We start from the raw sequence: 112,290 nt of genomic DNA, 5'->3' as shown, positions 1-112,290 counted from the left end.
GAGGGCGGTGGTGGTGCGCGCGGTGCTGCTGATGGCCGGTCAACTCCTCCGGGGACGGTCCCGGGGCACGGTTGCCGGGCCTGGAAACGGTGGTGCGGAGGCGGAGAGTGGGCGCGCTGGGTTCTTTGCAGGAAGGGAGAAGGAAGCTCGCCGCGGAGCCGCCTCCGCGCTGGTCATGCTAGCGGGGAGGCGGCGGGCGGTGAACCGGTTATCGACCTGTCCGGCCAGGGGCCGGGCCGGGCTACCGGTCGCAGCCGAGCGCCGGGTCGCTGAAGCTGGCCGCGCCGTTCTCCACGTGCCCGGCGATCCGGCGCAGGTAGCCGGCGTCGCCGTCGCGGCCGACCGTCACGTCGTACCAGCCGTGGTTGCGGTTGGCGTGCACGGTGTGGGTGGCCTTGCCGCCCGGGCGCAGGTGGTAGCGGGCCTGGTGGTCGTTGCCGTAGCCGTCGGTGACGGTCAGCTCGACCGGGGTGGCGCCGTCGTTGCGCAGCTCCAGGCGGACCTGGGCGGAGTTGCCGTCGTGGTGCACCGTCAGCTCCGGGCCGGTGCTGCCGGCGGTGCCGTGGAACTCGCGCAGGAAGCCGTTCGGGCCGTGCACCGTGAAGGCGTAGGCGCCCGCGGCCAGCTGCCACTCGCCGGAGAGCTCGCGGCCCGCACCGGCGGTGTAGGTCCACGGGCCGTTCGGCTGGGTGGCCGAGGTGACCAGGAACTGCGCGCCGGCCCGGCCGTGGCTGGCGAAGCCGATCCGCAGCCGGCCGTCGGCCGCCGCGGCGCCGTCGGCGGCCAGGTCGTAGGGCAGCGGGCGGGCGGTGCGCAGGCCCGGCTCCTGCGAGGGCAGCGCCGGGTCGGTCGGCGGGACCGGCACGTAGCTGGCGTGGCGGATCTTGTCCGGCGGCAGGTAGCCGCTGGTGTCCGGCAGGCCGGGCACCCCGGCGTCCGCGTGCCGGAAGTCGAAGGCGGCGGTCAGGTCGCCGCAGACCTCGCGGCGCCAGGGCGAGATGTTGGGCTCGTGCACGCCGAACCGCTGCTCGATGAGCCGGATGATCGAGGTGTGGTCGAAGGTCTGCGAGCAGACCGCGCCGCCCTTGCTCCACGGCGAGACGACGAACATCGGCACCCGCTGCCCGAGGCCGTACGGACCGGCCAGCGAGGAGTCGCCGGCGGCCGGCTGGAACTGCTCGCCGGTGGTGTCCACGGTCGAGCCGCCCTGGGCGGCCGAGCCGGCGGCGAACGGCGGGACCACGTGGTCGAAGAAGCCGTCGTTCTCGTCATAGGTGATCAGCAGCGCGGTGCGGCTCCACACCTCGGGGTCGGCGGTGAGCGCGTCCAGCACCTGGGAGATGTACCAGGCGCCGTAGTTGACCGGCCAGTTCGGGTGCTCGGTGAAGGCCTCGGGCGCCACCACCCAGGAGACCTGGGGCAGCTTGCCGCCCAGCACGTCCGCCTTCAGCTGGTCGAAGAAGCCCTCGCCGGCCTTGGCGTCGGTGCCGGTGCGGGCCTTGTCGTAGAGCGGGTCGCCGGGCTTGGCGTTGCGGTACTGGTCGAAGTAGAGCAGCGAGTTGTCGCCGTAGTTGCCGCGGTAGGCGTCCTCGATCCAGCCCCAGCCGCCGGCCGCGTCCAGGCCGTCGCCGATGTCCTGGTAGATCTTCCAGGAGACGCCCGCCTGCTCCAGCCGCTCCGGGTAGGTGGTCCAGGCGTAGCCCGCCTCGGCGTTGGAGATCACCGGGCCGCCGCCCTTGCCGTCGTTGCCGACGTAGCCGGACCACATGTAGTAGCGGTTGGGATCGGTCGGGCCGATCAGCGAGCAGTGGTAGGCGTCGCAGATGGTGAAGGCGTCGGCCAGCGCGTAGTGGAACGGGATGTCCTCGCGGGTCAGGTAGGCCATGGTGGTGGCCGACTTGTTCGGCACCCACTGGTCGTACTTGCCCTGGTTGAAGGCGCGGTGGCCGCTGTTCCAGTCGTGCGGCAGGTCCTCCAGGAACTGCAGGCCCATGTTCTCGGCGGTGGGGTGGAACGGCAGCACCTCCTTCTTGCCGTCCGACTGGTACCAGACCGCCTTGCCGTTCGGCTGGGCCACCGGGTGCGGGTCGCCGAAGCCGCGGACGCCGCGCAGGGTGCCGAAGTAGTGGTCGAAGGAGCGGTTCTCCTGCATCAGCACGACGATGTGCTCGACGTCCCGCAGGCTGCCGGTGCGGCGGTTGGCGGGGATCTCGGCGGCGCGCGCGATGCTCGCGGAGAGCGCGGAGAAGGCGGCGGTCCCGCCCGCCAGCTGGATGAAACGGCGGCGATTGAGATTGCTCATGGCAGGACTCGTCTCCTGGGGGTCGCTCCGGAGGTGTGCGGGGGACAGTCTTCTCGGGCCGGAGCGAAGGCCCGGCGGACCGTGACCGAAGACTGGGCGAACAGTGCCGGAACCCGAAGTGCTCCGGCGGACAGCACGCCCGGGCTGCGGTATGACGCCTGATCAGGAACGATCCCGGTCTGGACCGGCGGAGGGGGCGTGGGCAGAATGATCAGCCTGTCGTAGGCTGACAGATCGTAGGATCAACCGCACGGAGGGGTTCCGGATGACCGGGAGCGCAGGCAGCTGGATGACGACGTTCCGGTCCGAGGAGGACCAGCGCGCCGCCCTGCAGACCGACCGGCCGCACCCGGCCCGGATGTACGACTACTACCTCGGTGGCAAGGACCACTTCCCCGCCGACCGGGCCGCCGCCGACCGCGCCGAGCAGGGCTGGCCGAACGTCCGGGTCGCCACCCGGGAGAACCGGCGGTTCCTCGGCCGGGCCGTGCGCACCCTGGTCCAGGACTACGGCGTGCGCCAGTTCCTCGACGTCGGCACCGGCATCCCGACCGCCGGCAACACCCACGAGGTGGCCCAGTCGATAGACCCGCAGGCCCGGGTCGTCTACGTGGACAACGACCCGATCGTGCTCGCCCACGCCCGGGCCCTGCTGGTCAGCTCCACCGAGGGCCGCACCCGCTACATCGACGCCGACCTGCGCCGGCCGGAGGCGATCCTCGGCGCGCCGGAGCTGTCCGAGGTGCTGGACCTCTCGCAGCCGGTGGCGCTGATGCTGGTCGCGATCCTGCACTTCGTGCCGGACTCGGAGGACCCGTACGGCACCGTCCGCAAGCTCACCGCGGCGCTGCCCGCCGGCAGCTTCCTGGCGATGACCCACCTGACCGGCGACCTCGACCCGGTGGAGACCGGGCGGCTGGTGGAGAGCTACCGCACCTCCGGGGTGCCGCTGGCCGCCCGCAGCCGGGACGAGTTCGCGGCCTTCTTCGACGGGATGGAGCTGGTCGAGCCCGGCATCGAGATCGTCTCGCGCTGGCGGCCGGAGCAGCCGGCGGACCGACTGCCCGACCCGGTGCACGTCTCGGTGTACGGCGGGATCGGCCGGGTGCGCTGAGCTCAGCGCACCCGCCGGGCCAGCACCGCGCCCGCCGCCGCGCAGGCCGCCGCCGGGAGCAGCAGCGCCACCGCCGTGCCGCCGGTGCTGCCCGCGAAGGCGCCCAGCACCGCCACCCCGAGCGTCGCGCCGACCTGGCGCGAGGCGTTCAGCAGGCCGCCCGCCGCCCCCGCCGCGCCCTCCGGCGCCGTGCTCAGCACCGCCGTGACCAGCGCGGGCAGGGCGAAGGAGACCCCGAAGCCCGCGGCCAGCAGCCCGACCGCGAGCAGCGGGTAGGGCGTGCCCAGCGAGACGGCCAGCGCGAAGACCAGGCAGCCCGCCGCCAGCAGTCCCAGCCCGGCCACCGCCGGACGCCACGGGCCGACCCTGGCCACCAGCCGACCGGTGAGCAGCGGGTTGAAGCCCGGCGGCAGAGTCATCGGCAGGAACGCCGCCCCGGCCAGCACCGGCGACAGGTGCAGGGTGCGCTGCAGCAGCAGCGGCAGCAGGAAGAGCACCCCGAGCATCGCGAAGTTCACCGCCGCGCCCGCCAGCAGCACCGGCCGCATCCCCGGCGCCCGCAGCACCGCGGCCGCCAGCACCGGCGCCGGGCTGCGCCGCTCGCGGGCCGCGAACGCCGCCCCCGCCAGCAGCGCGGCGGCGCCCGACCACCCGGCGTGCGCCCAGCGGCCCGAACCCGCCGCGATCAGCGCGTCGGTGACCAGCGCCAGCAGCGCGCAGGCCGCCGACTGCCCCCACCAGTCGATCCGCCGCCGCCCGCCGGGCACCCGGATGCCCGGCCCGGCGATCAGCAGCAGCACCACGGCGGCCAGCGGCAGGTTCACCCAGAACACCGCCCGCCAGCCCGCCAGACCCACCAGCGCCCCGCCGACCAGCGGCCCGAAGGCCATCGCGCACCCGCTGACGGCGGCCCAGACCGCCACCGCCCGGGCCCGCTCGGCCGGCACCGGGAAGAGCCGGGTGATCAGCGCCATGCTGGCCGGCACACAGGCCGCCGCGGCCGCGCCGAGCAGCGCCCGCAGCACCACCAGCACGGTCAGGTTCGGCGCCAGCGCGCTCAGCGCCGAGCCGAGGCCGAAGAGCGCCACCCCGCAGCGGAACGCCCGGTGCGCCCCGTACCGGTCGGCCACCGCGCCCGCCGAGAGCAGCAGCGCGCCGAACGCCACGCTGTAGCCGGTGACCGCCCACTGCAGACCGGCGGTGGAGCTGCCCAGCGAGCGGGCCAGGTCGGGTTCGGCCACGGCCAGCACCGTGGTGTCGAGCAGCACCATGAAGTAGCCGAGCGCGATGCCGAGCAGCGCGCGGGTGCGGCCCGGCGGCGGCGCGGCAGCCGGCGAGGCGTCGGGGACGGGGCGGACGGCGGTGGACATCGTGGACTCCTGACGGATGATCAGTCGGTACCACCGCACTCTGCCGGAGGGCCCGGGACCCGCTCCACCGGCCGGACCGCAGGTAGCATTCGGAGAAACCGAACGCTCCGGGGGATGCCGTGGAACTGCGCCAGCTGCGCACCTTCGAAGCCGTGGTCGCACACCGCACCGTCACCGACGCGGCGGTCGCCCTCGGCCTCGCGCCCTCCTCCGTCTCCGAGCAGATCCGCTCGCTGGAACGCGACCTGGACACCGTGCTGTTCGACCGGGCCCCGCGCGGCATGAGCCTCACCGCGGCCGGTCGGCGGCTGCTGCCCTGGGCCCGGCGGCTGCTCGACCAGGCCGAGCAGGCCCGGCGCGAGGTGCGCGAGGCCCGTCCGGAACTGCGGCTCGGCGCGCTGGAGACGATCGCCGCCACCCACGCGCCCGCCATCCTGGCCCGGCTCGCCGAGCGGCGGCCCGACCTGGACGTCTCGCTGCACACCGAGGGCGCCCGGGACGTGCTGCTCGGCGGCGTCGCCTCGGGCGAACTGGCCGCCGCGCTGCTGCTGGACACCGCCGGGCCGCTCGGCGAGCTCGGCTTCGCCCTGCCGCCGGCGCCGCTGGACCACCTCGACCTGGAGCGGGTGCCGCTGGTCCTGGTGGCCCAGCCAGGGCACCCGCTCGCCACCGGCGGGCCGGTGCGGACCGAGCAGCTGGCGGGCGAGCGGCTGCTGGTGAACACCCCGGCCTGCTCGTTCCACCTGGCCGGCCGCCGGCTCTTCGGCGACAGCGTGGAGCGGGTCCGCAGCGGCGGCGTCGCCGTGGTCCGGGCCTGCGTCAAGCGCGGTCTCGGGCTGGGGCTGCTGCCCGAGTTCGCCGTCCAGGAGGACCTGGCGGAGGGCAGCCTGGTCCGGCTGCCGCCGGCCACCGCCGTGCCGCCCGAGCTGCTGCTGCGGCTGGTCTGGCGGACCGACCGGGAGGCGCTGCCCGGGCTGCGCGACGTGCTGTACGCGGCGGCGGCCTGACGGTCCGACACGCGGTCCCGGCCACTTGGGTTCCCCGCCGAGCGGTGCCGCGCCACGCTGGCACGGGACATGACGGCGCGTGGTGGAGAGGGGCCGGGGTGCGCGGAGAACGGGTGGCCGTGGTCTCGGCGGGCACCGGCTGGCGCCGCGCGGGTGAGCGGTCCCCGTACGGGCCGCTGCCGCAGCGGCGGTGTGAAAATCCGTTCGGCGGGCGGGAAGCGGGCGCACTAGCATCCCCTCCATCCGGCCGGGCGAGAACGCGCAGGCAGGCGCGGCGGCCGCAGGGTCGACCGGGTCGGGCGCGCCCCCGGCCGGAACCATCACTACGAGGGGTTCGGGAGGGTCGGTGCAACGGCTCGAGAAACAGTTCGACGAGGCGGAGCTGACCGCCTACGCCCGCACGGTCGACCGGCTGCGCGAGCTGCCGGTCGACCACCCGGTGCGGGTGCGGGCGGAGAAGGCGGCGGCGGTGCTGGTCCGCGAGGGCCGCAACCGCCGCCGGAAGGAGCGCCGGGCCGCCGCGGCCGCGGGCGATGCCGCGCTGCTCGCCGCCACCGCCGCCGGCGCCCTGGACCGGATCGCCGACGCGCCGCTGCAGCTGCCCGCCCAGCGGGCCGCGGCGCTGGGGGAGCTGCACAAGCCGCGGCGCTGCTACGTGTGCAAGGAGCTCTACCGCGAGGTCGACGCGCTCTACCACCAGCTCTGCCCGGGGTGCGCCGCCGACAACACCGCGCGGCGCGGGCTGAGCACCGACCTGACGGGCCGTCGGGTGCTGCTCACCGGCGGGCGGGTGAAGATCGGGTTCCAGCTCGCGCTGATGATGCTGCGCGACGGGGCCGAACTGATCGTCACCAGCCGCTTCCCGCAGGACGCGGTGCGGCGGTTCCGGGCCGTCGAGGGCAGTGCGCAGTGGCTGGACCGGCTCACCGTGGTCGGCATCGACCTGCGGGACCCGCGCCAGGTGCTCGGGCTGTGCGAGCGGCTGCAGGAGGAGGGGCGGCCGCTGGACATCCTGGTGAACAACGCCGCGCAGACCCTGCGGCGGCCGCCGGAGGCGTACGCGCTGCTGGTGGCCAGGGAGCGGGAGGGGCTGCACGGCGGTGTGCGGGTGCTGTCGGCCGCGGCCCCGGGGGCTGGCGGTACGGCGGGCGACTTCGGCGCCCCCGACACCGTCGGTGCGCTCGGTGCGCTCGGTGGGCTCGGTGCGATCGGCGCGATGGGAACCGAGGTGGACCAGGCCGGCCTGTCGCCCGACCCGGCGGCGGAGAACTCCTGGTCGGCCCGGCTCGGTTCGCTGGACCCGGCTGAGCTGCTGGAGGCCCAGCTGGTCAACGCGGTCGCCCCGGCGCTGCTCTGCGACCGGCTGCTGCCGCTGCTGCTGGCCTCGCCGCGACCGCGCCGCTACATCGTCAACGTCACGGCCGTCGAGGGCCGCTTCGCCGTCCGCAACAAGACCGGCCGGCACCCGCACACCAACATGGCCAAGGCCGCGCTCAACATGCTGACCCGCACCAGCGCCGCCGACCTCGCCGCCCAGGGCGTGCACATGTGCGCCGTGGACACCGGCTGGATCACCGACGAGAACCCCGCGCCCAAGCGCGGCCGGATCGCCGCCCACGGCTTCCGGACCCCGCTGGACGTGGTCGACGGCGCCGCGCGGATCTACGACCCGATCGTGCGCGGGGAGGCGGGGGCCCCGGTCTCCGGCGTCTTCCTGAAGGACTACCGCGAAGCGGACTGGTGACGCCGGCGGACCGACCGCGGCGGGAGGACGGGAACGTGACGGGACCCGGGAGCGATATCCAGCTCCCGGGCCCCTGGAGTGCCACCCAATTGCTCACACCGGCACGTTGAAGAGTGCGGGTCATGCTGAAATCGACGTGTTCTGCCTTTGAACTACCGAGCCAGGAGAGAGGCTCAGACGGGACTTGAACCCGTATCCGTCGATGATCGCCCGCACCCGGTCGATCCGGCGTTCGGCGGCGAATGCTGAGACTGGAGCGAGAGTCTGAGATTGACGGGGCCCGCCTCTGCCGGACTTGGGCCACCCCGGCACGATGTGCCGGGGGAGGGATTCGAACCCCCAACCGATACCCCGGATCAGCTTCAACGTTTCAGTTTCAGCTTGCGCTCTCCAGCGCACCCCCCGCTCTCACGGGGGGCGTCCATGGCGGCTACCGGAACAGGTAGCCGAACACCGCGTCGCCCACCCGCTGGTCGGCGACCTCGGTGCCGTTGGCCTCCTCGCGGGCGAACTTCACGGCCTGCTGCAGCTTCTCGACCCGGTCGAGCAGCTCGTTGACCCGGCGGGCGGGCAGCGCTCCGGAGAACTTCACGGTGGTCCAGTAGCCCACCGCGACGTCCTCGTAGTAGACCTCGACCTGCGCCGGGTGCTTCTCGGTCGCCTCGGCCTTGACGTGGTTGCGCGGCACCTTCTTGGTGCGGATGGTGCGGACCGCGTCGGTCTTCCAGGAGTCGCTGGAGGGGTCGACGTTCCAGGACTCGGAGGCGTCCAGCACCGGCAGCTTGCGCACGAAGGTGTGCAGGTCGGTGAGCTGCTTCTCGAGGAAGAGCAGGTACGTCACCGGCACCTGGGGGAGCAGCACCGCGCCGTCCACCACCACGTCGGCGCGGGCGGCCAGGTTGGCCCAGTCCTTGGTGGCGGTCACGTCGAAGAGGCGGGTCAGCGTCTTGGCGGTGCTGCGCAGCACGTCCTCGGCCTTGACCTGCACCCGGGTGGACTCGGGCGGCAGTTGCTCGCCCTCCTCGTCCTTCGGCTGGTAGGTCGGGAGATCCCGGCCAGCAACGCCGGCTTCTGCAGGTCGTGATGAGCCTGCGTCAACTCCTGGAAGGACTTGGACTTGACGCCCTTCTCCACTGCGATGATCTGATTGAGCTTCGGCACGGCACGAAACCTACCAGCGATTCACGCCCCTCGCGCACGCATTCGATCCGCCTGCCGGTTGGCGGGGCAACCACCGGCCCCGTGGCGTGCACGGGGCCGGCGGTGCTGGTAGTGCTGGTAGTGCTGGTGGTGCCGGTGGCTCAGGAGGCGGTACAGGTGAGGGTGGGTGCGGTGTTGCTGCCGGAGTAGGTGGCGCCGAAGCCGAAGCTGGTGCTCGCACCCGCGCCCAGCGCCGAGTTGTAGCCCAGGCCGGAGACCTGCATCTGGTTGCCGCTGGTGGTCAGGGCTCCGTTCCAGAGGTTGCCGATGGCCTGGTTGCCCGGCCAGGTCCAGCTGACCCGCCAGCCCTTGATCGGGGCGGTGCCGGTGTCGGTGACGGTCACGTTGGCGTTGAAGCCGTTGCCCCAGTCCTGGGAGACGGTGTACGAGGCGGAACAGCCCGAACCGCCCCCGCCGCCGGACCCGGTGGTGGTGGCGGAGACCGCGGCGGAGGCGGGCGAGGTGTTGCCCGCCGCGTCATGGGCGGTGACGGTGTAGCTGTAGGTCGTGGAGGGGCTCAGCCCGGAGTCCGTGAAGCTGGTGCCGGTGGTGCTGCCGACCTGGGTGCCGCCGCGGTAGACGGTGTAGCCGGTGACGCCGACGTTGTCCGTCGAAGGGGCCCAGGAGAGCGAGGCGCCGCTGCTCGTGGTGCCGGTCACGGCGAGGCCGGTGGGCGTGCTGGGCGGCGTGGTGTCGCCGCCGCCACCCCCGGTGCCGGCGGTGGCGGCGAACGAGAAGGCGTCGGTGGCCAGGCCCTGGCCGCCCTGCCAGATCTCGAAGCCGGCCTCGGCGTCGATCAGGTAGTGCTGGGGGTTGACCTCGCCGCGGGAGACGGCGTCGCGGATCAGGGCCGCCACGTCCAGACCGGAGACGGCGGTGGTGCCGCCCTGGTAGACGTAGGAGATGATCTTCCAGGAGGTCTGCTGCCCCGTCCAGACGTCCCAGTTGTGCCCGGCGGCCGTGGAGGTGCCGGTCTTGCCGCCGAACGGCTGCACGCCGCCGCGGCTGTTCAGCCAGATCATGATCTCGGTGCCGTCCGGCTGGCCGGTGGTGGTGGGCGTCGAGTTGATCCACAGGTCGTAGGCGACGTCGTAGGCCCCGCTCGCGGGCTGCTCGGTGCTCCAGGAGGAGGTGGCCGAGCCCAGGTCGGAGACCTGGATCGGCAGGTTGCTGCCGGTGGTGCAGGAGCCCCAGTGGCAGCCCTTGAAGATCGAGGGGTAGGTGGCGGGTGCGCCGCTGGTGGAGAGGTTGAAGGCGGCGGTGCTGACCGTCCAGGCGGTGCCGGTGCCCGGGGTCACGCACTGCGGGGCGGAGGAGTTCCACTCGTTGGCCTGGAGGGTGTACTCGCCGTTGTTCATCGGCGTGGTGCCCTGCGGGGTGCAGATGGCGGTGCCGGCCGCGGCGGCGGCGGGGGAGGCGGCCGCGAGGGTGGCCGGGGTGAGGCAGCCGACCGCGAGCAGCAGGGCGGCGAGGCCGGTGCGGGCGCGGGTGATCCGGCGCAGGAGGCGGACGGCGGGTGGGGAGACGGGCATGACCGGGTCCCTTCGGAGCATGCGGGTTGGGGGTGGGGCTGTGGTGCGGGGGTGGAGCTTGCGCTGGCGCGCCGTGGGTGGCGGTGCGTCAGGCGCAGGGGGAGCCGTTGAGCGTGAAACCGGTGGGAGCGGCGTCACTGGCGGTCCAGGTGCCCTGGAAGCCGAAGCTGGTGCCGGCGCCCGGGGCGATGACGGAGTTGTAGGCGGCGGCGGTCGCGGTGACCTGGGCGCCGGTCTGGGAGACGGTGGCGTTGTAGGTGTTGGTGATCTTCTGGTCGCCGCCGAAGCCGAAGTGCAGCGTCCAGCCGTTGACCGGGGTGCTGCCGGTGTTCTTGATGGCCACGACGCCGGAGAAGCCGCCCTGCCACTCGCTCTGCAGCGTGTACGTGACCTGGCAGGAGGCGCTGCCGGTGGGGGTCGCCGTCGGGGTCGGGGTCGGGGTCGCTGTGGGTGTCGGGGTGGGGGTGGGTGTCGGGGTCGGGGTGGGTGTCGGCGTGGGCGTGGCGGTGGGTGTGGGAGTCGGGCCGGAGCCTGCCCCGGGCAGCGGGAACTCCAGTGCCGCCAGGGCCTGTTGCTTGGCCGGAAGGGCGGGTGCGAGGCTGTACTGGCTGTCCAGCAGCCCGTACGCGTCCTCGCCGTTCAGTGCCCAGTAGGTCCAGCTGAGCTGGTTGGTGCGGATGTAGTTCAACAGGCCGGAGAACCACTGCCCCTGGGAGCCCGCGGTGCTGTCGGAGACCGAAGCCGCCGTGTTGCCGGTGCCGAACTCGCCGACCCAGACCGGCGCCAGGCCCTGCTTGGCGATGTAGCCCCAGTGCTTGTCCCAGACCGCGCCCAGACTGGCCGCGGTGGTGGCGGAGTTGAACCAGGTCTGGGCGAACTCCTGCGGGCCGTAGTCGTGCGCGGAGTAGACCACATGGCCGGGCGTGGAGAGGGTCACCGGGTACTGGGCGACGCCGTCCAGGTTGCCGCCCCACCAGTCGGTCGAGTAGCCCCCGCCGGCACTGGCGTCCGGGAAGTTGCTGATCCCCTCGACGAAGACCAGCGCGCCCGGGTCGTCGGCCACCACCACGTTGCCCGCCCGCTCGGCGGCCAGCCGCCAGTCGGTCGCCGGGTCGCCGCTGCCCCAGGTGGCGCCCTGCGCGTAGGCGACCCCGGTGGGGGTGTGCGGCTCGTTGCGCAGGTCGAAGCCGATCACGGTGGGGTTGCCCGCGTAGCGCTTGGCCACGGTGTCCCAGTCGGCGAGCCACTGCGCGTCGGTGTACTGGGCCGTGTACCAGAGGCCGTTGGGCTCCGCGCTGTTGCCACCCTCCGAGCGGTGGTCGTCGAGGATCACCTTCAGGCCGTCCTGGCCCGCGTAGGAGATGATCCGGTCCATGATCTGAAGGGAGTCGAGACCCTTGAGGTCCGTGTTGATCGGGCCGGTGTTGCCGTAGTAGCCCAGGTTGGCCGGCACCACCGGGTTCTCCACCAGCTGGTTGGAGAACGGCAGCCGGATGGTGTTGTAGCCCAGCGACTTGATGTCGTCGACGACCGCGCGGTAGTCGGCGCTCCAGAGTCCGTGGGCCACCTGGTCGGTGGTCTCGAAGCCGTACCAGTTGATGCCGGCGATCTGCACCGGGTTGCCGTTCGCGTCCAGGATCCGGCTGCCGGAGGTGTGCCAGAATCCCGCGCCGACGCCGCTGTTGCCGGCGCCGGCGGTGCTGCCCGCCGCGGTGGCCGCCGGGGTGAGGCCGATCAGTCCGGCGGCCCCCGCGCAGCAGACCGCCAGGGCGAGGGTGGCGACCGTTCCGGCGCGTCTGCCCGGGCCTTCCGTTCGAGTCCGCACCTACTGCTCCTCTCTCGCGGGCACCTGCCGGCTCCGGGGAGCGGCGGCGCTCGCTGACTCGTGGTCGGCATGTGCGGGACATGAACACAGAGGCGGGTCACGGGTGTCAACGGACGCCTGCTGGGTTAGGGAGTTGAACGCTGGGCCGGATGGCGCCCGCACCGGGCCGGGCGGGGCAGCAGGCCAGGTGGGAGCGGTGGCGGTGGAACCGCTGGTCCGCCCGGCGGTGGTGCCCCCAGGGCGTGCAACTTACAAGGCATCGTCGAACGATTTCGACGATGCGGCTCGCCGGGCGGGCCGGGCGGGCGGTACCCGGCACGGTCGCCGGGTGGAGTGCTGCCGGGCCGCCAGCGGCTGGACGGTGGCCTGACGGCGGCCTGACGGCGGTCGGTCGCGACGGCGCCCCGTGAGCTCCGACTGTCAGTGCCGGCGCCTATCTTCATTCACGTAACCGCCGGTCAGGCGGCGTACGGCGGGCCCGGCGCGCTGTCGGTCCGGCGTTCCGCCAATAAACCGTGGCGCCTGTCGCCGGTTCGCGGCATCGAGATCCCCCGAGGTGAAGGAGATGGTGTGTTGACGGAGTGGGAGGAGGCGAGCGCGGTGCGGGTGTTGCCGCCGGCGCGGGCGCGGAAGCTCGCCAAGGTGCCGTTCGTTGAGCTCGCGGACGGGCGGTTGCAGGGAGTGGTGTCCAGCGGGTCGGACATCGAGCGGGTCTATGTCTCGGCCATCGCCGCGGGCGACTTCGCGTTCGCCTGTGCGACCAACAACAACCGGCCCTGCGGTGGTGCCCGCGGCTCGTTCTGCAACCACATCTCGGCGATGCTCGGCGAGGCCGTGCTGCAGTACGGCGGCGACCGGGTGGCCCGCTACCTGCGGGTCGACCCGGGCGGGGCCGAGCCGACCGCGCAGAGCCTGGGCACCGCGATGCGCGCCGCCCGGCCTCCGGCGGCCGATGGCAAGGCGGTGGCGGCGCAGGTGTTCAGCCGGTTCCTGCGGCACCTGGCCTACCTGGAGCTGGCTCCGACCAACGAGCCGCTGCCCGAGCTGCACTGGTTCCCGCCGACCCGGGTGGTGGTCTGATGAGGGCCGACCTGCTGCACGAGCCGATCGACGGGCTCGACGAGGCGCTGGCCGCCGTCACCGCCTTCGACCGGGTGCTGGCCGGCGGGCTGCTCCGCCCGCAGCCCGTCCAGGCCGCCGGACTGGCCCGACTCGCCGCCGCCGTGGCCGGATCGCCGCTGGCCGCCGCCGTTGCGGGCGCCGCCGAACGGGCCGCGGCGGGCACCGCGAGCGAGGAGGAGTTCACCACCCTCGCGGCCGGCCGCTGCGCCCTGCTGGGCGCCGTGCACGACGCGCTGCTGGCGCGGCTGGACGAGGCCACCGGGCGCACCCGGGAGGCCGCGCCGGCCACCGGGACCGGCACCACGCAGACCGCCAACGTGCTGGCCGCCGCCCGCTCCTGGCTCTGCGACCTGGCCCGGGCCGGTTGGCAGGGGCTGGACCATGAGCTCGTCGCGGGCGCGGCACCGGTGGTCTCCGCGATGCTGCCCGACCCCGGACTGCGCCGACTGGCCGTGCTGCTGGACGGGTTCGCCGCCGAGCTGGCCGCGAGCTGCCCGGGCGCGACCCTGGAGCGGATGCCGCTGCGCCGCTGGGCCGACCTCTGGTCCCGCGCGCTGCTGCTGACCGTCCCCGGTGCCGCCGCTGCCGCCCCGGCCGGGACCGCGACCGGACGGCTGCTGCCGCTCGGCGTCGACCTGCACGAGCACGCGACCGCGGCACAGGCCCAGGTGCACGCCGTCTTCGAGCCGGCCGACGGATCCACCCCCTTGCTGGTCCGGGCGAGCGCCGCCGTGCCCAAGCCGGACACCGTGGTCGGCGCCGGCGTCTGGCAACTGCTCCGCCCCGGGTTCGGCCTGCTCACGGCGCTCGGCGAGGGCAGGTCGATGGAACTGGCCGGCATGCCGATCACCGCCGAGGGCGACCTGCTCTGGGACGACGCACTCGCCCGCCCCGGCGAGCCGGCCGATGCCTTCGCCACCGCGCGGGTCGCGCTGGCCGCCGCCACCGCCCCGGCGGTCGCCCCGCTGGACCGGCACCCGGCGCGACTGGCCGTGCCGGTGCTGATCGAGGGGTACACCGTGCGTGCCGAGCCGGACGGCGGCACACCCGGACTCGTGCTGGCCGGCGGGGAGCTGCCGCTCGCCGTGGACCGGCTGCCGGTCGCCGGTCCGCTCACCCCGGAGGCGGTGGCCGCCTCGGCCGCCTGCATAGCACTGGTGCGCTGGGACGCGGGGGAGTTCACCGTGCAGCCGCTGGCCGTCGAGGCCCAGGTGCGGCGCAAGCCGGTCGCCCTGCACGCCGGCGCCTGGGCGGGCGGCACGGCCGACAAGAACGGCGCCAAGGCGGAGAAGGCCGCCACCGAGGCGGTCGCGGTGCTGCGCGAGCGGGCGGGAAGGCTGCTGCGGAAATGACCGGAACGACGAACCAACCCGTGCAGGACGCGGCCGAGCCGGTGGCACACCCGGCCGAGCCGGCGCATACGGCAGGGCAGCCGCACGCGGAACAGCAGGCTCCCGGCGCGGAGCCGGCGGTCCGTCAGGCGACCCAGTCCGCCGAGGAGAGCCGCCGTCAGGTGCTCTACTGGCGGCTGCTCGCCCGGCTCTTCGACCGCGAGGAGCAGCCCGCGCTGGAGACCGCGAGCCTGGCCGTGGTGGAGGACCTGGGCCTGCCGACCGCGCTGCTCGACCCCGGCGCCTCCGTCGACTCCGTCGTCCAGCGCCACCCCGAGCTGGCGGCCGAGTTCCAGGACCTGATGGTGCCGGAGGCGGCCGAGGAGGACGCCGACCGCGACCGGGCCGCCGAGGTGCGCCGCGCGGCCCTGGTCTCCAAGGTGCTGCTCAACGTCTTCGCCACCGGCAGCGGCAACGTCAGCGCCGGGCAGCTCTCCCGCTGGCAGGCCGACGCGGCCTGGCTGGAGCGGGCGCTCGGCTGCGCACCGGGCGAGCTGCGGGGCGGCCGGGCAGGCGGCGGGCACCCGGGCGCCGGCGGCGGACGGGCCGCCGGGCTGGGCACCGGCGGACCGCGGCACACCCCCGACCTGTCCACGCTGATCCCCCAGATCGGCCCGGACCTGGCCGGGATCGAGGCCGACCTGGTCAGCCGGATGCGGCTGCGCGAGGTGCTGGCCGACCCGGCGCTGGCCGCCGCGCTGACCCCGAGCATGTCGCTGATCGAGCAGCTGCTGCGCGACAAGGACAACCTCTCCGGGGTCGCCCTGGCCAATGCCAAGGCGCTGATCCGGCGCTTCGTGGACGAGGTCGCCGAGGTGCTGCGCACCCAGGTCGCCAAGGCCACCGCCGGCACCCTGGACCGCTCGGTGCCGCCCAAGCGGGTCTTCCGCAACCTCGACATCGAGCGGACCATCTGGAAGAACCTCACCAACTGGAGCCCGGAGGAGGAGCGGTTGTACGTCGACCGCCTCTACTACCGGCACACCGTGCGCCGCACCACGCCGGCCCGGCTGATCGTGGTGGTGGACCAGTCCGGCTCGATGGTCGACTCCATGGTCAACTGCACCATCCTGGCCTCGATCTTCGCCGGGCTGCCCAAGGTGGACGTGCACCTGATCGCCTACGACACCCAGGCGATCGACCTCACGCCCTGGGTGCACGACCCGTTCGAGACCCTGCTGCGCACCAACCTGGGCGGCGGCACCGACGGCACCGTGGCGATGGCGCTCGCGCAGCCGAAGATCGCCGAGCCGCGCAACACCGTGGTGGTCTGGATCTCCGACTTCTACGAGTGGCGCACCGAGCAGCTCTTCGAGTCGATGGCCGCCGTCCACCGCTCCGGCGCCAAGTTCATCCCGGTCGGCTCGGTGACCAGCTCGGGCCGCGGCAGCGTCAACCCGTGGTTCCGCGAGCGGTTCAAGGACCTCGGCACGCCGGTGATCTCCGGGAACATCCGCAAGCTCGTCCACGAGCTGAAGAACTTCCTGGCCTGACCGGCCGCGCCGCACCGGCGCGCCGTCAGCAGCCCCGCACCACCACCTCCCCCGCATGCCTCCCCGAACAGGCGTGCTACCCCGAACAGAGAGGCCACCCATGTCCGACCTGCTGCGCGCCCCCGCCGAGCTCAAGTACGCCGAGGAGCTGGACTGGCTGGAGTCGGTCGACGACGGCCCCAAGCCGTTCGCCTGGCGGCTCTCGCCGAAGATGGTCCGGCTCTTCGTCCTCGGCTCCGAGCGCGCCGACGGCCTGGAGCGCGAGATCCCGCAGAAGTGGTTCGGCGAGCGGTCGATCGTCGAGCGGGCCATCGTCACCCTCGCCTCGGACCGCGGCCTGTTGCTGATCGGCGACCCCGGCACCGGCAAGAGCTGGCTCGCCGAACTGCTGGCCGCCGCACTCAGCCGGAATTCGACCCAGGTCGTCCAGGGCACCGCAGGCACCACCGAGGACCACATCAAGTACTCGTGGAACGTCTCGATGGTGATCGCCAAGGGCCAGTCCCGGGAGTCGATGATCCCCTCCCCGATCATGACCGCGATGGAGACCGGCACCATCGGCCGGTTCGAGGAGCTGACCCGCTCGACCAGCGACGTGCAGGACGCGCTGATCTCGATCCTCTCCGAGAAGTACATCTCGGTGCCGGAGCTCGACAGCGACAACATCGTCTTCGCCAAGCCCGGCTTCTCCGTCATCGCCACCGCCAACAGCCGCGACCGGGGCGTCAACGACCTCTCCTCCGCGCTCAAGCGGCGGTTCAACTTCGTCCGCATCCCGGTCGTCACCAACAAGCGCAGCGAGGCCGAGATCGTCCGGTTCCGCACCGAGGAGCTGCTGCGCCGCCACCAGATCGAACTGGACGTGCCGCCCACCCTGCTCGACGTGCTGCTGCAGAGCTTCGCCGACCTGAGGGCCTCCGCCGCGGCGGCAGGAAGCGAGGACGAGAAGCTGGAGTCGGCGCTCTCCACCGCCGAGCAGATCGGCGTGCTGGAGGACGCCATCCTGCACAGCAACTTCTTCGGCGAGCGGGAGCTGACCGCGCGCGCCCTGGCCTCCTCGCTGGTCGGCTCGCTGGCCCGGCGCGAGCCGGAGGACCTGGCGATCCTCAACAAGTACCTGCACGGCGTGGTCGAGCCGCGCGGCAAGGAGGAGGGCGGCGCCTGGCCGGAGTTCCTGGAGGGCGGTCGGGACGCGATCGCCACCCTGTCCTGAGCAACCCCGCGCCCGAGGAGGCCCCACCCATGAGCAGCGAGCCGACCTTCGACCCACTGCGCGCCCAACTCCAGCAGGCGGCGGCCGAGTTCGCCGGCGGACCGGACGCCCTGCAGGAGATCCTGCTCGGCCTGGTGGACGACGTCGACCGGGCGGTGCGGGAACCGCTGGAGATCTTCCCGGTCTGCCACCACTCGCCGGCCTCGGCCGTCGCGATGGCCCGCCGGCTGCGCGAGAAGCAGCCCAAGGTGGTCTACCTGGAGCTGTGCGAGGACCTCGCCCCGCTCCTCACCGAACTGCGCAACTGCCGGCTCCCGGTGGCCGTGCAGGCCTTCGCGGGGGAGACCGACGGCTTCCCCGCCGACTGGGCCCCGCTCTCGGTGGTCGCGCCGATCACCGAGGCCTCCGCCGAGTACCAGGCGATCGCCTACGCGCTGGACACCCCGGGCGTCGAACTGGTGCTGGTGGACCGCTCGGCCGACCACGTCTTCCAGTGGGAGCCGCGCACCGGTGAGCCGTCCGACACCCCGGCGCCGGCCGGCGGCGAGCCGGAGAGCGGGCTGCACGGTGACGCCGTGGGCGTCGAACTCGGCGACCTGCGACCGCGGTTCGCCGAACTCGAGGAGCACCTGCTGCGGCACGGCAAGGTGCGCCACTGGTCCGAGTGGTGGCACCAGTACGTGGAGCTGCCGCTCGGCGACAGCGACCACGACACCTACCGGCAGGTCATGCTGCTGATCGGCAGCCTCTTCCGCCGGCTCGCTCCCGGCGACCCGCAGCGGGTGCGGCTGGACGAGGAGCGCGAGCGCTACATGTGGACCAGGATGCGCGAGCACCTGGCCGCCACCGGCACCGACCCCGGTGACTGCCTCTACGTCTGCGGCGCGTTCCACGCCGCCAGCCGGGTGGAGGAGTTCGGCGTGCTGGGCGCCGACGGCTACCGGATCACCCCGCGCACCGCCACCGTCTGGCAGTACGGCCTGATCCCCTCCAGCCACGCGGCCATCGAGGCGCAGTTCGGCCTGGCCGCCGGCTCGGTCTCGATCGCCGCCACCCAGTGGGCCAAGAACCTCAAGCGCACCACGGTCGATCCGTACCGGCTGGACGGGCAGGCCGGCCGCAGGAAGACCGCGCGGAAGGCCAAGGCGCTCGCACCGGCCGGGCCGGCCGCCGCCCCCGCCGACAAGCTCTCCGGCTTCCTCCAGCAGGCGCCGGTGATCGACCGGCTGGACGAGGCGGAACTGCTCGGCTGGTCCGTGGAGATCGTCCGCGCCGCCCGGCGCAACGGCTACCTCGCCTCCACCGCCGACGCCATCGCCGTCTTCGAGACCTCGATCCTGCTCGCCGGGATGCGCGACCGGGCCAAGCCGACGCCCTACGACTTCCAGGACGCGGCCGTCACCTGCATCGAGAAGGACGGCCTGCCGGGGCGGCGGAGCGTGCACCGGCTGGTCGAGATCATGATGGGCGGCGACCGGATCGGCCAGGTCGGCTACGACGCCCTGCCGCCGCTCGCCCGCGACGTGCACGACCGGCTCGCGCCGCTCGGCCTCAAGCTCGACCAGCGCGGCGTCAAGCGCGCCCTGCTCGACATCGCGGGCAACCCGGAGCTGGAGCGCTGCTCCGACGTGCTCTGGATCCTGCGCCACCTGCTGCCCGACGGCGCCGCCCGGCCCATCATGGGCGAGCGCACGCTCGGCGAGCGGTCCCTCCAGGAGTCCTGGGACCTGGCGCTCGGCACCCACCAGCGGGCGCTGATCGAACTCGGCTACGAGGGCGTCAGCATCGAGCAGGTGCTGGAGCACCGGCTGCGCCGGGCCGCCTACGCGCCGAGGGCCACCACGGCCGAGGTGCTGGCGGCGGTGGAGGACGCCACCCGGCTGCTGCGCAGCCGCCGGCTCGCCGAGGAGCTCGGTGCCCGGGCCCTGGAGGTACTGGCCACCGAGCGCAGCGTGGACGGCGCGCCGGAGGTGCTGCGCCGGGTCCGCCGGCTGCTCACCCACTACCGCACCAGCGAACCCGTGCTGCCGGGCTGGATCGAGGCCTTCGCCAAGGCCGGGTACGCGCACTACTGCACGCTGCTGCCGACCGCCTTCTCCGACGAGTTCGCCACGCCCCGGCAGGTCGCGGCGACCCTGGGCTTCCTGTTCAGCATGGAGTCCCTGGCGCTCTCGCTCGGCAGTGACCGCACCCAGCTGGAACTCGCCGTCGCCCAGTCGCACCCCGAGGACCCGGCCAGGACCGCGCTGCACTGGGCCGCCCAGGTGCACCTGGGCGGGATGGACCGGGCCGAGCTGCGGGACCGCTGCGACGCACTGCTGGCCAACCCGCTGGTGCTGCCCAGCTACCCGCGCTACCTCAGCGGACTGCTGCACGCCCTCGAGCCGGTGCCCGGCCTGACCGACTTCGTGGTCGAGGCGGTCTCCCACGCCTTCGGGCGGCTGCCCGACCCGGTGCTGCTGCCCTGGCTGCCGAGCCTGATCGGCACCCTGCGGTCCGGCGGGGCCGAACTCGCGCCGCTGCTGATCCGCGAGGCCGGGCGGATCTTCCCGGGGCGGCTCGCCGCGCTGGACAGCTGGGTGCCGCCGTGGCAGGCGGAGCCGGTCCCCGGCCTGCCCGTCATCGCGGGCGGGCCGGCCACGGGCGGGGCGGCGCTGCTCGCCGCCCATCCGGCGACCACCGACGCGCTGGCACAGCTGCTCGGCTGCACCGGCGAGTGGCAGCAGGCGGCCGGCCCGGCCGGGGCCGCCCTGCTCGGGCGGCACCCGCAGACCGCCGAGGCACTGGCGGCCGTGCTGCTCTGACGCTCCGCCGGATCGCGGGGGCCCGGACCCGGGCCCCCGCGCACGGGTGTCCGAAGGCAGTGCAGGACGCTGCGGAGCGCCTGGCGCACTGCCCGGAAACCGATTGCCCTGGCAGGGTGGACACGGCCTAGGCTCGGCCCGTGGATCCCGTCGCGCTCGCCTGTGCCGTCGTCCCCGTCACCGTCCTGTTGTACGGGGTGCCAGTCGTGCGCGACCGCCTTCGCGCGCGGCTCCGTGCCGCGCCCGTCGACCCCTACCGCGCGGCCGCCGGGCGTTGGCCGACCGAGGACGACGTCCAGGCGGCCGCCGCCCAGCTCCTGCTGGACGGCCTGGTCACCATCAACCATCGCGGCAATCTGGCACTGACCGGGACCGGCGCGGACGTGGCGCGCACCGCCGGGCACCCCCTGCCGGACGCCCTGCTCGCGGCGCTGCGCCGGCGTACCGCCGCCACGACGCTCGGCATCATCGCCTTCCACGACCCCGACTTTCGCGCCGCCCATGCCGAGTTCCACGGGGGTCCCGGCGCGTCCCGCGCCCGCCGGGCGCGGGACGCCTCGAGTTGCCTGGCGGCCACCGGGATGCTGCTTCTCACCGGGGAGCTCACCTTCGTGTTCCTGGCGCTGCTCGACCGCCTGCCCCAGGGGCCCGAGCAGTGGGCCGCGACCGCGGCCACCGGCCTCGCCGCGCTGGCCCAGCTCCGCTTCCTGGTGCGCTATGGCGACAGGCTCGGCGCGGACGGCCGCCGCTTCGCGGCCTCCGAACCGCATGTCCCGCCAGCCCTGCACCCGGCTCTCGCGGAACTGTCCGAGAAGGCCCCGGAGGCCGCGGCCTGGCTGCGTGCAGGACGGCGGCGCACGACCCGTCGCCGCAACCGCGGACGCCGAGGAGGCCGTGGGGGCGAAACCGGCGTCGGCTAGCCGGTGAGCTCGCATGCGGAGGGGCGCGCGCCAGGCTCAGCGCTGTTCGCGTTCGCGGAAGGCGGCCTTCTTGGCCTGGTTGCCGCAGGTGGACATGGAGCACCAGCGGCGGGTGCCGGGGCGGGAGGTGTCGAGGAAGAGGCAGCCGCACTCCTCGCCCGAGCACTGGCGCAGGCGGGCGGCCAGTGGGGAGGCGGCCAGTTCCAGGGCGTCGCGGGCGAGCAGGGCGAGCGTGGCGGGAACCGGGTCAGGGGCGTGCCAGTGGAGGGCGCCCGAGGCGTCGAGGACGGGGACCGGGACGGGACCGGCCGCCGTCCGGTTGAGCAGTTCGCGGGAGGCGTCCGGGCAGCTGGCCGCTCCCTCGGGCGAGCGGGCGGCGTGCAGGAGTGACGCCGCGGCCTCGCGCACCTGCTGGGCCAGGGCGAGGAGCGCGGGGGTCGGCGGGTGGCCGGCCGGAAGGTCGCGGCAGGGTCCCAACTGCCGTACCCATGCGGCCAGCGCCTCCGGGGTGTGCAGTTCCTCGGCCTCCTCCGGGGTGCCGCGGCGGCGGAGCGTGCGGATGAAGTCGAGCGAGAGCCGGCCCGCGCCCGAGCGGAACCGCGGAGCAGGGGTGGTCATGGGAACACCGTACCGCTGGAACCGGTTTGACTGGTACCGTCGATCGGAACCGATCAAACAGGTTCCAGGCGCAACGCCCATGACGGACACGCGTGAGAGGCCCTGACTTGTCGTCAACCGAGCTCTCCAGCCAGGCCGACGCAGCGAGAGCAGCCGAACCCGCACCGGGCCTGAGCCGGGCGCTGATCCTGCTCCTAGCCCTGGCCTGCGGCGTCGCCGTCTCCACCATCTACTTCCCCCAAGCCGTCAGCCCACTGATCGCCCACGACCTCGGTCTCCCCTCCGGCACCGCGACGCTGGTCGTCACCGCCGCCCAACTCGGCTACGCGGGCGGCGTCTTCCTCTTCGTCCCGCTCGGCGACCGGCTGCCGCCGCGCCGCCTGATCGTCAGCCTGCTCGCCCTCAGCTGCGCGGGACTGCTGCTCTCCGGCTTCGCCCGCTCCGCCGCGCCGCTGATCGCCGCCAGCGCGCTGACCGGCCTCACCACCGTCAGTCCGCAGGTCATCATCCCGATGGCGGCCGGGCGCACCGCTCCCGAGCGGCGCGGTGCGGTGACCGGCACCCTGCTCAGCGGTCTGCTCGGCGGCATCCTGCTCGCCCGCACCTTCAGCGGTGTGCTCGGCCAGTGGCTCGGCTGGCGCGCGCCCTACCTGGTCGCCGCCGTGCTGATCGCGGCGCTCGCCCTGGTGCTGAGCCGGGTGCTCCCCGCCGGCGGCGGGAGCGGGCTCCCGCCCCGGCCGCGCTACCTCGAACTGCTCGCCCAGGCCCCGCGCCTGCTGCGCACCGAGCCGCTGCTGCGCCGGTCCGCCCTCTACCAGGCCGGCCTGTTCGGCGGGTTCAGCGCGGCCTGGACCAGCGTCGCGCTGCTGGTCACCGGCCCGGTCTACCACCTCGGCGCCTCCGCCGTGGGCTTGATCGCGCTGGTCGGCGCGACCAGCATGCTCGCCAGTCCGGCCGTGGGCCGGCTGATCGACCGCAACGGTCCGGACCGGGTCAACCGGCTCTGCGCGTTCGGCGTGATCGCGGCGGCGGCGGTGCTCTGCGGCGGACGGGCCGGCGGCGCGGCGGGGCTGGTCGCGCTCGGGGCAGGCCTGCTGCTGCTCGACCTCGCGGTGCAGAGTGGTCAGGTCGCCAACCAGGCGCGGATCTTCACCCTGCGTCCGGAGATCCGCAGCCGGCTCAACAGCGCCTACATGACCTGCGCGTTCCTGGGCGGCAGCGCGGGCTCCTGGCTGGGCGCCCGGGCCTACGCGGCGGTCGGGTGGTACGGCGTCTGCGCACTGGTCGGGCTGCTGGCACTCCTGGTGCTGGGGCGTCAGCTGACGGCACGGGACTGACCGACAGCGTCTGGGCGGTCGGCCGGGCGGTCGGCTGGGCGGTCGGCTGAGCGGTCGGTCGACACCCGCTCGGCGGAACCCGGTGCCGCCCCGCCGGGCCGGTCCCGGACTCCTCGCACGCTCGGCAGCATGCTGGCGGGTATGACGCCGACGCCGAGCCGTGAGGGGCTGCCCGGGCCCGCCGACGACCCCGACACCGATGGCCCCGACACCGACAGCGAGCAGCAGGAGGACACGGCGGACGCCGGGGACGCCGGAGACGACCTCCGCCGGATCGTCGCGCGGCTGCGCCGGGCGAACCGCGAGTACCGGCGCCAGGACCCGCGGTCCGAGCCCGGAGCACCACCCTCGCTGCCGGCGGTCACGGTGCGGCTGGCCGCACCCGAGGGTCAGCTCGACCTCGGCGAACTGCTCGACGCCCTGCCGATGCCCGCCTCCCTGGTGGACCCGCTGCTCGATCCCGACGGCGCCGTGCTGGACGTGGCCGCGATCGCGCTCAACCCGGCGGGAGCCCGGTACTCGCGCTACCGCTCGGCCCTGCGCCGCGACCGCTACCGCACCGGCGACCAGCCCGCCGAGGCATCCCCCGAACCGGACGACACCCGACCGTCCGCCAGCGCCACCCCCAGCCCCAGCCCGAGTCCCGACCGCGGCCGCCCGCCCGCCCGCCTCACCGAGGCCTTCCCCGGCCTCGCCACCCCCGAGGTGCTGACCGCCCTCACCAAGACGCTGCGCACCGGCCGCCCCACCCCGGCGATGCCCGTGCGCTGGCAGGTGCCGCGCGCCGCCGGGCGGCTGGAGCGCCACCGCGACCTGCTCACCGCGCACCGCTGCGGCGGTCGCCTGCTGCTGCTCTGGGGCAGCGGCGACCTCGCCGAGATGGCGCAGGCCGCCCAGCGGATCGCCAGGGTCGGCTGGGGCGAGTGGAGCCTGCTGGACGGTGCCCTGCAGTCCTCCAGCGGCCTGCGCGACCTGCTCGGCCGTCCGGCCGGCGCACCCGGGCCGACCGTCGCCGACCTGCTGGCCCAGCTGGACCCTTCCGCCGTCCCCCCGCTGCAGCGGGCCCTGCGCGGGCTGTTGGAGCGCGGCGAGGCGGTGGACCAGGAACTGCTGTTCCGGGTCGGCGGGGGCCTGCGCCGGATCCGGCTGGTCGCCGAGGCGCTGCGGGAGGAGGACGGGCCGGTCTTCGGCCTGCGCGGCGTGCTGCAGAACGTCACCGAACTCGCCGAGAGCCGCAGCCGGCTGCGCCGCCAGCAGGAGGAGATCGAGCGCCAGGCCCGCCGCGCCGACGCCGAGGAGGCGGTGGTCCGCCGACTCCAGGACGCCCTGCAGCCCCGCGCGGTCGGAGCCCTGGACGCGGTCGGCCTGCGCACCGCCGTCGCCTACCGGCCGACCGAGGGCCGGGTGGGCGGCGACTGGTACAAGCTGCGGGTGCTGCCGCAGGGCCCGGCGCTGATCGCGGTCGGCGACGCCCGTGGGCACGGCCTGGACGCGGTCGCGCTGATGTCCACGCTGCGGCACGCCCTCGCCGGCATGGCCTACTCCGGCGCGCAGGTCGAGGAGTTGACCGGCTGGCTGAACAACATCGCCTGCGACGAGGGCCCGGAGTCCACCGCCACGGCGGTGGTCGCCCGGTTCTTCCCGCCCAGCCGCCTGCTGCGCTGGGTCTGCGCGGGCCACCTGCCGCCGGTCCTGCTCGGTGACGGCCCGCCGCGCCTGCTCACCCCGCGGGCCGAACTCGGCGAGCTCGGCCTGCCGCTCGGCGTCCTGCGCGACACCCGCTACGAGGCGGTGGAGATGGTGCTGCACCCGGGCCAGACGGTGCTGCTCTACACGGACGGACTGGTGGAGCGCCGGGACCGCGACATCGACGACCGGCTGGACACCCTGCTCGCCGTGCTGGCCGAGCAGCCGCCGACCGCCGAACCGCAGGCGCTGGTCGACGGGGTGGTGCGCGCCATGTCCGGACCGCTCGACGAGGATGACGCCACCCTGCTGGCCCTGCGCCTGCACGACGCCGCCGCAGACACCAACTGCCGGTAGGTCAGCCGCACCGAGCGCGGGTCGCCGTCGCCGGTCGCGACGGCGGCGGTGACCCGCGCGTCCGGGCGGGTGACGAACCGTCGGTGTCGACCATGCGCCGTGCCGGCCCGGTGCGGGCGAAGGGGCCGGGGGCCACCGTCGGTCCGCACCGGGCCGGACGCCGCGTCACTTCAGGCTGTTGGCCATCGCGGTCAGCAGGGAGGTGCTGGAGTCGTCGTTCTCCAGCGCGAAGGCGAACATGCCGGCCAGGCCCTTGGACTTGGCGTAGGCGCCGCGGGCGGCGATGGCCTGCGGGTTGTCACCGGTGTAGAAGTTGGTGCCGTCGTAGATCCAGGCGCTCTCGGTGGCCGGGTCCCAGTGGGTCTGGGCCGCGGTCGGGTTGAGCTCCTTCCAGGCGGCGTTGCCCGCCTCCTGGCTCAGCGGCTTGGCCGCCGTCGGACCGGTCGCGGTCTGGTACAGGCCGTAGTCGGAGCCGGCCGGCACGCCCGTCCAGCCGCGCCAGTAGAACGGGATGCCGAGCGCGATCTTGGCGGCCGGGAACCCGCCGGGGATGGCGTAGTCGGAGAGCCCGGTGGTGTAGGCGGTCAGCGCGGTGTCCACGTTGTACTTCTCGTTGCCCGGCGCGATCGGCTGGGTCGGGTCGGCCGGGGTGTCGTGCAGCGGGTCCTGGAGGTTGGTCGGGCCGGTGGCGTCCCAGGAGCCGTGCATGTCGTAGGTCATCACGTCCGCGTAGTCGAGGTAGTTGCCGATCTTGCCGGTCTCGATGTTCGCGATCTTGTCCTGGCCGCTGGGCAGCGCCGCGGTGAGCAGGAAGTGCTTGCCGACGCTCGCGCCGTAGGAGTCCAGCTCGGTGCGGAACTCGGCCAGCAGGGCGGTGAAGTTCTGCTTGTCGGCGGCCGCGTAGTGGTTGCCGGCGTGGCCGCCGGCCGAGGCCGGGTACTCCCAGTCGATGTCGACGCCGTCGAAGATGCCGGCGCCGGAGTCGGTGCCGCCGGAGGAGTCGCCCGCCACGTTCTTGGGGAGGTTGCCCTTGAGGAACATGTTGATGCAGGAGGAGACCAGCGCCTTGCGCGAGGCGTCGGTGGCGGCCGCGTCCGAGAAGTACTTGGAGTAGGTCCAACCGCCGAGCGAGAGCACGATCTTGAGGTTCGGGTACTTGGCCTTGAGCTCGCGCAGCTGGTTGAAGTTGCCCTTCAGCGGCTGCTGCCAGTCGTCGGCGGTGCCGTCGACGGCGTCGCCCGCCGCGTAGCTGTCCTGGTAGTCGGCGTAGGCGTCGCCCGCGCCGTCACCGGCGTTGGGGTCGCTGTCGTTGGCGGAGTCGGAGGCCTTGACCGCCTCGAAGCAGGTGTGCGAGGCGGGGTCGATGTTCTCGAAGGCGTAGGTGATCACGTCGAGCTTGTTCGCCGCGCCCGAGGTGTCCACGTTCTTCGGGTAGTAGGCGTTCTCGTAGATGCCCCACTGGTCGAAGTAGGCGGAGCGCAGCGGGTGGGCCGCGGGGGCGGCGGTGGTGCTGGCGGTCACCGGGGCGGACTGGGCGGAGGTGTGGCCGCCGGCGTCATAGCCCATGACGGTGAAGGTGTAGCTGGTGCTGGGCAGCAGCGAGCTGATCGCCACCGAGGTGCCCATCGAGGTCGCGACCAGCTGGCCGTTCGAGTAGACCTTGTAGGCGGCCAGCTCGCCGTTGGCCGAACTGTCGGTGGAGGCCTTCCAGTTCAGCACGATCGAGGAGCCGGTCAGCTGGCCGGCGGTGAGCCCGGTCGGGGTGCTGATCACGCTCTTGCCGGTGGCGGTCGCGCTGGGCGAGGCACTGGTGGGCGTCGCGCTCGCCGAAGCCGAGGCCGACGACGAGGCCGACGACGAGGCCGACGCTGACGTGGAAGCCGACGCCGAGGCGGAGGCGGAGGCAGAGGAGGAAGCCGACGCCGACGTCGTGCTGGTCGGGCTCCCCGAGCTGCCGCCGGCCGGCCCGGTGAGGCTCAGGTCGTCCGCCCGGTAGGCGCCCTGGCCGTACCAGCCGTGCGTGAAGACGGTCACCGAGGTGGTGGAGGCACCCGTGGTGAAGCTGGTGGAGAGCTGGCTCCAGCCGGCCGACGAGGGGGTCCAGGTCGAGGAGTTGACGCCGGTCCCGGTCGCACCGAGGTAGACGTAGCTGCCCTCGACCCAGCCGGAGAGGGTGTACTTGGTGTTCGGCTGCACCGCCACCGTCTGCGAGCACTGGCCGAGGTCGCTCGCGCTCGCGGTCGCACTGAGCGCATAACTCCCTCCGTGGGCCGGGGCGTTGACGGCGGTGCCGGCGGGGCAGGTCCAGCCCGCCAGGGTGCCGGTCTCGAAGTCGCCGTTGGTGAGCAGGTTGACCGCGGCGGCCGAGGCGCTGGTCAGGGTGGCGGTCAGCGCACCGCCGCCGATGGTCAGGGCGGCGGCGAGCAGCAGCGCGGTGGCCGGGCGGTGGGGGCGCCGGGGCCGGTCGGGCGCGGCCGTGCGCACTGGCGCGGCTCTGTCGAGCATGAAGGGTCCTCCGCAGTCGTGGGGGTTGCGGCGGTGCAGCGACTCGGGGCGAGTCGAACGGGGAGCCACCCAAGATTGGACTGGACCACTTGGTTACGTCAAGGACTGGTCAACCGGTCCCCGGCCCCGTCGACTTCCGCGCCGGCGGCATTCGATGACGCTCCGTCAACCCCGCGGGCGCGGACGATTGCCCGGACAGGGGAGTGTCGGCCGCGGTCTGCGCGAGGCGCCCCGCGGCGGGTCGTCCCGGGGCCCCGCCCCCGCAGTCGTGGAGGAGGTGTTCGTGCGGTGGCGAGCCGGGGCGGGGAGGGCGGCCGCCCGACCGGAGCCGGTCGGGCGGCCCGGAGTAGCATCGGCTCGTTCCCGAACGGATCACCAGGAGAGGCGGCGACCATGCCGGAGGAACCCGGTTACCTGCTGGACAACCGGCGGCGCGAGGCGGGGGAGCGGTTCGCCGCGATGGCGGAGCTGTTCGACCCGTGGACGCTGCGTCACCTGGACGCGATCGGCGTCGCCGAGGGCTGGCACTGCTGGGAGGTCGGCGCCGGTGCGCCCGGCATCCCGCGCGCGCTCGGCGAGCGGGTCGGGCCGACCGGACGGGTGCTCGCCACCGACCTGGACACCAGCTGGCTCACCGGCCTCCCCGGCAACGTCGAGGTGGCCCGGCACGACGTTGCCGCCGACCCGCTGCCCGAGGGCGAGTTCGACCTGGTGCACGCCCGGCTGCTGCTGGTCCACCTCCCGGACCGGGAGGCCGTGCTGCGCCGCCTGGCCGAGCGGGTCCGCCCGGGCGGCTGGCTGGTGATCGAGGACGCCGACCCCGCCCTCCAGCCCCTCGCCTGCCCGGACGAGCACGGGCCGGACCAGGAGCTCGCCAACCGGATCCGGCGCGCCTTCCGGGCCCTGCTCGCCGAGCGCGGCGCCGACCTCTCCTTCGGCCGGACGCTGCCCCGGCTGCTGCGCGCCGCCGGGTTGGCCGAGGTCTCCTCGGCCGGCTACTTCCCGCTCACCTCGGCCGCCTGCCGCAGCCTGGAGGCAGCCACCGTGCGGCACCTGCGCGCCGAACTGCTCGCCGCCGGACTGACCGACGGCGAGCTCGACGCCCACCTGGCCAACCTGGCGGCGGAGGAGCTGGACGTCACCACCGCGCCGCTGGTCAGCTGCTGGGGCCGCCGCAAGCCCTGACGGTGCGTCAGGCCTCTGCGGCTCCTTCGGGTTCCGCGGCTCCCTCGGGCTCTGCGGCTCCCTCGGCTTCCGCGCGCCCGCCGGTCAGCGTGGCGGCCCAGTCGGCCAGCGCGGTGAAGTCCTCGGCGCGCAGGCCGATCCGCGGGTTGACGCGGTGCAGCAGCGCCGGTCCCGGGTGGTGGGCGGCCACGAAGGCTTCGTCCAGCGGGCCGAGTTCGTCGTCCACCCAGGCGAAGGGGCGGCCGGCGGCGTGCGCGAGGAGCGTCTCGGTCTTCCAGTGCACGCCGTCCGGGCGCTCCTGGAAGAGCACCTCGGTGAAGTCCACGAAAGGCAGCTCCGGCAGGCCCACCACCGGGGCGATCCACCGGTTCGCCTTGGCCATCCACGTGGTCCCCCAGCACAGTTCGTACTCCAGGGCGAGCAGCGCCGCACCGTGCTCCGGGTGCAGCCAGACCCGCAGCGGCTTCTTCGGCTCGCGCGGCACCCGGATCGTGGTGTAGCCGGATGGGCGGCGGTGCAGGAGGGCCGCATAGGGGTTGAGCGGTCCGTCGACGTCCAGGTAGAGCAGTGGGCGGTTCATGGTCCCCCCGATATCCGTGGTCTGCCGGTCAGTATCGGCCGTCCGTCAGCTGCTGGGAAACCCATTCCGCGAACTCCGCGCGGTGGTCGGCGGCGGCCCGGTCGGCGAGGGCGTGGGCGCGCAGGGTCACGGACTGCTCCTCGGCCGTGCGGCGGAGCAGGTCGACCCGCTGCACCATGTCGGCCTCCAGGCCCAGCGCGAGCAGCGTCTTGGCGGCGGTGCGGTCGCCGGTGAGGCTGTCGGCGGTCAGCCGGCAGGTCAGCGCCCAGGCCCGGACCCGCTTGACGGCCGCCGCCGCATCGCCGTCGAGCAGGCCGAGCAGCAGGCGCACGGCCGGGGCGGCCGCGGCCTCGGGGGAGAGCCGCCAGGCGTCGAAGGCCGCCTGGCAGGCCAGCGCGACGGTGCCGGCGGTGCGCTCGTGCTCCTGGTCGCGCAGGCCGAAGACCAGCGCGTCGGCCACCAGCAGGGTGGCGGTGGCCTGGGTGAGCATGTCGGGCAGTACCTCGGCGACCTGGCGCGGGCGCGTCCAGCCGCCGCCGGTGGAGAGCTCCGCCAGGATCTCCAACTGCGAGGCCAGGTGCCGGCTGAGATCGGCCGCCTGGTCCAACTGGCCCGCCATGTCGTCGAGTCGGTGGCTGTGCCCGGTGGCCCCGGCCAGCGCCTTGGTCCACTCCGGACCGCCCGGCGGCTCCTCCACGGCCTGTTTGAGCAGGCTGTGCAGGGCGAACAGCGCGCCGCGGGTGGTCTCCCAGTCGAACGGCTCCGCCGTGTCCAGGTCCTGACGGTCCATCGGATCTCTCCCCTGCCGACGTCCGGTACGGTACGTGCCCGGCCGATCACGCTACCCGCCGGTCGGGTGCGCCGCGAGAGGGCGGGGGGAGCACCGCGGGGATCGCGGCGGCACGCGCCCGCCCGTGGCCCGTCTTGCTTGACCGGGCCGTGGCGGTGGCGGATCCTTGCGCGGTGGACGACATCGATCTTCAGATCTTGCGCGAACTGCAGGCGGACGGCCGGCTCAGCAACCAGGACCTAGCGGAGCGGGTCGGCCTGACGGCCTCGCCCTGCATGCGCCGGGTGCGCCAACTGGAGCGCGACGGCGTGATCCAGGGCTACCGCGCCGTGGTCGACCCGGCGGCGGTCGGGCGGGGCTTCGAGGTGCTGGTCTCGGTGGAGGTGCGCCGGGAGCGGGCCGCGGTGGAGGCCTTCGAGGCCGCGCTGGCGGAGATCCCGGACGTGATCGAGGCCTACCGGCTGTTCGGCAGCCCGGGCTGCCTGCTCCGGATCGCGGTCGCCGATCTGCAGGCCTACGAACGGCTCTGGATCGAGCGGCTGACCGCGCTGGCCGGCGTGACCGAGGTCAACTCGCAGATCATCATGAAGCGGATCAAGGACCCGGAGGGCGTACCGGTCAGCCGCCCCAAGGCCCGGCGCTGACGCTCAGTCACCGCCGGCGGCCAGGGGAGCGCCGCCGGCCGTCCGCCGAGCGGGTGAAGTGGGCGACGCACAGGTCCGCGAACCCGGTTGCCGGTGGCCCACGGTGACATTCTGTGGGCCGTGCCCGCCGGGTGTCCCGCCCGGCACCGAGCGGCGGTGGAGGCTGCGTGATCCGGTGGACGGCCAGCAGACGGAGTGCGGGGAGCGGACGGAGCAAACGGAGCAGACGGTGCGGGTGGGGAGCGGCCTGTGGCGCGGCCGTGCTGATACTGCCGCTGGCGGTGGGCGGCCCCGCCTGGGCCCACCCGGACGACGACCCGCCGCCACCGGCCCCGAGCGCCACCGCCGCCACCTCGACCGCCACGGCCACCGTGCAGCCGCCGAGCGGCCCGGAGGCTCCCCCGGCCACCGCCGAACTGCTCTCCCGCACCGACGGCGTGGCCGCCCTGCTGGTCCGGCTGCAGGAGCTGCGCCACCAGGCCGAGCAGGCCGCCCAGGAGTCCACCGCCCGCGACGCCGAACTGGCCGCCCGCCAGGCCGAGGTGGACCGGACCGACGGGCAGATCGCCGCCCAGCAGCAGCAGGTGGACGCCAGCGAGGGCGAGGCCGCCCGGCTGGCCGGCGAGCAGTACCGCGACGGCGGCCTCTCCGGGATCACCCGGTTCCTCTTCTCGCTCACCCCCACCGGTCTCCTCTCCGAAGCCGGTGACCTGCAGGAACGTTCCCGTTCCGAGTCCGACGTGGTCCGCGAGCTGCGCGCGGGCCGGTCCCGGCTGGCCGCCCTGGGCGACACCGCCCGGCAGGCCCGCGTCCAGGCCCAGCTCGCCGCGGACCGGGCCCGCACCGCCCGCGACGCCGCCCAGCGCGAGGCGAGCGGCATCGAGGCCCAGCTGACCGCCCTCACCGACGCCCAGCGCTCCCAACTCGACCAGCGCGAGGGGGCCCTGGCCGACCTGGCGGAGCAGCGGCTGGTCGCCTCCGGCCTGCTCGGCACCGGCGGCGGCCCGGCCACTCCGGCGGCCGCCACCGCCGTCGGCTATGCGATGGCGCAGCTCGGCAAGCCCTACCTGTGGGGCGGTACCGGCCCGGACGCCTACGACTGCTCGGGCCTGACCTCCAAGGCCTGGGAGGCGGCCGGGGTGCCGATGCCGCGCACCAGCCAGGAGCAGTGGGCGAGCCTGCCCAGGGTCCCGCTGGACGCGCTGCGCCCGGGCGATCTGATCATCTACTTCCCCGACGCGACCCACGTCGGCCTGTACCTGGGCAACGGCCTGATGGTGAACGCCCCGCACACCGGTGCGGTGATCCGGGTCGCCCCGGTGGCGGCGATGCCGGTGCTCGGCGCGGTCCGCCCGAAGGCCTGAGGCGGTGCCCGGCCACGGAGTACGGGCCGGGACAGCGGAAGGCCCCGCCCTTCGCACTGGTGGGGAGGCGGAGGACGGGACCGGTCCGTGGTGCCGCCGGGCGGTGGGGGCCGCCCGGCAGGTGACGGTGGATCAGTACTGGGTGCTGATCGTCACGCCGCTGATGTCGGTCTGGGCGTAGATGCTGATGTAGCGGTAGCCCGCGGTCGGGTTGGTGACGGTGATCGACTGGGTGGTGCCCGGGTTGGTCGAGGAGGCCGTGAAGGCGCTCGGCGAGGCCCAGGTGCTGTCGTTGTAGTAGAGGTACCCGGTGCCGGTGCCGCCGGCGGTGGTGACCTTCAGGGTGCTGGTGCCGGCCGGCAGGTAGATGTACTTGTAGTCGGTGTTCCCGGCGGTGGCGGACTCGTTGGACCGGGAGCAGTTCTGGCCCATCGCGTCGGTGCGCTGGTCGGTGCAGGCCGGCAGGACGGTGCCGGTGCCCGCGCCGACGGTCACGGTGACCGAGGTCGGGGTGGAGTCGCTCTTGCCGTTGCCGTCGGTCACGGTCAGCGCGACCGTGTAGGTGCCGGCGGCGGCGTAGCTGTGGCTGGGGTTGCGCTCGTCCGAGGAGGTGCCGTCACCGAAGGTCCAGTGCCAGGCGGTGATCGGGGAGGTGGAGGCGGTGACCACGGACTTGTCGGTCAGGCTGACCGTCGCGCCGTTGACGGTGGAGCCGAAGAGCGCGGTCGGGCCCTCGGCATAGCAGGCGCCGCCGGCGCAGGCGTCCAGCCAGGCGTTGAAGTCGGCGTCGTAGCCGGTGCCCAGGCCGTTGTAGACCGCGTAGCCACCGGTGTAGTCGCCGGCCCGGAAGTGGGTCAGCATGTTCTGGACCACGTCGGGGTGCTTCTCGAACATGTACCGGACCGCGAGGTAGCCCCACGGGTAGGTGCGGGTGGAGTCCGAGTTGTCGTACGTGTTCTGGAGGATGGTGCTGAGCGGGTAGGTGTGCTTGGCCGCCTCGGTCATCGCCTGGGTGTCGGTCAGGCCGCGGTAGCTGTAGGACTCGTACTCGGCGACGCCCTCGATCCACCAGATGTCCGGGACGGAGATCTCGGTGGTGAAGTTGCCCTTCATGTCATAGATGTTGTCCAGGTAGTGCGTGTACTCGTGGTTGAGGTTCCACACGTTCGCCGGGAAGCTGTCGTTCCACGACTTCTGGTACATCACCGACACGGCCTGCTTGGTCGGGTCGGTCGGGTCCATGACGGTCTGGCCGCCGTTGTTGGTGGAGTTGTTGAAGATCGCCCAGGAGTAGGTCAGGTAGTCCGCCTGGTTGGCGAAGACCGCCAGGGTGATCGTCTTGCCGTACGGGTTGACCGGGCCGCTGTCCTTCACCAGGTTGTGGAAGAAGGTGTCCTCGCCGCGCAGGCTGTTGCAGACGTTGGCGAGGTCGGCCGCGGAGAGCGCCTCGGTGACGATGCTGCGGTTGTCGCAGACCAGCTGGTTCGGCAGCACCGCGGCGGTCAGCTTGGCCGGCAGGTTGCAGGTGCCGTAGTACGAACACTGGCTGTTGTCGTAGTAGTTGGCGTTCCACGCGAGGTGCACGTAGAGCGGGCCGGTGGCGCCGGTGACGGTGATGCCGTCCAGCGCCTTCTTCACCAGCGGCTTGGCCAGCGCCTCGACCGCGGCACCGTCGCCGGCCATCCGGGCCAGGTCGTTGCCCGCGTTGATGTCGAGGAACGCGTTGGCCGTGCCGAGCAGGTCCTTGTGCGCCGGCACGAAGGCGCCCAGGGTGTTGATCAGCGTCGGGTCGGCCGCGATCGCGCTGGTGAAGTCGGTGTTCCAGTTGCCGCGCCAGAGCGGGGAGGAGAACACGGCGTTGACCGCGTTCACCATCTTCGGGGCGGAGTTGTAGGAGTTGTTGTAGCCGCTCAGCACCTGGTTGTAGACCTTCAGGTACTGGCTCTGCAGGTTGGCGCTGTCGGTCAGCACCAGCACGTCGTAGAGCACCAGGCCGTTGGCGTCGGTGACGTCGGTCCAGTGCTGCCCGGCGAAGAACGCGTCCAGGCCGGACTTGACGATCGTGGTGAGGGAGCTGTCGTAGGCGCCGACGGCGCCCGCGTTGTAGGACTGGACGTAGTAGCCGGCCCGCAGGAAGAGCACCAGCTGCCAGATGCCCGACGAGTTGTCGCCGGTGTAGCCGGCGGCCAGCCGCTTGAACTCGTTGGCGACGGTCAGCATCTGGGACTGCTTGAAGATGCTGCCCGCGTCGGTGCCGGTGACGTTGTAGAGGGTGTTCATGCAGTCGGTGGTCGAGCCCTTGACGAAGGAGACCAGGTCGGCACCGGTGCGGCTGCCGAAGTCGGACGGGTTGCAGGTCTGCGCGGTGGCCGCGGCCGCACCGGCGGTGGCGGTGGTGCCCGCCTGGCCGGGGGCGCCGGTCGGGGTGGCGGCGGGAGCCTGCTTCTTCAGGGTGCGGGGCGCGATCTGCAGCGCGGTGCCGGCGGGCTGGGCCATCGAGGCCTGGCCGAGGATGGCCGCGGGCAGCGGGGCGTCGGTGTCGCCGAGCTCCTCCGAGGCGGCGACCAGCGGGCCCAGCGGCTTGGGGGCCAGCGGGGCGGAGGCCGCGGCCGGCTGTGCAGCGCCGGTGAGCGGGTGGGAAGGGGCGGCGAAGGCGGGGGCCGGCAGCAGGGTGGCGGCCGTGGCGGCGCCGGCGACGACGCCGGCCATGAGGGTGGGGAGCGGTATACGCAGGCGCACTGCTGTCCTTCTCCTGTGGGGGGAGGCTCGGTTGAGCTTCAGGCGAGGCGAGGGGGATTTGACGTGAATCCTGTCATCAGGTGAACGTCAGAACAATGTCACAGGTCATATGACATCGTTCGCGTCCGCCATAACATCCGGCAGGGGGTCGCGGCCGGAGGTCGTGGTCGGTGTTATGGCCTGGTCGCCCGGTAGGTGCGGGACGCCCAGGACTGGAAGTGCGGGGAGTCGGCGATCAGGTCGCGGTAGGCGGCGGTGGCGGCGCCGAAGAGCGTCTCCACCACGTCCCCGCTGACCGCCGCCGGCCGCCAGGCCAGCAGGTAACGGGCCCAGATGGGGGTGCCGATCAGCGGTTTGATCACCACCTCGGCCAGCGGACGGCTGGTGGCCTGCACCACCGAGATGCCGAGGCCGGCCGCGATCAGCTCCTGCAACTCCATCCGGCCGCCCAGGAAGTCGTGGACGGTGGCCGGGGCGAAGCCGGCCGAGGCGCAGGCGCCGTAGAAGACGCTGTGCCAGCCGGCGCCGTCGTCGGGCGTCAGGAACCAGTCCTCGTTGGCCAGGTCGGCCAGCGCGACCTCGGTGCGGTGCCGCAGGTGGTGGCCGGCCGGCAGGGCGACGAAGCTCGGCTCCGTGACGAACCCCCGGTGCTGGATCGCCGCCGAGTGCTCCAGTTCCATGCCGGGGTAGTCCACCGCGACCGCGGCGTCCATGACGCCCTGCTCCAGCAGGTGCACGATGTCCGAGGAGCGGTAGATGGTGCTGACGGTCAGCTGCAGGTCCGGCCGCTGATGTCGGATCCGGGTCAGCAGGCCGGGCAGGATCGGCGAGTTGGTGGCCGCCAGCCGCAGCTCGCGGGCGGCCTGGGCCGCCTCCTCGACCGGGCGCCGGCCCAGGGTGTCGGCCCTGGCCAGCACGTCCCGGGCGGCGGCCAGCACCTCCACGCCGAAGAAGGTGGGGGCCACGCCGGAGGCGGTCCGCTCGAACAGCGGTGCCCCCAGGTAGCGTTCTATCCGCCGCAGCTGCGTGCTGGTGGCCGGTTGCGACGCGCCGAGGACGGCGGCGGCCCGCCCCACGCTCCCGGTGTCGGCGATCGTACACAGCACCCGCAGGTGCCGAAGCTCCAACTCCATGGGCCCCTCCCTTGAACGGCGGCCCGCCCCCGTGCCCTTCCGGTGGCGTGGGACGGTCTGCCGCCAGAACGGTTGTGCAATAGCACACGTAACATGTCAGATCCTGGGGGACACCTTCGCCCCGGCTCAGGGGCGCGTCAAGCCCCCTCTCACCTGTGGCATCACGCTTGTACGGCTTTGCGCGGGCCGCCGTGACCGGACCGGTGCACGGTGTGCACAGCTGCTTCACGGTGCGTCGCGACACTGAAGCGGTGGCAGTGCCGGAAGCAACGCGGAAGCCGAAGCGGTCAGGAGCGGGTGTCCAGCCGCCAGTGCGCCACGGTCGCGTCGTCGTGCTTCTTGAACCGGGGCCAGAGCCGGCCCAGCGGGTCACGCTCCTCGGCGGCCCGGACCTTGCGGATCAGGCCGTCGGGGCCGAACCGGTCCAGCAGCTCGATCGCGCCGGACCAGTCGGTCAGCCCGTAGGCGTCCACGTAGTCGGCGGCGCCGTCGCTGGCCAGGGTGACCGAGCGCAGCCCGGCCAGCGGCACGGTCGCGGTCAGCGCGTGCTCGGCGCTGCGCGGATCGGCGCCGCAGACCCAGTAGCCGCCGATGGTGTTGCGGTGCGGCAGCTCGTCCGCGATGTAGGCGCGCCGGGCGGCGGTGTGCCCGGCGGTGCCGACGGCGTGCTGGGTCATCTCCTTCCACCGCTCCTGGAGCACCGGGATCTGCCGCACCCGCCGGTCGCTGACGGCCAGGCAGTCGTCCGGGCCGGTGAGCACGATCACCGAGTCGTGCAGCGCCAGGTACTCCAGCTGCTCCGCGCGCTGGCGCACCACCGCGACGGTGGAGGACGGGGTGCCGGGGTGGCGCAGGTCGCAGCTGCCCCGGTGCAGGTCGGCCACCTGGGCGATGGCCTCGCCGAGCAGCCGGGCGATCGGGTCGGGCCGGGTGAGCAGCGCGGCGGTCAGCCGCCCGCCCAGCTGGCGGACGTACCAGCGGACGCCGTGGAGGCAGCCGCCGCCGTCCTCGCTGGGCCCGCCCGCGCCGTCGAGCAGCACCACGAGGTCGGGCGCGGTGATCACCAGGTCCTGGTTGGGTGTGCCCGCACGGCCCGCGCTGGTGGCGGTGGTGATACGCATCGGCGGGTCTCCCTGGAGCCGGGCAGGCGGTCTGGGCGCCTGCAACATGTGACATGACGCGCCTATTTATAACGCGTTCAAACAGAAGGAAACAAGAGCCAACATGAGCGTCGGGAGGAGCCGCCGCCCGGTAAGGGGCTCCCCGGGCCCCGCGCCCCCGGGGCGCTCCCGCGCGCCCTGCGGTCCGATGGTTCGTCTGCCGATGGTCCTCACGGGACCGGCGCCATGCGTCAGCTGCCGCTCCGGCTACGAGTCCAGCAGTGGGCTCGGGCCGCGCTACGACCCGTTCCTGCCGACCTTCTGGCCGGCCCGGGTTCCCAACCACGTGCTGACCGAGCGCGACTACCTGACCGTCAACAAGGAGAGCGGCCGCCCGACCGAGGACCAGCGCGCCGACGCCTTCGCCAACCGCGCCTCCTGGCTGCGCGGACTGCACGGCACCCCGATCGACCAGCTCACCCAGGGCGTCGCCGAGTGGTACAAGTTCGGCATCGTCGAAGTCCGGCCCTACACCGTCGGGGACGGCAGGTACCCCGACCGGCTGCAGGTCGAGTCGGTTCCCGGCTTCCCGCTGGAGGGCGTCTCGGACACGGCCAACCTGGTCGCCATCCACGTGGACGCCGCCACCGCCGCCGAGGACGCCGCGGTGCTGGCCGCCGCCGGGGACGTGCTCTCGCTCACCGGCCTGGCCGCCGAGGAGGTCACCGTCGGGTACTTCGACAAGCTCGACCCGTTCCGCCGGGACCGGGGCGAACCCGCGTGACGGTCCGCCGGCGCACCGCCCGCCACGAGGTGCTCGTGGCGGGCGGCGGCCCGGCCGGTGCGGCGGCCGCGCTGGCGCTCGCCGCCCGGGGGCGCGGGGTGCTGCTGGTGCACCACCCCGGCGGGCCGCCGCCGGTCGGCGAGGCGCTGCCCGGCGCGGCACGGCTGCTGCTGCGCGATCTCGGGGCGGCCGGCTCCGTGCCCGGCGAGGGACACCTGGCCTGCCCGGGCAACCGGTCGGCCTGGGGCTCGTCCCGGGTGCACGCGGTGGACTCGGTGCTCGACCCGTACGGCCCCGGCTGGCACCTGGACCGGGCGCTCTTCGACGCCCGGCTGCGGCAGGCGGCGCAGGAGCGGGGCGCGGTGCTCGCCGAGGGTGCGGTGCGGTCCGCGGAACGCGTCGCGGACGGCTGGGAGGTGCTGATCGGTCAAGCCGACGGTACGTCGAAAGCCGTGCGCTGCCGGTGGATCGTCGACGCCACCGGCCGCCGGGCGGCCCTCGCCACCCGGTACGGCGGCGCCCGGCGGTGCGGTACGGACCGGCTGGTCGGGCTGCACCTGGCGGTGCCGGCCGGGCCGGGCGACCAGGGCACGCTGGTCGAGTCCGCGCCGGACGGCTGGTGGTACAGCGCGCCGCTGCCGGACGGCCGGCTGCTGCTCGCCTGCTTCACCGACGCGGACCTCCCGGCCGCCCGGGCCGACGGCCTCCCGGACCGGCTGGCCGAGACCGGGCCCACCCGGGCCCGGGTCGGCGCCGCCTCGCTGCCGCCGGGCGGGCGCCGGCGCACTTCTCCTGGCTGGACCGGGTCTGCGGCGAGGGGTGGACCGCGGCGGGCGACGCGGCCGCCGCCTTCGACCCGCTCTCCTCGCAGGGCATCCTGACCGCCCTGTACACCGGCCGGGCCGCCGCCGAGGCCGTGCACGCCCGGCTGGCCGGCGACCCCGGAGCACCCGCCCGCTACGCCGAGCAGGTCGCCGTCCTGGTCGAGGCCCACCGGCGCAACCGCGCCGCCTACTACGGGCAGGAACGGCGCTGGCCGCTGCACCCGTTCTGGGCCCGCCGCCAACAGCCGCCACAGCCGCCGGCCCCGCTCCGCGCGCGGGCGGAACGGGGCCGGGAGGCCGGTACGGCGTCGGATCAGAGCTCGTCGCCGGGCCGGTAGGCGCAGAGCGACCAGATCACGAAGACACCGATCGCCACCAGGGTCAGCGACCACCAGGGCTGGTAGGGGATGAAGAGGAAGTTGGCGATCACGCTCAGACCCGCGATCCCCACACCCAGCACCCGCGCCCAGAGCGCCCTGCTGAGCAGCCCCAGACCGGTGACCGCCACCACGACGCCGATGATCAGATGGATCCAGCCCCAGGAGGTCAGGTCGAACTTGAAGACGTAGTTCCCGGCCCGGGTGTAGACGTCGTCCTTGGCGATCGCCATCACGCCCTCGAAGATCCCCAGGACGCCGTCCAGCAGCATCAGGACCGCCGCGAAGAGGACGCCGCTGGCGGCCGCACCGTGGCGCTGGCGTGGTGATGGGGCCGCCGCCGCCCCACCGGCGGTGGCCCCTCCGGTGCCGCCCTGCGGCGGGTTGTAGGGCTGCTGCGCGCTGCTCATGGCCGGCTCCCTCGGTCGGTGGCTGCCTACCATCACCCTGCGTCACCGGCCACCGGGCGGGCCATCCGGGCTGCGCCGTCCGGGTGAGGGACGGGGACGCGCCGGTGGTTGACGGGCGCGCGCGGGCAGCGGCAGGATGGTACGCAGCGTGGCCTACGCTCAACCTCTCGTGACCGCCCCCAGCGCGGTCCTCCAAGGGAGGCAAAGGGACCGGAGTCTCAGGCCGCCATCGCCGCCCGACCCGCTCGGGGCGAGGTTGCTGGGGAACGGACGCCCGGGGCGTGGAAGGCCACGATGACTGCCCACCGGAACTTCAAGCGCCAGGTGCGCGCCCGCGCCGCCAAGACCGGCGAGTCCTACACCGCCGCCCTGCGGCACTTCCGCCCCGAGTCCGCCGGCGAGGCCCGGTCGGGCGCGCGGCAGCCCGCGGCCGTCCGGCTCGCGGTCGCGCAGACGCCCGTCCGCGAGGACCCGCGCGACGCCGAGGGGCTGCGCGCCGCCGGCCGCGAGGTCCGCGCGCTGATGCGCGAGGCGAGCGCCCGGGGCGCCCGGATCGCGCACTTCCCGGAGGGCGCGCTCTGCTTCCCGCACAAGCTGCTGCTCTCCGTCGACGGTCCCGAGGCGGTCGGCCCGGCCGACTGGGACCGCTACCGCTGGGAGGAGGCGCGGGCCGAGCTGGCCGCGATCGCCGAGCTGGCCGGCGAGCTGCGGCTGTGGACGGTGATCGCCGCCCCGCACCGGCTGACCGCGCCGAACCGCCCGCACAACAGCCTCTACGTGCTCTCCGACCGGGGTGGGCTGGTGACCCGGTACGACGAGCGGATGCTGTCGAACACCAAGGCCTCCTACCTCTACTCGCCGGGCCGCGCACCGGTGGCCTTCGAGGTCGACGGGGTGCGGTTCGGCTGCCTGCTCGGCATGGAGATCCACTACCCGGAGCTGTTCGCCGAGTACGAGGCGCTGGACGTGGACTGCGTGCTGCTCTCCACCACCGGCGTCCGCCCCGGCAGCCCCGCCGCGCAGGCCCAGGGGCACGCCGCGAACAACGCCTTCTGGGTCAGCCTCGCGGTGCCGACCCAGCACGCGGCCACCGCGCCGTCCGGCGTGGTGGCGCCGAACGGCGAGTGGCTGGCGCGCTGCCCCGCGGAGGGCGAGCCGGCGCTCGCGGTGGTGGACCTCGACGACGGGGACGAGGCCGCCGCCGAGGCGGTGGCGCACGCCCGTCCGTGGCGCCGGGCGGCGCGGGCGGGCCTGGCCGCCGGGCAGCGGCCGGCCGACCCGCGCAGCGAGGACCGCGGCGCGGCGTTCTGACCCGGGCTCACCGGGGGCGCCCGGTCCGGCTGCTGGTCAGCCGGCCCGGGCGACCCGCTCGGCCGTCAGGCAGGCGCGCATGATGGCGACCCGGATCACCGGCCCGCCCACCCCGCACTTGATCACGTAGAAGAGGATCAGGTTGGTCGCGGTGACGGCCAGCGCGTACACGTAGAAGTCGTGCAGTACCCGCAGGTAGAGCAGGCTGCCGATGGTCAGCACCAGCACCGCGTAGAACGCCGAGGTCGGGGTCCACTGGGTGAAGGCGGAGAGCCCGGTGATCTTGGCGTCCTCCTCCGGCAGGGTGGTCAGACCGAGCCGCCGGGAGCGGGCGCTGACGGCGCGGATGAAGAGCAGGGTGGAGGAGTTGGCCAGGAAGACGAAGATCTGGCCGATGGCGGAGTTGATCGGCCACCAGCGCGGCTCGACCAGGGTGACGGCCAGCACCAGCCCGCAGGGGACGACCGCCATCAGCCGCATGGCCGCCTCGGTCACCACCGCCAGCCAGCTCAGCCCGCCGGCCCGGCGGCCGATCGCCAGCGGCGTCAGCCCGGAGAAGAGCATCTGGTAGTACTTCGGTGCGGCGATGGCGTAGGAGAGCCCGATCATCCGGGCCGGCAGGTTGGCCCGCCAGTCCGGCATCCGGTAGTCGGCGTGCCGCCAGGAGTCGACGATCGGGATGCCGTCGGGGTCGTGGCCGAGGTGCTGGGCCAGCTCGACCAGCCGGTTGCCCCAGGAGAGGTCCAGGTCGCGCAGCAGCCAGGTCAGCACGACCGAGTTGGTGAGCGCCCAGATCAGCGCGGAGAGCAGCGACCAGGCGAGCAGCCAGTTGGTGAACGGCTGGCGGCTGTCCGGCGTGCCGGAGGGGCCGCGGCGCCGGCGGGTCCGCCACAGCCGCCACTCCCGGCCCGGATCGCCGGCCAGCGGCCGGGCCAGCTCGCGCAGCGCCCGCCAGCCGGTCTCCACCCGCAGTTCGCCGCCGTCCCGCTCGGCCGCGCGGACCAGCTCAAGTTCGGCGACGAAACTCTCCTTCAGCCGCTGGTAGGAGAAGTCGGGCGGGGCCTGGTCGGCGAAGATCAGCAGCCGCCGGGCCGGGGCGGCGTCGATCAGGTCCTCCAGGAACCGGGCCAGCTGCGGCGCGCGCATGTAGAAGATGTCCGAGACCACCCGCTCGGTGTGCTCCACTCCGGTGCCGAGCAGCATCAGCAGCCGGCCCAGCGAGTAGAGGTCGGCCCGGCGGATGTCGCTGTCGCCGGCGCGCACCTCCGGGGCGATGTAGGAGGAGTCGGCGCCGGTGTTGCCGGTGATGGTGTGGGTGTAGAGGTAGTTGCGGCCCAGGTCGACCAGCCGGAAGGTGCCGTCGGCGCCGGAGACGATGATGTTGGACGGCGATAGGTCGGCGTGCACCCCGCCGAGGCCCCGGTGCAGCGGGTTGTCCGCGGCGACCTGCTGGAGCTCGGCCAGCGCGTCGAAGAGCTTCACGGCCCGCTCGCGCAGCCGGTCCAGGTCCAGCCGGTGGTCGCCGGGGTGGCGGTCGGCGGCCTCCGCGCGGACCAGCTCGGCGAGGGTGCGGCCCTCGACGAAGTCCATCATGATCCAGGTGTCCGAGCTGGCCCAGACCCGTACCAGGTGGCGCACCCCCGGGGTGGTCGAGCCGTAGGTCCGCGCGTACTCGCGGGTCGCCCGGACCAGGGTCTCGATCCGGGTGAACGGATAGAGGATCAGCTTCAGCGCGAAGTCCGGCTGGGCGCCGTGCACCGGGCCCGAGGTGCGGCCGTGCAGGATCATCGAGGTGCTGCCGTGCCGGTGGAAGCGCAGGTCCGGCTCGATCGCCTGCCACTCCCGGGCCGGCGCCGGATCGGCGGCATCGGGCTCGGGGCGGTAGACGGCGCCGATGGTGCGGGCCACGGCCGGCTGGGCGGTGAGCGTCCCGCAGACCGCCGGACAGTCGTGGGTGAGCGCGCCGGTGCCGTGGCCCGCACCGGCGGCGGTCACCGTGACGGAGCGCTGGGCCTCGGACTCGGCCAGGCCCAGCAGGGTCAGCAGGAAGAGCCCGGTGAACCCGAACAGCTCGGCCAGCGCCCGCTTGCGATCGTCCGCCAGCTCCTGGTAGCCGGCGCACCAGGCGGTGAGGACGGCGACGGTGTCGGCGCGCGAGTCGAGCCCGAACCGGTTGTCGAAGGACCGCTCGTCCACCGGTATCTCCTGCAGCACCCGCCGCCAGGCCGCCAGCCGGCGGGTGCGCTGCCGGGCGTGCTCGGCCGGCCCGGTGGCGGACGGCAGGAGCAGCGTGGAGCGCAGCCGGACGGTGTCGGCCTCGCTATGCCCCGTCAACCCGCGCAGCGCCGCGAGTACCGGTTCGAGCGTCGGTCCTTGGGACACCATGCGCGCTCTCCACCACCGTCAGTCTCGGTACGGCATGTATCCGGCCCGCGGCGAGGTCGGCGGCGGGCCGGCCCTCCAGCACGCAGAAGGCCGTCTCGTACGCCATCCGGGCGTGCTCCAGCACCAGGTGGCGGTCGGTCTCGTGCCGCTTGAGCTCGGTCATCCAGGGCAGCGGGGCGAGATCCAGCACCTGCGGGCCGACCGCGTTGGGCCGCAGCCGCTCGGCGCGCAACCACTCCTGGTCCCGGCGCTTCTGACGGATCGCCGCCAGGTAGCCGTCGCCGAGCCCGGTGCGCAGCCGCTCCAGGTGCAGCCGGGTGTAGCGGTGCACCAGCGAGATGCCGCCCGCGCCCGGGTTGTCGGTCATCGGCCGGGTGGAGAGCGAGAGCACGTGGGTGCAGCCGTCGTCCAGCGCGAGCCGGAACGGCAGCGCGGTGAGCACGCCGCCGTCCACCGCGCGGCGGCCGTCGGGCGTGCGCATGGTGCCCGGGAGCGCGACGGGCAGCCAGGCAGAGGCCCGGAGTGCGCCCTTGAGCTCGGCGGCGGAGGCGAAGTCGCGCAGCACCACGGTGGCCAGCGCGTCCACGTCGGTCACCGGGACGGCCAGCGGGATCGGCGAGTCGACCACCGCCTGGTAGTCCAGCGGCTTGACCCGCTCCATCACGTGGTCGAAGGAGTAGTCCAGGTTGAGGATCGGCTGCCGCTTCAAAGCCCGCCCGAAGTCGATAAACTGACGTGTAGTCAGATCGTCGTAGTAAATCGACAGCGGGTACCAGGTCTCCCCGGCGAGGAAGTAGGCGGCGTTGATCCCGCCCGCCGAGCAGCCGTACACCACGTCGAAGGCGTTCTTGAAGCCGTAGTCGTCCAGCTGGTTGAGCATCGCCGCGGACACCACCCCGCGCATCCCGCCGCCCTCGACGGCCAGTGCCAGTCGCGCGCCGTCCGTGCGCTCGCCCGGCAGACTGCCGGAGTCCCGCCGGGCGCGCAGCAGCTCCAGCACAGGATGCGCAGGATCCCAATACTCCCGGGTGATCATGCACCTGTCGGTCATAGTGCAGTACTTTGCCACAAGTGGCCGACACCGCAACGTGTTTCACGGTGCGAAGTGGGTGCGGGATGCGGAGCGCGAGCCGCCGTTTGGGCGGGTCGTTCGTTCAGAGCCGGCCCCGCCTCGCAGACGGGCCGTCAGTTCGCATGATCGGATATATCGTAGGCACACCGGACAGGGGCGGTCCGCCGCGCCGCGCCCGCTGGCCGCTCGCCGCTGGCCGCTCGCCCGCTCCGTCAGGCGGAGGCCAGGGTGATGTTGAACGCCCCGTGGCCCACCTTGGCGTAGAGCGGCAGCCAGAGGTTCATGTACGCCTCGGTGCCGCGGGCGGTGGCCACCCCGCCCAGGTCGACGATCTGCCCGGCACCCCAGCCGAAGGAGCGCAGCAGCTCGGCGGCCCGCTGCTTGGCGGTGGCGTCCTCGCCGCTGAGGAAGACCACGTGCGGGCCGGGGACCTGCTCGGGCGCGACCATCACGGGGTTGTTGACGGTGTTCAGGGTCTTGACGATCCGGGCCTCGGGGAAGGCCGCCTGCAGCTGCTCGGCGACGCTGCCCTCGGCCGGCACCAGCACCTTGGGCGGGAAGCCGGCCGAGAAGTCGAGCGCGTTGGAGACGTCGATGACGGTCTTCCCGCCCAGGTGCTCGGCCCCCGCCGCGGTCAGGGCGGCGAGGGCGTGCTGGCCGGCGGTGGCGTTGACCACCAGCTCGGCCTCGGCGGCCGCGGTGGCGAAGGTGCCGTGCGCACCGCCGTTCGCGGCCGCCCAGTCGGCCGCCTCGCGGTTGTCGGCGGTGCGCGAGCCCATGGTGACCTGGTGGCCCAGGCCGGCGAGGCGGGTGGCGAGGGTGCGGCCGACCTCGCCCGTGCCCAGTACGGCGATCTTCATCAGTTCTCTCGGCTCTCTGCGGAGCGTCCGGGGTGCGGTTCCCGATCATGGCGGAGAACCGACGGGGACGGCGCGGTATTTCGCGAGCGCCGAAGACCGCCGTACCGGGTCTGACGGCGGGTCGGTGGAGCCTCCGGGCTCGTCACCCGCTGCCCGTCCGGACCGGCCGCCGCCGGACCAGGCCCTCCGTGGTCAGGCCGTAGAAGGCGGGCAGCAGCAGGAAGACCACCGCGGCGATCGCCGGGTGCACCGCCCAGCCGAGCAGCCCGGCGGCCAGGTAGCCGGCCACGCCCGCCGCCGAGCGGACCGTGCCGTGCCGGGGGAAGGCCGGCTCCATGTGCGCCGCGTGCAGGGCGGGCGTGCGGTCCAGGTGGCGGAAGAGGACGTACCAGCTGAGGCACATCGCGGCCGCCACCACCGCGTAGAGCAGCACCGCGGTGCGGGCGTCCGCGTCGGTGAACGAGTGCTGGAAGGCGGTGGAGAGCACGGCGGTCGGGAACGGCAGCGCGGCCGTGGTGAAGAGCAGCGCCAGGTTGGCCGCGTGCAGGCCGCCGTCGGTGTAGCGCAGCCGGGTGAAGGCCTGGTGGTGGTTGAGCCAGATCACCCCGATGTAGCCGAAGGAGGTGAGGTAGCCCAGGTAGGCCGGCCACTGCTCCAGCAGCGCGTGCGCCAGGCCGCCCGGCGGGTGCTCCGGCGGGTGCAGATCCAGCACCAGGATGGTGATCGCGATGGCGAAGACGCCGTCGCTGAACGCCTCCACCCGCCCGGTGTCGGCCCGGCGGAACCGGGGGCCGGGCGGGGGAGCGGCGGGGTGGTCGGACATCGGCGGATCGATTCCGTTCGTCGGCGCCGCCGCCCCGGTCGGGGCGGCGGCGCGCCGGGCTCACTGGACGGCGGCGGCCGCCGTCATCTCCCACTGCAGCAGCTCGGCGCCGTCCGGCCCGCCGGTGACGCGCTGGCCCTCGGAGCCCTTGATCCGGACGGCGTCGCCGGTGGCCAGCTGGCCTGCCCCCTCCAGCTCCGCGCTGCCGCGGGCGACGAAGAGGTAGACGAACGGCGCGGTGGCCAGCTCCAGGGTCTCGCCCGGACGGATCCGGGTGACGTGCAGCGCGGCGTGCTTCTGCCGGATCGAGATGGCGCGCTGGCTGGCGTGCCCCGGCATGCCGGAGGCCAGCGTCACCCAGCCGCCGCGGGCCAGCTCCTCGTTGATGTCGAGCTGCTCGTAGCCGGGCTGGATGCCGGCCGCGTCCGGGATGGTCCACATCTGGAGGAAGTGCACCGGGTTGCTGTGCTGCGGGCCGCCGTCGATGGTCCAGGAGTCGTTCTTCTCGCTGTGCAGGATGCCGGCGCCCGCGCTCATCCGCTGGGCCAGGCCCGGGTAGATGATCCCGTTGTGGCCCTCGGAGTCCTGGTGTACCAGGGCGCCCTCCAGCACCCAGGTGACGATCTCCATGTCGCGGTGCGGGTGGGTGTCGAAGCCGGTGCCCGGGGCGACCACGTCGTCGTTGGAGACCAGCAGCAGGCCGAAGTGGGTGTTCTCCGGGTCCCAGTGCCGGGAGAAGGAGAAGGAGTGGCGGGAGTCGAGCCAGCGGTTCTCGGTGTGGAAGCGCTCCTCGGCGCGGCGGATGTCCAGGACGGAAGCCATCGGGCCCTCCTTGGTCGGTGTTGTTTACGATTCAACAATACACCGCCCGGGGTATTCCCGGCCCAGCCGGGCCGCGGCCCCGGCCCGGCTGCGGGTCGTCGGGGCCGTCGCCGGGCGGTCCGGCAGCCGCAGCGCGCCCGGCTCGTCATCATGCGAAGGCCGTACGGGCTACCATCGGAACCGGGTTCAGGCGTTCGGCCGGGGAGCGGGTGGGAGCGGCATGCGGATCGGCGAACTGGGGCGGCGCACCGGGGTCAGCGAGCGCTCGCTGCGCTACTACGAGGAGCAGGGACTGCTCACCGCCGACCGCACCCTGGGCGGCCACCGGGACTACCCGGAGGAGGCGGTGGACCGGGTGGTGCTGATCCAGGAGCTGTTCGCGGCCGGCCTGCACAGCAAGCGGATCGTCGAGCTGCTGCCCTGTATGCGGGACTCCGACGGCGGACCGAACGAGCGCACCACGCACCGGCTGACCGAGGCGCTGCGCGCCGAGCGGGACCGGATCGACGCCCAGATAGCCGAACTGCGCCGGGCCCGCGGCGTGTTGGACGAGGTGATCGACACCGCCGCCGGCAAGGCCCGGCTGGCGGCGCTGAACGGCGACACCACCGCCTCCGCGCTCTGACCCTGCGTCAGGGCGTCCGTCAGGGCCTGCGTCAGGGCGTCCGTCAGGGCGCGCGGAAGTAGCGCGGGAAGGACATCGCCAGCCACGGCCGGCGGCCCCAGGCCAGCGTCCGTCCGCGCAGCAGGGCCTGGGCCGGCGTCATCCGGCCCAGCGCCAGCAGCAGGAAGGCCACCGGCTCGCAGCTGATCCCGCAGTCCGCCCCCGGCAGCGGCTGCCCGGTCACCTCCGCCACGCCGTCCGCCAGCGTCACCCCGAACCGGGGGCCGCCGCGCAGCACCACGGTGAACCGGGCCCGCAGCCCGGCCGCGGCCCGCCGGTCCACCACCCGGGGCATCGCGGTGAGCAGGAACGGCAGCGACAGCTCGGCCGCCTCGCGGTCCACCATGTGCGGCCGGCCCAGCGCCCGGGCCAGGTCGTAGCCGTGGCCGAGCTGGTGCACCAGCAGGTAGCTGCCCAGGGTGGCCAGGTCCATCGGCCCCATCGGCGCCTGCACCCGCTCGTCGGCGCCGCGCCCGGCCACGGCGGCCGCGAAGGCCGCCGCCTGCTCCTCGATCATCGCCGCCAGCCGGACCGGGTCGCGCTCGGGGAAGGCGCGCAGCGACTCCTCGTTGGCCGCCGCAAGCCCGTCCGGCGTGCCATCGCCGTACGGGCGCGGCACCCCGGCGGCGAGCTCGGCCATCAGCCGGTTGGCCATCGCGAGGTGGGCCGCCGCCTCGCCCACCGTCCAGGTCGAGCGGGGCACCGGGCGGGCGGGATCGGCGCCTTCGCGCAGCAACTGGGCTATGGCTGAGGCGATTCGGGTGTTGGCGGCCGTGAGGCGGTCCGGCACCCGCTCGGGGGCAGGGGCAGCAGCGGTCATGCCGATGAAGCGTGGGCCATCGGCGCCCGGCTGTCCAGGGGGCGGACAGCCCGCGGGGGAGCTGTTACCGTCCCGGCATGCAGACCAGCGAGATCGACAAGGCGGAGCTCGACCGGCTGACCGCCGACTTCTTCGGGGCCTTCGACAACCGGCACGGCGGCCCGGCCGACGTGGCGCGACTGCGGCGGCTGATGCTGCCCGGCGGGGTGATCGTCACCACCGGCGAGAACTACCGGGCTTACACGGTGGAGGAGTTCGTCGTGCCGCGGGAGGCGCTGCTCTCGGACGGCCGGCTGACCGGCTTCGCCGAGTGGGAGACCTCGGAGCGGACCGAGATCGCCGGGGACATCGCCAGCCGGTTCGGCGAGTACCGCAAGGCCGGGCTGCTGGAGGGCGAACCCTACGAGGGCGGCGGCCACAAGACCTTCCAGTTCGTCCGCACCCCCGAGGGTTGGCGGATCGCCGCCTTCTCCTGGTACGACCTGCCCTGACGGGCTCCGGGGCGGACGGAGCGGTGGCGGCGCGCCGGACGCCGGATCGGGGGCGTAAGGCTGACCGGGCGTCAGGCGGCGGGCGGGCGGCCGAACCATTGACCACGCGGGCATTGGACTATACCTTCCCTCTCATTGGTCCAAACCAATGGACCGTCCGCATGCTCGCGCCCGATCCGGCCGCACAGTCCCCAGCACCTCCCCCACCGCCGCTGCCGTGCGCGGCGCCCGCCGAGGAGACTCCCATGCCCGCGAACAGCCCCGCCGCCCCGCGCTCCGCCCTGCTGCGCAGAGCCGCCACCACCGCGGCCGCCGCCTGCTGCGCCGTCGCCCTGCTCGGCGCGGCCCCGGCGAGCGCCAGCGCCGCCCCCGACCACCGCGGCGGCCAGAAGGAGCTGACCGGTTACTTCACCCAGTGGGGGATCTACTCCGGCTTCATGGAGAAGAACCTGATCACCACCGGCGAGATCGACCACCTCACCGAGCTGGACTACGCGTTCAGCGACATCTCGGCCGCCGGCCTGTGCAGCAGCGGCGACAGCTGGGCCGACTACCAGCGCCCGTTCTCCGCCGCCGAGTCGGTCAGCGGCCAGGCCGACGCGGCCGGCCAGGCGCTGCTCGGCAACTTCAACCAGCTGCGCGAGCTGAAGGCCGCGTACCCCAAGCTCAAGGTCGTGATGTCGATCGGCGGCTGGTCCTGGTCCGGCCAGTTCTCCCAGCTCGCGGCGACCCAGCAGGGCCGGCAGAACTTCGTCGCCTCCTGCATCGACCAGTTCGTCAAGGGCAACCTGCCGGGCCTGCCGGCCGGCGCGGCCGCGGGCATCTTCGACGGCTTCGCGGTGGACTGGGAGTACCCGGGCGAGCCCGGCAACGGCAACCCGTACGGCCCGCAGGACACCCCCGACTTCACCGCGCTGATGCAGGAGTTCCGGCACCAGCTCAACCAGGCCGGCGCGGCCACCGGCACCCACTACCTGCTGACCGCGAACACCTCCGCCAACCCGGCCTTCGCCGCCAAGCTGGAGCTGCCGAAGATCGCCAAGGCGGTCGACTGGTTCAACGTCATGACCTTCGACTACCACGGCAGCTGGGAGCCGGCCGGCCCGACCGACTTCTCCTCCGCGCTGTTCCAGGACCCGCGCGACCCCAACCCGGCGAACAACCGGTACACCGTCGACCAGGCCGTGGACTACTACGAGAAGCAGGGCGTCCGCCCGGAGCAGATCGGCCTGGCCATCCCGTACTACGCCCACGAGTGGACCGGCGTCACCCCCGGCCCGAACGGCGACGGCCTGTTCCAGCCCGCCACCGCGGGCGTGGCCGGCACCCCGAACTACAACCAGGTGGTCACCGCCCCCGGCCAGACCCACTGGGACCCGCTGGCCGCCGAGCCCTACAAGTACGACCCGGCCACCGGCACCTTCTCCAGCTACGACGACCCGGCCTCGGTCTGGATCAAGGGCCAGTACATCCGGGCGAAGAACCTGCGCGGCACCTTCGTCTGGTCGATGGACGGCGACACCAGCGACGGCAGCCTGACCGCCGCCCTGGGCCGGAGCCTGAACGGCCGCTGAGCCTCCCGGGGAGCCGCCTCCTGTCGGATCCTCAGGAGGCGGACAGCTCCTCGGCGAGCGAGCGGGACGGCCGGGGGACCTCGCCGAAGTCCTCGTCCGGCGCGCTGACCCCCAGCCGGTTCAGCGCCGCCTCCACCGCCAGCGGCAGCCGCGCGCCCAGCCCCTCGTGGCAGCGCGCCAGCAGCTCGTGCCGCACCGCGTCCGGCAGCAGCGGCGCGCCCGGCACCGCCCGGCGCGGCCGCGGCGGGCCGGCCAGCTGCTCGGACTGCGCCCGCCAGTAGGCCGCGTCGCGCGGCTCGCCCAGCCGCAGGTGGTGCAGGTGCAGCAGGTAGGCGGCGGTGTGGCTGCCCGAGCCGGCCGCGAACTGCCACCAGAACTGCGCGGCCTCGTCCCGCCCGGTGAGCGCCAGCAGGCAGGCGAAGACCAGCGCCCCCTCGGGGTGGATCCGCTCGGTCTCGGCGAGCCGCCGCAGCGAGCCGCCGGCCTGCGGGGAGTTGAGCACCAGCGCGATGGCCAGGTCGAGTTCGTGCGCGGCCTGCTCGTGCTCGGAGGGGAACGGCGCGGGCGCCGCGGTCATCCGGCGGGCGGCCTGGGCGGGCGCGGCGGCCGGGGTGCAGGTGTAGACCCGGACCTGCTGCTCGGGCACCCGGGGTGGCGAGCCCTGTTCGGCCGCCCGGGCGCCGCCCTGGCCGTCCAGCCAGGGGAGCAGGTGCGGATCGGGCCCGGAGGGCCGGCTCATCGCTCCTCCCGCTCGGCCAGGTCGGGCCGGCCGATGGCGCGGGCCAGCCGGCGCCGGGCGTGCCGGCGGTTGGAGCGCAGGGTGGCGGCCGGGGTGCCGAGGAAGGCGGCGGCCTCGTCGTCGTCCAGGTCCAGGCAGTAGCTGAGGACCATGATGTCGCGCTGCCGTTCCGGGAGGTCGAGGATCGCCGTGAGCAGGCCGATCTGCTCCGGTAAGTTCTCCAGGCTCCACCGGGCCTGCCGGCAGAAGTGGCCGATCACCGCGTCCATCGCCGCGGTCTGCAGCGCGGCGGGCTGGCTCTGCGCGGCCAGCCAGGTGGCGATGTGCTCCTTCAACAGGCGCCAGGCGTAGGCGGCCGGTATCTCCTGGCGCAGCGCCAGCGCCCAGTTGCCGCGCAGGTGCTCCTTCATCGCGCCCACCACCAGCGCGGCGCTGTCCTGCCCGGTGCCGACCTGGGTGCGGGCGAACCCGGTCCAGGCCCGCTCATGGGTCCGGCAGAACGCGTCGAAGGTCAGCTTCAGGCGGGCTCCGTCCGGGGCGAAGCCGCTGTTGTCGTTCATGGTCCGCCTTCCGACGCCCGAGCCCGTGCGGGCCGGGGCGTCCCGGTCGATCGTCATGTGAGACATGCAAGCGCATGGGCGGGCCCGCCGTGCAAAGCCACGACGAAAAGCTGACTGAACGTCATAGTATGACTACAGTGTCAACGGCGTGGCGTGGATGGACAGATGGGGGAGCGGTGGGGCGCACCGAGGAGTCGGACGAGGTCGACCTGCAGCTGCACCGGGCGCACTCGGCGCGGATGTACGACTACTTCCTGGGCGGCACGACCAACTTCGCCGCCGACCGGGAGGCGGCCGGGCAGGCGATGGCGGTCTTCCCGTGGGCCCGCACCGCGGCCCGGGAGTACCGCGCCTTCATGCACCGCTCGGTCCGGGCACTGGCCGGGCTCGGCCTGGACCAGTTCCTGGACATCGGCACCGGCATCCCCACCAGCCCCAACCTGCACGAGCTGGCCCAGCAGGCCAACCCGCGGGCCCGGGTGGTCTACACCGACAACGACCCGGTGGTGCTCGCCCACGCCCAGGCGCTGCTGCGCTCCGCCGCGGCCGGCCGCACCGCCTACCTCCAGGCCGACGCCACCGACCCGGAGCGGATCCTCGCCTCGGAGGAGGTCCGGAGCACCCTGGACCTCGGCCGGCCGGTCGCGCTCAGCCTCAACGCGCTGCTGCACTTCGTGCCCGGCGAGGAGCAGGCGCGCGCGATCGTCGAGCACTTCAAGGAGGTGCTGCCGTCCGGCAGCACGCTGGCGATCAGCCACGGCACCACCGAGTTCGCCCCCGCGGAGACCGAGCGGGTGATCCAGGTCTACGCGGCCGCCGGCACGCCGGTGCGAATGCGCGGCCGGGCCGAGATCGCCCGGTTCTTCGACGGCTGGCAGCTGCTCGACCCGGGCCTGGTCGCCGTCCAGCGCTGGCGGCCCGACACGCCGCCGTCCAGCGTCAGCGACGCCGAGGTCTCCGGCTTCGCGGCGGTGGCCCGCAAGCCCTGAGCGGGGCTGTCAGTCCGCCAGGCCCAGCGGATCCGGCACCTGCTCCAGCAGCTGCGGCCCGTCGGAGCGGACGCTGTTCACCGCCGTCGCCACCGCGCGCACCGTCAGCGCGTCCTCGGCCGGCGAGTGCAGCAGGTGGTGCAGCTCGGCCGGGTCGGCGAGCGCCGGGTCCAGCCAGGCCGACAGGTCGCGCGGTGCGATGGTCAGCGGCATCCGGTCGTGCACCCGCCCGGCCGCGTCGGTGGCGTCGGTGGTGATGATGGTCGCGGAGGCCAGCCAGGCCGCCGGGTCCTCCTCGGGCAGGGTGCGGTCGCGCCAGAACTCGTAGAGCCCGGCGAAGAGCATCACCGAGCCGGTGCTGAGGAAGTACGGCTGCTTGAACGCCTTGCGCCCGTCCGCCGGCGGGACCGGCTGCCACTCGTAGTAGCCGTCCGCCGGGATCACGCAGCGGCGGGCCGCGAAGGCCTTGCGGAAGGCCGGCTTCTGGTGCACCGTCTCGGAGCGCGCGTTGATCATCCGCGCTCCGCCGGACGGGTCCTTGGACCAGGACGGCACCAGCCCCCAGCGCAGCGGCCGCAGCCGGCGCACCAGCTCCCCAGTCTCCCGGTCCACCCGCTCCAGCACCGCGGGCACCGGATCGGTGGGCGCCACGTTCCAGCTCGGCGCCAGGGCCTCGGCCGGGTCCCAGCGCAACTCGCCCATCAGCTCGACCAGGTCCACCGGCGTGGTGGTGGAGACGAAACGACCGCACATGCCCCCCACTCTGCCATGGTGATCGCCCGAACCGGTGATCCCCGTCAGTGATCACCGCCGCCGGCGTGCGGCGCGCCCGGGGCCACCGGAGGGTTGAGCCACGCGGCCCGAGGGCGGCCGCCGAGGAGGCGCCGGATGAGTGCGGCTGACCTTCCGGCGGGGGCCCGCCGGAAGGGTGGCCCCAGCGACCAGTCCGCGACACCGGCAACGCCGCCGTCGGCCGGCCCACCGCCACCACCTCGAGCTACCCCGAGGCGGAGATCGTGCTGACGGGCGTCGAAGAACCCCGTTGCCTGATCCACGCCCCGAACGAGAGGGTCGACCCGGGCGAGATCGAGCACATGGCCCATGTCGAAGCACTGTTCCTGCAGCACTACGCCGCCAACCCGGCGCCGACCTCACCAGGGGAGCCACCCGCATGACCGAGCCGTTCACCGTCGAGGAGTACACCGCCCGGATCCGCCGGGCCGCCGAGTCCGCCCGGGCCGCCGGGCTGGCCGGACTGGTCGTCACCCCCGGCCCCGACCTGGTCTACCTGACGGGGTACCAGCCGACCGCGGTCACCGAGCGGCTGACCGCCCTGCTCGTCACCCCCAACGCCGACCCGCTGCTGGTGGTGCCCCGGCTGGAGCGCCCGGACGCCGAGCGGGCCGCCGGGGCCGGGGCGCTGCGGATGGCCGACTGGGCAGACGGCGACAACCCGTACCGGCTGCCCGCCGAGCGGCTGGACCCGCAGGGCCGGTACGGGATCTCCGACTCCGCCTGGGCGATGCACCTGCTCGGGCTGCAGCAGGAGCTGCCGGACAGCCGCTACCGCTCGCTGACCGAGGCGCTGCCGATGCTGCGGGCGGTGAAGGACGCCGGCGAGCTGGACCGGCTGGCGGCCGCCGGGGCGGCGGCCGACGCCGCCTACGAGGAGATCCTCGAGATGCGGTTCGCCGGCCGGACCGAGCGCGAGGTGGCCGCCGACCTGGCCGCGCTGCTGCTGGCGCACGGCCACAGCCAGGTGGACTTCACCGTGGTCGGCTCCGGCCCGAACGGCGCCAACCCGCACCATGAGGCCGACGACCGGCGGATCGAGCCGGGCGACACGGTGGTGCTGGACTTCGGCGGCCTCAAGCACGGCTACGGCTCCGACACCACCCGCACCGTGCACGTCTCGGCCGACGGCTCGGTGCCGGACCAGGTGCGGGAGGTGCACGAGGTGGTCCGGCGGGCCCAGCAGGCCGCCTTCGAGGCGGTCCGCCCCGGCATCGCCTGCCAGGAGGTGGACCGGGTCGCCCGGGCGGTGATCACCGAGGCCGGGTACGGCGAGTACTTCATCCACCGCACCGGCCACGGCATCGGCGTCACCACCCACGAGCCGCCCTACATGGTGGAGGGGGAGCAGCTGCCGCTGGTGCCCGGGATGTGCTTCTCGATCGAGCCCGGCATCTACCTGCCGGGCCGGTTCGGGGTGCGGATCGAGGACATCGTCACCGTCACCGGGGACGGCGGGCGGCGGTTCAACAACACCCCGCGCGAGCTGGCCACGGTCTCCTGAGCCGGTGGTGCCGCGTCCCGCTCCGGGGCGCGGCACCACCCGTTCGGGGGACATCGAGGCTGAACCGCTGCGCACCGGGGCGGGCGTCTGCAGCATGTGCGCCATGGTGAACTTCGCTGACAACGCCCCTGGTTACCTGACCATCAGGGTCACCGCACCGGACACTCCGGTGGCCGAACTCGCCGATGTGGAGGCCTGGCAGGCCCGGGGCACCCATCCGGACATCAGCTCGGCGGGCGCTCCGGTGTTCGGGGTCGCCCGGGAGCGCGAGGAGGGCGGCTGGGAGCTGCTCTCCTCGCTGGCCACCTCCCCGCAGGACGCCCGGGAGTGCCTGGGCTTCGAGGCCAGGCGCAAGGCCGCCCGGGCGGAGGAGGCGGGGGACCGGGACACCGCCGAGCGCTACCGGGCGGTCGCCGAGCGGCTGGACTGGGAGAAGATCGACGAGGTGGAGCTGGACGGCCGCCACCGGGTGATCCGGGTCGAGCGGTTCGTCCGGTTCGGCGAGGACGGGCCGGAGCCGCCGCGCTCCACCGACGACCCCGGCGTCCCCGAGGGCCGCGAGAGCGACACGCCGGACCCGCTGACCGGCTTCGTGATCGACCCCGCCACCCCCTGCGGGATGTCCGAGGGCATCCTGCGCAGTGACCTGATGCGGCTGCTGCCCGGCCGGGTGCGCCACTCCGAGGAGATCCACGAGGACGCGCTGGCGGCCCGGGAGACCCACCCCGGCGTGGTGCTGCTGCCGGCCGGGTTCACGCTGGCCGAGCGGGTGGCGGGCAGCTGGCAGCCGCGCGGGTTCGCCGAGGTGCCCACCCCGTTCCGGGCCCGGGACGTGCTCTCGATGAACCTGCGGGTCGGCGAGCCGGTCTACCGGGGGCTCAGCGAGCAGGAGCGCGCCGTCTACACCGCGGCCGCCGACCGGCTGGAGGCCGAGGGCTGCGACGAGCTGCCGGTGGCGGACCGGCTGATGCGGGTGGTCCGGGTGGAGCGGGCGGTGCGGATCGGCCCGGACGGCCCGGAGGGGCCGCGCCGCTCCGACCCGGACCCGGAGGACCCGGTGATGGTGACGGACCAGAAGCTGCGCGCCCAGGGGGTGGACCTGGACAGCGACGCGCCGATCGAGCTGGACGGCGCGTCGCTGGAGTTCCAGCGGCTCTTCGAGGCGGAGATGGCCCGCCGGGGCCGGCCGCTGAAGCTGCGCACCGCGCCGCGGGAGTCCTGAAGGGCCCTCAGACCCCGCGCTGCCGCTGGGCCTGCGCCGCGCGGTCGATCGCCGCCGTGCAGCGGCCCAGCAGCGCGCGCAGCTGGGCCCGCTCGGCCTCGTCCAGCTCCTCGGCCATCGCCCGCTCGATCTCGCCGGCCCGCTCGTCGGCCAGTGCCAGCGCGGTGCGGCCGGCCTCGGTCAGCCGGGTCTCCAGCACATTGCCGTGCCAGCGGTGCGGTGCCCGCTCCACCAGCCCGCGCTCGGTCAGGTGGCGCAGCACCACGGCCATCGCCTGCGGGGTGACCTGGCAGCTGCGGGCCAGTGCGGCGCCGCTGATCCCGGCGTTCTCGGCGATGGTGAAGAGCGCGGCGTACTGCGGCACCGTCAGGCCGGCGGGCTCGACGGCGGCCCGCTTGGCCGCCATCAGCTCCAGCTCGGCGCGGTGGATGTCGACCCCGAGGCGTTCGCTGAGCGGCATTCCCATGGGCGCGATCCTACAAGGCCTGGAGCATCGGCAGTCATCTGATGTCGATCAGGAGGTTGATGACCATCGGCTGAGCCGGCGTCAGCCCCCGGGGCGGGGGCCGTCCCGTACGGGAGGTTCGGCCGGTGGACGGGTGGGGCCGGTGCGATCGCGCGGGATACTTCGTTGCCTGCGAATCCCCGGCCGGCCGCCTTGCCCGCCGTCCACCGGGAGGCCGGGGCGCGGTGGCGGCTGTTTCGCCGGGGTGGTCGAGAGCCCGGCGGAGCAACGGGCGGTACCTCGGGGATGGCGGACGCGATTGGGCCCGGGGGTGGGGCGCCCGAGCGGGTGGCCGCTGCCGGGCTGCGCGCGGCGGGCACGGACTGAGGCGCCGACCCCGCTCGGGGATCAGCGCCTCAGGGCGGTCAGCACTGGGGGCGGCGGCCGTGGTTGGCTCCGCGCCTGGCCCGTGCCTTCTTCTTCCGGCGTCGCTTCGACGACATCGCGGCTCTCCTCTCCTCGGTGGCTCCCGGCTGATGCCTCCCACGCTCGCACAGCCCGTGCCGACCGGCGACCCGGTGCGGCCGGCGGCGGTGCGCGGGCTGGTCGCGCCGGACGCGGCGGCGGAGCCGGCCGGCGCCGCCGGGGACCCGGCGCGCGAGGTGCGGGTGGTGCGCTCGGGCCGCTGCTGGGGCTGGGCGATCCGCACGTGGACGTGCGCAAGTCGGCGGTCCGGGCGCTGCGCGAGCGGCTGGCGGACTCCGACGCGGACGTCCGGGCCTACGCCCGGCTGGCGCTGAAGGGCGCGGGGCGTGAGGAGCTGTGACGGGTCGTTAACCCGACGTTTGGTGCTGGTCCGATGATGCGTCATTCGACCGTGCGGAAGATGTCGTATGGAGAAGATCCAGGTCCGGGCGAGGCGTTGGGGGACGGCGGTGGCGGCGGTCTCGCTGCTCGCCGCATGCGGGACGGCCGGGGGGCCGGCCGCCGGGGGGAGCGGACCGGCGGCGGCGCTGCCGCCGTCGGAGGGCGGCCGGGTGGTGCAGGCGGACGACACCTCCTGTGACCCGACCAGGAGCGTGCCGCCGAGCGGGACGGCGAACGGAGGGTGGGTCAGGACGATCCAGCAGCGCGGCAAGCTGGTGGTCGGGGTGGACCAGAACGCCTTCCACTGGGGCGCGCGCGACACCGTGACCGGGCAGTTGGAGGGCTTCGACATCGACCTGGTGCACGCCCTGGCCAAGGCGCTGGCCGGCAGCCCGGACGCCGTGCAGTTCATCAGCATCCCGGCGGCCGACCGGATACCGGCGCTGCAGAGCCACCGGGTGGACCTGGTGGTGCGGGCCCTGGCGCTGACCTGCGACCGCAAGAAGCAGATCGGGATGTCCACCGCCTACTTCCACACCGGCCACCAGGCGATCGTGCGGGCCACCTCCAAGGCGCAGAACCTGGACCAGGCGCTGCGCGGGCAGCGGGTCTGCGTGACGGCCGGGGCCACGGAGGAGGCGGAGATCGCGGCCAACCCGCACGGGAACGCGGGGGTGGTCAAGGTGGGCAACGAGGTGGACTGCCTGGTGCAGCTCCAACTCGGCGACGCCGACGCCATCTTCACCGACGGCGCGTACGGCGCGGCGCTGGTCGCGCAGGACGCCTCGGTGCGGCTGGTCGACCACCCGTACAGCGACAAGTACTTCGGCGTCGGGGTCAACCTCGGTGACACCGACCTGCTGGCCCGGGTCAACCAGGTGCTGGAGGACTACCGCAGCAGCGGTGCCTGGACGGCCAGTTACGACCACTGGCTGGAGCCCTACCTGGGCACCGTGGCCGGACCGCCGGCGGCCTCCTACCAGCAGTGAACGCGGAACGGGCCGTCACCGGTGGATCGGTGACGGCCCGTCGTGGGGCGGGTGCTCACGCGCTGAGGTCGGTCAGGGCCTTGCGGGCGCGCTGCGAGGTGCGCTCGGCGCGGTACTTGAGCCGCAGGGCGCGGGCCAGGCGGTAGTCGCGGGCCTCCCGCAGGCGCTCGTCGATGGTCGCGCGGGCGGTGTCGAGCTGGTACGACATGGTGGATCCCCCTTGTACTGGGCGGAGAGCCGGAATCCCTCTGATCCCGTGCCCCGGAGCCGCCCTGGTGCTTCGATTCTACACCCAAACGTGACTGACGCCTTTCATTTTCCTATCTGTTCAGAAGGTTGCCTACTGATCGAAGGACTCGCGGCCGGTTGGCTCCCAGTTCGTGAACTCTGGCCGACATCCGGAACCGCTCGGGGGCCTGCCTCGTTCGGGTGGCGGGGCGGCGTGGGAGCCCGGTGGCGGGCGGTGCGGCGGATACCACTGTGCGGGAGACCGCCGCACGGGGGAGAGCCAGCTCACGATGGATCAGCGCAGCAGCCGGGCCCGCGCCCTGGCCTCCGGGGCCGCCCTGCTGGCCGTCCTGCCGGCCGCGGCCGGCTGCGGCACCGACGACAACGGGGCGAGTGCCGCCGGCGTACCCACCGCCGGGATCGGCTGCGCCGCCAGGCAGTCCCCGCTGCTCGCCGCCGGCTCCACCGCGCAGAGCCCGGCCATCGACCTCTGGCGCACCGGTTACTCCGCCGTCTGCACCGGGACCCAGGTCAGCTACGGCGGTGGCGGCTCAGGGACCGGTGTGCAGCAGTTCAACCAGGGCAAGGTGGCCTTCGCCGGCACCGACTTCGCGCTCAAGCCCGCCGACGTGGCGGCCTCCGGGGCGGCCTGCCGCGGCGGCCGCGCGATCGACCTGCCGATGGTCGCCGGGCTGGTCTCGATCGTCTACAGCCTGGACGGCGTGGACCGCCTGGTGCTGGACGCGCCCACCCTGGCGAGGATCTTCGACTCGCAGATCAGCCGGTGGAACGACCCGGCGATCGCCGCCCTCAACCCCGGCGCCGCGCTGCCGGACGCCGGCATCATCAGCTTCCACCGGTCGGACGACTCCGGCACCACCTTCAACCTCAGCTCCTACCTCGCCACCGCCTCCGGCGGCGCCTGGCCGTACCAGCCCGACAAGGCCTGGCGGGGCCAGGGCGGCCAGTCCGCCACCGGCAGCGCCGGGATCTCGGCACAGGTGCGGCAGGTGAAGAACGCGATCGGCTACCTGGAGCTCTCCTACAGCCGGCAGAGCGGCCTGAGGAGCGCCGAGATCGCCACCGGCGCCGCCCGGCCGGCCCGGGCCACCGCCGAGGAGGCGGCCGTCACGCTGGCCGGGTCCACCGTGGTCGGGACCGACGGCGACCTGGCGCTGAAGCTGGACTACGGCACCAAGGCCGAGCAGGCCTACCCGATCGTGCTGGTCACCTACGAGGTGGTCTGCGACAAGGGCAACAAGCCCGCCACCCTGGGCGCGCTGAAGTCCTTCCTCTCCTACGCCGCCTCGGCCCCCGCGCAGCAGGCGATCGGCGGCAAGGGGTACGTGCCGATGCCCGCGGCGGTCGCGGACAGGGTCAGGGGAGCGGTGGACGGGCTGGGCTGACGCCGGGCCACTGCTGCGGGCGCGGTGGACTGACGCCCGTTCAGAAGGAACCGAGAGCATAGTCAGAGGCGATTCAGAGCCTTTGGCGATGGTCAGTCAACTCCGTGGGCGGCAGGCTGGTCCGGGCGGCGCGTGACACGCGCCGCGTCCAGTCCGCATCCCCCCACGCCCCCGGAGGCACCATGCCCACGCTCCGTTCCGCGTCCGCCGCGCTGCTCTGCCTCGCCGTCGCCTGGATACACGTGCAGGACCAGGGCGGCTTCCCGGGAGACAAGACGCCCGGCTACGTCGGCGCCGGGTACTACCTGCTGGAGGCGTTGGGCCTGGTCGCCGCCGTGCTGGTGCTGCTGGCCGGCCGCCGGATCCCGGCCGCGCCGGCCTGGCTGCTCGCGGCCGGCGTCGGGCTCGGCCCGCTGATCGGCTTCGTGCTCTCCCGTGGCCCGGGGCTGCCCGACTACTCCGACGACAAGGGCAACTGGACCGAGCCGCTGGGCCTGGTCGCCCTGGCGGTGGAGGCTGCCCTGGTGCTGCTGGCCCTCACCGCGCTGCGCACCGCGCGCGGCTGGTCGGCGGCGCCGGCGGCGGGGCGGTAGGGCGGGGCCGCGCGGTCAGGGCTCACGGTCGGGTCGCCGGTCGATGCCCGCGCGGCGACGACGTGCCGGCGGGGTGGGCCGGATCGCGGCCCACCCCGCCTCAGGTCAGCTCAGCTCAGGGTCCAGCGCTGCAGCGCCGACCCGGTGTCCGCCTGCTGGGTCACCGACGATCCGTCAGCCGTTCCCGCGGTGGTGAGCACCAGCCCGCTCTTCACCGAGGTCACGGTGTACCGGCCGTCCGCGCCCCGGCTCAGCCGCCAGTGCTGGTTGGTACCGCCGGTGCAGGTCCACTGGACCACCTTGGCGCCCGCAGCCGTGGAGCCGCCGTAGACGTCGGCGCAGAGGCCGGACTCGGCGTTGGCCAGCTGGTAGCTGCCGTCCGCCTGTTGGGTGAACTGCCAGTTCTGGTTGGCGCCGCCGTTCAGAGTCCAGGTGATGAGTTGGGTGCCGGTGGCGGTGCTGTGGCCGGGGTCGTCCAGGGCCTTGCCGCCCGTGGACAGGGTGTGGGCGCCGGTGATGCCCGTGACGGTGCCGGCCGGGGTGATGGTGAGGGTCTGCTGGGCGGCCGTGCGGCCGGCGCCGACCGGGGAGCCGGTGGTGTCGGTCCAGGTGCGCAGCGGGGTGGTTTCGGCGGTGGAGCCGTTGAGGGCGAGCACCAGGCCGCTGTAGCGGTTGACCAAGCGGTAGGCGGTGCCCGCCGGTTGGACGAACCACTGCTGGCCGACGCCGGTGGCGGTGCTCTCGGAGGGCGCGGCGCCCCAGGCGCGGCCGGCGTTGCCGGAGGTGTCGACGCCGAGATGGCGGCCGGTGGCGGCGTCGGTGAGCAGGTAGGAGCCGTCGCCGACCGGGGAGAAGGACCAGGTGGCCGAGGAGCCGCCGAGGGCGGTGCCGGTGCCGGTGGTGATCCGGTAGGTCTTCGCCGGGTCGAACGGTGCGGGGGCCGGGGCGGCGGTGTCGACGGTGGTGTTCACGTACTCGCCGGAGGAGTTGCCCGAGCAGCCGAACGCGCAGTACATGCGAAAGCTCTTGCCGACGATGGTCGAGCCGGTGCGGCTGGCGCCGTCCAGGAACCAGCGGTACCAGGAGGCGGTGTGGTAGCCGCCGGTGTCGCCGATCAACTGCCACTGCTCGGTGCCGAGGTCGCGGGTGGCGTAGATCTGCTGCGGGGCGTTGCCGCTCTGGTCGACGGCCTGCGGGGTGCCGAGGTAGAGGCCCAGGTAGGCGTCGTAGGTGATGTTCATGACGAAGAGCGGGGAGGTGGGCGCCAGGGTGCCGGCGGCGAGCTGCTGGCTCACCGTGCCGGGGGTGCTGGGGGAGTACTCCGCGGCGGGCGGGAGGTAGCCGGTCGGGTGGGTGGCGTCGGCCGGGACCAGGTCGCTCTCCAGGCCGCCGGTGCCGGGCTGGGACCAGGCGCCGTCGTACCACTTCTGCCAACTGCCGGGCGCCATCTTGGCGGAGATCGGCGCGCGGGCCACGTGCGAGAGGAAGTCGCCCCAGCTGCCGTTCTTGTCGACGATCCGGGAGCCGTAGAAGAGGTAGAAGTAGCCGGAGGCGTAGTCGGTGAAGAGCCGCTGGTCGCCGTCGCCGTAGTAGTAGGTCTGCTGCGGGAAGGCGGTGGTGTCGCCGCGGGTGGTGCTGTACGGCGAGGTGATCGCGTGGTCCTTGATGGACCAGGTCCGGCCCTGGTCGGTGGAGACGGCGTAGTCGATGGCGTCGAAGTGGATGCCGTCGCCGAAGGGCTGGGGGGTGAACTCGTTGTGCACCAGGCCGTACCAGTCGCCGGTGTCGGGGTCGACCCAGACGCCGGACAGGTCGCAGTAGTTCGGCTGGGCGTAGCCGGAGCCGGCCGGGGCCCGGGTGGCGGTGCGGCCGGTGGGGCTGTTGTCGCAGCGCCAGGTGGTGTCGTTGTTGCGGTCCTGGGAGTTGGCCGGGTTGACCGCGTCGCTGATCGCGCTGGAGCGGGTGGCGGTGTCGAAGTCTCCGCCGGTGAAGAAGTCCCACTGGCGGGAGTCGGTGGCGCCGTAGAGGGAGTGGGACTGCTGGAAGTAGAAGGTGCCGTCCTTGTCGAGGTACGGGACGGCCGGGGTGTCGTCGGGGAGCGAGTAGGGGGTGGTCGAGGAGGTGGTGACGGTGTAGGCGGGGGTGGCCCGGGTGGCGGCCGGCGCGGCGGTTGCCGGGGTGGCGGCGGCCAGGGCGAGCGCGAGGGTGAAGGTGCCGAGGGCAGCGCTCAGGCGCTGACGGGAAGTAGGCATGGGTGCTCCGTCGTGGGGGTTCGACGTTCAGGCCTGTACCGTACGGCGCATTTGACCGGTAAAACAAGAGGAATGACGCAAGGTTGAGTCAAGGAGTGGCGGCTCAGCAGGCCTGCCGCCAGGCGTCGAGCTTGAGGTGCTTGGCCATGGAGCTGAAGCCCAGTCGGGTGGTCTGGGAGCAGAAGTCGGCGGGGGCGACGTTGTACTCCACGTGCAGGACCGCCTTGCCGGCCTTGACGAACGGGGTCAGCGAGTCGCACTCCTTGAACTCGGCGCACTGCTCGTCGATGGCGAAGTCGAAGTCGCCGACCAGGTCCGGGATCTGGCCGAGGTCGTTCTTCAACGCGACGGCGAGGCCGCGCTGATGGGCCAGGTCGGCGACCATGCGGTTGAAGGCGAGCTGGTCGGCGGCGGTGAGCGGGAAGCCGGTGGAGTTGGCGTAGCCCTCCAGGAGGTCGGGCTCGACGGCGTCGAAGCCCTTGCCGCGGCAGAGGTCGAAGCGGGCCGCGAGGAGCGGGCGCAGGGCGGACAACTGGCGGATGTCGAGCCAGCGTTCGCCGTTCCAGCCGTCGGTGGAGCCGCGCAGGGCGGTGGGGTAGGAGGAGGCGTCCGGGCGGAAGTCCTCCCAGGCGCCGGCGTTGACGTAGCAGATCACCTTGCGGCCCTCGGCGTGCAGGGCGGCGACGACCGAGGCGTCGTTCTCGAAGCCGTCGATGTCGTAGACCGGGACGTCGACGGACCGGTCGACGGGGGTGGTGAGCTGCCACTGCCAGGGGGTGCCGGGGGAGGGGTGCCAGACGGTGCCGGCGGGCACCGGGGCCGCGGGGGCGGCGGGGGTGGCCGGAGCCGCCGAGGAGGCGGGAGGCGCCGAGGACTTCGCGGGTGCGGCGGAGGCCGCGGCTGACGGTGACGCCGGTGCCGGTGACTCCGGTGCTGGGGAGGCCGATGCCGGGGAGCCCGCCGAGGGCGCCGCCGCCCCGGCACCCGAGGGCGCGGGGGCGCCCTCCGGAGCCGGGGCGGCGGTGGAGGAGCAGGCCGTGAGCAGCAGCAGCGCGGTGGCGGCCGCGGCGCGGCCGAGCAGCGCCCGGGCGCTCCGCGGACGTGGTGCGGCGGCCGCCCGGGTGAGGCTGGAGCGGGTGCGTGCGCCGGGGAAGGTCACGGGGAAGGCCTCAGTAGCGGGTCAGGCCCAGGGGGAGGGCGGTCCAAGGGTTGGGTTGCGGGGTCGGCACGGCGCAGGCGAGGCCCGCGCGGTGGGCGGTGGCGAGCTTGGCGAAGGCGTCCGTGCGGTCGGCCGGCACGTCGTAGACCAGGTGGCAGAACCGCGAGGGCGGGTGCCGGCCGGTCCAGACCGGGGGGACCAGATCCTGGTAGGCATCCCAGTCCCCTTCGAACGTGACCAGGAGGTCGGCCAGCCCGACTTCCGCGTACCCGGCATCCGGGTGCGTCCCGTGCCCGAGCACTACCGTGCCACATCCGGCCGCGCGAGCGGCCGTGATCAGGCGGCGGTAGTGGGTGAGGGCGGCGGGGTGCTCGGCGACCTGGTCGAAGTAGACGCCGTCCACCCCGTACCAGTCCTGGTAGCGCAGCAGGTCCTCCACCACGGCGGCATGCGCCCGGCGGCCGTAGTCGGTGTCGCTGTAGCCGAGCAGCCGGATGCCCGAGGCGCGGAGCAGGGCCGCCGCGTCGGTGAAGACGTGGTCGGGCGCGGCGCCCGGCCCGTCGGCCACGTTGAGCACCACGGCGGCCACCCGGGACGGGCCGGCCGCCGCCACCGCCTGCCAGGCCCCCGGGTCGACGGCCGGGTGGACGTAGAGCGGGACGAGTAACCGGGGCATCTGCGGGGCGCTCACCGCGCACCCGCCCCGGCCAGGCTCTCCGCCCACAGGTCGGCCGCCGACTGCTCCAGCGGCGTGGTCGGCCGCCAGCCCAGCGCCTCGGCCGCCGCGCCCACCTGGGCCTGCTGCCAGGAGACCGCCGCCGAGCGCTCCGACCCGGCCGAGGCCTCCTCCACCAGCTCGCCGCGGAACCCGGCGGCCGTGGTCAGCGCCTGCGCCAGCTCGCGCACCCGGCGCGCCGACCCGCTGCCGATGTTGAGCACCCGTGGCAGCGGCCCGGCCGCCGTGACGGCCAGCGCCACGGCGCCCGCCACGTCCCGGGCGTCCACGAAGTCCCGGTGCGCGGACAGATCGCCCAGCCGGACCCGCCCCTCGGGCCCGACCCGGCGCAGCTCGCGCGCCAGCCGGCCCGGCAGCGACTGGGCCGGCGCACCCGGCCCGACCGGGTTGAACACCCGCAGCACCACCGCGTCCAGCCGGCTGGTGGCGACCACCAGGCTGCCCGCCAGCTTGGTCGCCCCGTAGGCGCTGACCGGCGCCAGCGGCGCGTCCTCGGCCAGCGGAACGCCCGGCCGGACCGCGCCGTACTCGCCGGCCGAACCCAGGTGCACCAGCCGGGCCTTGGGCGCGGCCGCCAGCATGGCGTCGCAGAGCAGCGCCGGGCCGCGGGCGTTGACCTCGGCCAGGTGCAGCGCGTTCCCGGCCACCGCCCCGGCGCAGTTGACCACCGCGTCGGGCGCCAGCGCGGCCAGGTCGGCCATCAGCGCGGGCATCTGACCATCCGTCAGGTCGATCCGCAGGTCGTGCGAGGGCCGGCGTCCACCGGTCAGCACCTCGGCGGCGGGCAGCGCGCTCAGCGCCCGGGCGGCGTGCCGGCCCAGATAGCCGTCGGCGCCCAGCAGCAGGATCCTCATGCGGCCCGCCCGTCGGTCTCGGCCTGCTCGTCCGGCTCCACGGCGGACGGGCCGAGCTGCTGCACGCAGGCGCGGTCCGGGCGGGGGCCGAGCAGCAGCGGCTTGATCTGGTCGAACTCCTCGTTGGCCCGGTCGTAGTCGTCGGGCCGGCCGATGTCCAGCCAGTAGCCGTCGAACTCGTAGGCGGCCGGCGGGTTCTTCGCGGCCAGCAGGTCCAGCACCAGCTCGTCGAAGCCCAGCGGCTGCCCGGGGATGTAGTCGGCGAGGGTCTTCCGGGAGAGGCCGTAGATGCCCATCGAGACCCGGTAGTCGATGGTGGGCTTCTCCTGGAAGCCGGTGATGCTGCCCTCGTCGGCGGTCAGCACGCCGAAGTCGATCCGCACCTCGCGGCCGTAGGTGGCCAGGGTCAGCGGCGCGCCGCTGACCTCGTGCCGGCGCAGGATCGCGGCGTAGTCGAGGTCGGTGAGGATGTCGCCGTTCATCACCAGGAAGTGCTCGGGCAGCCGGTCCTGGATGGTCAGCAGCGGGCCCAGGGTGCCCAGCGGCACGTCCTCGACCGCGTAGCCCACGCGCAGCCCCCAGCGGGAGCCGTTGCCGACGTAGGCGCGGATGATGTGGCCCAGGTGGCCGATCGCCAGGGTGACCGACTCGAAGCCGGAGTTGGCGAGTTGGCGCAGCACGATGTCGAGGATGGCGTGCTGGTCGCCGATCGGGACCAGCGGCTTCGGCAGGGCGGTGGTGTACGGGCGCAGACGGACGCCCTTGCCGCCGGCCAGGATCACTGCGTGCACGGAGATCTCCCCAAGGAGGTTCGGATGGTCGGCAGGTGAGTGCCGGGGGACGGTCGGAGCGCCGGGGAGCGGATCAGACGTTGTACAGGTCGGTCTTGTAGCGGGCCAGGTTGGCCGGGTCGCGGAAGAAGGCGATGGTCTGCTCCAGGCCCTCCTCCAGGCTGTGCGCGGGCGCCCAGCCGGTGGCCTGCCGCAGCCGGGTGGCGTCGGCGATCAGCCGCAGCACCTCGGAGTTGGCCGGGCGGATCCGCTGCGCGTCCTCGCGCACCAGCAGGTCGGCGTCCATCAGCTTGCCGACCAGCGCGACCAGGTCGCCGATCGAGATCTCCCGCCCGGTGCCGGCGTTGAAGGTACGGCCGACCACCGACTCGGCGGGCGCGGTGCCGACGGTGCGGAAGGCCGCCGCGGTGTCCCGGACGAACATGAAGTCCCGGGTCGGCCGCAGGTCGCCGAGGGTGATCTCGCGCTGCCCGGCGGCCACCTGGGCGATCACGGTGGGGATCACGGCCCGCATCGACTGCCGTGGACCGAAGGTGTTGAACGGGCGCAGGGTGACCACCGGGGTGCCGAAGCTGGCGTGGTAGGAGTCCGCCAACCGGTCCCCGCCCGCCTTCGAAGCGGCGTACGGCGACTGGGTGTTGATCGGGTGGTCCTCGGTGATCGGCACGGTCTGCGCGGTGCCGTAGGTCTCGCTGGTGGAGGTGTGCACCAGCCGCGGCACGTCCAGGTGGCGGACCGCCTCCAGCACGTTCAGGGTGCCGGTGACATTGGTGTCCACGTAGGAGTGCGGCGCCTGGTACGAGTACGGGATCGCGATCAGCGCGGCCAGGTGGTAGACCGCCTCGGTGCCCGTGACCAGGCCGTTGACGGAGCCGGGGTCGCGGACGTCGCCGAGCACGATCTCCACCGAGTCGAGCACCTGCGGGTCCAGCACCTCCAGCCAGCCGAAGGAGGAGAAGGAGTTGTACTGGACCATGGCACGGACCCGGTGGCCGTCGGCCACCAGGGTCTCGACCAGGTGGGAGCCGATGAAACCCTCGGCTCCGGTGACGGCGACGGTGCTGCTGCTCATCGTGGTGTTCTCCTGACCGCCGCCGGTGGTGAACGGCGGGCAATCGTCGGGTGGTGGGTGAAAACGTGGTTCAGCGGTGCGGGGTGACCCGGCCGAGGGCCGGGCCGGCGACCGCGCCCAGCAGTACGGCGGTCAGACCGCCGCCGATCAACTGCGCGGCCACCGGGGCGGTTCCGGTCGCCAGCAGGGCCACCTCGGCCGCGGCGCCCAGCGCGCAGCCGGCGGCGACCGTCCAGCCGAGGCCGAAGGCGTTCAGCAGCAGGGCCAGCCAGAGCGCGGCGCCCAGCAGGGCGACCGCCAGCACCGCCTCGGGTCCGGGCGCGGGCAGGCCGGGCCAGAGCCCGGTGACGGCGGTGTCCAGCGCGGCCAGCGCGGCCAGGTAGCCGAGCAGGCAGCCGGCCAGGTGGCGGGCCGTGCGGCCGGCGAACTCGGCCGGGCGGGTGGCCGTGTGCAGGGCGCGCACGGCCAGTTCGCGGTAGCGGTAGAGCAGCCACTCGGCCAGCCCCAGGCTGAGGCTGAGCGCGAGCATCGCCGGACCGGAGGGCGAGGCGGCCGCGTGCGGCAGCCCGGGGCGGCTGCCGCCGGCCAGCAGGGTGAGCACGCCGGCCGCCAATCCGAAGACCGCCTGCGGCAGTTGGGCGGCGAAGGCGGGCGGGGCGCCGCGCTCGCCGCTGGTCCGCAGGCAGCCGGCCAGGGCCTTGGCGGCGAGCCCGAGCACCAGCGCCAGCGAACCGGTCAGCACGGCCGCCCGGACCGTCCCGGAGAGCGGGGTGACCAGCAGCGCCGCCGCCCCGGCCGCCACCGGCGCCAGCCCGGCCAGCAGGTAGCGGGCCCGGCCCAGCGAGAGCAGCACGGTGGCCGCCGCCAGGTAGAGGCACTGCCCGCCGGTGAACCAGAGCGCGGGCCGCTCGGCGCCGACCACCCAGGCCGCCGCCATCGCCAGCACCGCGCCGGCCGGCGCGCCGAGCGCCAGGCAGCGCCCGGCCTGCCGCCGCCGGCCGCGGGCCAGCCAGCTGTACGTCCGGTGCGCCAGCGCCTGGTTCCAGGACCAGCCGACCACGGTGGCCGCCGCCAGCGCCGCCGCGCCGTCCGGCAGGCCGAACTTCAGGTAGTGCGGGTCGAACCAGCCGCTGCCCAGCAGGAAGCCCAGCGCGGGCAGCGCGAAGACCACCCCGCGCACCAGGCAGCGCCAGGGCGAGACCTGCCAGGGGTTGGCGGGCGCGGCGGCGGTGGCCCGGTAGTGCCGGGGCACCTTGGCGAACAGCTCCTCGGCCAGCGTGAAGGCGTCCGGCCGGCCGTACCGCAGCGCCGCCTGCTGGTCGTTGACGCCGTCCGCCTCCAGGAAGGCGGCGATCTCGAACGGGTGCACCGCGCTGGCGCACACCTCGGAGAGCCGCTCCGCCAGCTCGTCCAGCGGGTCCGCGCTCAGCTCGGGCGCGGCCGCCCGGGGCGGCGGGGCGGGCGCCTCGGGGGCGCGGCGCAGCCAGGGCAGCGAGAGCTGCATGGTGCGGTCGGAGGCCGCCGGCTGGTCCGCCTCCTGCGGCACCAGGTAGAGCGGGCCGCTCATGCCGCACCTCCCGCCGCGGTGAGCAGCGGGCGGACGGCCGGGGTGCCGCCGCGCAGCAGCTCGGTGTAGATCTCCCGGAAGCCGTCGATGTTCTGACGGAGCGTGAACTGCTCGATCACCCGGATCCGGGCCTGCTCGCCGAGCATCGCCCGCCGCTGGGGATCGCGCAGCAGCTCCAGCGCGGCCGCCGCCATCGGGGCCGGCTCGCGCGGCGGCACCACCAGTCCGGCGTCGCCCACCGCCTCGCGCACCCCGCCGACGTCGGTGGAGACGGTCGCCCGCCCGCAGGACATCGCCTCGATCAGGGTGAACGGGAAGCCCTCGCTGATGCTGGAGAGCATCACCACGTTCCCGGCCGCGTAGGCGTCGGTGATGTCGGCCACCCGGCCCTCGAAGTGCACCGCGTCGCTGATGCCCAACTCCTCTGCCAGCGCCACGCAGCGGTCGCGGTAGGCCTCGCCGCCCTTGGGGGTGCCGCCGAACAGCCGCAGCCGGGCGTCGGGTATCTCGGCCCGGACCAGGGCGAAGGCCCGGATCAGCGTCTCCAGGTCCTTGATCGGGTCCACCCGGCCGGCCCAGCTCAGCGTCGGCACCTCGGGTTCGGGCCCGGCGGGCGGGAAGGCGGCCGGGTCCACGCCGTTGTAGACGGTGCGGATGTTGCCGGCGGGCGTGCCGCCGCGCTCCTCCCAGCGCCGGTTGTACTGGTTGCCGGGGGTGACCAGGGCGGCCAGCCGGTAGCTCTCCTCGGCCAGCATCCGGTAGAAGCCCAGCAGCAGCGCCTTGACCGGCCAGCGGTACGGGCCGGTGCGGTAGCCGAGGTAGCGCTCCCGCAGGTAGACGCCGTGCTCGGTGAGCAGGAACGGCACGTAGTCCTGCTGGGCGGCGACCAGCCCGGGCAGCGTGGCCAGCCCGCCGCTGGCGGCGTGCGAGACGCCGGAGCGCGGCGGCTGGACCGCCAGCGGGCGCAGCGCGTGCTCCAGCAGGTCGCCGGCGTTCAGCGCGTCGTGCAGGGTCGGCCGGGCGGCCGCGGTGGGCAGCTCCGGGCGGCTCCAGACCCGCTGCAGGGTGCGCAGCGCCTGCTCGCTGCGAAGGGCCGGCCCGAGCAGCCCGCGCCGGGCCAGGTCGGCGAAGTAGCTCAGCTCGCGGCTGAAGTGCGAGGCGTACAGCGGGTCCAGCAGCGAGTGCAGGAACCGCTCGTACGACTCCAGGAAGCGCCGCAGCTCCCGGCGGCGCGGCGCGCGGCCGTCCGGCACCGGGCCCCAGAGCGGCACCGCGGTGACCGACCGGACGTTGCCCGGCAGGTCCCAGACCACCGGCTCGCTGCCGGTGCCGGTGACCGCGATGACGTCGAACTCGACGTCCGGCATCCCCTGGACCAGCTGGTCGCACCAGACGCTGACGCCACCGTGCTGGTGCGGATACGTTCCTTCGGTGAGCAAGGTGACACGCATGCCGACCCCCCTGTCCCCGGCCCGGCGCGCGCTCACCGCGCCGGGTCCAACCCCACCGGTGCGGGAACGGCCCCCCAACCGTTCCCGCACCGGTTCGTCCCGCGGCTGCCCTAGCGGCCGCCGCGGCCCTTCGCGTTGTTGCCCTTGCCGGTGCCCGTGGCGGCACCGGTGACGGCGCTCCTGGCGGGCGCCGTCAGACCGCTGCCGGGCACCAGCACGGTGCCCTTGGTGCGGCGGGTGTCACCCGGACCGGCGGGGACCGCCTTGGCGGCCCCGGCCGGCACCGGCAGCTTGCCGACCGGCGCGCCGATGCCCAGCCTGGCCGCCGGCGTGGCCGCGGCGGACGGGTGCAGGACCGATCCGCCCGAGCCGTTGAGCCGCAGGGTGACCGAGCTCTGGAAGGTGGCCGGGGAGACCCAGCCGGAGAGCGTGCCCGCGTAGGCCGAGCCGAACGGGCTGGTGCCGACCAGGTCCAGCTGGACCGTGCCGTTGGGCATGGTGGCCTCGGCCTGGACACCGTCCGGCGCCTCGATGGTGACGGTGTCGCCGACCCGGTAGGCCGTCACCTGATGGGCCGTCACCGCACTGTTCCAGGCGGCCCGCTGCTGCAGCTCGGTGCCGATGTCCGACTCGCGCAGGTTCACCAGCGGGGCGCTGGTGTTGTACAGCCCGCGGTAGGTGCTGAGGATCGAGTTGAGCACCGGGTAGGCGATCCGGTCCTCGGCGAAGTTGGACTGGTGGATGAAGTGCGGCCGCGGGTCGTTGCTCAGCACGTGCCCGAGGTCGATCCGGGTCTCGGTCGGCACGATGTACGAGGTGTAGCCGGTCTGCTCGTTCAGCGGCGCGGACAGGCAGGTGGAGTTGGACGAGGTGGTGCAGATCCCGCTGCCGCCGTTGGCGGTGCTGTTGTAGATCCAGTTGTACTCGTCGGTCTCCTCGACCTGGGTGGCCGCGTTGTAGAAGATGTTCATCGGGTAGCGCGGCACGGTCAGGGTGCTGCTGCCGACGGCCCGCTGGTTGTACTCGCGGGAGGCGTCGCTGGCGGTCCACGCGATGCCGGTGTTGGCCAGCGCCGGCGCCAGGTACGGGTTGTCGGTGGGCTGCTGGGGCGTGGTCACCAGGCCGGAGTGCTCACCGGTGATCAGCTCCTGGGAGTTGATCCGCAGGCCGTTCTGGGCCGCCCAGGCGAGGTTCTTGGTGATCGCCTGCTGGATGGTGTTCTGGTCCACCCAGACGGTGTTGCCGCCGGCGTCCTTGGTGCACTGCCACGGCACCACGGTGACGTTCTGCACGCAGCCCAGGAACGGGTGGTCGTAGGTGTGGTTGATGAACCGGAACGAGGACTGGTCCGCCACGAAGGCGTTCACCAGCGGGTCGCTGGTGGTGTTGTTGTCGCTCTTCCAGTCGTCGCTGCCACCGCCGTTGAACGCCCAGTCGAGGGTGAAGCCGTTGGCGGCCTCCCACTGCTTGGCGGCGGTGACGTCGGCGGCGGTCATCCGGATCGGGGTGCCGGTGTCCGGGGTGCCGGGCGGGCAGGTCACGTCGCCGGGGGTGCACTTGAGGGTGGTGGACCAGCGGTCGTCGCCCAGGAACAGGTCGTCCACGTGCACCGCGAAGTAGTTGCGGTCGTAACCGAGGTGGACGCCCTGGGTCACCCAGTCCACGATGCCGCGGGCCAGCAGCCGGTACTGCTGCTGGTACTGGTTGTAGACGAAGGTGATGACCAGCTCGGAGCGGCTGTCGTGGTCGAACTCGCCGACCAGCGAGCCGCGGGCGGCGCTGCCCGGGATCGGCGCGTCCACCAGCGGGGTGAAGGCGGCGCCGGCGGCCTGGGCGGCCAGCGGGGTGGCCAGGTAGCCGTAGCTGGTGCTGACGTTCGGGTCGGGCTGCTCGAACGGCACGCTGCCGGCCAGGTAGTTGAACGCGCCGGCCGTGCCGGCCGCGGTGACGGCGCCCTGGGTGCCGTCCAAGGAGCCTATGTAGCCCGGGTTCTGGGCCCAGTTCAGGCCGACGGCCGGCTGGGCGTAGGTGTAGGCGTCGACCTGGCGGATGCCGAAGGCCGCCTCGAAGGCGGCCAGCGCGGTCATCTCGGCGGAGCCCGCGGCGAACGGGTTGTTGTTGGGCAGCACGACGCCCTCGAACTTCGCCCGCGGCGTACCGTTGACCGTGTCGCTCAGGAAGGCGGCGTCGATCACCGGCCGGTTGGCGTCGTTCAGGTTGACGACGGTGTACGGCGTGCCCTCGCCGGCGAGTTCGGCGATGATGGCGGCGGTGGCGGGCCCCCCGTCGTCCACCACCAGCACGTTGAGGTCGATCCGGTTGCCGCTGGTGCCGGCCTGCGCGATGGCGGACGGCAGGACGGTGATCAGCAGGCCGGCCGCGGCGAGTGCGGCTGCTCTTCGGGTCCCTCGACCCATGGTGGTTCCCTCCCCGGGACGGGCGGTGCGGACGCCCGTGTCTCGTTCTGGTGCTGTGGTGCGGGCCGGCGGTTGTGGTGGTGCCGGCCCGGTTCTCATCCGGTTCCGGGCACGGGGGAACGGCGAAGTGCCGGACGCGCCCGGACCCCGAATGAGGTGCTGCTCGTTCGGTGCGTGAGTGAAGTACCGCCGGGTTGGTGGTCCGCGGCGGCGGTGGAAGGTGAAGTGAGGGTGCTATTCGGAGCAGCGGCCGTGGATATCGGCGGGGGTTCGAAACACGGTGGCGTCGCTGCTTCCGGTGCGGGCCATCCTTGCACACCCGGCCTGGTCTTTTGAGACGCAGTTAGGAATTCTCAGACTGCGGAGAGGGGATTCGGAGGAATGGCCCGGGAAGGGCGGGATTCACTGCGTGGGCCCAGGGTGCTTGTCCTGTGTGGGTCGTGCGTAGGCGTGCGGTGCGACTCCCCCGGAGCTGCCGGGGTGGCCGCGCGGGTGCGACGCGCCTGGTGAAGCGGCTTGGTGCGCATGCCATCTGACGTTCGGTCAGGAGGTCGTCGCAGGAGGGCTGGTGGGGCCGGGGCACTGGGAGAGCGTCCAGTGAAATCACAGCAAGGGCCCAGGAAGCAGGGCTTTCGGGGAAGTCGCTGTCAGGGAATCGTGACGCCGGGCCCAGTCGTTGCCCAGAAATGGGCCCAAGGGGGCATGTTCGACTGAAATCGGTCAAAGGATGGAACGGAATGAAACGATCCGGTCGCGGACTGCGGTGGCGCCGGATATCGGCTGGTGACGCGGCGTCACGACCGGTGCGGGCCCGCGGTGCCGGTGGTGGCACGGGTGAGTGCCGCGTGTGCCGGATGGCATGGCCGGAACAGCGATCGGCGGCCTGCCGTCACAATGCCGAGCGGCAATAGCGAATCCGGAATGAAGAAGAATCGAAATCACCGGCCCGGTGTGGCGCGGCCGGGCGCCAATCGGCGCTGTGGTAATCGTCGGCAGGGCGCAGCCGGATGTGCGGAATTGCGCGAATGCGTCGGCCGGCCGGGCCCGGGTTCGCTTGACGGTGCTCCGGCACCGGATTACGGTCGATCGACGCTGCTGGACCGGTAAAGTCGAGGGACCGCCCCATGGTGACGATGCAGGACGTGGCCGAGCGGGCCGGGGTGACCAAGCAGACCGTCTCCAACGTGCTCTCCGGGCGGGTCGCCGTCCGCCCCGCCACCGCCGCCCGGGTCCGCGCCGCGATCGACGAACTCGGCTACACCCCCAACCTGGTGGCCCGCTCGCTGGCCACCGGCAGCACCAGGACGGTCGGCCTCTTCGTGCCCACCGTGGTCGGCTCCTTCTACGCCGAGCTGATCGAAGAGGCCGAGGACGTGCTCGACGCCCACGGCTACCACCTGCTGCTCTGCACCACCCGGCAGGACGGCGAACGCGCCCGGCGCCACCTGGCCGGCCTCACCAGCCGCTCGGTGGACGCGCTGCTGATCGCCGGCGACGAGGACCTGATCGAGCACCTGCCGCTGCTGGTCGGCGCCCCGTTCCCGGTGGTGCTCTGCGCCTGGGAGAGCGCGCTGCCCGACACCCACCCGGTGGTCACCATCGACTACCGCCGGGCCGGCCGGCTCGCCGGGCAGCACCTGCGCGGCCTCGGCCACCGCCGGCCCGCCGTCCTGGCCAGCCCCGCGCACGGCGTGCGGATCGACGGTTTCCGCGCCGAACTGCCGGACTGCGCAGTGCACTTCGCCGCCGAGCCGACTCCGGCCGGCGGGTGCGCGGTGGCCGCCGCGGCGCTGGCCGCCGACCCGGCGACGACCGCGCTCTTCGCCACCCACGACGTGCTGGCGCTGGGCGCCCTGGAGGCCGCCCGGGCGGCCGGGCGCCGGGTGCCCGAGGACCTGTCGGTGATCGGGCTCGACGACGTGCCGGAGGCCCGGGTGACCCGGCCGGCGCTGACCACGGTGGCCCTGCCGAAGCGGCTGATGGCCCGGCAGGCCGTCGAACTGGTGCTGCGCGCGGTGGCGGAGGGCGCCGCGCCGGGCGGGGCGGCCCGGCTGCTGGAGCCGGAGCTGGTGGTGCGGGGGAGCACCGGCCCGGCGGCGCGCTGAGCCCGGCCGGCCGCTACTGCGGCACGGCGGTCCGCACCGCCGCCAGGGCGGGCGGAGCGGAGGGAGCGGCGGGAGCCGTCGGGGCGGGGAGCAGGGGGAGGCGGATCACGATCACCTTGCCGCCGGTGTCCAGGTCGGCTGCCACCTGGTGGCTGCCCTGGGCTTCCTCCACCAGCCCCTTGACCAGCGCCAGCCCCCACCCGCCGGAGTCGTGGGGGGCGGGGAGTGCGCGGGGGCGGAAGGGGTGGTCGTCGGCGACGGCGATGGTCAGCTCGCCCTGGTCGGCCCGCAGCACCACGCGGGCGGTCGGCGAGTAGCGCGCGGCATGCCGGACGACGTTGGTCACCAGCTCGGTGACGATCAGACAGGCGGTGGCCGCCACCTCGGCGTCGACCCCCCAGGCCGCCAGCACGTTCCTGGTCTCCCGGCGGGCAGCGGGTACGTGTTCGTCGGCGGACACGACGTGGAAGCTGTGGCTCAGCCCGGCGGACATATAGCCTCCTCCTTCCGGGCCTCCATGCGAGCCCGATCGTCACCAAAGGTAGTGGGATGAATACGCTGCGGTGTTCACCGCTGTGAACCGCGGGGAAGGCGGCGGAGGGGTTGGGGGACGGGGGTTGGGGTGGGTTTCGCGTCAGACCTCCGAGGGCCACCTGGGGCGCTTCCCAGGCCTGACGGTCGCCAGGGGCGCCGCTTCGCAGGTCCGCGGCACACCGGGACTGCTGATGATCCGACAAGGTTCTTTGCGGGCAGCGGAAGCGACGTGGTGGTGGCTCATGTGGCGTGGAGCGGGTCCGTCCCTGCACTGACGCGCGGAGCCGGGGGGCGAGTTGTCGGCCCGTCACCGTGGTGCGGCGCCGTCTCAGTGCCGGAGTCCCATGCGGTGGGCCAGGCCGCGGAGTTCGCGGTCGGCGTGGGCCGGGAGCTGGCGGTCGAGGAGGTCGGAGACGGTTTCGCGGACCAGGGCGTTGGCGTGGATGCGCTGGGGGGCCACGCGTTCGGCGGTGAGCAGGGAGGCGACGGCGTCCGCGTCGCGGCCGCGGAGGCGGGCGAGGGAGCGGCCGAGGTCGGCGCGGAAGGCGGCTTCGCGGCCCGGGGCGTTGAGGACGGCGGGGGTGACGCCCGCGCCGGCGGCGACCGCGTGGCCGTGGCGGCCCAGGTCGGTGTTGAGCGAGACGTGGTGGATGGAGACGTTGGTGGGCCCGAAGTTCAGGTGCCAGGCCTTCGTCTCCCCGGTGAGCTGGGCCAGTCCGGTCGCCGCCGCCAGGTGCTCGCGCACCTCGCCGGCCCGTTCGGTGCCCGAGCGGCGGACGTCCTGGGTCAGGCAGGCGGCCCGGATCAGGTGCAGCTCGCCGAGCAGTGCGGCCGCGCCGGGGGCGGAGAGCCGGCCCTCCAGCTCGGCCGCCGCCTGGTCGGCCAGGGCGAGCGCCTGGGCCGGGCTGCCCGCGCCCATCAGGACGTGGGTGTGGAAGAAGCCGGAGAGCGCCCGGTGCAGCGGGTCGTCCAGCTCCGCCACCGCCTCGGCGGCCCGGGTCACCGCGATGAACGCCAGGTCCGGGTAGCCCAGGTTCTTCAGCAGCAGGGTGCAGGCCGGGTGGTAGGCGCCCGCCAGCAGCCGCAGCAGCTCCTCGCGCCGCTGCCCGGCGGCCGCGTCCACCGCCGCGTGCAGGTCGGCCAGCAGTCCGGGCAGCGCCGCCGCCACCCGCCCGTACTCGCAGGCGTGGTAGAGCCGGTTCACCGCCGCCACCCGCCCCGCCAGCCCGCCGACCGGCCCGTCCGGCGCCGGCCGGTCCGGCGGTGCGCCGACCGTCAGCCCCATCAGCGCCAGCCGCAGCGCCGGGATCGCGTCGTGCGCCCCGCCGCCGCCCGGGTCGGTCGCCCCGCAGGGCCGCCCGGTCAGCTGGGAGGGTGCGATCCGCAGCGCCTCCGCCAGCGCCGTGATGTGGCCGGTCCGGTCGAGGTGGCGGCGGCCGTTCTCCACCATCGAGAGGAAGCCGACCGAGAGGCCGGAGAGGCCCGCCAGCGTCCGCAGGCTCAGCCCGCGGCGCCGGCGTGCGGCCCGCAGCCGGTCGCCGATCTGTTCGCCCTGGTGTCCGTACTGCTCACTGCTCATCGGTCCTCACTCCTACACCTGCGGTAGCCGCGGACAGCGTAGGTCCGTATGAGGGACGCTCAGGTCCGGAGCCGAGATGATCACCCGGGGGTGTGACGGTGGTTTGGTGAAGATCGCCCGTGGTGCCGGAAGATGCACGGAATCGGTCGCTCCGCGTTCCATCCGGGTGCCATCCGTGGTCGCCAGCCCCGGGCGGCGCGCCCTCAGCCCGTCCCCGCGCGGGATGCGAGCCGGTGCACGGCGGCGGCCTGCGCCGGGTCGGTGAGCCGCGCGGGCAGCACGGCGAGCAGTTCGCGGGCCAGCGGGTCGAGCCGGGTGCGCAGCGGCGCGGTGCGCTCGGCCGCCAGCAGCCGGGCGGCCGCGGCGGCGGGCTCGCCGAGGCGGGCGTGCGCGGAGGCGGCCAGGGTCAGCACTCCGGCCCGGGCCGCCGGGGGCAGCTCCGCCGCGTCGGCCAGCGCCAGCACCTCGGCCGGCGACCCGGCCTCGGCGGCCACCCGGACCCGGGTGAGCGCCAGCGCGTCCCGCTCGCTCGGCAGTCCGGCCCGCCCGGCGGCCCGGCGCAGCCGCCGCTCGGCCTCGGCGGGCCGCCCGGCCGCCGCCTCGGCCAGCGCCGCCAGGGCGAGCAGCGCGGCACTCCCCGGGCCCTCGGCGGCCCGCGCCAGCGCCTGTTCGGGCAGCGCCATGTCGAGCAGCAGCTGCAACTCCTCGGCGAGCACCGCCCGCGCCCCGGCCGCCCCGCCGCGGGCCCGGTGCAGCACCGCCCAGGCGAGGTCCCGGTGCCCGAGCCGGCGCAGCAGTCCGGCGGCCGCCAGGTGACCGCGCAGCCGCAGTTCGGCCGCCTGCCGGCGGGTCCCGGCCGGGGCCAGGGCGACCGCGCCGGCGCCCAGCCGGATCAGCCCGGGCAGGGTGCGGGCCAGCAGCAGCTCGTCCCCGTCCCGGGCGGCGGCGGTGGCGGTCTCGGTGCGCCGCGCCAGCTCCCGTTCGCGCCCGGCCGGCGGCAGGGCGCCCGGCTCGGCCAGTTCGCGCCGCAGGTGGAAGGCGACGGCGTCCACCGCCGCGTGCTCGGCGCCGCTGGGCGGGTAGGGGCGGCCGGTCAGCTCGACCGCGTCCACCCGCAGCGCGCCGGCCAGCGCGGCCAGGTCCCGGCGCCGGTCCAGCCAGTCCGCGCCCTGCTCCAGGGCGGCCAGCCGCTCCGCCGCGATCCCGCTGCGGCGCGCGAGTTGACGTACCGTCAGACCGCGCCGGGCTCGCCACCGGGCGACCCGGGCCGCGATCGGACTGGCACCGGCCCGAATCCGCCCGATCCCCAAACCGAACCATCCGCCCTGCTGAACACCGGTTCCGTCAACGGTCACCGGTCGGCCACGACGGAGCCAAGCGTAATGATCGCCTCCGCGCTCCCGCCACCGTGTCCGGGGAACGGAACGGGGTGCGGTCCCGCCGAGCGGTCCCGCACCCCGTCACCCGGTGCTCCGGGCGGGCCTCACATGTTGACCTGGGCCCCCATGATCACGCAGCGGTTGCTCGGCAGCCCGAAGTAGGCGACCGGGCTGCTGGCGTTGTTGGCGATGGTCATGAAGAGCTTCTTGCGCCAGCGCCGCATGCCCGGCGCCTCGGTGCGCACGATGGTCATCCGGGACAGGAAGTACGACACCTCGTCGACGTCCAGCCCGTGGATCTGGCCGGCGTCCGGGTGCTGCGAGGCCAGCCGCAGCGCCTGCGGGATGTTGGGCTCGTCCATGAAGCCGAACCGCAGGGTGAGGTGGGTGATGCCGTCGTCGCTGTGCCCCAGGTCGTCGAAGACGCAGCGCTCGGACTCGTCCACGTGCGGCACCCGCTCGACCATCGCCGAGAGGATCACCACGTTCTTGTGCAGGGTGTGGTTGTGCTCGACGTTGGCGCGCAGGGCCAGCGGCGTGGTCTCCACGTTGGCGTTCAGGAAGACCGCCGTGCCGTCCACCCGGTGCACCGGCGGGTCCATCGCGTCGACCTCGTCCACGAAGGCGCGCAGCGGGCCCTCCAGGGCCGTGCGGTTCGGCGTGACGATCTGCCGGCCGCGCTGCCAGGTGATCAGGATGGTGAAGACGGTGAAGGCCACCAGCAGCGGCAGCCAGCCGCCGTGCACCACCTTGGTCAGGTTGGCCGCGAAGAAGGCCACCTCGCTGGTGAGGAAGACCACCGCGCCGAGGATGATCATCCAGAGCGGCTTGCCCATCATGATCCGGGCCACGGCCAGGAAGAGCACCGTGTTGAGCACGAAGGTCGCGGTGACCGCCACGCCGTAGGCGGAGGCCAGGGCGGCGGAGGAGCCGAAGCCCAGCACCAGCGCCACCACCGCGCCGAACAGGCCCCAGTTGATCATCGGGGCGTAGACCTGGCCGACCTCGTGCTCCGAGGTGTGCTTGATCGTCAGGTGCGGCAGGATGCCCAGCTGCACGGCCTGGCGGGTCACGCTGAACGCGCCGGAGATGACCGCCTGCGAGGCGATCACGGTGGCGACGGTCGCCAGGATCACCATCGGGAACTGCGCCCAGCCCGGCATCAGCAGGAAGAACGGGTTGGAGACCGAGGAGGGCGAGCGCAGGATCAGCGAGCCCTGGCCCAGGTAGTTGAGGGTCAGGGTCGGGAAGACCAGGAAGAACCAGGCGCGGTGGATCGGGGCCCGGCCGAAGTGGCCCATGTCGGCGTAGAGCGCCTCGGCGCCGGTCACGGCCAGCACCACCGAGGCCAGCGCGACGAAGGCGACCAGCCCGTGGTCGACGATGAACTCGATGCCGTAGGTCGGCGACAGCGCCTTGAAGATCGCGGGGTGGCCGGCCACCTCGACGGCGCCGGTGGCGCCGATGATCACGAACCAGAGGGTCATGATCGGGCCGAACAGCTTGCCGACCAGGTTGGTGCCGTAGCGCTGGAGCCCGAAGAGCACCACCAGCACGGCGATGGTCAGCGGGATCACGAACTCGCTCAGGCCCGGGGTCGAGACCTTCAGGCCCTCGACCGCGGAGAGCACCGAGATCGCCGGGGTGATCATGCCGTCGCCGTAGAAGAGCGAGGCGCCGAAGATCCCGAGCGCCACCAGGACCACCTTGGTGCGCACGGACTTGAAGTTGAGCTTCTGGACCAGCGCGGTGAGCGCCATGATGCCGCCCTCGCCGCCGTTGTCGGCGCGCAGGATGAACGTCACGTACTTGATCGAGACGATCAGCGTGATCGCCCAGAAGACCAGCGAGATGACGCCGTACACCTGGTCCGGGGTGGTCCCGACCGCGCCGTTGTCGGCGGTGAAGACGGTCTGGATCGAGTACAGCGGACTGGTGCCGATGTCACCGAAGACGACCCCGAGCGCGCCGAGGGTCAGGGCGGCCGCACCGGGGCGGACGCGGTGGGAGCTGCTGCCGCCGGGCGCGCCACCGGACCCGTGGGTGGCGGAGCTGTCAGGCGCGCTCTTGGCGAGTTCTATTCGCATAATGAGCGATGATGATACGCATGGCAGGGGCGGCTGAAAGCGCCCCCGGTGGTTCCCGGACACCGCCGCCGTCCGCGCCTCGGAATGCCCGCCGGACAGGGCGTGGGCGGCCGTCGGGCACCCCGGAGCGGGCGCCGCTCGCCACGGTCCAGTCGCCGCCGAGGGGTTGCCGCGCGGCGGGGGCCGGGCGCGGGGCGGGACGGGGGCCGATCGCGAGTGACCGGCCGGCCGTCCGTTAATGCTTCTTTAACCCCGCTTCTTAACGCTTCTTTGACGGGGGCCGTTCGCCCGCGGTTTCAGCAGCGGTTCGGGCCCACACCGTCGATCCGGCCGCCGAAGTCGCCGAGGTACTGCGAGCGCCAGTCGCCGGAGAAGACGTCGCGCTTCTCGACCGGCTGCCAGTTGATGAAGCAGGCCCGGGTGCCGGCCACGAAGGCGCCGACGTGGTCGTGCAGGCTGGGCGGCATGTCGCGGTAGCCGCTGGCGGCGGTCCACTCCCAGTAGCTGCCGTGGAAGCCCTCCTCGCTCCAGAAGCAGATCGAGCCACCGGGGCAGGCGGGCGGGTTGGCGGGCGCGGCGTGGGCGGCGGTGCCGGGGAGCAGGACCGCGGCGAGGGCCAGGGCGGCCGCGGCGGACCAGGAACGGAGCTGCACGGCGGACTCCTCATGGGGGACGGTGCCGGACGTGGACGGGCGCCGCGGCGCTGTGCTGTCGCCGCGGTGCCGTCTGCCATCCTGCGGGCCGTGCGACCCGGCGCCCGGGAGACCGTCACGGCGGGTCACCCGGGCGGGGGTATTAGTCGTTCGAACAGGGTCGACGGCCCGGGACCGCACCGGTGGCACCTGCCGGACCCGGTGCCGCCACCGTCAACTGCGCCACCACGGGGCACGGATGACATCGTCCGGATCCACCGCGCAGTCGGTCCCGCCGACCACCTCGCGGGCCGGGATGTCCCAGCCGACCACCCCCGGCGCCTGGCGGTCCAGCTCCACCACCCGGGCCCGGGACGGGCCGGTGCCGGTGTTCACGTCGCAGTGCAGCACGCTGGTCCAGGACCGGCCGTCCACCGCCGCGACCAGGGCCAGCGCCGGCAGCACGACCAGGGCGAGCGCGAGCGCCACCAGCCGGAGCAGCTCGGCGGCCCGGGGCACCGGGCCCGCCGGGGGCCGGCGGGTGCGGTGGCCGGTACGGACGTCGCGCCCGCCGGTGCGGTACTCGGCGATCACGCCGAGCCGCAGCAGGTAGCCGGCCAGCGCCGAACCGACGCCCCACCACAGGCCGTTGAAGGCCCCGACCACCACGCCCAGGGCGGCCGGCAGGATCGCCGCCCGGGCCGCCGTCTCGGTCATCGCCCGGTCCCAGTGCCGGGCGGCGCCCCCGTGGGCCGCCCGGTAGGCGTAGCTGAAGTGCGAGGCCACCACCGCCAGTACCAGGGCCAGCACCGGCTCGGCGAAGAACATGCCGATCACCACGTCGGCCCAGTTGGCCGGCCCCATCGCGAGCAGCGCGTCCCGGGCCGCGTCGCCGCCGCCCAGCGTCCAGGCGAGCTTGAGCACCGGGACCGCGAACAGCACGGCCGAGGTCATCACGTGCGCGGCGCTGGACTTGCCGGCGGTCCCGGCGGAGGCGGTCATCCGGTCACGCTACGGCCGCCGTCCGGCGGTCCGGCCGCTGCCACTCCCCGACATCACCCGGTTGCCGTCCCGTGCTCCGGGGGCTGAGGCAGTGGCGGGCGGAGGCCCCCGGGGCGGGCGGGACGCGCCGGCCGACGGGAGATCGCGCCAGCTTGGCCGAGTCCTTTCGTTCCAGGCCGACCCGTGCGCACCGGCACCACCTCAGGGCTCAGCGGTGGCGATCCGGTAGAGCCAGGTACGCACCGAGGCCCGCGCCGGGTCGTACCGGTCGCGGGCCTTCCAGGCGCGCAGCAGGGTCTCCTGCACCAGGTCCTCGGCGTCGTGGTGGGAACCGAGCATCCGGTAGCAGAAGGCGGTCAGTTCACCCCGGTACGGCTCGAGATCCATGCGGTCATCATGCCGTACCGGTCCGACGGCCCCCGGTCAGCGGAAGCGGGTCAGGCTGGGACGACGTTCTCCGCCGTCGGGCCCTTCGGGCCCTGCACCACGTCGAAGCTGACCTGCTGGTTCTCCTCCAGCGAGCGGAAGCCCGCGGCGTTGATCGCGGAGTAGTGGACGAAGACGTCCGGGCCGCCGCCGTCCTGGGCCAGGAAGCCGAAGCCCTTCTCCGCGTTGAACCACTTCACCGTGCCGGTTGCCATGCCTGCTCCTCGCCGATCGCACCTGGACTGCTGCCACGAAGGTAACGGTTCGGTGCGCGGAAGGCCGCGCGGCGCGGCGGTGAGTTGCGGGCGGAATCGGCCCCGGCCGCCGGACGTGCTACAAACGCTGGCACAATGCGGGGATGATCAGCCAAGCGCTCCCGGCCCGTGACTCCGCCCCGCCCGCCGTGCGGGTGGAGCGCGGCGCCCGGCTGGAGGACGCGGCCTGTCGGCACCTGCTGCTCTGGCGGGCGGGCCCGGGCTGGCGGATGCTCAGCAGCGCGGTGCTCGGCGGCGGACTGGGGGAGCGGGCCTGGGTGCTCAACGCCCAGGTCAAGGCGGGCTACGGGCGGATGGACCCGGAGCAGCACCTGGCCGAACTGGCCGCCGCGCACGGCCTGGCCGGGCCGGGCGTCGGGCTGCTGACCGCGGCCCTGGTGGACGACTACGCCAAGGCGGTGGACGGCGGGGTCACCGCGCTGGTCACCGCCGGGGTGGGCGTGCCGGTCTGGGCCGCCGAGCCGGCGGCCGCCGTCGGCGGCCACGCCCCGGGCACGGTGAACATCCTCGCCGTGGTCCCCGCACCGGTCGCCGACGCGGGCCTGGTCAACCTGCTCGCCACCGCCACCGAGGCCAAGGTGCAGGCCCTGCTGGGCGCCGGCTACGACTGCTCGGGCACGCCCTCGGACGCCGTCTGCGTCGCCGTGCGCACCCCGCGGCCCGGCGAGCCGGCCGACCCGTTCGGCGGGCCGCGCTCGCGCTGGGGTGCCCGGCTGGCCCGCGCCGTGCACGCGGCCGTGCTGACCAGCGCGCTGCGCGACCGCGACCGGACCGGCCCGCGCCCCGAGCACCCCGCGCCGCTGCCCGGGTGCCGGGTGCGCGACCTCTGACGGACCGTCAGGTGCCGCCGACCCGGTAGCGGTGCTCCGGGCGGCCGGTGGCGCCGTACTTGAGCTCCAGCCGGACCAGCCCCTCCCGCACCAGGTAGGAGAGGTAGCGCTGGGCGGTGGCCCGGGAGACGCCGGTCTGCTCGCCGACCTGCGCGGCCGAGAGGTCGCAGCGGGCCTCGCGCAGGGCCGCCAGCACCAGGGAGAGCGTCGGCGCCGAGTGGCCCTTGGCCGGCACGGCCGGCAGCGCGCTCGGGCGGGCGGCGCTGAACAGCGCGTCCACCTCCGCCTGGGCGGCGTCGGCGGCCGGGTCCAGGGCCGCCACCCGGTCGCGCAGCTCCCGGTAGGAGCCCAGCCGCTCCTGGAGCGCCGCGAAGCCGAACGGCTTGACCAGGTAGCCGGTGGCGCCGAGCTGCATCGCCGCCCGCACCGAGGCGACATCACTGGCCGCCGTGATCATCAGCGCGTCCGGCCGCGGCCCGGCCGCCTCGGCGACCAGCCGGCGCAGCAGATCCAGCCCGCTGCCGTCCGGCAGGTAGACGTCCAGCAGCAGCAGTTCGGGCCGCAGCTCGCGGACCGCCTCGACGGTGGCGGCCACCGAACCGGCCTGCCCGACCACCTCGAAGCCCGCCACCCGGCCCACGTAGGCGGCGTGGATGGCGCTCACCCGGAAGTCGTCGTCGACCACCAGCGTCCTGATCACAGCACACCCTCCAGAACGTCCGGGGCGACCGTGAAGACCGCGCCCGGCGGAGCCGGTTCGTCGTCCGGCAGCGGCAGCACCACGGTGAAGACGGCGCCCGGCCCCTCGCTGACCGTGATGCTGCCGCCGTGCCGCTGCACCAGCCGGTGGACCAGCGCCAGGCCCAGGCCGCGCCGCGCGGTGCCGCGGTCCGGGCTGGTCGACCAGCCGTCCTCGAAGATCGCCCCGGCGGCGCCGGGCGGGATGCCGGGGCCGTCGTCCGCGACCCGCAGGGTGACCGCGTGCTCCTCCTCGGCCAGCAGCAGGCGGACCTCGCCGCCGCTGCCGACCGCCTCCACCGCGTTGTCCAGCAGGTTGCCCGCGATGGTCAGCAGCCGGCGCAGGTGCCCCGGCTGCTCGCCGAGCCGGGAGTCCGCCTCCAGCACCACCCGCACCCCGCGCTCGGCGGCCACCGCCGTCTTGGCGATCAGCAGGCCGGCCATCAGCGGATTGGCGATCCGGTCCCGGACGCCCTCCGTCGTGGCCGGCTCGCCGTGGCTCAGCTCGACGGCGTACTCCAGCGCCGCCCGGTGGTCGCCCAGCTCCAGCAGCCCGGCCAGGGTGTGCATCCGGTTGGCGAACTCGTGCTGCTGCGCCCGCAGCGCGTCGGTCAGGCCGCGCACCGAGTCCAGCTCGCGCAGCAGGCCGACCAGCTCGGTGCGGTCGCGGACGGTGACGATGGCGCCCAGCTCGCGGCCCTGCAGCACCACCGGCTTGCGGTTGACGGCCAGGCAGTGGCTGTCGGTCAGCACCGTCAGGTCCACCCCCGCCAGGCCGCCGTCCAGCGCCCGGCGCAGCCGGCCCTCGGGCAGCACCTCGTCCAGCCGCCGGCCCAGCGCCGTGCCCAGGCCGAGCAGCCGCCGGGCCTCGTCGTTGACCACGCTGATCCTGCCCTGCGGATCGAAGGCGATCACGCCCTCCTTGATGCCGTGCAGCATCGCCTCCCGGTCCTGCAGCAGCCCGGCGATCTCCTCCAGCTCCAGGCCGAAGGTGGAGCGCTTCAGCCGGCGGGCCAGCAGGTAGGAGGCGACGGCGCCCACGGCCAGCGCCGTCGCGGCGTAGAGCGCGAAGGTGGGCAGCTCGCGCATCAGCTGGCCGACCGCCTGCTTCTCGGCGATCCCCACCGAGACCTCGCCGATCACCGCCCCCGCCGGATCGCGCAGCGGCACCTTGGCGTTGGCGGAGCGGCCGGTCGAGCCGTTGTCCATCCCCGTGGAGGTGCGCCCGTCGAGCACGGTGATCGGCTCGTCCACCGCCTTGCCGATCAGCTCGGGGTGCGGGTGCGAGTGCCGGATGCCGTGCAGGTCGATCACCACCACGTAGGTGGCGCCGGCGGCCCGCTCGATCCGCCCGGCTGCCTGCTGCACCTCGTCGCCGCCGGTGCCCTCGGCCATCGCCCGGACGATCTGCGGATCGCCCGCGGCCGTGCGGGCGATGGAGAGCGCCCGCCGCTGGTACTCGTGGTCCAGCTCGTCGCGCTGGGCGTAGGTGAGCAGCACGAAGCCGATGCCGCTGGTGATCGCCAGGATGAGCAGCTGGCCCACCAGGATCCGGGCCGAGAGCTTCCGGCCCCGGCCACGTCGTCGGGCCATCGGGCCACCTCCCTGCCGCTACCCCCTGTCTCCTGCGTGTTCAGGCGAGTGTGCCCTGAGTGCGGCGGTTTTCCCAGTCCCGTGACCGTGCGCAGAACGAGCAGAACCCACGGCAACGCGGTGAAGCCGCGCAACGCTCGCAAGACTCCCGCCGCCGGCCGGGCCCGACCTACCTTCACGGCACCAAGAAACACCCCGGAAACACGACGGGGTGCCAGCGGAGAAGCGAGGAGGCGGATTCGATGGCTGCGCGCAACGACGCCGCGGCGGGACCGGTCCAGGACCGCGTTCGCGACGGTGCCCGGATCGAGATCTCGGGCGTGACCAAGCGGTTCCTGACCCCGAGCGGCGAGGCCTTCACGGCCACCCGCGGCGTGGACTTCACGGTCGAGCCCGGCCAGTTCTGCGCGGTCGTCGGACCGACCGGCTGCGGCAAGTCCACCACCCTGAGCCTGGTCTCCGGCCTGGCCCGGCCCAGCGAGGGCCGGGTGCTGGTCGGCGGCCGGGAGGTCGACGGGATCACCGACGGCATCGGCTTCATGTTCCAGGCCGACGCCCTGCTTCCCTGGAAGACCGTGCTCGGCAACGTCGCGATGGGCCCGGTCTTCAAGGGCGTGCCGAAGGCGAAGGCCAACGCGGCCGCCCGGGACTGGCTGCGCCGGGTCGGCCTGGCCGGCTTCGAGGACCACCACCCGCACCAGCTCTCCGGCGGCATGCGCAAGCGGGTCGCGATGGCCGCGGCGCTGATCAACGAGCCGAAGATCCTGCTGATGGACGAGCCGTTCGGGGCCCTGGACGTGCAGACCAAGGCGATCATGCAGAACGAGCTGCTGGGCCTGTGGGAGCAGCTGCGCCCCTCGGTGGTCTTCATCACCCACGACCTGGAGGAGGCGGTGGCGCTGGCCGACCGGGTGGTGGTGATGACCTCCGGTCCGGGCTCGGTCAAGGCCGTGTACGACATCGACCTGCCGCGCCCGCGCGGCTCGGTCCAGGACATCCGGTTCCAGCCGCGGTTCCTCGAACTGCACCACCAGATCTGGGCCTCGCTCCGCGAAGAGGTGGAGCGCGCCTACGCACGCACGACGGGAGAGCAGGCATGAGCGCCGCGACGGCAGTGAACCCGCCGGCCACCGACCGCAAGGCCGCGGGCGCCGGGGTGCGCGCCGTCCGGCGCCGCAAGGCGCTGGTGCTGCTGGCCCAGCTGGGCCTGGCGGCGGCGGTGATCGGCGGCTGGCAGGCCGTCACGGCGGTGGGCTGGCTGGACCCGTTCTTCTTCGGGCAGCCCAGCGGGATCGCCCGGCGGCTGGTGGACTTCTTCAGCAAGGGCGACCAGGCCACCGAGTTCGGCTCCTACTGGCTGCAGATCGAGACCACGCTGCGGGAGGCGGTCCTCGGCTTCGCGCTCGGCGCGGGCAGCGGGGTGGTGCTCGGCGTGCTGCTCGGGCAGAACCGGTTCCTGGCCGACGTGCTGGGCCCGTACATCAAGATCGTGAACGCGGTGCCGCGGATCGTGCTCGGCTCGATCTTCCTGGTCGCGTTCGGGCTGGGCGAGACGCCGAAGATCCTGCTGGCGGCGGTGCTGGTCTTCTTCGTGGTCTTCTTCAACGCCTTCCAGGGCGTGCGCGAGGTGGACCGCAACATCCTCGACAACGCCCGGGTGCTGGGCGCCTCGCAGCTGCAGATCGTCCGGCACGTGGTGCTGCCCTCCGCGCTGACCTGGATCACCGCGAGCCTGCACACCGCCTTCGGCTTCGCCATCGTCGGCGCGCTGGTCGGCGAGGTGCTGGGCGCGCAGGCCGGCCTCGGCCTGGTGATCAAGACCGCGCAGAACCAGTTCGACCCCAACGGGGTGTTCGCCACCATGGTCGTCATCGCGGTCATCGTGCTGATCGCCGAGTGGCTGATCACCAAGCTGGAGCGCCGCCTGCTCTCCTGGCGCCCGCCGTCGCCCGCCGAGAGCGCGGCCCTCTAGACCTTCCTCCCCCACCCCTTTCCGTACCTAAGGACAGCCATGTTCAAGCGGACCCCCACCCGCGCGGTCGTCGGCACCCTCGCCCTGGCCCTCGGCCTCGGCCTCACCGCCTGCTCCTCCTCCGGCGCCAAGAGCGGCGCGGCCGCCGGCACCCCCACCGTGAAGATCATGGTCGGCGGCCTCGACAAGCAGATCTACCTGCCGTTCCAGCTCGCCCAGCAGCTCGGCTTCTACCAGAAGTACGGCGTCAAGGTGGTGCTCAGCACCGAGTCCGACGCGGTCGGCGCCGAGGACGCGATGGCCTCCGGCCAGGTCGACATGGCCGGCGCCTGGTACATCCACACCATCGACTTCGCCGCCAAGGGCAAGGCGGTCGAGGACATCGTGCAGCTCTCCGGCGCGCCGGGGGAGCGCGAGATGTGCGCCACCAACAGCGGCGTCCACTCGGCCGCCGACTTCGCCGGCAAGACGCTGGGCGTCACCGACCTCGGCTCGGGCACCGACACCCTGACCGAGTTCATCGCCGCGCAGAACAACCTGGGCACCAGCCAGTACCACCGGGTCGGCGTCGGCGCCGGCGCGACGGCGATCGCCGCGCTGCAGAACGGCAAGGCCGCCTGCGTGATGACCACCCAGCCGACCGTGACGGCGATTCAGAAGAAGGGCGTCGGCTACTCCGCCGTCGACCTCGCCACCACCGACGGCGCCAAGGCCGCGGTCGGCGGCCTCTGGCCGTCCGCGAGCGTGCTGGCCCGGGCGGACTGGGTCAACTCGCACAAGGACGCCGCGCAGAAGGTGGTCACCGCGCTGGTCGCCACCATGCAGTACATCAGCACCCACTCCGCGGCCGACATCGCCGCCGCGCTGCCGCCCACCTTCACCGCCAACGGGTCGGTCACCAAGGACGACTACGTCACCGCGCTGACCCAGGACAAGGGCCAGTTCCTGCCCGACGGCCTGATGCCGGCCGGCGGACCGAAGAACGTGCTGGCGACCGAGAAGCTGGTCGGGGTGAAGGGCGCCGAGTCGGTGGACCTCGGCAAGACCTTCACCAACGAGTTCGCCCAGGCCGCCGACAAGGCGCTCGGGGTCACCCCGACCACCACCCCGGCGGACGGCAACGGCTGAGTCCTCCCGACCGGAGCCTCCCGGCCGGAGCCCTCCGACCGGACCCCTCCGACCGGACCCCCGGGCGCGTCCCCCATCGCGCCCGGGGGTCCACCCCGTCCGGGGACGGCGGGGTGGGGATGATGGGGGCCGCGCCCGTTGTTGCTGCAGGCGGGGAACCCACCGAGAGGGAGAGAAGAGCATGACCACGACGCGCAAGGCCGTCCTCGCCGGCGGATGCTTCTGGGGCATGGAGGAGCTGTTCCGCCGCATCCCGGGCGTCCAGGACACCCGGGTGGGGTACACCGGCGGGTCGGTGGCCAACGCCACCTACCGCAACCACGCGGGCCATGCGGAGGCACTGGAGATCAGCTACGACCCGGCGCGGACCGACTACCGGACGCTGCTGGAGTTCTTCTTCCAGATCCACGACCCGAGCACCGTGGACCGCCAGGGCAACGACATCGGCAGCAGCTACCGCTCGGCGATCTACTACACCGACGAGGAGCAGCGCGCCGTCGCGCTGGACACCATCGCCGACGTGGACGCCAGCGGGCTCTGGCCCGGCAAGGTCGTCACCGAGGTGGAGCCGCTGGGCGACTTCTGGGAGGCGGAGCCGGAGCACCAGGACTACCTGCAGCGCTACCCGGACGGGTACACCTGCCACTTCCCGCGCCCGAACTGGAAGCTGCCGGTGCGCGACTCCGCCTGAGGCCGGAGGTTCCGGTGCGGCGGCCCGCCCGCCCCCCCCCGCGGGGCGGCGGGGCCCCCCCCCGCGCGGGGGGGGGGGGGGGGGGGGGGGGCCCCCGCCGCCCCCCCGGGGGGGGGGGGGCCCCCCCCCCCACTGCTCGGGGGGCGGCCGGCACCTCGCGGGCCCACTCCCGGCGTGCGCGACGTCCTCCGACAGCAGTTCGGGGTCGCGGACGGCGCTGGTGACGCCGCGCGGCGGAATCGCGTGTGGCACAAGAGAAGTGACAGGCCGTCAGGCGCGGCCTCGAACCAGGGCCGGGAAAACCACTGGCGCCGCCCGGACCGGGCGGCTAGCCTCTGGCGCGATGACTACTCAATCTCTCGCCGGATTGGGGGCTTCGACCACGCAAGGTGAGTGCTGATGGCCACTCACCCCGTGCTCGAGGATCCCCGTCTGCTCCGCTGGCAGCGCGTGCGCGAGTTCGCCGTGCCGCCCACCATGATCAAGACCGCCACCGCCCGCCGGCTCGCCGGGGACTGGGCCGGTGCCTGCGCCGCCGCCCGGGTCGACGTCGACCTCGACCTGCGCGCCGTGGCCCGGCGGCACGGTCAGCGGCTCGCCGCCCGACTCCGGGACGACCTCAGAGCGTTGGCGCCCGACCTGCTCCGCTGGCAGCTGCCGCGGATCGCCCCCGACGGACTGCTGCGACCCGGGCTCAGCATCGCCCTGGCCCGCTATCCCGAGTCGCCGCTGCAACTGGTCGTCCGCACCCCGCCCGCCTGGGCCGGAGCCGGACAGCGGCTCAGCCTGGCGCTCTGGGAAGGCTCACCCGCCGGCGCCGCCGACCACCCGCACCCGCGCCCCAACCGCCGCTACCGGCTGGACCTGCACCGGCACCTCTGGGACGCCGGACGGTCCGGTGAGCTGCGCACCCGGTCCGGCGCCGACCGGCCCGCGACCGCGGACGCGGCCCGCTGGCCCGCCGAGGCGGCGATCCTGCTGGCCGCCGACGGACTGCCACCCGGCCCGGTCGCGCTGCGGCTCGACTCCCGGCGGCATCTGATGCTCGACCTGACGAAGTGTCAGGCAGCGGTGCCGGTGCGGCAGAACGCCGTCCGCGACCTTCCGGTGCTGCCCGACGCGGCGGTTCGCACGCCGCCCGACCTGCAACTGCTGCGGGCCGGCCTGCTCCGGCCGGAGCAGCTGCACCCGTTGGTCGCCGCCGCCCTGGCCCCCGAGCACCGGGCCGCGGCGCCCGACCCCGCGCAGGACCGGGGCGACGGGCCGCGGCTGGTCGACTGCCGGGGCGCCCGGCACCGGATCGGCCTGGCCGACGGCGCCCTGGTGGCGCTGGACCACGGCCCGGAGGAGCTGCGGCGCGAGGAGCTGCTGGTCGCCCTGGGCGGAACTCCCCTGCCCTGCCTGCAGTTCATCGACCAGGTGCACCGCCGCCCGGACTGCCTGGACGGCGTCCGGGAGCGGCTGGACCACGGCGACACCGCCGGGGCACTGGCCGTGGTCGAGCGCCTGCTCGGCCCGGACGCCCTGCTCCGGGACGGGCCGCTGCGCGAAGAACTGACCGCGGCCGCGGCGGGTCTGGTGACCCACGGCCTCTACCGCGCCGGGCTCGTCACCCCGCCGCACCTGCCCGCCTCCGCGCCGCGCCACCCCGCCCGGCGCCGGCCACGCCACGCCTCGACGCGCTGACCGCACCACGCCTCCACGCGCTGACCGCGCGTCCGCCGACTCCCCTCAGGTGATCACCCATGCCTTCTGCTGCCCACGTTGACCCCGCCTCCCGCCTCGACGTCGCCCGGGACCTGCTCGCCCTGCTCGGCGACACCACCACCGAACCGCGCGCCGACGACCAGCTCGAGGCGCTGACCCTGGCCGTGGCCGCCGACCTGCCCGTGCTGCTCTGGGGCGAGCCCGGCATCGGCAAGACCGCCGCGATCACCCAGCTCGCCGAGACCCTGGACCTGCCGCTGACCACGGTGATCGCCAGCGTCCACGAGCCCTCCGACTTCTCCGGCCTGCCGATCGTCGGCGCCGACCCCGCCACTCAGGGGGTGCCGATGGCCCCGCCGGACTGGGCCGTCCGGCTGGTCCGGCAGGGCCGCGGACTGCTCTTCCTGGACGAGCTCTCCACCGCGCCCCCGGCGGTCCAGGCCGCACTGCTGCGGCTGGTGCTGGAGCGGCGGGTCGGCGCGCTGCGGCTGCCGCCCGAGGTGCGGATCGTGGCCGCCGCCAACCCGCGCGCCTCCGCCGCCGACGGCTGGGAGCTCAGCCCGCCGCTGGCCAACCGCTTCGTCCACCTGCCCTGGGTGCACGACCCCGAGGTGGTGGTCCGCGGCCTCGGCGGCACCTGGCCGCGCGCCACCCTGCCCCGGCTCGACCCCGGACGGCTGCCGCAGGCCGTGGACCACGCCCGGAGCGCCGTCTGCGGACTGCTCGCCGCCCGGCCCGCCCTGGTGCACCAGCTGCCCAAGAACGAGGCCCGGCGCGGCGGCGCCTGGCCCTCGCCGCGCAGCTGGGACATGGCACTGCGGCTGATCGCCTTCGCCGGCGCCGCCGGCTCCTCCCGGGACGTGCTCTCGCTGCTGGTCCGCGGCACCGTCGGCGACGGGCCCGGCCTCGAGCTGCTCGCCGCCCTGGACCGGATGGAGCTGCCTGACCCCGAGCAGTTGCTCGCCGACCCGGCCGGCGCCGAGCTGCCCACCCGCGGCGACCTGCGCCAGGCCGCGCTGGACGGGGTGGTCGCGGCCGTCCGCAGCCGCCCGGCGAAGGACCGCTGGGACGCCGCCTGGCAGCTGCTGGTGCGGGCCATGGAGACCGGCGCGCCCGACCTCGTGGTGATGCCGGCCAGCTCGCTGGCCGCGCTGCGCCGCGAGGACTGGACGGTGCCCGCGGCCATCGACCGGTTCGCCGAGGTGGTCGGGCTCTCCCGGCGGGCCGACCGGGCGGCCGCCCGGGTCACCGCCGGGGTGCGCCGGTGACGGGGCCCGTGCTGGACCGGGAGAAGCTCTTCGCCGCCCGGCTGCAGGCCGCGAGGGCCCGGCCCTACCTGGCGAGCGCGCTGTTCGCCCTGCACCCCGTCGAGGACCGGCAGGTGCCGACCATGGCCGTGGACCGGCACTGGCGCTGCTACGTCTCGCCGGCCTTCGTCGCCGCAACCCCGGTCGAGGAGCTGGCCGGCGTCTGGGTGCACGAGGTCTCCCACCTGCTGCGCGACCACCACGGCCGGGGCGACCGGGTCGCCCGGGCCCGCGAGCTGACCGGCCCCGCCGAGCGGCTGCGGATCAACATCGCCGCCGACTGCGAGATCAACGACGACATCTACGGCGACGGGCTGCGCGCCCCCGCCGACGTGGTCACCCCGGCCTACCTGAGGCTGCCCGGTGACCAGCTGATGGAGGAGTACCTGCACGAGTTCCGGCTCGGCCCGGAGCTCGCGCGGCTGGCCTGGCTGGACTGCGGCAGCGGCGCCGACGGGCTGGAACGCGCATGGGACCTCGGCCCCGACGGCGCCGACGGGCTCACCGAACAGCAGCGCGACGCCGTCCGGTTCCGGGTCGCCGAGGCGATCCGGGGCCGCCCCGGCGACGCGCCGCAGGGCTGGCGGCGCTGGGCCGAGGAGGCCTTCCAGCCGCCGCAGCCCTGGCGCGAACTGCTCGGCGCGGCGCTCCGGGCGGCCGTCAGCTCGGCGGGCAGCGGGGACGACTACAGCTACGGCCGGCCCGCCCGGCGCTCGGCCTCGGTGCCCGGGACGGTGCTGCCGAGCCTGCGCCGGCGGCCGCCGCGGGTGACGGTGGTGATCGACACCTCGGGTTCGGTGAGCGACGCCGAGCTGGGCGCCGCGCTGGTGGAGGTGGCCGCGATCTGCCGGGCGGTGGGCGGGCGGCGCGACCTGGTCTCGGTGCTCTCCTGCGACGCCGCGGCCGGACGGGTCGACCGCCTCTGCCGCAGCGAGGGCATCGCGCTGATCGGCGGCGGCGGGACGGACCTGCGGGCCGGCTTCGCGGCGGCGCTGCGGGCGCGGCCCCGGCCGGACGTGCTGGCGGTGCTGACGGACGGGCAGACGGCCTGGCCGGTCAGCCGGCCGTCCTGCCGGACCGTCATCGGCCTCTTCCCGCGCGGACCCGGGCGGGCCCGGCAGATCGAGCACAATCCGGAGTACCGGCCGGCGAGCCCGCCGGCCTGGGCGCGGGTGGTGGTACTGGGAGGGGGGTGAGCGCCGCCGCCCGGATCCCCCGGTTGCAGTAGCCGGCGTGGCGCGGCGGCCGGGAGCCCAGCACGTTCGGAGACGGACGTGGCGAGCGGGCGAGCGGGAGAGCGGGAGGCATACGGGTGAGCGGAGCGGTCGCGGAGGAGCCGGCGGACGGGGGGCTCGGGGCCGCCGTGCTGGAAGCGCTCTTCACCCAGGCCCCGCTGGGCCTCTACGTGCTCGACCCGGAGCTGTTGATCCGCCGCTACAACACCACCGCGGGCCGCCTGCACGCCCTCCCCGCCGACCAGGTGATCGGCCGCCCGCTGAGCGAGGTCGTCACCGGCTTCACCGCCGCCGACCTGGCCGAGATCACCGAGCTCGGCCGCACGGTGCTGCGCACCGGCCGCCCGGTCCGCGACCACGTGCTGCGCGGCCGCCCGCCGGCCTTCGCCGGCCGGGAGCTCACCGTGGAACTCTCGGTCTACCGGCTGGCCGAGGGCGCCGGACTGGTGCTCGCCGTCGAGGACGCCACCGAGCGCCAGCAGACCCGGGCACGGCTGGACCTGCTGAACGAGGCCTACCGCGTCATCGGCACCACCCTGGACGCCGCCACCACCGCCCGGCAGCTCACCGAGGTGCTGGTCCCCGCGCTCGGCGACTACGCCACCGTGCACGTGCTCGACGACCTGCTGCGCGGCGAGCGCCGCCGCACCGCCCCCGCCGCCGCCGACCTGCCGCTGCGCCGGGTGGCCTTCCGCTCCGCCGGCGGGGCCGGCCCGCCGGCCCGCGACGGGGTGCTGGAGACGCTGCCGTTCGCCACCCCGTTCAGCCGCGGCCTGGAGGACGGCCGCCCGCGCCTGGTCGCCCGGTTGGACGGCAGCGACGCCTGGGCCGGCGCCGACCCCGAACGGGCCCGGCTGCTGGCCGGCGCGGGCGTGCGCTCGCTGCTCGCCGTGCCGCTCACCGCCCCCGAGGAGGCGGTGCTCGGGGTGCTCACCCTCTACCGCTGCGACCGGCCCGAGCCGTACACCGAGGAGGACCTGCGCCTCGCCGCGCAGATCGCCTCCCGGGCCGGCCTGGGCATCGACAACGCCGCGACCTACCAGCGGGAGCGGGCCACCGCCACGGCCCTGCAGCGCTACCTGCTGCCCAGCCGGGTGCCGGAGCTCTCCACCGTGGACACCGCCCACCTCTACCTGCCGGTGAGCGCGGGCGGCGACTGGTTCGACGTGATCGAGCTGCCCAGCGCCCGGGTCGCGCTGGTGATCGGCGAGCTGTTCGGCCACGGTGTGGAGGCCGCCGCCGACATGGGCCAACTGCGCACCGCCGTAAGGACCCTGGCCGAACTCGAACTGCCGCCGGAGGATCTGCTGGACCGGCTGGACGGCACCGCCCGGCGGCTCGCCCGCCGGGCCGGCCGGCCGTACGCGGCCACCTGCGTCTACGCCGTCTACGACCCGGTCACCCGGCAGCTCACCGCCGCCGGCGCCGGCCACGCCGCCCCGCTGCTGGTCGCCCCCGGCACCCCGCCGGTGCGGTTGGAGCTGCCCGCCTCGGTGCCGCTGGGCGGGCACGACGGCACGGGCGAACCGGTCGGCGACGGGGCCAGCCACGAGTCGGTCACCCTCGAACTGGCCGACGACACCCTGCTCTGCTTCTACACCAACGGCCTGCTGGCCGGCGACGAGCGAGCGCCCGAGAAGCTGCGCCGGGTGCTCAGCCACCCGGACCTGCGGCTGCGCGAGCTGGCCGACGCCGTCGCCTACGCGCTGGCCAGCGACCGGGCCGAGGACGACGCGGTGCTGCTGCTGGCCCGCACCCGTGGCCTGCCCGCCGACCGCGCCGCCGTCTGGAGCCTGCCCCACGACCCGGAGGTGGTGAGCACCGCCCGCCGCCTGGTGGAGCGCCAACTCGCCTCCTGGGGGCTGGCGTCGCTCGCCTTCGAGACCGAGCTGATCGTCAGTGAGCTGGTCACCAACGCGATCCGGTACGGCGAGAGCCCGATCGAGCTGCGGCTGATCCGGGACCGCTACCTCTGCTGCGAGGTGTCCGACGGCAGCAGCACCGCGCCGCACCTGCGGTACGCCAGGGCCACCGACGAGGGCGGGCGCGGGCTGTACCTGGTCCGCCACCTGAGCGAGCGGTGGGGTACCAGGTACGGACGCCGCGGCAAGACCATCTGGGCCGAGCAGAGTCTGGACTGACCCGCCGTCAGGTCTAACTGCCAGGTGGCGTGGTGTCAGCTCCGGTTGCTGACCTGGAGCGCGGCCTCCACCCCGGAGGCCACCGCGCCCGCGATCCAGGCGTGGTAGCGCGGTTGGCAGTGGTCGCCGGCGAAGTACAGCTGCCCGTCGACCGGTTCGGCCACGTGCGGGCCCAGGCTGATCAGCTGCCCCGGGGTCTCCACCACCGCCTCGCCGAGCGCCCAGCGGTTGCGCAGCCAGGACTGCGAGACCGCGCGGTCGGTGGCGTAGCGGCGGATCCGGTCGCCGAACATCTCGGCCAGCTGGTCCAGCGCCTCGTTGTGCCGGTCCTCCGGCGTCAGCGCGTCGAACCGCAGGGCGTCCTCGGCCCAGTTGTAGCCGGCCAGCACCACGCCGCCCGGCGCACCGCCCGGGCTGGGGTGGGAGGGGAAGTAGACGAAGCGGGCCGCCTCGTCCGAGATGCAGCCGCCGCCGACCGCCGGCACCGCGTCGCCGGCCGGGCCGCGGCGGTAGGCGTCGCCGAGCCTGGCGCGCCAGGTCGCCTCGTCCCACTCCCACCAGCGCTCGGTGAACTCCAGCAGCACCTTGTGCGCGGTGTCGTGGTGCAGTTCGGTGATCGCCCGGCGCTTGTGGTAGGGCAGGATCGGGTCGAAGGTGACGTGCCGCAGCGCCGCGAACGGCACGGCGAAGACCACCGCGTCCGCCTGGTACTCGTGCACCTGGCCGCCGATCGCGCCCGTGCAGGCCTCGTCCTCCGGGCCGGACTCCGGCACCGCGTAGACCGTCACCCGGCCCGGCGAGCCGGAGACCCGGGTGACCACCCGGTCCCGCTCGATCGGCAGGCCCTTGGCGAGTGCGGTCGGCAGCGCGTCCATGCCGTCCGCGAACTCGAAGTAGGTGACCGAGGGGTTGATGTCGGTGGCGTCGAAGACCGAGTGCAGGAAGCCGTAGGAGAGCCGGCTGGTCAGGTTCTCCACCGTGCCGACCGCCTGGATCTGCGGATCCGCCCAGCCGGCCACCTCGCTGAGGTAGCGCAGCAGCGAGTAGCCGTCCAGGTCGTAGAGCAGCCGGGTCATGCCGCTGACCCGGTCGGCGATCGGCTTGTCGGTCCAACTGCCGTCCGGGTTTTGGATCTGGGTGTACTTGCGGGCGGTGGTCAGGGCCTCGGCGAAGGCGGCGCTGGTGGTCTGGTCGCTGTCCCAGCCGAAGCTCTTGTTCACCGGGCCCGGGTTCCTGGCGTAGGCCGCCTTGCTGACCAACTGGCCGTTGAGGTGCAGCAGTCGGCCGCCGAGTCCGGGCCGGGTGGTGTACGGCGGGGCGGTGCCGGTGCTGAACTGCTCGCCGGTCCAGGACTGGTAGACCACCTTGCTGTCGGCGGACTGCAGATCCGGCTGGGGCGGCTGGTCCACCAGGTGGAACGGGCGCCGCTCGACGCCGAGGTGGTCGGCCAGCGCGAGGGTGAACAGGTGGCTCGAGGGGATCCGCATGGCGCCGGCCTCGGCGGAGTGGCGCGGGTCCTGCCAGACGTCGCCGCGGAAGGTCTTCACCCGGCCGCCGACCCGGCTGCGGTTGGCCTCCAGCACCCGCACCCGGTGCCCGGCGGCCATCAGCAGCCGGGCGCAGACCAGGCCGGCCACGCCCGCGCCGACCACCAGCACGTCGCGCTGCTCGGTGCGGCCGAGCGCCTGGCGGCCGGTCAGGATCTTCAGGTACTGGAGGGTCAGGTCCTCGTAGGCGCCGTTGGTCAGCAGGATGCGGTGGGCCATGGTCTGCGCCGCGGCCCAGCGGACGGGGTCCGGCTGGTGGCCGGCCCCGCCCGGATCGGCGGCCCTGGCCGGTGAGTTGACGGAGGCGGCCGCGACGGCCGCGCCGGACGCTGAGAAGAAGCCACGTCGTGAGATCACGCGGGACAGCGTGGCAGCGGCGGCCGGAAGTTGGTATCGAAACCATCGTCGAACATGTTCGGGTGCGGTCGAACGAGGGTTGACGGCCGTTCGGGTGACGTGCGGGGCGGCTGTGCGGCCCGATGGCGGGGCGGGGTGTGCAGGGGCACTGCCGGGCGCGTGGGGGTGGGTGCGCGCCGCGCGGGGAGTGTGGGGGCTCCCCGCACGGCGCTGTTCGGGTGGGGTCAGCGGCCGGTGGGCAGGTTGGTGCCGCCGTTGCAGTCGAGCACCACGCCGGTGAGGAAGGTGTTCGCCGCCAGCAGGTGGATCGCCTGGGCGACGTCCTCGGGGCGGCCGACCCGGCCGACCGGGGTGGCGGCGGCCAGGCCGTCGAAGAGCTGCTTGCGCTGCTCGGCGGGGACCCGGTCCCACCAGGGGGTGTCGATCACGCCGGGGGAGACCGCGTTCACCCGCAGCGGGGCCAGCTCCACGGCCAGCGGCGGAACCATCGCGTCCAGCGCGCCGTTGATCGCGGCCAGGCCGGCGGTGCCCGGGAAGGCGGCCCGGGAGGAGCCGGCGGTGATGAAGGTGACCGAGCCGTCCTTGCGCAGGTGCGGCAGGGCCGCCTGGAGCGAGCTGACCTGGGGCCAGAACTTGCGGTCGAAGCCGTTGGCCAGCTCGGCCAGGTCCAGCCCGGCGAAGGCGCCGGCGCCGGCCGAGCCGCTGACGGCCACCACCAGGTGGTCCAGGGTGCCGAGTTCGGCGAAGAAGGCGGTGACCGCGGCGCGGTCCATCGCGTCCACCGCGAAGCCGCGGGTGCTGCCGCCGATCCGGGCCACCGCCTCGTCGAGGCGCTGCCGGTCGCGGCCGGTGATCACGACCTCCGCGCCGTCCGCGGCGAAACCGGCGGCGGTGGCCTCGCCGATGCCCGAGCTGCCGCCCAATACGACCACGCGCTGACCGGTGAAGGTGCTCATCGTCTTGTTCCCCTCCGTATTGTCGAGACTTGGTGTCTCGGCAATGATGATTGTCGAGACTGTTAGTCTTGTCAAGCTGGATATCGCGAGGAGAGGGGTGGTTGGCGATGAGCGCTGATACCGGTGCCGGTGCGCCGGAGAGCCGTCCGCACACCGGCCGGCGCCGTAACGAGGCGGCCCGGCAGGCGATCCTGGACGCCGCGCTGCGGCTCGCGGGTGCGGCGGGCGGAGAGGCGGTGACCATCGACGCCATCGCCAAGGCGGCGGGCGTCGGCAAGCAGACCGTCTACCGGTGGTGGCCCTCGAAGGGCGCGGTGCTGCTGGAGGCGCTGGTCGACCGGGCCGGACAGGACGTCACGGTGCCCGAGGGCGGCAGTCTCCGGGAGGAGCTGAGCTCCTTCATCGCCACCACCTTCGAGGCCGCCCAGCAGGAGCCGGCCGCCGGGGTGCTGCGCACCCTGCTGCGCGAGTCCGGGCGCGACCCGCACCTGGCCGAGCTGCTGCGCAGCTACACCGCCACCCGGCGGGGGGTGCTGCGGGAGCTGCTGGAGCGGGGGCGCGAGCGCGGCGAGCTGCCGGCGGGGGTGGAGCCCGAGCTGATGGTGGACCAGATCTACGGGCTGTTCTGGTACCGCTTCGTGCTGGGGCACGGACCGCTGGACAGCGGGACGGCGCAGCGGCTGACGGACGCGCTGCTGCGGGGGTGAGGGCTGGGCGCGGGCTGCGGGTGCGGTTGACGGGGTGTCGGCTGATGGTCTATAGGTTGAGTTATAAGGCATAACAGTCGATTGAGCATCTCACCATCTCGCGTCAAGGAGATCACCATGTCCGGCACTCGCAAGGCGCTGCTCGCCCTGCTCGTCCTCCCGCTCACCGGCGCCCTGCTCGGCGGCACCGCCGCCGGGGCGCAGGCTGCCGCCGGTCCCGGCCCGGTCGCCTGCCGCGGCCAGGGCGTGGACCCGGCCGCCCAGGTGCGGTACCGCGCCCAGATCCTGATCCACGCCCCGCTGCACACCGTCTGGCAGGTCCAGACCGACGTGGCGCACTGGCCGTCCTGGCAGCGCCCCGTCACCAGCGCGGTGCGCCTCGACCGCGGTCCGCTGCGCCCGGGTTCGGCCTTCCGCTGGACCACCCCGATCCCGCCGGGCGTCGGCCTGCCGGCGGGCGACCTGGTGATCACCTCGACCGTGCGCCAGCTGGTCCACGACTCCTGCCTGCGCTGGACCGGCCCGGCCGACAGCCCCGGGCTGCACATCGACGGGGTGCACGTGTGGAACTTCCGCAAGGTCGACGGGGGCGTGCTGGTGACCACGGAGGAGACCCACACCGGCCCCCAGGTGGACGCCGACGTGCCCGCCGCGACGGCGATCCTGGGGCAGGGGCTGGATGCCTGGCTCGCCGCCCTGAAGAGCACGGCGGAGGCCAGGCGGCCGTGAGCCGGCCGTGGGTCAGCTGAGGGCGAGCAAGGTCCTGGCCAGGCCGCGGAGTTCTTCGTCCTGATGAGTCGGCCCGGACCGCAGCTGGTCGGTGAGCCGGCGGAGCGGGGAGAAGGCGAGGCCGCGCAGGGTGGGCCGCAGCTCCTCCGGGAACCGGCCGATCTCGGTGAGGGCCCGGAGGGCCTGGAGGCCGACCGGCGTGGGACCCACCACCCCGGCGAGGACGGGGACGGCGCGGTCCGGGCTCCCGGTGATCCGGTACACGGCCTCGGCGGCGGCCGTCCTGGTCCACTCCCCGGCTTCCAGCAGCGGTTCGATGAGCGGCAGCAGCGGAGCGGCGGCACTGCCGAGCGGCCGCAGGCCGCTCAGGTACCAGTGGGTCTGGCCCCGGGCGGAGAGCAGCCCCTCGAAGGCGCGGAGGGCCGGATCGGCGTCCCGGGTCAGCTGGTAGTGGGCGGCCGCCGCCGCGGCGCGCAGCGAGAGGTCGGCGCTCTGCATCGCCTGGGCGAGGAGGTCGGTGATCTCTTCGGTGGCACGGCCGTTGAGCCCGAGCTGCCGGGCGGCGACGATGGCCGCGCGCTCGTCCCGGAGGCAGCCGACCAGCTCGGGCTCGGCCGCGCGGGCGGCCGAGCCGAACTGCCGCAGGGCTCCGACGAGGGCGATGCCGTCGTTCCCGGTGGCGCCGGCCGCGAGCCGGCGGCGGATCACGGGTATCAACTGGTCGGCGGCCGCCGGGAAGTGGAGCGCCGCGGCGGCGATCAGCCCGGCGCCGGGGCGGAGCAGCACCAGCGCGGGCGCGCGGCGGTCGCGGGAGCGGACCAGGGCGCGGAGCGCGTGTTCGGCGGGTTCGTCGTCGGCCGTCGCGTACCGGTGGAGCGTGTCGCGGAGGTCGGCGCTCGGTTCGGGCAGGTGCTCGATCCAGTCGCCGATGGTGCGGAGGAGGCCGCCGAGCGCGTCGGGGTCCCGCTGCTGGGGCAGAGCCGCCGACAGCAGTTCCAGTACCTCGGGTTCCCGGTCACGCCAGGTCTCGGCGATCCCCCGGACCAGCCAGGACCCGCGCGAGCCGAGGTCACCGGCGGCGATCCACCGGGCGGCCACCGCGAGGCCGGCGTCCGGGTCGTCGGTGAGCAGCCGGGTGAGCTGCTGCTCCTGGGTGGTGTCGCCGGGCCAGGGGAAGGCGTCATCGCCGGGGTCGGGTTCGGCGCCGTCCTGGGCGAGGACGTCCAGCAGGCGGCTCGGGTAGGGCGGCCCGGACCGCTCCGCGGCGAGCAGCGCTGCGGCCAGCCTGATCTCGGGCAGCGGGCTGTCGAGCGCGGCGGCCGGCTCCTGGCCGAGCCTGGTCAGCACGACCAGGGCATCGGCGCGCACGGCCGGGGCGCGGTCGGTGGTGTGGAGCGTGGTGGCGTGCTCGAGGAGGGCGCGGTGGTGCTCCTCGGGGAGGAGTCCGGCGACGGCGGCGGCCACGCGGAGCGCCGCGCGGCGGACATCGCGCTCGGCGTCGTGGAGGCAGGGCAGCAGCTCCGGGAGTTCGGTGCCGAGCCCGGCGCAGATCGCGGCGACCGAACTGCCGTCCCAGTGAGGCGAGTCGACGTCATCCGGCTGGTGGTCGGCGAGCGTCGCGAGCAGCATCAGCAGGTCGGCGCGCTTGTGCGGAGCGTGCAGCACGGCGTGCGCGAGGAAGGGGACGGCGGGCGCCGAGGCAGGGTAGACGCTGCCCTGGTGGTGGATGTTGCCGTACAGCTCGTAGATCGCCCCGTCGACGGTCTCCTCGTCGGTGTCGTAGAGCGCCTTGATCAGCTCGGGCACGTCCTCGGCGGACCCGTAGGCGTGGGTCAGTTCGGACCACGGGACGCGGTCGAGCTCGGCCGGTGGTTTCATGCTGCGCGCTCCTCGGCTGATCGGGTGCGTCGACCCTATCGATCACCGCGGACAGGGCCGGCGGGGGTGGCATCACCGCGCTCGGTCGGGGTGTTGACGCGCTGGGAACTCGCTTCAGCCGGTGGGACGTTGTGGGTCGCGATGAGCAGGGCCTGCTGGTGCAAGCGATGCCGGACGAGCGGGCTGTGCTCCTCGGTGAGCTCGGGAAGGACCTGCTCGAGCTCGCCGAGGATGAGCCGCACGGCGTCCTCCGCAGCATCGATGTCCATGCCCTCCATCATCGCGGCTGCCCGGCTCGGGAGTGGAGTCCGGCTTCACCGGCGGCTGCCTGCGCATCGCCGACGGGCTCGACGAGAACCGCATCGAGGTCGGCCTGGTACAGGGGTGACAGGAGGTGAGGGGAGAGGCCAAGATGGCGGTCGGATGCTCTGTTTACCGACTGATCAGATCGATGTCGCCGACGGTCCGGAGGACGCTGTGACCCAGCCCACGCCCCTGCCCACCCCGCCCTACTACGCGGTGATCTTCAACTCCACCCGCACCAGCACGGTGACCGACTACGCGGAGCGGTCCGAGCGGATGATGGAACTGGCCGCCGAGCAGCCCGGGTTCCTCGGGGTGGACTCGGCGCGCGGGGCGGACGGGTTCGGCATCACCGTCTCGTACTGGCGGGACGAGGAGAGCATCAAGGCCTGGCGCGAGGAGGCCGAGCACGCCGCCGCCCGGGCCGATGGACGGGCGCAGTGGTACGGCTCGTACACCCTGCACGTGGCCAAGGTGGAGCGCGCCTACGACTTCACGGCGCCGTCCGCGGAGTGAGCCGGAGTCAGAGGTCGTGGCGCCGCGCCCAGGCGCGGGCCGAGAGGCGGGCCAGCAGGCGGGCTGACGGGTCGTCGACGTCCTCGCCGTTGGCCAGCGGGCCGGTGTAGCAGACGGCCAGGACGTAGGGCGGCGCGTCCGGCGGGTGGATCAGTGCGGCGCTGTTGCGGGTGCCCGGGAGCCAGCCGTTCTTGCCTGCCAGCCGGGTGCCCGGCGGCAGGCCCGCCGCCAGGTCCACCCGGTGGGCGTTGTGCTCCAGCAGGGCCAGCAGCTCCGGCTCCAGTGACTCCAGCAGCCGCACGAGGTCCAGGGCGCTCACCCGGTTGTGCCGGCCGGCCGCGCGGGCGGCGTGGTCCTCGATGCCGCGCGGGCTGCCGCCCGCCGCGCCCGCCCGGCGCCAGACCTCGGCCACCGCCGGGTGGCCGGCCCGGGCCAGGCAGAGGTTGGTGGCCAGGTTGGAGGAGTGGGTGACCATCCGCTCGGCCAGCCAACCCAGCGGCACCTGCTCGCCCAGCCGTTCCCAGGGCAGCGGATCGCTGTCCCAGGCACGGGTGTTGGCGTACTCGGCACCGGTGACGGAGCGGAAGGAGTTGCGCACCGCGACCGGCTCCGCCCAGTCCGCGCCGCTGCGGTGCAGGGCTGCCAGCACGGCCATCTTCATGGTGCTCGCCGCCTCGTGCGGCACCTCCGCCGCGCGCAGCAGCACCGGGGGGCGCCGCCAGGGCGCCAGGACCACCGAGAGCATGGCGCCGATCGTAGCGGGGAGCGGGCGGGCGCGCCGGGAGAATCACCGGGGGAGAAGGGGAGAAGGGAACCGACGGAGATGCGGGACGGGCGCACGGCGGCGGCGGAGCTGCCGGGGCCGGGCCCGGCGGGTCCGGCCGGACCTGAGGGTCGGTCGGAGGCGGGCTGAGGAGCGGCCGGCCAAGCGGATCCGGCTGGACGGCTGAGCACTCGCGCGGCGCGGATGAGTACTCGTACTCACGACCCGGCCGCCGTCCCGCCGCCAGCATGGTGGCATGACTCCACAGCACGTCGGCATCACCGCCGTCAGCTCCTTCCTGCCCGCCCGGCAGCTGACCTCCCAGCAGCTCCAGGACGAGGTGGCCGCCGGCAGCGGACTACGCCTGCCGGAGCGGATGTTCGAGAAGGCGACCGGCATCCGCACCCGGCGGTTCGCCGCCGAGGACGAGTACTCCTCCACGCTGGCGATCGGTGCCGCCCGCCGGGCGCTGGAGAGCGCCGGCCACGAGCCGGCCGATGTCGACCTGCTGGTCTACGCCTCGGCCACCCGGGACGTCTGCGAACCCGCCACCGCCCACCTGGTGCAGGCCGAACTCGGCTCCAGGGCCCACGCCTTCGACGTGTCCAACGCCTGCAACAGCTTCCTCAACGGGATCGACACGGCACGCGCGCTGATCCTGGCCGGCCGGGCCCGCCGGGCGCTGGTGGTGACCGGCGAGGTGCCCAGCCGGGCGATCCGCCGGGCGCCGGCCTCGCTGGCCGAGTTCCGCGACGGCTTCGCCGGCTACACCTTCGGCGACGCCGGCGCGGCCGTGCTGCTCGAAGCGGTGCCGAACGGCGGCATCCTGGACATCGAGACCGAGACCGCCTCCGAGCACTGGCAGATCGGCGGCATACCGGGCGGCGGCTCGCGCCACCCGCGCGGCGACGAGTTCAGCTACTTCCGGGGCAGCGGCAAGGAGTTGCGCGGTGCCTTCGAGACCATCGGGCTCGGCCTGCTGGCCCGGCTGACGGCCCGCACCGGGCTCGGCTGGGAGGACTACGCGCGCGTCCTGGTGCACCAGGTGACGGTGCCCTACCTGGAGCGGTTCGTCGAGGTCACCGGCGTGCCGGCCGAGAAGCTGGTGCTCACCGTGCCCGAGTACGGCAACCTGGCCAGCGCCACCCTCGGCCTCCAACTCGACCTGGCGCTAGCGGACCTGCGCAGTGGCGACCGGGTGCTGCTGCTCGGGCTCGGCGGCGGGCTGAGCCTGATGGCGATGGTCTGGGAGGTGTCGTGACCGCCGCCGGCCTCTGGGTGATCGTGCCCGCCTACCAGGAGGAGGCCCGGATCGGCGCCACCCTGCGGGCCCTCGCCGCCCAGCGGGACCGGGAGTTCACCCTGCTGGTGGCCGACAACGGCTCCACCGACCGGACGGCCGAGGTGGTGCGGGAGTTCGCCGCCGGGGCGCCGTTCCCGGTGGAGCTGATCACGGAGGCGGAGAAGGGCGTGGGCTGCGCCGTGGACTCCGCGTTCCGGCACGCCATCGCCCGGGGCGCCACCGGGCTGGCCCGGACCGACGCCGACTGCCTGCCGCAGCCGGGCTGGACGGCGGCCGTGCGCAGCGGCCTGCGGCTGCACGGCGGGCTGCTCTGCGGCCGGATCACCGCCCGCGAGGACGAGCACGGACCGCTCGGGCGGGCCGCCTTCCGGGCGCTGGTGGCGGTCGGGGCGGGCTTCGGCCGGATCCGCCCCGCGCACCGGCGCCGCCACGGCTACCTGGCGCCCTACCGGATGCACGCGGGCAACAACATGGCGATCACGCCCGAACTCTACGTCGCCGTGGGCGGGATGCCCCGCCGGCCCTCGCCCACCGACCGGACCTTCCTCAACCGGGTCCGGCGCCGCAGCACGGCGATCACGCACTGCCCGGAGATGGTGGTGCAGAACTCCACCCGCCGGCTGCGGGCCTACGGAGTGGTCGGCACGGCATGCTGGTACCTGGACCGGGGCAGCGGCGGACGGGACACCGACCCGAGGTGACGGACGACCCGAAGTGACGGACGACCCGAGGTGTCAGGCGACCCGAAGTGTCGGACGACCCGAGGTGTCAGGCGACCCGAAGTGTCGGACGACCCGAGGTGACGGACAACCAGCAACGAAAGGACAGCACCCAACCATGCTCGACCAGCTCGCCCGCACCCTCCGCCGCCACCCCGAGCGCCCGGCGATCCTCGGCACCACCCGGCACGGCACCGTCCGGGCCCGCACCCGCTGCGGCGAACTCGCCGACCTGGCCGACGGATACGCCGCCGCCCTGCACCACCGCTACGGGCTGCGCGCCGGGGACACCCTGGGCGTCGCCGTCCGCCCCGGCCCCCGGGCGCTGGCCGTGATGCTCGCCGCGCACCGGCTGGGCGTCCGGGCCGCCGTGCTCGACCCGGGCGCCGGGCCCGAAGTGCTGCTCGCCCGACTCGCGCTCGCCCGGCCGGAGCTGGTCCTCGCCGACGCCGCCGCCCAGGCGGTGGCCGGCTGGGGCCGGCCACTGGCCCGGCGCGCCGACCTGGCCCTGCCGCCGCTGGAGGCGCTGGGCCCGGTCGCCACCGTCGGCCCCCGGCACCCCGGTTGCGCGCCCGCGCTGCGCGGCACCGGCGCCGTGCCGCCGCCCGGCTATGAGGGGGACGGGGACGCGGTGATCGTCTTCACCTCCGGAACCACCAGCGCGCCGCGCGCCGTCGTGCACACCCGGGCCGGAGTCGCCGCCGGGATGCGGGCGGTGACGGCGCTGGTCGAGCCGCGCGAGGGGAGCGCGGTGCTCGGCGGCACCTTCTTCGTGCTGGTGCCGAGCCTGGCAGCGGGTGCGGCGGTCGCCCTGCCGGCCCGCTCGGCCAGGCTGATGAACCGCCAGATCGCCCTCCTGAAGCCGGCGGAGACCTATCTGACACCGCCACAGCTGCGCCAGGCCGACCGGCTCACCGGACGGGTGTGGACTGGCTCCGCGCCCGTCTCGGCCGAACTGCTCGCCAGGGCGAAGACGTTGGGCGCCCGTGAGGCCTGGGGCGTGTACGCGCTGACCGAGCTGTTCCCGGCCGCCGCCGTGGAGGCCGCCGACAAGGCCGCGTTCACCGGCGAGGGCGACCTGCTCGGACACCCGCTGCCCGGGGTGGAGGCCCGGACCACGCCCGACGGCGAACTGCTGCTGACCGGCCCGAGCGCCCGGGACCGCTACCTCGGCGAGCAGCCCGACCCGTGGATCCGCACCGGCGACCGGGGCACCCTGACCGCCGACGGGCGGATCGTGCTGGCCGGGCGGTGCAAGGACATGGTGCTGCGGCAGGCGGAGAACATCTACCCGGGGCTGTACGAACCGGCCTTGCACCTGCCCGGGGTCGAACTCGCCGTGCTGGTCGGGGTGCCGGCCGAGGGCGGCGACGAACGGCTGGTCGCCCTGGTCCAGCCCCGGCCGGGCGCCGACCGGCGCCGGCTGCGGGCCGAACTCCAGGCGCCGCTGGCCCGGATGGGCAGCGCCCGCCCCGATGCCCTGCTCTTCGACCGGGTGCCGCTGGCCGGCCGCTCGCGCAAGCCCGACCGGGCGGCCGCCTCCCGGCTCTGCGCCCGGCAGCTGGGAGCGGTGAAGTGAGCCGGGCGCGCCGCCTGGACCGGCGGGTCTACCTGGGCGGCCACCCGGTGCTCTTCGGCCTGCTGGCCGCCACCCGGCACCGCCCGGTGCTGCGGCTCGGCGGCACCGTGCTGGTCCACGACCCGTCGGCCTACCGGCAGGTGCTCACCCGGGTGCCGCTGGACCGCACCGCGGCCGGCACCACCGGCGGTGCGGCGGCCCGACTGGTCGGCGGGGAGGTGCTCTTCGACCAGCAGGGCGAGCGGCACCGCAGCGGCCGGCGGGCGGTGGCCGAACTGCTGGGCGCGGACGGGGTGCGGCGGCTGCGGCCGGTCTGGCAGGCCGTGCTGGCCGAGGAGTTCGGCGAACTGGCCCCGGACACCGATCTGGTGGCGGTCGCGCGGAAGCTGGCCGGGGCCACCGCTGCGGCGCTGACCGGCAGCACGGCGGACCCGCTGCTGCTCGCGCGGGCGGCGGGCGAGGCCGCGGCGGCCGCGGTGCGCGACCACCTGCCGGGGATCGGCTGCACGGACGGCGGCGCCGAGGCGGCGGCGGAACGGCTCGCCGCACTGCTGCCGGACGCCCGCGACGCCGTGCTGGCCGTCGCCGCCGTGAACACCACGGTCGCCGCCCTGCCCAGGGCGGCGGCCTGGTGCGCGCGGGCCGGCTGGTGGGACCGGGTCTCGCCCGAACTCGCCGCCGAACTGCTGCGGTTGACCGCACCGGCGCCGATCCTGCCGAGGGTGGCGGCGGCCGCGGCCACCCTCGACGGGCGGCCGATCCGGCGCGGCGACCGGCTGGTGCTGGTCGCCCGGCACGCGGCACAGGCCCACCGCGACCGCCCGGCCGACCCGGCGGCCGCCACCCAGGCGGTCTTCGGCGCCGGACCGCACGCCTGCCCGGGAGCCCGACTGGCGCGCGCCCAACTCGCCGATTTCCTCCAGGCATTGGCACCGCACCGCCCGGTGGTGCGGCGGGCCCGGGTGGACCGGCGCACCGCCCTGCCGGGGTACGCCGTGCTGACGGTACGGAAGGGGTGAGCGGGAGATGCGGATCGCCGTCACCGGCGCCAGCGGCTTCTGCGGCGCGGCCGTGGCCCGGGCCGCCGCGGCGAGCGGAGCCGAGGTGCTCTGCGTGGGCCGCCGCCCCGGGCCGGTCGGCCGGCACCTGCCCTGGGACGCGGCCGGCGAGCGGCCCGACCTGGGCGGCGCGGACCTGGTGGTGCACTGCGCGGCCGCCGTCGGCGACCACCCGCGCGGCTCGGCGGCCGAGGCCGAGCAGTACGCCGTCAACCTGCACGGCACCGAGCGGCTGCTCGAAGCGGCGCGGGGAGCGCGGGTGGTGCTGGTGAGCAGCGCCAGCGTCTACGACCCGCGACCGCGCTCCGGGCCGATCACCGAGGCCCACCCGACGGCCGGCGGCCACCTCAACGGCTACGGGCACAGCAAGGCGCTCGCCGAACGGCCCGCGTTGGCCGCCGGCGCCGTGGTGCTGCGCCCGCGCGCGGTCTACGGCGGCGGCGACCCGCACCTGGTGCCGCGCCTGCTGGCCCGGGTGCGCCGGGGCGTGCTGGCGCTGCCGGGCCCGGACGTGGCGCTCAGCCTGACGGCGGTGGAGAACCTGGCCCGGGCCTGCCTGGCGGCGGGCGACTGGCCGCCCGGCGCGTACAACATCGCCGACGCCGAGCCGTACCGCCGGGACGCGGTGGTGGCGCAGGTGCTGCGGGCCCACGGGGTGCGGGCGCGGCTGGTGCACGTGCCGGCGGCGGTGGCCGGCGCGGCCGTCCGGGCGGGCCTGGTGCGCGGGCTGACCCCGTACGCGGTGGACCAGCTGGCCCGCTCGGTGGTGCTGGACACCGGCAAGGCGCGGGCCCAGGGGTACCGGGCGGAGGCGGACCTGGCCGGGTACCTGCGGAGCGGGCCGGGGTAGCAGCCGCGCTCCGGGCACCCGCGCGCCCGTGCACGGCAGCGCAGCGGCTCCGCAGCAGGCGAACACTGCGAGCCGCCGGACCCGTCCTACGGGTTTCCGGGATCCGCCTCGGTGGCCGATCCATTGCGGGTGGCTCTCGTTCGGTCACCGAGTGGTCGCGTCGGCGGTCCGCTTGATGGATCATCTGCCTGACAGACGAGCAGATCAACAGATCGACAGATCACCAAGGAGACGCGCCCGGACGCCGGGCGCGGGAGGGGTCGGTGGCGTGGGCGAGAGCGAGCGGCCGCTGCGGCGGCTGGGATTCCTGACCATCGGACTGTTCGACGGCGAGGACCCGGCGGCCGGGCACCGGACCACCCTGGAGCTGATCGAGCTCGGCGAACAGCTGGGCTTCGACCACGCCTGGGTGCGCCAACGGCACCTGCAGTACGGCATCTCCTCCCCGGTGGCGGTGCTCGCGGCGGCCGGCCAGCGGACCCGGCGGATCGAGCTCGGCACGGCGGTGATCCCGCTCGGCTGGGAGAACCCGCTGCGGCTGGCCGAGGACCTGGCCACCGTGGACCTGCTCTCCGGCGGCCGGCTCAACCCCGGGGTGAGCGTCGGCGAACCGATCCACTACCGGCAGGTGCGCGACGCGCTCTACCCCGACACGGCGGAGCAGGAGGACTTCTCCTACCGCCGGGTCCAGCGGCTGCTGGACTTCGTCCGGGGCGAGGCGGCCAGCGAGTTCGACGGGACCGAGGGCATCGAGGTCTACTCCCGCCGGGTGCAGCCGCACAGCCCCGGCCTCGGGCGGCGGATGTGGTACGGCGGCGGCAGCCTGCGCTCGGCCCGCTGGGCGGGCGAGCAAGGGATGAACCTGCTCACCAGCAGCGTCCTCAAGGCGGAGCGGTCCGGTCCGCCGGCCGGCTTCGCCGAGCTGCAGCAGGCCCAGATCCGCGCCTTCCGCGAGCAGCACCCCGACGGCGAGCGGGCCCGGGTGGCCCAGGGCCTGGTGGTGATCCCGACCGACAGCGCCACCCCCGCCCAGCGCGCCAAGTACCACGCCTACGCCGCCGAACGGCTGCCGCGCACCCTGGCCCCGCAGGGCCCGGCGCAGCTGCTCTTCGCCCCGGACCTGGTCGGGACCTCGGCCGAACTGGCCGAGCGGCTGCGCGCCCACGCCGGCTTCCAGGAGGTGGACGAGGTGGCCTTCGCGCTGCCGTTCAGCTTCGAGCCGGAGGACTACGTGCAGATCCTCACCGACCTGGCCGGCGCGCTCGGCCCGGCCCTCGGCTGGCGCGCTAGCTGACCGCCCGGCCCGGTGTCAAGGAGGTTTGACGGATCGACGGGTGTGGCCAACCCTTGACGGACGGTGACGAACGGTCCGGCGAGGAGAGGGGCGCGGCATGTCGTGGCAGGACGAGAGCGGCCGTCATGAGGGCTACCTGGCAGCGGTGCTGACCGACGGCACGGAGGCCGTCCGGACGTCCGGCGAGCACGCCGTCTGGTGGGCCTACGACGGGGCCGACGGCCCGCGCGCGGTCGCCGTGCGGGGCGCCTGCGGGTGCGGCTGGCGCGGCTCCGACACCCACCCGATCGACTTCGGCGACGACGAGGCCACCGAGGGCGTCGGCGCCCGCACCGGGCCGCACGCGGACTGGGAGTACCACGTCGAGCTGGCCGAGGGGGCGATCCCGCGCGACGTGGAGCAGCTGCTCGCCACCCTGGGCCGCCGGGTCGCGGAGCTCTGCGAGGCCGGCCAGGCCGGCGCCGCCCTGCGCTCGCTGGCGGAGGCCGACACGGCCGTCTCCCGGGCCCGGGTGGTGGCCGTCCGCGGCGCCCGGCGCGACCTCTACGGCTGGGAGGCGATCGCCCGGCTGCTCGAGCTGACCCCGGAGCTCGCGCTGGCCCGCTACGGCGAGCCGGAGGACGGGCCCGACCCGGTGCTGCCGGGCGACCCCGAGGCGCTCGACAGCGACTGACTGTGAGGAGGTAGACGGCACCGCTCGGGTGCCGGGCCGACCTGCTCCTCGCGGTCCTCGCCGGGATCGGCCAGCTCCGCTCGCCCTCTCCGTTCGATGACAGCCACGGCATGACGGAGGGTCAGTGCCCGCCACGCAGCGTTGCCGGGCGGGGTGATCCGATTTACGCTGATTCTGCTGGTACGTCCGTCCCACGATGCCCTGGGAGATCCCATGACAGGCCTGCCCGAGCCGATCGCCGACGAGGACCGGCGCGCCCTCGAACAGGAGCTCGCCCAGCTGCGGGTGGAGCGGGAGGCGGTCGGCCGGACGCTGCGGGACCACGACTCGGACGAGATCGGCGACCACGCCGACCAGGCCGACGAGCTGCAGCGGGCCGACCTGGCCGCCAAGCTGGACGACCGGATCGCCGAGATCCGGCTGCGGCTGGAGCAGGCGGCGGTGGCCGGGCCGCCGCGCACCGACGCGGTGGGCGTCGGCACCTCGCTCACCGTGCGGTTCGACGACGGCGCCACCAGGGCGGTGCGGATCGGCGAGCTGGCGGACGAGCTGGACGAGGCGCTGGTCACCTCGGACAGCCCGCTCGGGCTGGCGCTGATGGGGCACCGGGCCGGCGAGACGGTCCGCTACGACACGCCCGCCGGGCCCGCCAGTGCGCAGGTGCTCTCGATCGACGGCTAGGTGTACTGACCCGTGAGGTTGGTGACGCGGCTGACGGGAGGCTTGCCCTGGAGCGCGGTGTGTCCGCGGTGGTGATTGTAGGTGTGGAGCC

General features: G+C 74.3%; 95 protein-coding genes and 2 pseudogenes. 49 read left to right on the top strand and 48 right to left on the bottom strand.

The window, feature by feature from the left end:
• Positions 1-241 precede the first annotated feature (241 nt).
• Positions 242-2,302 (bottom strand): phosphocholine-specific phospholipase C, encoded by a 2,061-nt coding sequence (locus ACFYNO_RS26800; protein WP_388017596.1) that lies wholly within the window; start codon positions 2,300-2,302, stop codon positions 242-244.
• A gap of 265 nt (positions 2,303-2,567) precedes the next feature.
• Between ACFYNO_RS26800 and ACFYNO_RS26795 the strand changes: the two genes are divergently transcribed.
• Positions 2,568-3,416: an SAM-dependent methyltransferase gene (locus ACFYNO_RS26795; protein ID WP_388017593.1), complete on the top strand. Its 849-nt coding sequence runs from the start codon at positions 2,568-2,570 to the stop codon at positions 3,414-3,416.
• A 2-nt stretch (positions 3,417-3,418) separates the two neighbouring features.
• Here ACFYNO_RS26795 and ACFYNO_RS26790 read toward each other — a convergent pair whose 3' ends face one another.
• Entirely contained in the window at positions 3,419-4,786 is a 1,368-nt protein-coding gene (locus ACFYNO_RS26790) for an MFS transporter (protein ID WP_388017590.1), read from the bottom strand.
• Between the two features lie 119 nt (positions 4,787-4,905).
• Here ACFYNO_RS26790 and ACFYNO_RS26785 point away from each other — a divergent pair, with 119 nt between their 5' ends.
• Both ACFYNO_RS26785 and ACFYNO_RS26780 read left to right on the top strand, forming a co-directional pair.
• Positions 4,906-5,793, top strand: coding sequence for a LysR family transcriptional regulator (locus ACFYNO_RS26785; RefSeq protein WP_388017587.1), 888 nt, complete (start codon positions 4,906-4,908; stop codon positions 5,791-5,793).
• 346 nt (positions 5,794-6,139) lie between these two features.
• Positions 6,140-7,537: an SDR family oxidoreductase gene (locus tag ACFYNO_RS26780; protein WP_388017584.1), complete on the top strand. Its 1,398-nt coding sequence runs from the start codon at positions 6,140-6,142 to the stop codon at positions 7,535-7,537.
• Positions 7,538-7,967: 430 nt separating this feature from the next.
• Here the strand turns inward: ACFYNO_RS26780 and ACFYNO_RS26775 are convergent.
• The 3 genes and pseudogenes from ACFYNO_RS26775 to ACFYNO_RS26765 form a co-directional block, all read right to left on the bottom strand.
• Positions 7,968-8,698: pseudogene (locus ACFYNO_RS26775) on the bottom strand (hypothetical protein).
• 140 nt (positions 8,699-8,838) lie between these two features.
• Positions 8,839-10,269, bottom strand: a complete 1,431-nt coding sequence (locus tag ACFYNO_RS26770; RefSeq protein ID WP_388017581.1) for a cellulose binding domain-containing protein — start codon at positions 10,267-10,269, stop codon at positions 8,839-8,841.
• A gap of 88 nt (positions 10,270-10,357) precedes the next feature.
• Positions 10,358-12,094 (bottom strand): cellulase family glycosylhydrolase, encoded by a 1,737-nt coding sequence (locus ACFYNO_RS26765; RefSeq protein WP_388017578.1) that lies wholly within the window; start codon positions 12,092-12,094, stop codon positions 10,358-10,360.
• Positions 12,095-12,664: 570 nt separating this feature from the next.
• Here ACFYNO_RS26765 and ACFYNO_RS26760 point away from each other — a divergent pair.
• The 6 genes from ACFYNO_RS26760 to ACFYNO_RS26735 all read left to right on the top strand — a co-directional run bounded on the left by ACFYNO_RS26760 (position 12,665) and on the right by ACFYNO_RS26735 (position 21,037).
• Positions 12,665-13,174, top strand: a complete 510-nt coding sequence (locus tag ACFYNO_RS26760; protein ID WP_388017575.1) for a hypothetical protein — start codon at positions 12,665-12,667, stop codon at positions 13,172-13,174.
• Entirely contained in the window at positions 13,174-14,568 is a 1,395-nt protein-coding gene (locus tag ACFYNO_RS26755) for a hypothetical protein (RefSeq protein ID WP_388017573.1), read from the top strand. The genes ACFYNO_RS26760 and ACFYNO_RS26755 overlap by 1 nt, the downstream gene beginning before the upstream one ends.
• Positions 14,565-16,100, top strand: coding sequence for a VWA domain-containing protein (locus tag ACFYNO_RS26750; protein WP_388017570.1), 1,536 nt, complete (start codon positions 14,565-14,567; stop codon positions 16,098-16,100). The genes ACFYNO_RS26755 and ACFYNO_RS26750 overlap by 4 nt, the downstream gene beginning before the upstream one ends.
• Positions 16,101-16,200: 100 nt before the next feature.
• Positions 16,201-17,313: an AAA family ATPase gene (locus ACFYNO_RS26745; protein WP_388017567.1), complete on the top strand. Its 1,113-nt coding sequence runs from the start codon at positions 16,201-16,203 to the stop codon at positions 17,311-17,313.
• A gap of 29 nt (positions 17,314-17,342) precedes the next feature.
• Positions 17,343-20,117: a hypothetical protein gene (locus tag ACFYNO_RS26740; RefSeq protein ID WP_388017564.1), complete on the top strand. Its 2,775-nt coding sequence runs from the start codon at positions 17,343-17,345 to the stop codon at positions 20,115-20,117.
• Positions 20,118-20,257: 140 nt separating this feature from the next.
• A complete protein-coding gene (locus ACFYNO_RS26735) occupies positions 20,258-21,037 on the top strand; it encodes a hypothetical protein (RefSeq protein WP_388017561.1) in 780 nt (259 codons plus the stop codon).
• 36 nt (positions 21,038-21,073) lie between these two features.
• Here the strand turns inward: ACFYNO_RS26735 and ACFYNO_RS26730 are convergent, their stop codons facing one another.
• Positions 21,074-21,655, bottom strand: a complete 582-nt coding sequence (locus ACFYNO_RS26730; protein ID WP_388017558.1) for a CGNR zinc finger domain-containing protein — start codon at positions 21,653-21,655, stop codon at positions 21,074-21,076.
• A gap of 107 nt (positions 21,656-21,762) precedes the next feature.
• Here ACFYNO_RS26730 and ACFYNO_RS26725 point away from each other — a divergent pair, with 107 nt between their 5' ends.
• Together ACFYNO_RS26725 and ACFYNO_RS26720 are read left to right on the top strand one after the other, a co-directional pair.
• Entirely contained in the window at positions 21,763-22,992 is a 1,230-nt protein-coding gene (locus ACFYNO_RS26725) for an MFS transporter (RefSeq protein WP_388017555.1), read from the top strand.
• A gap of 141 nt (positions 22,993-23,133) precedes the next feature.
• Positions 23,134-25,035, top strand: a complete 1,902-nt coding sequence (locus ACFYNO_RS26720; RefSeq protein WP_388017552.1) for a PP2C family protein-serine/threonine phosphatase — start codon at positions 23,134-23,136, stop codon at positions 25,033-25,035.
• Positions 25,036-25,200: 165 nt separating this feature from the next.
• On the opposite strand, the gene ACFYNO_RS26715 is transcribed toward ACFYNO_RS26720, so the two are convergent.
• Positions 25,201-27,540 (bottom strand): glycosyl hydrolase family 18 protein, encoded by a 2,340-nt coding sequence (locus ACFYNO_RS26715; RefSeq protein ID WP_388017549.1) that lies wholly within the window; start codon positions 27,538-27,540, stop codon positions 25,201-25,203.
• Between the two features lie 393 nt (positions 27,541-27,933).
• Between ACFYNO_RS26715 and ACFYNO_RS26710 the strand changes: the two genes are divergently transcribed.
• Positions 27,934-28,725, top strand: a complete 792-nt coding sequence (locus ACFYNO_RS26710) for a methyltransferase domain-containing protein (protein ID WP_388017546.1) — start codon at positions 27,934-27,936, stop codon at positions 28,723-28,725.
• A gap of 7 nt (positions 28,726-28,732) precedes the next feature.
• On the opposite strand, the gene ACFYNO_RS26705 is transcribed toward ACFYNO_RS26710, so the two are convergent.
• Together ACFYNO_RS26705 and ACFYNO_RS26700 are read right to left on the bottom strand one after the other, a co-directional pair.
• Entirely contained in the window at positions 28,733-29,305 is a 573-nt protein-coding gene (locus ACFYNO_RS26705; RefSeq protein WP_388017543.1) for a hypothetical protein, read from the bottom strand.
• A 28-nt stretch (positions 29,306-29,333) separates the two neighbouring features.
• The gene (locus ACFYNO_RS26700; RefSeq protein WP_388017540.1) at positions 29,334-30,095 is read right to left on the bottom strand and encodes a hypothetical protein; all 762 of its coding nucleotides are present in this window, start codon (positions 30,093-30,095) and stop codon (positions 29,334-29,336) included.
• Between the two features lie 173 nt (positions 30,096-30,268).
• On the opposite strand from ACFYNO_RS26700, the gene ACFYNO_RS26695 reads away from it, so the two are divergent.
• Entirely contained in the window at positions 30,269-30,739 is a 471-nt protein-coding gene (locus ACFYNO_RS26695; RefSeq protein WP_388017537.1) for an Lrp/AsnC family transcriptional regulator, read from the top strand.
• Positions 30,740-30,999: 260 nt separating this feature from the next.
• Positions 31,000-32,103 carry an NlpC/P60 family protein gene (locus ACFYNO_RS26690; RefSeq protein ID WP_388017534.1) on the top strand — a complete coding sequence of 368 codons (1,104 nt, stop codon included), beginning with the start codon at positions 31,000-31,002 and terminating at the stop codon, positions 32,101-32,103.
• Between the two features lie 132 nt (positions 32,104-32,235).
• Here the strand turns inward: ACFYNO_RS26690 and ACFYNO_RS26685 are convergent, their stop codons facing one another.
• From ACFYNO_RS26685 to ACFYNO_RS26675, 3 genes are all read right to left on the bottom strand, one after another.
• Positions 32,236-34,842 carry a collagenase gene (locus ACFYNO_RS26685; RefSeq protein WP_388017531.1) on the bottom strand — a complete coding sequence of 869 codons (2,607 nt, stop codon included), beginning with the start codon at positions 34,840-34,842 and terminating at the stop codon, positions 32,236-32,238.
• Positions 34,843-35,015: 173 nt separating this feature from the next.
• Positions 35,016-35,975, bottom strand: coding sequence for a LysR family transcriptional regulator (locus tag ACFYNO_RS26680; protein ID WP_388017528.1), 960 nt, complete (start codon positions 35,973-35,975; stop codon positions 35,016-35,018).
• A 287-nt stretch (positions 35,976-36,262) separates the two neighbouring features.
• Positions 36,263-37,096: an integrase gene (locus ACFYNO_RS26675; protein WP_388017525.1), complete on the bottom strand. Its 834-nt coding sequence runs from the start codon at positions 37,094-37,096 to the stop codon at positions 36,263-36,265.
• Between the two features lie 202 nt (positions 37,097-37,298).
• Here ACFYNO_RS26675 and ACFYNO_RS26670 point away from each other — a divergent pair, with 202 nt between their 5' ends.
• The 3 genes from ACFYNO_RS26670 to ACFYNO_RS26660 are packed head-to-tail and all read left to right on the top strand — an operon-like array spanning position 37,299 to position 39,021.
• Positions 37,299-37,859 (top strand): hypothetical protein, encoded by a 561-nt coding sequence (locus tag ACFYNO_RS26670; RefSeq protein ID WP_388017522.1) that lies wholly within the window; start codon positions 37,299-37,301, stop codon positions 37,857-37,859.
• Positions 37,856-38,740, top strand: coding sequence for an NAD(P)/FAD-dependent oxidoreductase (locus ACFYNO_RS26665; RefSeq protein ID WP_388017519.1), 885 nt, complete (start codon positions 37,856-37,858; stop codon positions 38,738-38,740). Before ACFYNO_RS26670 ends, ACFYNO_RS26665 begins: the two co-directional genes overlap by 4 nt.
• Before the next feature lie 35 nt (positions 38,741-38,775).
• Positions 38,776-39,021, top strand: coding sequence for a hypothetical protein (locus ACFYNO_RS26660; protein WP_388017516.1), 246 nt, complete (start codon positions 38,776-38,778; stop codon positions 39,019-39,021).
• On the opposite strand, the gene ACFYNO_RS26655 is transcribed toward ACFYNO_RS26660, so the two are convergent.
• Positions 38,997-39,470 carry a hypothetical protein gene (locus tag ACFYNO_RS26655; protein ID WP_388017513.1) on the bottom strand — a complete coding sequence of 158 codons (474 nt, stop codon included), beginning with the start codon at positions 39,468-39,470 and terminating at the stop codon, positions 38,997-38,999. The two genes, ACFYNO_RS26660 and ACFYNO_RS26655, sit on opposite strands and share 25 nt — an antisense overlap.
• Before the next feature lie 294 nt (positions 39,471-39,764).
• Between ACFYNO_RS26655 and ACFYNO_RS26650 the strand changes: the two genes are divergently transcribed.
• Positions 39,765-40,781 carry a carbon-nitrogen hydrolase family protein gene (locus tag ACFYNO_RS26650; protein ID WP_388017510.1) on the top strand — a complete coding sequence of 339 codons (1,017 nt, stop codon included), beginning with the start codon at positions 39,765-39,767 and terminating at the stop codon, positions 40,779-40,781.
• 36 nt (positions 40,782-40,817) lie between these two features.
• Here ACFYNO_RS26650 and ACFYNO_RS26645 read toward each other — a convergent pair whose 3' ends face one another.
• From ACFYNO_RS26645 to ACFYNO_RS26625, 5 genes are all read right to left on the bottom strand, one after another.
• Positions 40,818-43,166 (bottom strand): hypothetical protein, encoded by a 2,349-nt coding sequence (locus ACFYNO_RS26645; protein WP_388017507.1) that lies wholly within the window; start codon positions 43,164-43,166, stop codon positions 40,818-40,820.
• Positions 43,102-44,217 carry a patatin-like phospholipase family protein gene (locus ACFYNO_RS26640; RefSeq protein WP_388017504.1) on the bottom strand — a complete coding sequence of 372 codons (1,116 nt, stop codon included), beginning with the start codon at positions 44,215-44,217 and terminating at the stop codon, positions 43,102-43,104. Before ACFYNO_RS26640 ends, ACFYNO_RS26645 begins: the two co-directional genes overlap by 65 nt.
• A 233-nt stretch (positions 44,218-44,450) precedes the next feature.
• On the bottom strand, positions 44,451-45,098 hold the full coding sequence (locus tag ACFYNO_RS26635; RefSeq protein ID WP_388017501.1) for an NADPH-dependent F420 reductase: 648 nt from the start codon (positions 45,096-45,098) through the stop codon (positions 44,451-44,453).
• A gap of 142 nt (positions 45,099-45,240) precedes the next feature.
• On the bottom strand, positions 45,241-45,921 hold the full coding sequence (locus tag ACFYNO_RS26630) for a TMEM175 family protein (protein WP_388017498.1): 681 nt from the start codon (positions 45,919-45,921) through the stop codon (positions 45,241-45,243).
• Between the two features lie 60 nt (positions 45,922-45,981).
• Positions 45,982-46,743 carry a pirin family protein gene (locus tag ACFYNO_RS26625; protein WP_388017495.1) on the bottom strand — a complete coding sequence of 254 codons (762 nt, stop codon included), beginning with the start codon at positions 46,741-46,743 and terminating at the stop codon, positions 45,982-45,984.
• Between the two features lie 220 nt (positions 46,744-46,963).
• Here ACFYNO_RS26625 and ACFYNO_RS26620 point away from each other — a divergent pair, with 220 nt between their 5' ends.
• On the top strand, positions 46,964-47,368 hold the full coding sequence (locus ACFYNO_RS26620) for a MerR family transcriptional regulator (protein ID WP_388017492.1): 405 nt from the start codon (positions 46,964-46,966) through the stop codon (positions 47,366-47,368).
• A gap of 43 nt (positions 47,369-47,411) precedes the next feature.
• Here the strand turns inward: ACFYNO_RS26620 and ACFYNO_RS26615 are convergent, their stop codons facing one another.
• The gene (locus ACFYNO_RS26615) at positions 47,412-48,227 is read right to left on the bottom strand and encodes a maleylpyruvate isomerase family mycothiol-dependent enzyme (RefSeq protein ID WP_388017489.1); all 816 of its coding nucleotides are present in this window, start codon (positions 48,225-48,227) and stop codon (positions 47,412-47,414) included.
• 77 nt (positions 48,228-48,304) lie between these two features.
• Here ACFYNO_RS26615 and ACFYNO_RS26610 point away from each other — a divergent pair, with 77 nt between their 5' ends.
• Together ACFYNO_RS26610 and ACFYNO_RS26605 are read left to right on the top strand one after the other, a co-directional pair.
• Positions 48,305-48,718, top strand: a complete 414-nt coding sequence (locus ACFYNO_RS26610) for a DUF4440 domain-containing protein (RefSeq protein WP_388017486.1) — start codon at positions 48,305-48,307, stop codon at positions 48,716-48,718.
• Positions 48,719-48,963: 245 nt separating this feature from the next.
• Complete coding sequence (locus tag ACFYNO_RS26605; RefSeq protein ID WP_388017483.1) at positions 48,964-50,292, top strand: glycoside hydrolase family 18 protein; 1,329 nt, start codon at positions 48,964-48,966, stop codon at positions 50,290-50,292.
• Between the two features lie 31 nt (positions 50,293-50,323).
• Here the strand turns inward: ACFYNO_RS26605 and ACFYNO_RS26600 are convergent, their stop codons facing one another.
• Together ACFYNO_RS26600 and ACFYNO_RS26595 are read right to left on the bottom strand one after the other, a co-directional pair.
• Positions 50,324-51,031 (bottom strand): hypothetical protein, encoded by a 708-nt coding sequence (locus tag ACFYNO_RS26600; protein WP_388017480.1) that lies wholly within the window; start codon positions 51,029-51,031, stop codon positions 50,324-50,326.
• Positions 51,028-51,648 carry a sigma factor-like helix-turn-helix DNA-binding protein gene (locus tag ACFYNO_RS26595; protein ID WP_388017477.1) on the bottom strand — a complete coding sequence of 207 codons (621 nt, stop codon included), beginning with the start codon at positions 51,646-51,648 and terminating at the stop codon, positions 51,028-51,030. The genes ACFYNO_RS26600 and ACFYNO_RS26595 overlap by 4 nt, the downstream gene beginning before the upstream one ends.
• A gap of 71 nt (positions 51,649-51,719) precedes the next feature.
• On the opposite strand from ACFYNO_RS26595, the gene ACFYNO_RS26590 reads away from it, so the two are divergent.
• Entirely contained in the window at positions 51,720-52,580 is an 861-nt protein-coding gene (locus ACFYNO_RS26590) for an SAM-dependent methyltransferase (protein WP_388017474.1), read from the top strand.
• A 9-nt stretch (positions 52,581-52,589) separates the two neighbouring features.
• Here ACFYNO_RS26590 and ACFYNO_RS26585 read toward each other — a convergent pair whose 3' ends face one another.
• Positions 52,590-53,333 carry an SOS response-associated peptidase gene (locus tag ACFYNO_RS26585; RefSeq protein WP_388017471.1) on the bottom strand — a complete coding sequence of 248 codons (744 nt, stop codon included), beginning with the start codon at positions 53,331-53,333 and terminating at the stop codon, positions 52,590-52,592.
• Between the two features lie 263 nt (positions 53,334-53,596).
• On the opposite strand from ACFYNO_RS26585, the gene ACFYNO_RS26580 reads away from it, so the two are divergent.
• From ACFYNO_RS26580 to ACFYNO_RS26570, 3 genes are all read left to right on the top strand, one after another.
• A complete protein-coding gene (locus ACFYNO_RS26580) occupies positions 53,597-53,755 on the top strand; it encodes a hypothetical protein (RefSeq protein WP_388017468.1) in 159 nt (52 codons plus the stop codon).
• Positions 53,752-54,876: an aminopeptidase P family protein gene (locus ACFYNO_RS26575; RefSeq protein WP_388017465.1), complete on the top strand. Its 1,125-nt coding sequence runs from the start codon at positions 53,752-53,754 to the stop codon at positions 54,874-54,876. Before ACFYNO_RS26580 ends, ACFYNO_RS26575 begins: the two co-directional genes overlap by 4 nt.
• 103 nt (positions 54,877-54,979) lie before the next feature.
• Entirely contained in the window at positions 54,980-56,098 is a 1,119-nt protein-coding gene (locus ACFYNO_RS26570) for a DUF5954 family protein (RefSeq protein ID WP_388017462.1), read from the top strand.
• Between the two features lie 7 nt (positions 56,099-56,105).
• Here ACFYNO_RS26570 and ACFYNO_RS26565 read toward each other — a convergent pair whose 3' ends face one another.
• Positions 56,106-56,564, bottom strand: coding sequence for a MarR family winged helix-turn-helix transcriptional regulator (locus tag ACFYNO_RS26565; protein WP_388017459.1), 459 nt, complete (start codon positions 56,562-56,564; stop codon positions 56,106-56,108).
• 872 nt (positions 56,565-57,436) lie between these two features.
• Between ACFYNO_RS26565 and ACFYNO_RS26560 the strand changes: the two genes are divergently transcribed.
• A complete protein-coding gene (locus tag ACFYNO_RS26560; RefSeq protein WP_388017456.1) occupies positions 57,437-58,399 on the top strand; it encodes a transporter substrate-binding domain-containing protein in 963 nt (320 codons plus the stop codon).
• 55 nt (positions 58,400-58,454) lie between these two features.
• Here the strand turns inward: ACFYNO_RS26560 and ACFYNO_RS26555 are convergent, their stop codons facing one another.
• Positions 58,455-58,607, bottom strand: coding sequence for a hypothetical protein (locus tag ACFYNO_RS26555; RefSeq protein WP_388017453.1), 153 nt, complete (start codon positions 58,605-58,607; stop codon positions 58,455-58,457).
• A gap of 310 nt (positions 58,608-58,917) precedes the next feature.
• On the opposite strand from ACFYNO_RS26555, the gene pstS reads away from it, so the two are divergent.
• The gene (gene pstS / locus ACFYNO_RS26550; RefSeq protein WP_388017450.1) at positions 58,918-60,033 is read left to right on the top strand and encodes a phosphate ABC transporter substrate-binding protein PstS; all 1,116 of its coding nucleotides are present in this window, start codon (positions 58,918-58,920) and stop codon (positions 60,031-60,033) included.
• Positions 60,034-60,215: 182 nt separating this feature from the next.
• Positions 60,216-60,626 (top strand): hypothetical protein, encoded by a 411-nt coding sequence (locus tag ACFYNO_RS26545; RefSeq protein ID WP_388017447.1) that lies wholly within the window; start codon positions 60,216-60,218, stop codon positions 60,624-60,626.
• A gap of 110 nt (positions 60,627-60,736) precedes the next feature.
• On the opposite strand, the gene ACFYNO_RS26540 is transcribed toward ACFYNO_RS26545, so the two are convergent.
• The 9 genes and pseudogenes from ACFYNO_RS26540 to ACFYNO_RS26500 form a co-directional block, all read right to left on the bottom strand.
• The gene (locus ACFYNO_RS26540) at positions 60,737-62,878 is read right to left on the bottom strand and encodes an RICIN domain-containing protein (RefSeq protein ID WP_388017444.1); all 2,142 of its coding nucleotides are present in this window, start codon (positions 62,876-62,878) and stop codon (positions 60,737-60,739) included.
• Between the two features lie 103 nt (positions 62,879-62,981).
• On the bottom strand, positions 62,982-64,037 hold the full coding sequence (locus ACFYNO_RS26535) for an endo alpha-1,4 polygalactosaminidase (RefSeq protein ID WP_388017441.1): 1,056 nt from the start codon (positions 64,035-64,037) through the stop codon (positions 62,982-62,984).
• 10 nt (positions 64,038-64,047) lie between these two features.
• Positions 64,048-64,713: a spherulation-specific family 4 protein gene (locus tag ACFYNO_RS26530; RefSeq protein WP_388017438.1), complete on the bottom strand. Its 666-nt coding sequence runs from the start codon at positions 64,711-64,713 to the stop codon at positions 64,048-64,050.
• A gap of 11 nt (positions 64,714-64,724) precedes the next feature.
• A complete protein-coding gene (locus tag ACFYNO_RS26525; protein WP_388017435.1) occupies positions 64,725-65,627 on the bottom strand; it encodes an NAD-dependent epimerase/dehydratase family protein in 903 nt (300 codons plus the stop codon).
• An 89-nt stretch (positions 65,628-65,716) separates the two neighbouring features.
• Positions 65,717-66,418, bottom strand: a pseudogene (locus ACFYNO_RS26520) (NDP-sugar synthase); the annotation flags it as partial.
• A gap of 73 nt (positions 66,419-66,491) precedes the next feature.
• Entirely contained in the window at positions 66,492-67,490 is a 999-nt protein-coding gene (locus ACFYNO_RS26515) for a GDP-mannose 4,6-dehydratase (protein ID WP_388017432.1), read from the bottom strand.
• A 70-nt stretch (positions 67,491-67,560) separates the two neighbouring features.
• A complete protein-coding gene (locus tag ACFYNO_RS26510) occupies positions 67,561-69,057 on the bottom strand; it encodes a hypothetical protein (protein ID WP_388017429.1) in 1,497 nt (498 codons plus the stop codon).
• Positions 69,054-70,508 carry a GT4 family glycosyltransferase PelF gene (pelF, locus tag ACFYNO_RS26505; RefSeq protein ID WP_388017426.1) on the bottom strand — a complete coding sequence of 485 codons (1,455 nt, stop codon included), beginning with the start codon at positions 70,506-70,508 and terminating at the stop codon, positions 69,054-69,056. Before pelF ends, ACFYNO_RS26510 begins: the two co-directional genes overlap by 4 nt.
• A gap of 110 nt (positions 70,509-70,618) precedes the next feature.
• A complete protein-coding gene (locus ACFYNO_RS26500; RefSeq protein WP_388017423.1) occupies positions 70,619-72,925 on the bottom strand; it encodes a hypothetical protein in 2,307 nt (768 codons plus the stop codon).
• Positions 72,926-74,049: 1,124 nt separating this feature from the next.
• On the opposite strand from ACFYNO_RS26500, the gene ACFYNO_RS26495 reads away from it, so the two are divergent.
• Positions 74,050-75,030 (top strand): LacI family DNA-binding transcriptional regulator, encoded by a 981-nt coding sequence (locus ACFYNO_RS26495; protein WP_388017420.1) that lies wholly within the window; start codon positions 74,050-74,052, stop codon positions 75,028-75,030.
• 13 nt (positions 75,031-75,043) lie between these two features.
• Here the strand turns inward: ACFYNO_RS26495 and ACFYNO_RS26490 are convergent, their stop codons facing one another.
• From ACFYNO_RS26490 to ACFYNO_RS26455, 8 genes are all read right to left on the bottom strand, one after another.
• Positions 75,044-75,523 carry an ATP-binding protein gene (locus ACFYNO_RS26490; protein ID WP_388017417.1) on the bottom strand — a complete coding sequence of 160 codons (480 nt, stop codon included), beginning with the start codon at positions 75,521-75,523 and terminating at the stop codon, positions 75,044-75,046.
• 369 nt (positions 75,524-75,892) lie between these two features.
• The gene (locus ACFYNO_RS26485) at positions 75,893-77,143 is read right to left on the bottom strand and encodes a helix-turn-helix domain-containing protein (RefSeq protein WP_388017414.1); all 1,251 of its coding nucleotides are present in this window, start codon (positions 77,141-77,143) and stop codon (positions 75,893-75,895) included.
• Between the two features lie 203 nt (positions 77,144-77,346).
• Positions 77,347-78,453 carry a helix-turn-helix domain-containing protein gene (locus ACFYNO_RS26480; protein ID WP_388017411.1) on the bottom strand — a complete coding sequence of 369 codons (1,107 nt, stop codon included), beginning with the start codon at positions 78,451-78,453 and terminating at the stop codon, positions 77,347-77,349.
• 173 nt (positions 78,454-78,626) lie between these two features.
• Positions 78,627-80,609, bottom strand: a complete 1,983-nt coding sequence (locus ACFYNO_RS26475) for a potassium transporter Kup (RefSeq protein WP_388017408.1) — start codon at positions 80,607-80,609, stop codon at positions 78,627-78,629.
• Positions 80,610-80,905: 296 nt separating this feature from the next.
• Positions 80,906-81,262 (bottom strand): peptidase inhibitor family I36 protein, encoded by a 357-nt coding sequence (locus ACFYNO_RS26470; RefSeq protein WP_388017406.1) that lies wholly within the window; start codon positions 81,260-81,262, stop codon positions 80,906-80,908.
• Between the two features lie 213 nt (positions 81,263-81,475).
• Positions 81,476-82,243 carry a hypothetical protein gene (locus ACFYNO_RS26465; protein ID WP_388017403.1) on the bottom strand — a complete coding sequence of 256 codons (768 nt, stop codon included), beginning with the start codon at positions 82,241-82,243 and terminating at the stop codon, positions 81,476-81,478.
• A gap of 201 nt (positions 82,244-82,444) precedes the next feature.
• Positions 82,445-82,630 (bottom strand): sigma-70 family RNA polymerase sigma factor, encoded by a 186-nt coding sequence (locus ACFYNO_RS26460; protein ID WP_388017401.1) that lies wholly within the window; start codon positions 82,628-82,630, stop codon positions 82,445-82,447.
• Positions 82,631-82,680: 50 nt separating this feature from the next.
• Positions 82,681-82,884 (bottom strand): cold-shock protein, encoded by a 204-nt coding sequence (locus tag ACFYNO_RS26455; protein ID WP_388017399.1) that lies wholly within the window; start codon positions 82,882-82,884, stop codon positions 82,681-82,683.
• A gap of 143 nt (positions 82,885-83,027) precedes the next feature.
• Between ACFYNO_RS26455 and ACFYNO_RS26450 the strand changes: the two genes are divergently transcribed.
• On the top strand, positions 83,028-83,774 hold the full coding sequence (locus ACFYNO_RS26450; RefSeq protein WP_388017397.1) for an adenosylcobinamide amidohydrolase: 747 nt from the start codon (positions 83,028-83,030) through the stop codon (positions 83,772-83,774).
• A 7-nt stretch (positions 83,775-83,781) separates the two neighbouring features.
• Here the strand turns inward: ACFYNO_RS26450 and ACFYNO_RS26445 are convergent, their stop codons facing one another.
• Positions 83,782-84,474 carry a response regulator gene (locus ACFYNO_RS26445; protein WP_388017394.1) on the bottom strand — a complete coding sequence of 231 codons (693 nt, stop codon included), beginning with the start codon at positions 84,472-84,474 and terminating at the stop codon, positions 83,782-83,784.
• A complete protein-coding gene (locus ACFYNO_RS26440) occupies positions 84,471-86,105 on the bottom strand; it encodes an ATP-binding protein (RefSeq protein WP_388017391.1) in 1,635 nt (544 codons plus the stop codon). Before ACFYNO_RS26440 ends, ACFYNO_RS26445 begins: the two co-directional genes overlap by 4 nt.
• 242 nt (positions 86,106-86,347) lie before the next feature.
• On the opposite strand from ACFYNO_RS26440, the gene ACFYNO_RS26435 reads away from it, so the two are divergent.
• The 8 genes from ACFYNO_RS26435 (at position 86,348) to ACFYNO_RS26400 (ending at position 96,286) form a co-directional block, all read left to right on the top strand.
• Complete coding sequence (locus ACFYNO_RS26435) at positions 86,348-87,205, top strand: ABC transporter ATP-binding protein (protein WP_388017388.1); 858 nt, start codon at positions 86,348-86,350, stop codon at positions 87,203-87,205.
• Positions 87,202-88,077: an ABC transporter permease gene (locus tag ACFYNO_RS26430; RefSeq protein WP_388017385.1), complete on the top strand. Its 876-nt coding sequence runs from the start codon at positions 87,202-87,204 to the stop codon at positions 88,075-88,077. The genes ACFYNO_RS26435 and ACFYNO_RS26430 overlap by 4 nt, the downstream gene beginning before the upstream one ends.
• Before the next feature lie 39 nt (positions 88,078-88,116).
• Positions 88,117-89,205, top strand: coding sequence for an ABC transporter substrate-binding protein (locus tag ACFYNO_RS26425; RefSeq protein WP_388017382.1), 1,089 nt, complete (start codon positions 88,117-88,119; stop codon positions 89,203-89,205).
• Between the two features lie 181 nt (positions 89,206-89,386).
• The gene (msrA, locus tag ACFYNO_RS26420; RefSeq protein WP_388017379.1) at positions 89,387-89,896 is read left to right on the top strand and encodes a peptide-methionine (S)-S-oxide reductase MsrA; all 510 of its coding nucleotides are present in this window, start codon (positions 89,387-89,389) and stop codon (positions 89,894-89,896) included.
• Between the two features lie 399 nt (positions 89,897-90,295).
• Complete coding sequence (locus ACFYNO_RS26415; protein WP_388017376.1) at positions 90,296-91,582, top strand: hypothetical protein; 1,287 nt, start codon at positions 90,296-90,298, stop codon at positions 91,580-91,582.
• Positions 91,583-91,641: 59 nt separating this feature from the next.
• Positions 91,642-92,871: an AAA family ATPase gene (locus ACFYNO_RS26410; RefSeq protein ID WP_388017373.1), complete on the top strand. Its 1,230-nt coding sequence runs from the start codon at positions 91,642-91,644 to the stop codon at positions 92,869-92,871.
• Positions 92,868-94,106, top strand: coding sequence for a VWA-like domain-containing protein (locus ACFYNO_RS26405; RefSeq protein ID WP_388017370.1), 1,239 nt, complete (start codon positions 92,868-92,870; stop codon positions 94,104-94,106). The genes ACFYNO_RS26410 and ACFYNO_RS26405 overlap by 4 nt, the downstream gene beginning before the upstream one ends.
• A 116-nt stretch (positions 94,107-94,222) precedes the next feature.
• The gene (locus ACFYNO_RS26400; protein ID WP_388017368.1) at positions 94,223-96,286 is read left to right on the top strand and encodes a SpoIIE family protein phosphatase; all 2,064 of its coding nucleotides are present in this window, start codon (positions 94,223-94,225) and stop codon (positions 96,284-96,286) included.
• 35 nt (positions 96,287-96,321) lie between these two features.
• On the opposite strand, the gene ACFYNO_RS26395 is transcribed toward ACFYNO_RS26400, so the two are convergent.
• Positions 96,322-98,190, bottom strand: coding sequence for a flavin monoamine oxidase family protein (locus ACFYNO_RS26395; protein ID WP_388017365.1), 1,869 nt, complete (start codon positions 98,188-98,190; stop codon positions 96,322-96,324).
• 224 nt (positions 98,191-98,414) lie between these two features.
• Positions 98,415-99,146 (bottom strand): SDR family oxidoreductase, encoded by a 732-nt coding sequence (locus ACFYNO_RS26390; RefSeq protein WP_388017362.1) that lies wholly within the window; start codon positions 99,144-99,146, stop codon positions 98,415-98,417.
• A gap of 107 nt (positions 99,147-99,253) precedes the next feature.
• Here ACFYNO_RS26390 and ACFYNO_RS26385 point away from each other — a divergent pair, with 107 nt between their 5' ends.
• Complete coding sequence (locus ACFYNO_RS26385) at positions 99,254-99,853, top strand: TetR/AcrR family transcriptional regulator (protein WP_388017359.1); 600 nt, start codon at positions 99,254-99,256, stop codon at positions 99,851-99,853.
• A gap of 117 nt (positions 99,854-99,970) precedes the next feature.
• Positions 99,971-100,582 carry an SRPBCC family protein gene (locus ACFYNO_RS26380; RefSeq protein ID WP_388017356.1) on the top strand — a complete coding sequence of 204 codons (612 nt, stop codon included), beginning with the start codon at positions 99,971-99,973 and terminating at the stop codon, positions 100,580-100,582.
• Positions 100,583-100,594: 12 nt separating this feature from the next.
• On the opposite strand, the gene ACFYNO_RS26375 is transcribed toward ACFYNO_RS26380, so the two are convergent.
• Complete coding sequence (locus tag ACFYNO_RS26375) at positions 100,595-102,460, bottom strand: hypothetical protein (protein WP_388017353.1); 1,866 nt, start codon at positions 102,458-102,460, stop codon at positions 100,595-100,597.
• 35 nt (positions 102,461-102,495) lie between these two features.
• Positions 102,496-102,729, bottom strand: coding sequence for a hypothetical protein (locus tag ACFYNO_RS26370; protein ID WP_388017350.1), 234 nt, complete (start codon positions 102,727-102,729; stop codon positions 102,496-102,498).
• Between the two features lie 208 nt (positions 102,730-102,937).
• On the opposite strand from ACFYNO_RS26370, the gene ACFYNO_RS26365 reads away from it, so the two are divergent.
• Entirely contained in the window at positions 102,938-103,279 is a 342-nt protein-coding gene (locus tag ACFYNO_RS26365) for an antibiotic biosynthesis monooxygenase family protein (RefSeq protein WP_388017347.1), read from the top strand.
• 7 nt (positions 103,280-103,286) lie between these two features.
• On the opposite strand, the gene ACFYNO_RS26360 is transcribed toward ACFYNO_RS26365, so the two are convergent.
• Complete coding sequence (locus tag ACFYNO_RS26360) at positions 103,287-104,024, bottom strand: serine hydrolase (protein ID WP_388017344.1); 738 nt, start codon at positions 104,022-104,024, stop codon at positions 103,287-103,289.
• 274 nt (positions 104,025-104,298) lie between these two features.
• On the opposite strand from ACFYNO_RS26360, the gene ACFYNO_RS26355 reads away from it, so the two are divergent.
• The 8 genes from ACFYNO_RS26355 to ACFYNO_RS26320 all read left to right on the top strand — a co-directional run bounded on the left by ACFYNO_RS26355 (position 104,299) and on the right by ACFYNO_RS26320 (position 112,199).
• Entirely contained in the window at positions 104,299-105,303 is a 1,005-nt protein-coding gene (locus ACFYNO_RS26355; RefSeq protein WP_388017341.1) for a 3-oxoacyl-ACP synthase III family protein, read from the top strand.
• Positions 105,300-106,046 carry a glycosyltransferase family A protein gene (locus tag ACFYNO_RS26350; RefSeq protein ID WP_388017338.1) on the top strand — a complete coding sequence of 249 codons (747 nt, stop codon included), beginning with the start codon at positions 105,300-105,302 and terminating at the stop codon, positions 106,044-106,046. The genes ACFYNO_RS26355 and ACFYNO_RS26350 overlap by 4 nt, the downstream gene beginning before the upstream one ends.
• 136 nt (positions 106,047-106,182) lie before the next feature.
• The gene (locus ACFYNO_RS26345) at positions 106,183-107,643 is read left to right on the top strand and encodes a class I adenylate-forming enzyme family protein (protein WP_388017335.1); all 1,461 of its coding nucleotides are present in this window, start codon (positions 106,183-106,185) and stop codon (positions 107,641-107,643) included.
• Positions 107,640-108,662 (top strand): cytochrome P450, encoded by a 1,023-nt coding sequence (locus ACFYNO_RS26340; protein ID WP_388017332.1) that lies wholly within the window; start codon positions 107,640-107,642, stop codon positions 108,660-108,662. The genes ACFYNO_RS26345 and ACFYNO_RS26340 overlap by 4 nt, the downstream gene beginning before the upstream one ends.
• A 7-nt stretch (positions 108,663-108,669) precedes the next feature.
• Positions 108,670-109,551, top strand: a complete 882-nt coding sequence (locus ACFYNO_RS26335; RefSeq protein WP_388017329.1) for an NAD-dependent epimerase/dehydratase family protein — start codon at positions 108,670-108,672, stop codon at positions 109,549-109,551.
• A 268-nt stretch (positions 109,552-109,819) separates the two neighbouring features.
• A complete protein-coding gene (locus ACFYNO_RS26330; protein WP_388017326.1) occupies positions 109,820-110,845 on the top strand; it encodes an LLM class flavin-dependent oxidoreductase in 1,026 nt (341 codons plus the stop codon).
• Positions 110,846-110,942: 97 nt separating this feature from the next.
• Positions 110,943-111,518, top strand: coding sequence for a hypothetical protein (locus ACFYNO_RS26325; RefSeq protein WP_388017323.1), 576 nt, complete (start codon positions 110,943-110,945; stop codon positions 111,516-111,518).
• A 213-nt stretch (positions 111,519-111,731) separates the two neighbouring features.
• On the top strand, positions 111,732-112,199 hold the full coding sequence (locus ACFYNO_RS26320) for a GreA/GreB family elongation factor (protein ID WP_388017320.1): 468 nt from the start codon (positions 111,732-111,734) through the stop codon (positions 112,197-112,199).
• Positions 112,200-112,290: the final 91 nt, after the last annotated feature.

This window comes from Kitasatospora sp. NPDC006697 (assembly GCF_042869935.1).
Lineage (GTDB): Bacteria > Actinomycetota > Actinomycetes > Streptomycetales > Streptomycetaceae > Kitasatospora.
The sequence above is the reverse complement of the archived record's forward strand: the minus strand, read 5'-3'. Positions and strand labels throughout refer to the sequence as shown.

Excerpts from the sequence above, each read along its gene's own strand:
- ACFYNO_RS26800 (WP_388017596.1), bottom strand. The coding sequence starts at position 2,302 with ATGAGCAATCTCAATCGCCGCCGTTTCATCCAGCTGGCGGGCGGGACC.
- ACFYNO_RS26795 (WP_388017593.1), top strand. The coding sequence starts at position 2,568 with ATGACCGGGAGCGCAGGCAGCTGGATGACGACGTTCCGGTCCGAGGAG.
- ACFYNO_RS26790 (WP_388017590.1), bottom strand. The coding sequence starts at position 4,786 with ATGTCCACCGCCGTCCGCCCCGTCCCCGACGCCTCGCCGGCTGCCGCG.
- ACFYNO_RS26770 (WP_388017581.1), bottom strand. The coding sequence starts at position 10,269 with ATGCCCGTCTCCCCACCCGCCGTCCGCCTCCTGCGCCGGATCACCCGC.
- ACFYNO_RS26755 (WP_388017573.1), top strand. The coding sequence starts at position 13,174 with ATGAGGGCCGACCTGCTGCACGAGCCGATCGACGGGCTCGACGAGGCG.
- ACFYNO_RS26750 (WP_388017570.1), top strand. The coding sequence starts at position 14,565 with ATGACCGGAACGACGAACCAACCCGTGCAGGACGCGGCCGAGCCGGTG.
- ACFYNO_RS26745 (WP_388017567.1), top strand. The coding sequence starts at position 16,201 with ATGTCCGACCTGCTGCGCGCCCCCGCCGAGCTCAAGTACGCCGAGGAG.
- ACFYNO_RS26740 (WP_388017564.1), top strand. The coding sequence starts at position 17,343 with ATGAGCAGCGAGCCGACCTTCGACCCACTGCGCGCCCAACTCCAGCAG.
- ACFYNO_RS26730 (WP_388017558.1), bottom strand. The coding sequence starts at position 21,655 with ATGACCACCCCTGCTCCGCGGTTCCGCTCGGGCGCGGGCCGGCTCTCG.
- ACFYNO_RS26720 (WP_388017552.1), top strand. The coding sequence starts at position 23,134 with ATGACGCCGACGCCGAGCCGTGAGGGGCTGCCCGGGCCCGCCGACGAC.
- ACFYNO_RS26715 (WP_388017549.1), bottom strand. The coding sequence starts at position 27,540 with ATGCTCGACAGAGCCGCGCCAGTGCGCACGGCCGCGCCCGACCGGCCC.
- ACFYNO_RS26710 (WP_388017546.1), top strand. The coding sequence starts at position 27,934 with ATGCCGGAGGAACCCGGTTACCTGCTGGACAACCGGCGGCGCGAGGCG.
- ACFYNO_RS26705 (WP_388017543.1), bottom strand. The coding sequence starts at position 29,305 with ATGAACCGCCCACTGCTCTACCTGGACGTCGACGGACCGCTCAACCCC.
- ACFYNO_RS26700 (WP_388017540.1), bottom strand. The coding sequence starts at position 30,095 with ATGGACCGTCAGGACCTGGACACGGCGGAGCCGTTCGACTGGGAGACC.
- ACFYNO_RS26680 (WP_388017528.1), bottom strand. The coding sequence starts at position 35,975 with ATGGAGTTGGAGCTTCGGCACCTGCGGGTGCTGTGTACGATCGCCGAC.
- ACFYNO_RS26675 (WP_388017525.1), bottom strand. The coding sequence starts at position 37,096 with ATGCGTATCACCACCGCCACCAGCGCGGGCCGTGCGGGCACACCCAAC.
- ACFYNO_RS26670 (WP_388017522.1), top strand. The coding sequence starts at position 37,299 with ATGGTCCTCACGGGACCGGCGCCATGCGTCAGCTGCCGCTCCGGCTAC.
- ACFYNO_RS26655 (WP_388017513.1), bottom strand. The coding sequence starts at position 39,470 with ATGAGCAGCGCGCAGCAGCCCTACAACCCGCCGCAGGGCGGCACCGGA.
- ACFYNO_RS26650 (WP_388017510.1), top strand. The coding sequence starts at position 39,765 with ATGACTGCCCACCGGAACTTCAAGCGCCAGGTGCGCGCCCGCGCCGCC.
- ACFYNO_RS26645 (WP_388017507.1), bottom strand. The coding sequence starts at position 43,166 with ATGGTGTCCCAAGGACCGACGCTCGAACCGGTACTCGCGGCGCTGCGC.
- ACFYNO_RS26640 (WP_388017504.1), bottom strand. The coding sequence starts at position 44,217 with ATGACCGACAGGTGCATGATCACCCGGGAGTATTGGGATCCTGCGCAT.
- ACFYNO_RS26635 (WP_388017501.1), bottom strand. The coding sequence starts at position 45,098 with ATGAAGATCGCCGTACTGGGCACGGGCGAGGTCGGCCGCACCCTCGCC.
- ACFYNO_RS26630 (WP_388017498.1), bottom strand. The coding sequence starts at position 45,921 with ATGTCCGACCACCCCGCCGCTCCCCCGCCCGGCCCCCGGTTCCGCCGG.
- ACFYNO_RS26625 (WP_388017495.1), bottom strand. The coding sequence starts at position 46,743 with ATGGCTTCCGTCCTGGACATCCGCCGCGCCGAGGAGCGCTTCCACACC.
- ACFYNO_RS26620 (WP_388017492.1), top strand. The coding sequence starts at position 46,964 with ATGCGGATCGGCGAACTGGGGCGGCGCACCGGGGTCAGCGAGCGCTCG.
- ACFYNO_RS26615 (WP_388017489.1), bottom strand. The coding sequence starts at position 48,227 with ATGACCGCTGCTGCCCCTGCCCCCGAGCGGGTGCCGGACCGCCTCACG.
- ACFYNO_RS26610 (WP_388017486.1), top strand. The coding sequence starts at position 48,305 with ATGCAGACCAGCGAGATCGACAAGGCGGAGCTCGACCGGCTGACCGCC.
- ACFYNO_RS26605 (WP_388017483.1), top strand. The coding sequence starts at position 48,964 with ATGCCCGCGAACAGCCCCGCCGCCCCGCGCTCCGCCCTGCTGCGCAGA.
- ACFYNO_RS26600 (WP_388017480.1), bottom strand. The coding sequence starts at position 51,031 with ATGAGCCGGCCCTCCGGGCCCGATCCGCACCTGCTCCCCTGGCTGGAC.
- ACFYNO_RS26595 (WP_388017477.1), bottom strand. The coding sequence starts at position 51,648 with ATGACGATCGACCGGGACGCCCCGGCCCGCACGGGCTCGGGCGTCGGA.
- ACFYNO_RS26590 (WP_388017474.1), top strand. The coding sequence starts at position 51,720 with ATGACTACAGTGTCAACGGCGTGGCGTGGATGGACAGATGGGGGAGCG.
- ACFYNO_RS26585 (WP_388017471.1), bottom strand. The coding sequence starts at position 53,333 with ATGTGCGGTCGTTTCGTCTCCACCACCACGCCGGTGGACCTGGTCGAG.
- ACFYNO_RS26575 (WP_388017465.1), top strand. The coding sequence starts at position 53,752 with ATGACCGAGCCGTTCACCGTCGAGGAGTACACCGCCCGGATCCGCCGG.
- ACFYNO_RS26570 (WP_388017462.1), top strand. The coding sequence starts at position 54,980 with ATGGTGAACTTCGCTGACAACGCCCCTGGTTACCTGACCATCAGGGTC.
- ACFYNO_RS26565 (WP_388017459.1), bottom strand. The coding sequence starts at position 56,564 with ATGGGAATGCCGCTCAGCGAACGCCTCGGGGTCGACATCCACCGCGCC.
- ACFYNO_RS26560 (WP_388017456.1), top strand. The coding sequence starts at position 57,437 with ATGGAGAAGATCCAGGTCCGGGCGAGGCGTTGGGGGACGGCGGTGGCG.
- ACFYNO_RS26555 (WP_388017453.1), bottom strand. The coding sequence starts at position 58,607 with ATGTCGTACCAGCTCGACACCGCCCGCGCGACCATCGACGAGCGCCTG.
- pstS (WP_388017450.1), top strand. The coding sequence starts at position 58,918 with ATGGATCAGCGCAGCAGCCGGGCCCGCGCCCTGGCCTCCGGGGCCGCC.
- ACFYNO_RS26545 (WP_388017447.1), top strand. The coding sequence starts at position 60,216 with ATGCCCACGCTCCGTTCCGCGTCCGCCGCGCTGCTCTGCCTCGCCGTC.
- ACFYNO_RS26540 (WP_388017444.1), bottom strand. The coding sequence starts at position 62,878 with ATGCCTACTTCCCGTCAGCGCCTGAGCGCTGCCCTCGGCACCTTCACC.
- ACFYNO_RS26530 (WP_388017438.1), bottom strand. The coding sequence starts at position 64,713 with ATGCCCCGGTTACTCGTCCCGCTCTACGTCCACCCGGCCGTCGACCCG.
- ACFYNO_RS26525 (WP_388017435.1), bottom strand. The coding sequence starts at position 65,627 with ATGAGGATCCTGCTGCTGGGCGCCGACGGCTATCTGGGCCGGCACGCC.
- ACFYNO_RS26515 (WP_388017432.1), bottom strand. The coding sequence starts at position 67,490 with ATGAGCAGCAGCACCGTCGCCGTCACCGGAGCCGAGGGTTTCATCGGC.
- ACFYNO_RS26510 (WP_388017429.1), bottom strand. The coding sequence starts at position 69,057 with ATGAGCGGCCCGCTCTACCTGGTGCCGCAGGAGGCGGACCAGCCGGCG.
- pelF (WP_388017426.1), bottom strand. The coding sequence starts at position 70,508 with ATGCGTGTCACCTTGCTCACCGAAGGAACGTATCCGCACCAGCACGGT.
- ACFYNO_RS26500 (WP_388017423.1), bottom strand. The coding sequence starts at position 72,925 with ATGGGTCGAGGGACCCGAAGAGCAGCCGCACTCGCCGCGGCCGGCCTG.
- ACFYNO_RS26495 (WP_388017420.1), top strand. The coding sequence starts at position 74,050 with ATGGTGACGATGCAGGACGTGGCCGAGCGGGCCGGGGTGACCAAGCAG.
- ACFYNO_RS26490 (WP_388017417.1), bottom strand. The coding sequence starts at position 75,523 with ATGTCCGCCGGGCTGAGCCACAGCTTCCACGTCGTGTCCGCCGACGAA.
- ACFYNO_RS26485 (WP_388017414.1), bottom strand. The coding sequence starts at position 77,143 with ATGAGCAGTGAGCAGTACGGACACCAGGGCGAACAGATCGGCGACCGG.
- ACFYNO_RS26475 (WP_388017408.1), bottom strand. The coding sequence starts at position 80,609 with ATGCGAATAGAACTCGCCAAGAGCGCGCCTGACAGCTCCGCCACCCAC.
- ACFYNO_RS26465 (WP_388017403.1), bottom strand. The coding sequence starts at position 82,243 with ATGACCGCCTCCGCCGGGACCGCCGGCAAGTCCAGCGCCGCGCACGTG.
- ACFYNO_RS26460 (WP_388017401.1), bottom strand. The coding sequence starts at position 82,630 with ATGGATCTCGAGCCGTACCGGGGTGAACTGACCGCCTTCTGCTACCGG.
- ACFYNO_RS26455 (WP_388017399.1), bottom strand. The coding sequence starts at position 82,884 with ATGGCAACCGGCACGGTGAAGTGGTTCAACGCGGAGAAGGGCTTCGGC.
- ACFYNO_RS26450 (WP_388017397.1), top strand. The coding sequence starts at position 83,028 with ATGATCAGCCAAGCGCTCCCGGCCCGTGACTCCGCCCCGCCCGCCGTG.
- ACFYNO_RS26440 (WP_388017391.1), bottom strand. The coding sequence starts at position 86,105 with ATGGCCCGACGACGTGGCCGGGGCCGGAAGCTCTCGGCCCGGATCCTG.
- ACFYNO_RS26435 (WP_388017388.1), top strand. The coding sequence starts at position 86,348 with ATGGCTGCGCGCAACGACGCCGCGGCGGGACCGGTCCAGGACCGCGTT.
- ACFYNO_RS26430 (WP_388017385.1), top strand. The coding sequence starts at position 87,202 with ATGAGCGCCGCGACGGCAGTGAACCCGCCGGCCACCGACCGCAAGGCC.
- ACFYNO_RS26425 (WP_388017382.1), top strand. The coding sequence starts at position 88,117 with ATGTTCAAGCGGACCCCCACCCGCGCGGTCGTCGGCACCCTCGCCCTG.
- msrA (WP_388017379.1), top strand. The coding sequence starts at position 89,387 with ATGACCACGACGCGCAAGGCCGTCCTCGCCGGCGGATGCTTCTGGGGC.
- ACFYNO_RS26415 (WP_388017376.1), top strand. The coding sequence starts at position 90,296 with ATGGCCACTCACCCCGTGCTCGAGGATCCCCGTCTGCTCCGCTGGCAG.
- ACFYNO_RS26410 (WP_388017373.1), top strand. The coding sequence starts at position 91,642 with ATGCCTTCTGCTGCCCACGTTGACCCCGCCTCCCGCCTCGACGTCGCC.
- ACFYNO_RS26390 (WP_388017362.1), bottom strand. The coding sequence starts at position 99,146 with ATGAGCACCTTCACCGGTCAGCGCGTGGTCGTATTGGGCGGCAGCTCG.
- ACFYNO_RS26385 (WP_388017359.1), top strand. The coding sequence starts at position 99,254 with ATGAGCGCTGATACCGGTGCCGGTGCGCCGGAGAGCCGTCCGCACACC.
- ACFYNO_RS26380 (WP_388017356.1), top strand. The coding sequence starts at position 99,971 with ATGTCCGGCACTCGCAAGGCGCTGCTCGCCCTGCTCGTCCTCCCGCTC.
- ACFYNO_RS26375 (WP_388017353.1), bottom strand. The coding sequence starts at position 102,460 with ATGAAACCACCGGCCGAGCTCGACCGCGTCCCGTGGTCCGAACTGACC.
- ACFYNO_RS26370 (WP_388017350.1), bottom strand. The coding sequence starts at position 102,729 with ATGGACATCGATGCTGCGGAGGACGCCGTGCGGCTCATCCTCGGCGAG.
- ACFYNO_RS26360 (WP_388017344.1), bottom strand. The coding sequence starts at position 104,024 with ATGCTCTCGGTGGTCCTGGCGCCCTGGCGGCGCCCCCCGGTGCTGCTG.
- ACFYNO_RS26355 (WP_388017341.1), top strand. The coding sequence starts at position 104,299 with ATGACTCCACAGCACGTCGGCATCACCGCCGTCAGCTCCTTCCTGCCC.
- ACFYNO_RS26345 (WP_388017335.1), top strand. The coding sequence starts at position 106,183 with ATGCTCGACCAGCTCGCCCGCACCCTCCGCCGCCACCCCGAGCGCCCG.
- ACFYNO_RS26335 (WP_388017329.1), top strand. The coding sequence starts at position 108,670 with ATGCGGATCGCCGTCACCGGCGCCAGCGGCTTCTGCGGCGCGGCCGTG.
- ACFYNO_RS26325 (WP_388017323.1), top strand. The coding sequence starts at position 110,943 with ATGTCGTGGCAGGACGAGAGCGGCCGTCATGAGGGCTACCTGGCAGCG.
- ACFYNO_RS26320 (WP_388017320.1), top strand. The coding sequence starts at position 111,732 with ATGACAGGCCTGCCCGAGCCGATCGCCGACGAGGACCGGCGCGCCCTC.